Genomic DNA, 115,343 nt, shown 5'->3' on the forward strand with positions numbered 1-115,343 from the left:
GCCCAAGCACTACTACGGCGGCCTGCCCGCCCTCGCCGCGTTCGGACGCGGCGAACCCGGCCCCTTCCCGTTCCGCGCGCCCGGCACGCTCGGCGGCGGCCGCGACTACGCCAAGGGCGCGCTGCCGCGCACCGACGACGTGCTCGCGCGGTCGGTGGCGCTCTCGACCGGCGTCTCCGACGGCTACCTCGGCGCGGGGAACGGCGTGGGGCCCTTCGGCACGCCCGAGGACGTCGAGCGCGTCGCCGCGGAGTTCGACGCCGCCGCCGCGGAGGTGCTCGGCTGAACGACCCGCGACCAACGCCCACCCCGCACTGTGGCGCGTTCGCCAACCATGGAGGGATGTGCACATGACCCCGGTCGTGACCGGGCCCGACGTGAGTCAGGCCATCAAGGACCACATCTACTACTCCGTCGCCGACACGCGGATGCTGCGCGGCGAGGGCGTCTACCTCTACGACTCCGAGGGGCGCTCCTACATCGACTGCGCCGCCGCCACCTTCAACCTCAGCCTCGGCTACGGCCATCCGGCGGTGATCCAGGCCATCAAGGACCAGGCCGACCGGCTGGTCCACCTCACCTCCGGCTTCCAGTCGGAGCCGATCAACGAGCTGGTCGGACGGCTGGTCGCGGTGTCGCCGAAGAACCTGACCCGGGTGCACCTGAAGGTGTCGGGCGGGTCGGAGGCCAACGAGGGCGCGATCAAGATGGCGCAGGTCGCCACCGGCAAGCGCGACGTCATCACCCTGTTCCGCAGCCACCTCGGCCAGTCGATGATGATGGCGTCGCTGTCGGGCAACGCGTTCCGCAAGGAGCCGTTCCCCGTCATCTACCCGGGCGGCGTCCACGTCCCCGACCCGTACTGCCACCGCTGCTTCTACAAACAGGAGCGCGAGACCTGCGGCCTGCTGTGCGTCGAGCGGATCGGCGACTTCGTCGAGTTCGCCAGCACCGGACGGGTCGCCGCCGTCGTGGTCGAGCCGATCTCGGGCAACGGCGGCAACATCGTCCCGCCGGACGGGTACTTCGAGGCGCTGCGCGCGTTCTGCGACGAGCACGGCATCATGTTGATCTTCGACGAGATCCAGACCGGGGTGGGCCGCACCGGCCGGATGTTCGCCGCCGAGCACTTCGGCGTCGAGCCGGACGCGATCACGCTGGCCAAGGGCCTCGGCGGGTCGGGCGCGCAGGTCGCGGGAATCCTCACCAGCGAGCGGCTGGCCGGGCTGCCCGGCCACCACCACTCCTTCACCTACGGCGCGAACCTGCTCGCGGCCGCCGCCGCGAACGTCACGCTCGACATCGTCGGCGAGCCCGCGTTCCTCGCGAACGTCCGCGCGGTCGGGGAGCACATCCTGCTCCGGCTGAAGGACCTGCGCACGCGGTTCCCGCAGGTGGGCGACGTCCGCGGGGTCGGGCTGATGATCGGCTTCGAGCTGGAGACGGCGGCGGGCGAGCCGGACGTCGCGCTGACCAACCACCTCGCGGGCGCGGCGATGCGCCACGGCCTGATCCTGCGCACGTCCCGCTACGGCTTCGGGAACGTGCTCAAGATCCGCCCGCCGCTGACCCTGACGGCGGCCGAGGCCGACCTGATCTGCGACCGGCTAGAGGACATGTTCCAGAAGGAGCTCACGTGAAGGACCTGATGCTCGGGATCGCCCGCGCGATCCGCGCCGAGCTGGCCGCGGGACGCAAGGTCGGGCAGGTCAGGCGGGTGCTCGGCGACTCCCCGGGCGGCGACGCCCAGTTCGACATCGACGAGGTCGCCGAGCGCGTCGTCTGGGACCACCTCCGGGCCCACGCCACCGAGCCCGTCGCCGTCTACACCGAGGACCGGGGGCTGCGCGCGACCGGCCCCGACCCGCGCTACGTACTGGTCGTGGACCCCATCGACGGCACCCGCCCGGCGTCGGCCGACCTGGAGCTGGCGACCGTGTCGGTGGCCGCCGCGCCGATGGGGGAGCGGCCCGTCCTCGGCGACGTCGACCACGCGCTGCTGCTGGAGCTGAAGAGCGGTCACTGGATGTACACCGGGCCCGGCGAGGACGGCGTCTCCGGCGAGGGCTACCCGCGCGGCCTGCCGAACCTCAGCCGCAACGAGGAGCTCGCCACGATGTTCTGGTCGATCGAGTTCAACGGGCATCCGATGGACCTGATGACCAGGGCCTACTCCCACATCGTGGACGCCTCGGCCAACACCGGCGGGGTGTTCGTCTTCAACAGCTCCACGTTCTCGATCTCCCGGATCATCACCGGGCAGCTCGACGCCTACGTGGACATCGGCAACCGCGTGCTGCACGACCATCCCGAGACCGAGGAGGCGTTCCGCAGGGCGGGCCGGGGCGGCATCCTGCACCTGTTCCCCTACGACATCGCCGCCGCCGTGCTGCTGGCCGAGCGCGCCGGGGTCGTCATCACCGACGCCTACGGCCGCTCCCTCGCCGACACGCTGCTGTTCGACCTGTCGCCGCGCAACCAGCGGTCGTGCGTCGCGGCGGCCAACCCCGTCCTGCACAAGCGGATCCTGGAAGCCGTCGCCTGGGACCTCGACGCCCCTCGCGACACGACCGAAGGCGGCATGTGATGCGGGCCCTGACACTGACCGGCGACCGGCGGCTGGCCCTGGTCGAGCGGGAGCGCCCCCGGGTGAGGCAGGCGCGGGACGTGCTCGTCCGCGTCCACCAGACCGGCGTCTGCGGCACCGACCGCAGCGTCCTGGTCGGCAAGTTCTCCGCCGAGCCCGGCGTGGTCATGGGCCACGAGGCGGTGGGCGAGGTCGTCGAGACCGGACCGGAGGTGACCGCGCTCGCCCCCGGCGACCGCGTCATCGTGAACCCCACGCTGTACTGCGGGCGCTGCGAGCGGTGCCTGCGCGGGCAGACGAACTTCTGCCACGACAAGACCGGCAACGAGGTCGGCATCGACCGCGACGGCTCCTACGCCGACCACATCGTGCTCGAAGACCGGTTCCTGCACGCGATCCCCGACGGCGTCTCCTACGACCGCGCCGTGCTGACCGAGCCGCTCGCGTGCGTGCTGAACAACCTGGACGCGGCGGGCCTCGTCCCGGGCGAGCAGGTCACGGTCGTCGGCGCCGGGCCGGTCGGCCTCGTCTGCGCGGTCGCCGCCCGGCACCTCGGCAGCGGCGTCACGCTCATCGAGCGCGACGACTTCCGGCGCGGCCAGGCGGGCGAGCTGCTCACCGGGTTCTTCGCGTCCGGCGTCACGGTCGTCGGCGCCGGCGCGGACGAGCGCCCCGAGCGCGCCCCCACCGTGATCGACACCGTCGGGAACCAGCTCGGCACCGCGATCGAGCTGGCCGACGACGCCGGGACCGTGGTCGCGATGGGCTACGACAGCAGGGCGCAGACGACCGTCCGGCCGCTGGAGATCCTCCAGCGGCAGCTGCGCATCGTCGGCGCGGGCGACTACCGGGGGCCGCACTTCCCGCGCGCCGTCGAGATGGCGGCGGGCCTGCCGCTGGAACGGCTGATCACGCACCGGTTCCCGTTGGAGCGGCACGAGGACGCGTTCGCGGTGCTGGCGGCCGGCGGCGGCACCGGCTACAGCGCGCTCAAGGTCGTCATCCAGAGCACCGGGGAGGCCGCGTGAGCGCGCTCCCGCCCCTCGCCGACCTGCTCCCGGTCCCGGACGGCCGCGTCCCGATCCTCGCGGAGTACCCCTACTACCGGGCGCGGCCCGAGGCGTGGGGCGGCAACCTCCGCGCGCTGCGCGACCTCGGCGCGGACGTCGTCACCGCGTACGTGCCGTGGCGGCTGCACGAGATCGGGCCCGACCCGGACGGCGGCTTCCGGTACGACTTCGACGGGGAGAGCCATCCGCAGCGCGACCTGGCCGGGTTCGTCCGGCTGGCCGCGCGGGCGGGGCTGCTGGTGATGCTGAAGCCGGGGCCCTACGTCCACGGCGAGGTGCGGCTCGGCGGCCTGCCCGACCGCGTCACCGCCCTGCCCGCGCGCAGGACGGCGGACGGGCGGGCGCTCACCGAGGAGGGCCTGCCCATCCCGTCCGCCTACGGCGACGCGTTCGCCCGCGAGGCGGCCGGCTGGCTGCGCGCGGTCCGGGAACGGGTCGTCGAACCGCACGCCGCGCCGGACGGCCCCGTCGTCGCCCTCCAGATCGGGAACGAGGGACTCTACGGCGAGGTCAACAGGCCGCTGGACAGCGAGGACTTCTCCGAGCCGGCGCTGGCGCGCTACGCCTCCTGGGCCGCCGACCCGACGCCTCCGGACGCTCTCACCGGTACCGGCATCGCGGCCGACCCGGCACGGCGTGAGCGGTGGGCGCGATGGAGCGGGATCGGCGTGCGCGACGTCCTGGCGGACTACCGCGACGCGCTGGGGAGCGCCGTCCCGATCGTGCTGAACCTCCCGCTGCCCGGCGCGGTGGGTCCGCTCCGCGAGCCGGAGGCGTGGGTGACCCGCTCCGTTCACGCCCTGCCGGACGGGGTCGGCGCCACCAGCACGAGCTGGACGGGCAACCCGTCGTCCTGCGACGGAGCCCTGGCCTCGCTGTGGCTCGGCATGCGGCTGCACCGGACCGACACCCTGGAGGACAACTGGGGTTTCACCTGGACCGACGCGTCCTACGCGACACCGGCCGTGCCGCTGTACAACGCGATGCTCGGGTTGGCGTTCGGGTCCAGCGTCGTCAGCGTCTACACGGCCTGCACCACCCACCACTGGGGCCCGGAGATCGCCCCGGACGAGGAGGGCCTGCGGGCCGAAGGCGCCGACCCCGCCCTCTACGCTCCGCCCTACTGTCCCGGGGCGCCGCTTGACGAGTCGGGTGAGCTGCGCCCCACCGCGTCGGCGCTGCGCCTGCTCGACGTGTTCTCGGACTGGGCCGGCGGGGCGCTGCGGCGGTCCCGTCCCGGGCCCGGCGCCCGGCTGGTCGTGGACGCGGAGGCCGTCGTCGAGACGGCCTGGCCCGGCGGGGCGGGCCCCGCCCCGGCGAGCGTCGCGGTCGCGGCGGCGGTGCGCTGGATGCGGGAGCGCGGCGTCGAGGTGGACGTCGCGGACGGCGACCTCGACGGGGCCGGTCTCCTGCTGGTCGTCGGCGGCCGCGCGATGAGCCGGGCGGCGCAGCGCGACCTCGCCGGGCCGGTGCGCGCCGGGCGGCCGTGCGTGCTCGTCGGTCCCGTCCCGGAGCGGGACGAGAACGGCGAGCCCTGCGCCCTGCTGGGAGAGGCTTTGTCGGCGGCAGCCAGCGCACGCGCCGTCCCCGTGTCCGCGGACGACGACCTGGACTCGTCGGTCGGCCACGTGCTGGGCGCCCTGCGCTCCCTGGACGCGGCGGAGCCCGTGGTCGAGGGCGGCGATGTCCTCGTGCTGCGTAGGCGCGACGCGGACTCCGGCACCGATGTCGTCTTCCTGTTCAGCCGCTCCGACACGGCGCGGGAGGTCGGCGACGTCCTCGGCGCGGGCGTGACGGTGCGGCTGGCGGCGCGCGGCGCCGCCGTGCTGGTGGCCGAGGCGGGGGAGCTGCGGAGCTTCCTCGTCCACGCGGGCGCCGCCGAGCAGGGGGAGCCGACCCTGCTCACGCCCGGCACCGGCGAGCCCGAGCTGAAGCTCCGCGACCACGGCGCCGGGCGGCGCACTCCGTCCGGCTGGGAGCTGCGGGGCGAGTGACCCCCGCGCTCGCGGCGGTCACCATCCCCAGGTGACCGCCGCGCCGTCCACCAGGCCCTCCGCCTCGATCTCGGGCGGGAGCGGCTCGACCCCGGGGACGAGGGCGACCGGCTCGCCCGGCCGCCGGGCCGGCCGCACGCAGAAGCGGTCGGCCCTCACCAGCATCGTGATCACGGCGCCCCGCACGCCCTGGCGCGTCCCGCGCTCGCGCAGCAGCAGCGCCGGGCTCCCGGGCGGTATCCGGAGCCGCCGCGCGTCGGCGGCACCGGCGGGCACCGCGCCGATCGTCTGCTCGGCCGGGTCGAACACCAGCCCGAACGCGCCCGCCAGCAGGCGCGGCAGCGGCGACTCCGCGCGGCCGCGGGTGGCGAGGCCCGGCGCCAGCGCGGCGAGCACGCAGCTCCGCTCGACCGCGACCGGTTCGCCGTCGGCGAGCACGAGCCGCGTCAGCAGGTGGACGGCGGTCCCCGGCTCGGTCGCGAGCGCGTGCGCCAGCCGGGCGCCCGCGTCCACCGTCCGCTCGCCGAGGTCGGCGAAGCCCAGCCGCAGCCCGCCCGCCCGCAGCCCGTCGGCGAGGCAGACCGGGTGCGCCGGTGTCCGTTCGGCCGTCCGCTCCAGCGCCCGTTCGGGGGCGGACGCCACGAAGGTGCCCTTGCCGGGGCGGCGCCGCAGCCGTCCCTCGGCCACCAGCAGCTCCAGCGTCTGCCGCACGGTCATCCGCGACAGCCGGTAGGTGCGGCACAGCTCCCGCTCGGAGGGCAGCGGGGCGCCCGCGGCGAGCCCGCCGTCCTCGATGACCTGGATGAGGATCGAGCGGAGCTGCATGTACTTGGGCAACGGGCCCGTCGGGTCGATCGTCGCGATGCGCATGGTCGTGTCCGGCCTCACCCGGGGCCGGTCCCCCGGGCGGCGTCGGCCGCGCGTCCCGGCGCGGGCTCCTCCCGCGCGGCACGCAGCGCGGGCAGCGCCCTGATGACGAGCGCGACCAGCAGACCGCCGCCGGCCAGCAGGGCCAGCGCGGTCGGGATCACGTCGGGGCCCCAGCGTCCGGCCGAGCCGCCGACCAGGCTCGGCAGCACGCCGCCCAGCATCGACACGGCGATGACATAGGACGTGACTCCCCGGATGCCCGGCAGCTTCTCGGTCAGCCAGACCAGACCGGTCGGGAACAGCGGGCCGACGCCGAGGCCGGTGACGAAGTACCCGGCGGCGGCGACCGGCCCCCAGTGCGCCAGCAGCAGCCCGGCCACCATCGTCACGAGGCTCGCCAGCAGGATCCGCTGCGCGCTGAAGTGCCGTGCGACCGGGCTGATCGCGAACCGGACGCCGGTCATCGCGAGCCAGAACGTGGACGTCGCCATCGCGGCCGGCCGGTCGTCCCAGCCGAGGCTCACCAGGTGCGTGGTCTCCCAGCCGCCGACGCCCGACTCGACCCCCACGTGCAGCACGAAGAAGACCATGAACAGGGCGGTGAGGCGGCCCACCGCCGACCAGCGCACGTCCTCGGACGTGCCGCGCGGGGGAGTGCCGCCCACCCCCCGCACCGAGGCCAGGACGGCGAGCGTCAGCACCGCGCACACCACGAACGCCCACATGTAGAACCGGCCGGGCAGCGCCCCGACCAGCAGCGGCGCGAGGACGGCGCCGACGCCGAAGTTGCCGTGCAGCAGGTTCAGCATTCCGGTGCCGCCCGACCGGTAGTACTCGATGAACAGCTCGTTCACGCCGACGTCGATCCACCCGAAGCCGACCCCGGCGACGAACGCCCCCGCCAGCGCGGCGGGCCACACCGGCGCAGCCGCGAAGCCGAGGCAGCCGACCGCCATCGTCGCCAACGCGATGACCAGGAACATCCGGTTGCCGATCCTGCGCAGCCTCGGTGTGAACAGGACGCCCGCCAGAGCGCCGACGAAGTGCACCGAGAGCGCGAGCCCGACCGCGCCGGAGGAGATGTCGAAGCGGTCCCTGATCGCCGGGACCGCCGGGCCGTACATGGCCTGGAGCGCGCCGATCGCCACGAACGACACGCACATGCCCACCGCGGCCGTCCGGGTGAAGGTCGTCGCCGTGCCCGTCCCGGCGGGGACGGACGCCGCCGCGCTCATCGGGCCGGCGCCGATCGCCCGAGCGCGTCGCCGGGCAGGACGGCCGCCAGGTCGGCGCGGAGCCGCTCGGCATCGGTGAACAGGAGCGCCCTCATGCCCACGTCCCGCGCCGCGTCCACGTTCTCCTGGCGGTCGTCGATGAACAGCACGTCGCCGGGGTTCGCGCCGAGGATCTCACACGTCCGGTGGTAGATCTCGGCGGCGGGCTTGGTCAGCCGCAGGTCGGCGCTGAACAGCCGGTGCCGGAACACCTCCGACCAGCGCTGCCCCTCGATCAGCCGGGCCATCTCCACCACCGCGTTCGACAGCAGCGCCAGCCGCGCGCCCCCGGCGGCCAGCTCGTCGACGATCTCCAGCGTGCCGGGGTCGAGGTCGAGCCAGATGCCGAGGTCCAGATCCACCAGCCGCTCGCAGGCGGCGTCCTCGAAGGGCAGCCCGAGCTGGTCGTGGACGTCCCGCCAGTACCCGGCGGCGTCCACCGCGCCGAGGTCGTAGGCCCGCCGGTTCTGCCAGTAGGCGGGCCAGAACACCGCGGGCTCGACGCCGAGGGCCTCGACCAGCCGGGCCCCCGCGTCCGCGGGCGGGGGGCGGCTGATCACGCCCGCGTAGTCGAAGACGATCCAGTCCATGGAGGCTCCTCCGTCGTGATCCACGAGCGAGAGCTTGACTTACTAACACGTATCACGTGAGATAGCACATATGGAAGGCTCGAATCGTCACCTCGACATCATCGAACAGTTGCGCACGACCGAGCGGGTCACGGTGGCCGAACTCGCCGCGCGCACCGGCTGCTCGGAGATGACCATCCGCCGCGACCTCGACCAGCTCGCCGAGCAGGGCGTGCTGCGCCGGGTCCGGGGCGGCGCGGTGAGCCTGATGCTGCGCGGCGAGGCGCCGCCGTTCGCCGTCCGCGAGCACGAGGCCGCCGACATCAAGCGGCGCATCGGCGCCAAGGTCAACGAGCTGGTGGCCGACGGCGAGTCGGTGATCCTCGACAGCGGCACCACCGCCCTGCACGTCGCGCACGCGCTCGCGCACCGGCGGATCACCGCGATCCCCCTCGACCTGCACTCGGTGAACGCCCTGAGCGGCGCGCCCGACGTGCGGCTGCTCGTCCCCGGCGGCCAGATGCTCCCGGGCACGCTGTCGCTCGCCGGCTACCTCACCGAGAACGCGCTGCGCGCCCTGCGCGTCGACACCGCCATCCTCGCGGTGTGCGGGCTGTCGGCCCGGCACGGGCTGACCGCGCCCGACCTCGCCGAGGTGCCCATCAAGCAGACCGCCCTCGCCGCCGCGCAACGCAAGATCGCCGTGTGCGACGGCTCGAAGTTCAGCCGCACCGGCCTCGGCCACGTCTGCTCCGTCACCGAACTGGACGCGATCGTCACCGACGACAGCGCCCCGCCCGGCGAACTGGAGAAGATCGAGGCCGCGGGCGTCACCGTCATACTGGTCTGAGCCGACCCCCGAGAGGAACCACGCCCGATGCCTGCACCCTCGTCCCCCACCACGGTCGTCTTCGACATCGGCGGCGTGATCATCGACTGGGACCCGCGCTACCTGTACCGGCGGCTCATCCCGGACGAGGCGGAGATGGAGCGCTTCCTCACCGAGGTCTGCTCCGGCGCGTGGAACGCCGAGCAGGACCGCGGCCGCTCGTTCGTCGAGGCCATCGAGGACCTCGCCGCGCGCCACCCCGCGCAGCGCGAGCTCATCATGGCCTACTGGGAGCGGTGGGACGAGATGCTGGGCGACCCCATCCCGGGCGTCGCCGCCATCATGGCCGAGCTGCACGAGGCGGGCACGCCGATGGTCGCGATCACGAACTGGTCGGCCGAGACCTACCCCATCGCCGTGCGCGAGCACCCCGAGCTGAAGCTGTTCCGGGACGCCGTCGTCTCCGGCGAGGTCGGCCTGTCCAAGCCCGACCCGGAGATCTTCCGCTACGCCCTCGACCGCTTCGGCGTCGCGCCGCACGAGGCCCTGTTCATCGACGACAACAAGGCCAACACCACCGCCGCCGGGGCCCTCGGCATCGGAACGCACCTGTTCACCGACGCCGCCGCCCTGCGCGAGACCCTGAAGTCCGCCGGCCTGCTCTGACTCCCTCTACCAAGATCCCTGTGCGAAATGTCGGCGGGGGTCGTTAGCGTCCGGGGCCATGGTCGAGACGGTAGAGATCCCGGTCGAGTGGCGTGAGCACATCCACCCGAGGCGCGGCGGCATCGCCGGGCCGAAGGTCGTGCTGGACGAGGAGGCCGCGCGCAGGGCCCGTGAGCGGGAGCGCGCGGCGCGGCCGATCGCCGAGGACATGGCGGAGCACGAGCGCACCCCGCCCGAGCTGGGCAAGGCCGTCCGGGCCTACCTGGACGGCGAGCCCGACCCGGTGGGCGCGGCGGCGGTCGCGGCGATCGTGGTGCGGCACGTCGAGGGCGCGGGGTTCTCCAGCGAGAGCGAGGCCGCCCCCGACATCCTGGCCGGCTGGGTGATCGACCACGGTCTCCCCTTCGCCGGTTGCGCGACGACGGAGGCGTCCGCCATCGAACTCGGCCCGGTGCCGCGCCCGGCGGTCCCCGACGCCGACGGCGTCATTCGGGTGTACGCCTACAGCGGCGAGGGGCCCAAGGGGTGGCGCGGCGAGATCCGGCGGCCGACCGCCGAGGACCGCTTCTTCTCGGGACGCTGGCTGAACGCGGACGCCGTCGTCAAGCGGCTCCGCACCCTGCTCGCGGCGGCGCCCGAGGAGGAGTACCGGGAGACCGTCGCGCGGCTCGCGGCGCACCGGGGCGATCCCATGAGGCGCCGCGTCGCCTCCTACCTCGTCCCGACCGAGACGGCCTGGATGGACGAGTCGCTCGACGATCCCTCCGGCTCGTTCCTCGACCACGATCACGTGGCCCTCTCGGTGTCCAGCGCCGCGCAGGTGCGGCGGGTCGACCACGTGTGGGCGACGCCCGCCGTGGTCGGGACGCTGCTCGACGGGCTGGGCGCGGACGCCCTTCCGCTGCTCGCCAGAGTCTTCCGCTACAGCCACCGCGACGACGACAGGCGCGAGGTCCTGCTGAAGGCGCTCGTGCGGATCCCCGACCAGGACGTCTTCCCGCTCCTGCTCGACCACATGGGGGACCCGGGCGTCTCCGGCGCCCTGTGGGAGGCGGCCGAGCGGTATCCGGCGCTCGCGGTCCGGGCGCTGGCGCCGCTGGTCGAGGAAGGCACCACTCGGGGCCTCCGGGCGGCCGGTCTGGTGCGTGAGCTGCTGTACACCCATCCCGACGTGGCCGAGGCGGTGCCCGCGGGCCCGGCGCGGGCGCTGCTGCCGCGCCCGGCCGTCCCCGACGGGCGCGACCTGCCGGGCCTGCCGAGCGCCCTCGCGGGCAGGCCGGGGCGCAGCGCGAAGGTCGACTGGGCCGATCCCGGGCTGCTCCCGCGCATCCTCACCCGCGGCGGCGACCGGGCGCTGCCCGTGAACGCGACCATGCGCCTGCTGGGCCTGCTCGCCGCGAAGTCCCCCGAGGTCGCGGCCGTCCGCGAGTTCTGCGACCGGCACTCGCTGGCCGAGTTCTCGTGGGCGGTGTTCGAGCGCTGGTACGCGCTCGGCGCCCCGTCCCGGCACAACTGGGCGCTGGCGCAGCTCGGCCTGATCGGCGACGACACGACCGTGCGGCGGCTCAGCCCGCTCATCAGGGTCTGGCCCGGCGAGAGCGCGACCGCCCGGGCCAACGCCGCGATGGACGCCATCGCCGCGATCGGCTCCGACGTCGCGCTCACCCACCTGTTCGACCTGACCCGCCACGGCAAGTACAAGGGCGTGAAGAAGCGGGCCGCCCAGAAGATCGACGAGATCGCCGCCGCGCGCGGCATGTCGCTGGACGCCCTCGCCGACCGCGCCGTCCCCGACTTCGGCCTCGACGCCCAGGGCACGCTCGTCCTCGACTACGGCCCGCGCCGGTTCACCGTGACGTTCGACCAGCAGCTCGCCCCGCTGGTCGTGGAGCCGAGCGGCAAGATCCGCAAGAGCGCCCCCAAGCCCGGACCAAAGGACGACCCGGCCCGCGCGCCCGCCGCGCACGCCCTGTTCACCGGCCTCAAGAAGGACGTGCGGACGATCGCCGCCCAGGAGATCAGGCGGCTCGAACGCGCCATGGTCACCCGGCGGAGCTGGACGCAGGCCGACTTCCGCGCCTTGCTGTTGGGCCATCCGCTGCTGGGGCACATCGTCCGCCGGCTGGTGTGGACCACGGTCGGGGACACCGGCGGGGACACCGCCTTCCGCGTCGCCGAGGACCACACCTACGCCGACGTCAACGACGACCCGTGCACGCCAGCGCCCCACGCCCGCGTCGCCGTCGCCCACCCGCTCCTGCTGGACGGCGACCTCGACGGCTGGGCCGAACTGTTCGCCGACTACGAGATCCTGCAACCGTTCGAGCAGCTCGGACGGCCCGTCCACCGGCTGACCCCCGGCGAGCGCACCGCCCACCGGCTCACGCGGGTCGAGGGACTCGTGATGCCCTACGGCAAGGCCAAGGGGCATTCCGAGGGACGCTGGGAATCGGTGAACGCCGACGGCGAGTTCGTGGGCCGCTGGCTCGCCCGGCGCGACCCCGCCGGACTCTACGTCGTGGCGAACCTGACGCCCGGCCTCGGCTACTACATGTACGGGGAGGGTGAGGAGCAGGAGATCAAGACCCTGTGGGCGGGCCCCCTCCCGGCCACCGCGCCCCTGGACGCGGTGCCGCTCGGCGAGGTCGACCCGGTCACGATGAGCGAGGCGATCCACGACCTCACCCGCAGCGCGACCCCGACCCAGCACTGACCGGGCTCGCGCTAGCCGAGTTCCGAGGCGAGGAGGCGGAGGGCCTCGGTGAGCTCGTCCCCGGAGAGCGCCTCCTCGGGGTCGATCAGCCACCGCGTCATCAGGCCGGTCAGCAGCGCCTGGACGAGGGAGCCGACCAGCCGCGCCTCCCGCTCGCCCGTCCCGGACGGCTGGAAGACCTCGGCCAGCCCGCGCCGTCCCTCCGCCATGCTCGCGACGAGCGGTTCGCGCAGCTCGGCGACGTGCTGGGCCTGGACGAGCAGTTCGGCCTGGGCCGCCCAGAGCGGGCGGTCCGCGCCGAAGGACTCGATGATCCGCGACCAGACCGCCGCGAACCGCTCCGCGGGCTCCGCGCCGGGGTCGATCCCGGCCGCGAGCGCCCGGTCGAGCCGGTCGCCCCACTCCTGCACCGCCTCGTGGAGGGCGGCGTTGAGCAGCGCCTCGGTCGACCCGAAGTGGTAGCCGATGGCGGCGAGGCTCGTCCCCGCCGCCGTCGTGAGGTCGCGGGCGGTCGTCCGGCGGTAGCCCTTCTCGTACAGGCAGTCCCGGGCGGCCTTCAGCAGCTTCTCGCGGTTTCCCATGCCCTGATGATATCAGCGTCTAAGACAAACGTCTTGAAATTTGTCTTAGACGGAGTTACGTTTCGGGTCCGGCGGCCCGCTGGACGGCCGCCGCCATTCGCAGGGGGCTCTGCCATGACGAAACACATCTCCCGGCGCCATGTCCTGGTCGGGGGCGCGGCGTCCGGTGCGGCCCTGCTCGCCGGCGCCCGGCCCGCCGGTGCCGCGCGGGGGCCGTCGCTGGCCCTGACCGGTGTCACCGTGATCGACGCGACCCGGCCCCGGCCGCGTCCGGGCATGACCGTGCTGATCGCGGGGGACCGGATCGCGGCGGTGGGGCGGCGCGACGACGTGCCCGTGCCGCCGGGGACGACGGTCGTGCCGCTCACCGGCAAGTACCTGATTCCGGGGCTGGCGGAGATGCACGCGCACAGCATCGGGACCGAGCGGATCTCCCCGCCGCTCTACCTCGCCAACGGCGTCACCTCGGTACGCGAGATGGCCGGTTCGGCGGTCGTCTCCGGCTGGCGGGACGCGATCGGGCGCGGCCGCCTCCTCGGCCCGCGCTGGACGATCGCCAGTGAGATCGTCGACGGCTCCCCGTCGCTGCTGTCCGATCCGGACGATCCGGGCGGGGCCGTCCTGGTCACCGACCCGGCCGGGGCCCGGCGCGCGGTGCGGCGGGCGAAGGCCGGGGGCGCCGACTTCGTGAAGGTGTACTCGCGGGTGCCTCGGGACGCCTACCTCGCCCTCGCCGACGAGGCGCGGCGGCAGCGGATCGCCTTCGCCGGGCACTGCCCCGACGGCGTGCCGGTCCCGCTGGCCGCCCGCGCCGGGCAGCGCAGCATCGAGCACGTTCACACGCTGTGGTGCGCCACGTCGAGCCGCGGCGGGGAGGTGCGCCGGATGCTCGACGCCATCGCGATCGAACCGGGCGGGTACGCGGGGTGGTTCCGGCAGTTCCACCGGGTGGAGTGGCTGGCGTCCGGCGCCTACAGCCGCGACCGGGCCGCCGAGGTGTTCGCCCGCCTGAGGCGGCACCGCACCTGGGTCACGCCGACCCTCTCCATGCACCTGATCGTGGACCGCCCCGAGCAGCTGTCGATGACCGACGAGCGGCTCCGGTACGTCCCGGCCGAGGACCGGGAGTGGTGGCGGTGGGCGGTCGAGAACATCTACCTGCCGGGACGCGGCCCGGACGAGATCGCGCAGCAGCACGAGCTGTTCGAGCGCAGGTCGCGCTTCGTGGGCGCGATGCGGGACGCGGGCGTCGAGGTGCTGGCGGGCAGCGAGGCGGGGTTCATCTTCGCCTACCCGGGGTTCAGCCTTCACGAGGAACTGGCGCTGCTCGTCCGGGCGGGACTCTCGCCGCTGGACGCGATCGGAGCGGCCACGCTCGGCCCGGCCCGCTTCCTCGGGGCGCAGGACTCGCTCGGGTCGGTCCACCCGGGCAAGCTCGCCGACCTCGTCGTCCTGGACGCCGACCCGCTCGCCGACATCACCAACACGACCAGGATCCACGCCGTGCTCGCCGGGGGGCGGCTCATCACGTCCGACGAACGCCACCGCATGCTGGCGGACGTCGAGCGGGCGGCGCAGGAACCGCCGGGCGCGCTCCCGGCGGCGGCCGTCGGATGCGGCTGCCACGCGCCACGGAGGGTCCGGCCCGCCTGAAGCCCGCTCGCGGACCGCCGCTGTCGACTCCTCGGGCGCGCCGACCCGGACGGACTCACCTGATTTAAGGTGATTTGTCCCAAAAGAGGTTGCCTGTCCTGAAGTAGTACGTCCAGGTTCGGCCGCCTTCGCCCCTTTGGTCGTCGTTACCCGACAAGACCTAGTTTAGGATCAGCGGGTCACGGGCCGTCGGGTTTCGACGAACGCCCGCGGCGCGTTGGTCCGCGCCGGTGGTGAACCGCGCGGGCAAGGGGGTCTGGGGGGATTCGTGGGGACTGTTTCTCGTATTGTGCGCGGCGTCGTGCCGTGCGGGCGCCGACGGCCGACAGCCCCCTAATGGGGCATGGAAAGGCTTCGGCGGAAACGACGGAACGTCCGCTGATCCTGCCGGTCACGATTACCGCCACGAAGCCGTTGCTGCCGACGCACGTCAAGGGATTCCTGTGGGTCGACGTGCTGTTCCGGGCCACCCGGCTCGTGGCGGATCCGGAGTACCACTGGAGCCCGCGCACGCCGAACCTGACCGGGCAGACGATCCAGTTCTGGGACCATCTCGACCGCCGCCACGGCACGCTCGACTTCGACTCCGTCCCGCCCGACGACCTGGGACGGCTGTACGTCCGCTTCCATTCGTCGGGTGACGCCCGCCCGCTGGACGAACTGCGCCACTACATCGACAAGGTCGAGCACGACGGATGGGTCCATCCGGCCACGCGGGCGATGTCGGTCGCCTGGAAACGCCATCTCGACCTGCTCGGGGTCCGCGACCCCGGACTTCTCGTGGACCGGCCGCTGACTCTTTCCACGGAGGAGACCGTGGAGCGGCTCGTCCGGCACCGGCTGTGCCTGGACCACCGGCGGTACGGCGGCCCCGTGTATATGGACGGCACCCGGTGGGGAATGCCGCTGCGCAAGGTCATCGGCGCCGACGGCCACGCCAACTACCTGCTGGTGATCCTGCGCGACCTGCTGCCCAGGATCAGCGACGGCCGCCAGATCCTGTTCGTCTACGACGAGGATCTCGCGCACGACTACGCGCTCGTCGGGCGGATCGCGAGCGCGCTCGGAGCGCGCCCGTCGAAGCTCCCGCTGGGGCGCGTTCCCATCGGCGGCGCTCTCCGGTCGAGCCGGTACGGCGGGTGGGACGAGGTCACCATCGGGCGGCTTTCGGAACTGTGCCTCGGGGAGTTCGGCCCCGCCGCGTACCGCCTGGGAATGCGGCTGTATTTCATAGCGATGCTGAAACGGACGTCGGGTGAGCCGTTCCGGCCCGCGCTGCTGCGCCGGGCGCTGCTGCGCGCCGAGCGGATGCTGCGCGACGCGGGCGACGAGGACTCCCCGGATCACGCGTCGCGGCTCCTCGACTCCGTCAGACCGTCGGGATGGGCCGACCCCTACCGGCTCACCGACGGCCTTTTCGCAGGTCGGACGCCTAAGGCGGCGCGTGCGCTGCTGGAGGCGGTCTACCTGTGACCCACCCGAGCAGAATGGGAAACGCCGATGTCCACTGACCGCGGCCGCGCCGCGACCACCGACGCCTATCGGCGCCGAGTCCGCCAGGAGCACCGCATGGTGCGCCAATCCCTGGCAGATCCGCGGGCTGCGCAGAAAACGGTGCTCGAAGAGATCCTCGCGGCGAACTCGGCCACCGCTTTCGGACGCGAGCACGGCCTGTCCGGCGTCGGCGACGCCGACGGTTACCGGAAAGCGGTGCCCATTCGCGGGCACGAGGAGTTCGAGCCGTGGCTGGAGCGGGTGAACGCGGGAGAAGGCCAGGTGCTGACGGCGGAGGAGCCGATCGCGTTCTTCTCCAGCAGCGGCACGACCGGCGCGGAGAAGATGATCCCGGTGACCACCGGCTTCCTCCGGCGCAGTTTCCTGCCGTTCTACTTCGCCGGTTTCTCCCGGCTGGTCGACCTGCATCCCGGCCTGCTCGCCCGCGACGACGCCATCCTCAACCTCTGGCAGGACCCCCATTCCAAGACCGGGCGGACGAGCGGCGGCCGCCCCCATCTCGGCCCCAGCCAGCTCGACTACGGGAAGGTCGGCGAGGAGCTCGCCGTCGGCCTCGGGAACCGCGCGCCGTGGAGCGAGCTGCCCGGCGGGTTCGACGACGCCGGGCCGTGGGAGCGGACGTATCTCCGGCTCAGGATCGCCGCCGAGCACGACGTCCTCGGCGTGATCGCGGTGAATCCCGCCATCGCGGCCGCGCTGCCCTGGCAGCTGAGGCAGTGGTGGCCCCGGATGGTCGCGGAGATCAGGGACGGAACGCTCGGCGGCACCCCGTTCCGGGAGCCGAATCCGGAGCGGGCCGACGAACTGCACAACGTCGCCGAGCGTAACGGCGGGCTCCGCCCGGTGGACGTCTGGCCCCGGCTGGAACTCCTCCTGACCTGGAACACCTATCTCTCCCGGCTCTACCTGCCCGGCCTCCTCGACGATTACGGCCCGCGCGTGCGGGTGCTTCCCGCGCCGATCGGGTCGTCGGAAGGGCCGCTCGCCGTCCCGGTGGACGACCGTCCGGCGGGCGGACCCCTGGTCGTGACGAGTTGCTTCTACGAGTTCGTCCCGGCCGAGGAGGACATCGCCCCGCGAAGCCCCACGCTGCTGGCGCACGAATTGGAGGAGGGGCGCGAATACCACGTGGTCCTCACCCACCTCGGCGGGCTCTACCGATGCGCGGTCCGCGACATCGTGAAGGTGACGGGATTCGTCGAGGCGACCCCGGTCGTGGAGTACTCGTGCCGCAAGGGGCTGCTCTCGGTCGCGGGGGAGCGGCTGCGGGAGTCGCAGGTGCTCCGCGCGCTGGCGGCGGCGTCCGAGGCGACGGGGCTGGGCGTCCGCAACGTCCTGTGCAGGCCCGACGCCGCGACCCCGCCACGGCACGAGGTCGCGGTCGCCTTCCGGGAGCCCCCGGCGGAGCGGGACGTGGCGGCGTTCGGCGCGGCCCTCGATCGGGCCCTGCGCGCGGAGGCGCCCGCCTACGCCGCCGCCCGGGACGCGCATGCACTCGCGTCGCCGCTGGTCAGGGCGGTGGATCCCGAGGGGTTCTGGCGGGAGTGGCGGCGCCGCGTCCAGGCCGGGGAGCGGCCGCCGCGCGTGAAGGACCGGGTGTTCCAGGACGACCCCGGGGTCTGGGCGCGGGTGACCGCCGCCCCGGGCACCCAGGACGAGGGAAGCGTGACCCATGACTGAGACCATCGACCCCGGCGCCATTGACTACCCTGCCCTTCCGGGCCGCGGCGAGTACACCGAGGAGGCGCGGCGGGCTCGGCTGGAGTGGCTGCGGAGGACGACGGGCGCCCCGCTGGGCTCGCTGGAGACCTCCACGATCGACCCCCGCACGCTGACCGGCAACGTGGAGAACTTCGTCGGCGGCATCGAGATCCCGATCGGCCTCGCCGGGCCGCTGCTGTTCGACGGCCAGCGGGCGCGCGGCATGGTCACCGCCCCGCTCGCCACCACCGAGGGCGCGATGGTCGCCTCGGTGTCGCGCGGCGCCAAGGCGATCACACTGGCGGGCGGGGTGGCGAGCCGGGTCATCTCGCAGCGGATGACCCGGGCGCCGGTGTTCGAGTTCGCGGGCCTCGGCGAGGCGGCCGAGTTCGCCCACTGGGTCGTCGGCCACAAGGACGCGCTCGACCGGCAGATCGCGGCGGTTTCGGCGCACTCGCGGCTGGTCGAGCTGGACCCGGTGCAGCTCGGCCGGTCCGTCCACCTGCGGTTCGTGTACGAGACGGCCGACGCCGCCGGGCAGAACATGACGACGGTCGCGACCTGGCGGGCCTGCCGGTGGATCCACGAGCAGCTGGCGGCCGGGTCGGTGCCCCTGCCGGTGTGGTCGGCGATCGAGGCGAACCTGAGCGGCGACAAGAAGTTCACCCGGCTCAACATGATCGCCGGACGCGGCACCCGCGTCGTGGCCGAGTGCGTGCTGGACGAGGCGACGGTCCGCCGCGTCCTGAAGACCACGCCGGGCGCCATCGACCGGCTGTACCGGATCAGCGTGGTCGCCGCGCAGCAGGCGGGCATGGCCGGGCACGACATCGACGCCGCCAACGTCATCGCGGCGCTGTTCGTCGCGACCGGGCAGGACATCGCCTGCGTGCACGAGTCCGGTGCCGGGCTGTTCTCGGTGGACGTCTCCGGCGGCGAGCTGCGCGCGACGCTCGTGCTGCCGAGCCTCGTCACCGGCGCGGTCGGCGGCGGCACCGGCCTCGCGCCGCAGCGCGACTGCCTGGAGGCGCTCGGCTGCACCGGCGAGGGCGGCGCCGCCCGCTTCGCGGAGATCACCTGCGGGTTCGCGCTCGCGCTGAACCTGTCGACGATGGCCGCGATCACCAGCGGGCAGTTCGCCGACGCGCACGAGCGGCTCGGGCGCGGCCGCCGGGTGGACTGGCTGCGCCCGCGGGACCTCGGCCCGGCGCTGCTGCGGCCGATGCTCGCCGGGTCGCTCGACGCGCCGGAGCTGGAGGTGACCGCCGTCGCCCCGATCGAGGACGCGCCCCGGTCGAGCCTCATCACCGAGTTGACCTCGCGCGGGGAGCGGCGCAAGACGACGGGGGTGTTCCCGTTCCGCGTCACCTGGGTCCGCCGGGACGGCGCGGACCCCAAGCAGACGGACCTGGTCGTCAAGGTCAAGCCGCTCGACCAGGAGGTGGTCATCGAGGCGGCGAAGCTGGCCTCGCTGTGCGGCGGCCGCCTCGCCGAGGTCTACCCCCGCTGGCGCGACGCGACCGGGTTCGGCGGCGTGCACACCCGGGAGCCCGCCGTCTACCGGTCGGCCGATCCCGCGCTGCGCGCCGTCCTGCCCGAGACCTACGGCGTCTTCGAGGACCCCGCCCGCGAGGCCCACGTGATCGTGATGGAGCGGCTCGGCACCGGCGTGATCCTCAAGGACACCGCCGACGAACCGGAGGCGTGGCGCCCGCGGCACGTCGCCGCAGCCCTCCGGGGCATCGCGGCCGTGCACGCGGCCTGGCTCGGCCGGGACGAGGAGGTCCGCGGCTGGCTCGGCGCCGCCCGGACGGCCGAGAGCATGACGGCCATGCGGGAGCTGTGGTCGGCGCACCTGGAGCACAGCGCCGCCGAGCACCCCGACCTGCTGGACGCCTGCGCCGCGCGACGGCTGGAGGACGTCCTGGACGGGCTGCCGGACTGGTGGCGCCGGATGGAGGCGATGCCGCGCACGCTCGTCCACAACGACTTCAACCCGCGCAACATCGCCCTGCGCGCCGCCGACCTGAGCCTGGTCGCCTACGACTGGGAGCTCGCGACGCTCCACGTCCCGCAGCGCGACCTGGCCGAGCTCCTCGCGTTCGTGCTCTCCCCGGAGGCGACGGAGGCGGACGTGACCGCCTACCTCGACCTGCACCGGGAGGCCGTCGGGGCCGGGATCGACCCGGGCGCCTGGCGGGACGGGTACCGCCTCGCCCTGTGGGACTTCGCCCTCACGCGGCTCCAGATGTACCTGATGGTGCACACCCACCGCGAGCTGCCGTTCCTGCGGCACGTCGTCCCGACCACCCTGCGCCTGATCGAGATCGAGGACGCCGTGGAGGAGGCGGGCCGTGCCGACTGACCGTCCCAATCCGCTGCGGCTGGCGATCCTCGGCATCGACGGCTCGGGCAAGAGCACGGTCGCCCGGTGCCTCGCCGAGCGGGCTCTCGTCGGCGGGCGGCACGCCGTGCTGTCGTGTGTGCGCCCCCACGAGAACCCCGACGCGCCGCTGCACGAGCTGTCGCGGCACCTCGACGTCCTGTCGAAGGAGGCCGACCGGCTCGGCAGCCCGGAGCTGAAGCTGGCCGTCCTCTACCTCCAGATGTGCACCTACGGGGTCGGCGAGCGGTTCGTCACCCGCGAGCTCGGGGTGGACGTCGTCGTCAGCGAGCGCCACCCCGTCATCGACGCGCTCGCCTACCTGCCGCTGTACCGGAGCGCGATCGTGCGGGCGGCCGGGCCCGGGCGCGCGGACGCCGTCCGCGCGAAGCTGGCCGCGCTGCCCGCCGAGTCCGTCGAGGCCGCGGCCGCCTGGTGCGAGGCGCTCGGACGCCGGTCCGCGCGGCCCGCGCCGAAGCTGGAGACGCTCGCCGGCGAGCTGGTCGCGCTGGCGGGCCGTCCGGCGGCCGAGCAGATCGCCGAGTTCCGAGTGCGGTTCGGGACCGGCCTGCCCGACATCGCCGTCCTGCTCGACGTCGCGGTCGAGACGGCCGCCGACCGGATCGGCGCCCGCGACCGCCGCGCCGAGCAGCACGAACGCCCCGACCGGCTCATCCGGCTCCGCGACGGGTACGACCGGGCGCTGCCCGCATTCGGCGCGGTGGCGCTCCACCGGATCCAGGTCGGCGCCCGCCCGCCGGGGGACGTCGCCGCCGAGATCGCGCGGCTCGTCACCGCCGGGGCGCGATGACCGGGCCGTCGCGGGAGGTGCTCGGCGCGGCATGGGACGCCCGCATGGAACGCGTCCGCCTCGCGTCGCGCGAGCTGCGCGGGCCGCTGCCGCGCACGGCCGCCGTCGCCGTCCTGCGGGAGTTCACCCCGCGCGCGTTCCTCGGTTCGGCGGTCGCCTTCGCCCGCGGGCTGCCCCCGGCCCGGCGCGCCGCCTGGTACGCGAGCTACAGCAGGACGATCTTCCTCGCGGGCGACCCCGGCAACCTCGCCGGGCGCCACCCCTGCGACCACCTGTCCGGCGACGGGTCCATCGCCTGGTACGACCCCGCCCCCATGACGGAACGCGAGGGGTTGCGGCGGCTGCTCAGGCCCTTCCGCGGTCCGGTCGGCATCGTCGGCCCGGCCGAGGAGGAGCTCCCGATCGGCGAAGGGGACGGGGTCGCGCGCCTGGACGTCCCCGTGGCCGACCTGTCGGTCGAGGACTACCTCGTCAACGTCAACCACCTCCTCGCAGAGGCGGTCATGGACGGGCTTCTCACCGGGGTCGGGCGCCTGCTCGTCCGGCATCTTCCACGCGATTCCGAGGTGCCCGCCCGGTGCGATCGGATACGGGTCTCGGTCGGGGACGGGACGGCGGGCACGCTCCGCGCCCACGCCTACCTGACGCTGACCCCGTAGCGCCGAAGGCGAATTCGGGGCGAAGCCGTGGCCGATTCCGTGGGTCACCTGCTTGCTAAAGTTGGCGACTACCGATTGCGGACAGCCTCCTGGGGGAGTCGGACGCCCGCGCCCGGCGCGGGAGTGACGAAGGGGGACCGGGAACCGTGAGCGCGCCGCTCTACCAGCTGAAGGCGGAGTTCTTCAAGACGCTCGGGCACCCGGCCCGGATCCGCGTGCTGGAGCTGCTCAGCGAGCGCGACCACGCGGTGGCCGAGATGATCCCCGAGGTGGGGATCGAGCCCGCGCACCTGTCCCAGCAGCTCGCCGTGCTGCGCCGCGCCGGGCTCGTCGCCGCCCGCAAGGAGGGCGCGACCGTCATCTACTCGCTCACCAGCCCCCGCGTCGCGGAACTGCTGGCGGTCGCGCGCGCCATCCTGACCGGCGTGCTGTCGGGGCAGGCCGAGCTGTTGGACGACCTGCGCGCCTCCGGCGTCACCGCCGAGGGGCCCCACCGCTCCTAGGGGAATCCCTACGCACGAAACCGAGGACCCCTTCGCGCCCGACTTATAGCGAATTGCTAACCTTGGCAATTGCGCAGGGCGGTATCCCTCCTGCGGGTCGGGGCCGTCTCCCACGGCGCCCTATCTCTCACTGAGGAACAGCGTGAAAGATCTGCTGCGCAGAATCCGGAGGACCGGCCGGGGCGCGGAGGCACCGCCCGCCCCCCGCGCGGCCGCGGCGCCGCCGTGCGCCCGCGCGCTCGACGCGTCGGTGCGCGTCCGGCACGTGGACGCGGGCTCGTGCAACGGGTGCGAGGTGGAGATCGCCTCGGCGTTCGGCCCCGTCTACGACGCCGGGCGCTACGGGGTGCGGCAGGCGGCCTCGCCCGAGCACGCCGACGCGCTGCTGGTGACCGGGCCCGTGACCCGCAACATGGAGGCGGCGCTGCGCCGGGCGTACGAGGCCGTGCCCGAGCCGAAGGTCGTGGTGGCGCTCGGGGACTGCGCCCGCGACCGCGGTGTGTTCGCCGAGGCGTACGGGGTGGCCGGTGCCGTGGGCGACGTCGTCCCGGTGGACGTCGAGGTGCCCGGCTGCCCGCCGGAACCGGAGGCGATCGTGGCCGCGCTGCGGGGGCTCACCGGCCGATGAGCCCGACGGGCGCCGCGCCCACGGCGGCGCCGCCCTTGGAGCGCACCGATGAACCCTGAGGACAGAGCCGATATCAGCGCCGACGCGCTCCCCGGACGGGCCGCCGCCCTGCTCGAAGGGGCGCCCGCCTGGCGCTGGTCGCCGCCCACCAGGACCCGGACGCGCTGCGGGTGGTGTACCTGTTCACCCGGACCGGGCCCGACCGCCGCACGGAGCTGCACGTCCGGCTCGACCCCGACGCGCCGGTGGTGCCGAGCCTGGCCCGCGCCAGCGTCCCGGCGGGCCGGTTCGAGCGCGAGATGCACGACCTGTACGGCATCGTCCCGCGCGACCATCCGCAGCCCGGGACGCTGGTCCGCCACCGCCACTGGCCGAGCGGCTGGTACCCGATGCGGGAGGACGCCGGGTCGCCGCCCGAGTTCGGCGACCCCGAGGTCCCGGCCGGGCCCGTGCCCGCCGGGCTCACCGGACCCGGGCATTTCGGCTTCTGTGTCGCCGGGGAGAGCATCCGCAAGGTGGAGGCCCGGCCGGGGTTCGTCCACAAGGGGATCGAGAGGCTGTTCCAGGGCCGCGATCCCGCCGCCGTCGTGCCGCTCGCCGAGCGCGTCAGCGGCGACACCGCCGTCGGGCACACGCTGGCGTTCTGCCTGGCCGTCGAGGAGGCCGCCGGGGTGCGCGTCGCGCCGGGCACCCAGCGCGCGCGGGCGCTCCTGCTGGAGCTCGAACGGCTCTACAACCACGTCACCGACCTCGGCGCGCTGTGCGACGAGATCGGCGACCAGGTCCTGAGCGCGCGGTTCGGCCGCGTCCGGGAGCAGCTGCTGCGGCTCAACGCGCGGATCACCGGGCACCGGCTGCTGCGCGGCGGCGTCCGGCTCGGCGGCGTGCTGCTGCGCGCGCTCCCCGACCCGGGGACGCTCGCGGCCGTCGGCGCGGATCTCGCCGAACTCGCCGACCTGGCGCTCGGCCGCACCGCGGTCGCCGACCGGCTCACCGGCACCGCGCCGCTGGCCGCCGGCGCCGCGCGCGACCTCGGCGCCCTCGGCTACGTGGCCCGCGCCAGCGGCCTGGACGCCGACGCCCGCCGCGACCACCCGTTCACCGACCTGCGACCGGCGCTGACCGTCCCGACCGCAGGGACCGGTGATGTACTCGCCCGCTTCCAGATCAGGGCCCGCGAGATCGCCGCGTCCATCGCGATCATCGTTGACCTGACCTACGGGCTGGGCCCGGGCTCGGCGGTCTACTGGCCGCCGCTCGCCCCGCCGGACGGCCCGGCCTCCGGCGTCGGGATCGTGGAGGGCTGGCGCGGCACGATCGTGCACCGGGTCGAACTCGCCCCCGGCGGCACGCTCACCCGTACCAAGATCGTCGATCCGTCGTTCTTCAACTGGCCCGCGCTGCCGGTGGCGCTGGAGGGCGCGCTCGTCCCCGACCTCCCGCTGGTCGACCGGAGCTTCAACCTCTCCCACGCCGGCAACGACCTGTAGCGCGGGACGGGGACGCCGAACCGGGCTCGGCCGCGAGTAACTCTCCGTAGCGGACGTGTCCACCTACGGACGGCGCCTTGCCGGGCCCGGCGGCCCGGCGGACCATGGGCGTGACGCCGGGATCGTGGCCGCACCCCCGAGGGGAGCACGATGCGGGTAGTTCTCGTCAACATGCCGTGGGGCTCCACCGACGTTCCCTCGCTGGCCCTGGGGATTCTCAAACGCGCGGTGACGGAACAGATCCCCGGGGCCGATGTCGAGGTGCTGTACGCCAACATCGACTTCGTCGACTGGGTCCACGACCGCGTCGACATGGCGATGGAGGACTACGACTTCTTCGCCCAGCGGTCCTTCACCGAGGGGAACGGCGACTGGGTCTTCTCCTCGGCGCTCTACGACGATCCGCACTGGCGGCGGCGCGAGTTCGACGAGCGGGCGAGCGGCGAGCAGGCCGACCTGGCCCTGTGCCACCGGCTGCACGAGCTGGCGCCCGCGTTCGTCGCGGAGCTCGCCGGACGCGTCGCCGCGTCGTCACCCGACGTCGTCGGCTTCACCTCCACGTTCCAGCAGAACGCCGCCGCGCTCGCGGCGGCCCGGCAGATCAAGCGGCTCCGGCCGGAGACCGCGACGATCCTCGGCGGGGCGAGCTGCGACGGGCCGCAGGGCGCCGCGCTGCACCGCAACTTCCCGTTCGTCGACTTCGTGCTGCGAGGCGAGGGCGAGACCGCCTTTCCCCGGTTCCTCACCGCCCTGGCTGGCGCGCGCGACTTCGCGGCGATCCCCGGCCTCGTCCGGCGGGACGGGAACGGAGCCTCGATCGCCAACGCGATGAGCGCCCGCCCGCTGTCGCCGAGCGAGATCGTCGCCCCCGACTACGACGACTACTTCCGGCGGTACGCCTCGTCCGTCGCGCGGCTGTGGGCCGACCCGCGGCTCGTCCTGGAGAGCTCGCGCGGCTGCTGGTGGGGCGAGAAGCACCATTGCTCGTTCTGCGGCCTGAACGGGTCGTTCATGGAGTTCCGCAGCAAGCCGCCGGGGCGCTTCCTCGACGAGCTGCTCTCCCTCGCCCGGCGGCACCAGGTGCTCGACGTGTTCATGGTCGACAACATCCTCGACATGGCGTACCTGACGTCGATGCTCCCCGCGCTCGCCGCCGAGGGCTACGACTTCCGCGTCTTCTACGAGGTGAAGTCCAATCTGCGGCGAAGCCAGGTGCGCACGCTGGCCGACGCGGGAGTCGTGCGGGTGCAGGCGGGCATCGAGAGCCTCAGCGGCCGCGTCCTCGACATCATGGAAAAGGGCGTGACCGGCTGCCAGAACGTCCGGATGATGCGCGACGCCGAATCGGCCGGTGTCTGGGTGGAGTGGAACTACCTCTACGGTTTTCCGGGGGAGAGCGCCGACGACTACACCTCCGTCATCGAGCAGTTCCCCGCGCTGCACCACCTGCCGCCGCCCGGCATGGTCGGCAGGCTCGCGATCGAGCGGTTCAGCCCGTACTTCGACCGGCCCGAGATGGGGTTCGCCGAACTGCGGCCCCATTCCCAGTACTCGATGATCTACGACCTGCCCGAGTCGGAGCTGTTCGACCTCGGCTACCTGTTCGAGGCGCCGCCGCGCGGAATCGGGGCGGCGGTCGCCGAACGGCTCGCCGATGCCGCCGCCGAATGGCGGTCGGCCTATCCGGAGAGCCGGTTGACCGTGTGCGACCTCGGCGACCACATCGACCTGGTGAACCGGCGTCCCGCCTTCGACTGGACCACACTGCGGGTCGAGGACCCCGTCGAGGTGGCCGCCCTGCGCCTGCTCGACCGGCCGCACCGTCCGGCCGCGCTGACCGCGAAGCTCGCCGCGCTGGACCCGGCCGTCACCGGCGACGACGTCGCGGACCTGCTCGCGCGCTGGCGCGGCCTCGGGATGCTCTTCGCCGACGGCGGCCGGGTCGTACTGACCGCCGTCGACGCGGCCGGCCAGGGCCTGCGCCGGGTGAACCGGCGCGCCGGCGACGCGGCGGACCTGGTCGGAGCGCCGTGACGCCCCCGGTCGCGATGACGCTGTGGCGCGACTACGAGGAGCTCGACCGGCCGGGCGTGTGCGCCGGGACCACAGCCGTCTCCGGTCCCGCGGCCGAGGCGAGCCAAGCCCTTTTCGAGGACGGGGTGCGCCGCGTCGCGCTCGACGACCTGGTGGACCTGTCGAGCGCGAGCGACGTCCCGACCCTCGTACTGGTAAGAGAGTTGACCGCTTATGGAATCGCCGTCGACTGGCGGGTGCGCCTGGACGCCGGGGGATGGCGGGATCTGAGCCACCTCTTTCCGCCCGGCGAGGTCGCCGGCGACGAGGAGGCCCACCGCGGCTGGCGGGACGGATACCACTTCTTCAAATGCGTCTACCGCCGCGGGCCGGGATTCCTCCAGGTGCGGGACCGGCGTTCGGGTGTGCTGCGCAGAATCACCATCGACGGCCCGGCGCATCGCGCGGCGGTCGACGACCTGCTTGAGGGCTGCCCGGTTTCCGCGCTCCCGCCCGCGGTCCTGCGCGACCTGGCCACGATGAGGCTCGTCCATCTCCTCGATGGAACGGCCTGGTGGCTGCCCTGCCGGGTGCGGCAATGGCCCTCCGGAAAGAGCGTTCTGTGATCCGTGGAATTGTTCGGAGAAACGAGGTGCGGCATGACCGTGAACAGACCCGAGACGACCGAGGGGCGTGAGGAGGCCCGCGCGGAGGCCCTGCGCGCCGCGCTCGCGGAGATGAGCACGGAGAACCTGGCCACGACCGAGGGCATCCGCGTGGACGTCGTCCGCGACGACATCGACGCCCCGCACGAACGGGACTGGGGCATCGGCTGACCGCGGGCGCCCCGCCCGCCCCGGGTGCCGCCCGCCGGGCGGCACCCGGAGACCCGCACCGGAGGCGATGACGATGACGGCAGCCGAACCCGATGCCGCCGTGTGGGACGGCGTGTCCACCCTGCTCGACCACTACCTCCGGATCCGCGCCGACGACCGGGTCGTCCTCCTCTACACGGCGGACGCGCGGGACCCGGCCGCGTGGGTCGCCGCCGAGCTGGCCGTCCGCGGCGTCGCGCCGGCGCTGCTCGGGATGAGCGCGGGCCGCGACGACACGGTGGAGCCCCGGCTGCGCGCGGCGCTGCCCGACCCCGCGTCCCCGCATCCGCGGATCGTGCTGCTGACGATGGAGCGCGACTCGATGTCGCACGTGCTCCAGCTCCGCCGGGCCCTCGCCCCCTACCCCGAGGACCGCTGGGCGACCTACCGGGTCATCAACGCCTCGGCGGAGTTCTTCCGCCACTCGATGGGCGTCACGCCGGAGCTGCTGTCGGCGCTCAACGGCGCGCTGCTGAACCGGATGATGCCCGCCTCCCGCCTGCGGGTCACCTCCGGCGGCGGCACCGACCTGGAGATCGCCGTCGACTCCGAGCGGTACCGGTGGATCAGCAACCGGGGCGTGTGGCGGCCGGGCGCGTTCCTCGTCCTGCCGCCGGGGGAGGTCAGCACGTACCCGGCGGACGTCAACGGCGTCCTCGTCGCCGACGGTGCCTTCAACGTGACCTCCTACACCGGCCACGACGTCCGGCTCGCCGATCATCCGGTGACCGTCGACATCGAGCACGGCCGGGTCGCCGGCGTCGCCTGCGCCGACCCGCTCGTGGCCCGGCTGCTGGAGCGCTGCCTGCGGGTCGAGAACGCCGACCGGATCGGGGAGCTCGGCTTCGGCACCAACGTCGGCACCACCGCGTTCATCCCCCTGAACTCCCACATCAACGAGCGCCACCCGGGCGTGCACCTCGGCCTCGGCATGCACGGGCAGCGGCTGGACGTGGTCGACTACTGGTGCGACGTCCACCTCGACCTCATCACCGCGGACGCGACCGTCGTCGTCGACGGCCGCACCGAGATCAGGAGCGCCGACCTCGCCGATCTCGCCTGCCTCGCCGGTGAGCGGCATCCCGAGCCGCTCACCGGGAACGTCCACGAGGAGGACATCGACGGCGACTGCTGCGGCCTCATCACCGGCGAGGTCGCCCGCGCGAGGGAGGCGTTCCTCCGGACGCGGGAGTGCCGGTGAGCCGGGCTACCGCCGGCTCGTGACGAAGTCCCGGATCGTGGTGATCATGTAGTCGACCATCTCGTCGGTGAGGCCGGGGAAGACGCCGATCCAGAAGGTGCGCTCGGTGATCGCGTCGCTGTTGTCGAGCTTGCCCGAGACCCGGTACTCCTTGCCCTGGTAGGCGGGCTGGCGGGTCAGGTTGCCCGCGAACAGCATGCGGGTGCCGATCCGCCGGTCCTCCAGGTGGGCGACGATCTCGTCCCGGTCGAACGGCGCGTCGGCGTCGACCGTGATGATGAACCCGAACCAGCTCGGGTCGCCGCCCGGAGTCGGGACGGGCAGGAGCAGGCCGGGCAGGCCGTCCAGGCCCTCGCGCAGCCGCGCCCAGTTGCGGCGGCGGGCCGCGCCGAACTCCGGCAGCCGCTGGAGCTGGGAGAGCCCGAGCGCCGCTTGCAGGTCGGTCGTCTTGAGGTTGTAGCCGACGTGGGAGAACGTGTACTTGTGGTCGTAGCCGTAGGGCAGGTCGCCGAACCGCTGCGTGTAGCGCTTGCCGCAGGTGTCGCAGTCGCCGGGCTCGCACCAGCAGTCGCGTCCCCAGTCGCGTAGCGACTCCACGATCCGCGCCAGCTTCGGCCGGTCGGTGGTCACGCACCCGCCCTCACCCATCGTCAGATGGTGGGCGGGATAGAAGCTCACGGTGCTGAAGTGGCCGAACGTCCCGGTCAGGCGGCCCTGGTAGCTCGCGCCGACGCCGTCGCAGTTGTCCTCGACGAAGAACAGGCCGTGCTCCTTGGCCAGCTCGGCGACCTCGGCGACCGGGAACGGGTTGCCCAGCGCGTGCGCGATCATGATGCCGCGGGTGCGCGGGCCGATCGCCTCGGCGACGCGGTCGGCGGTGGTGTTGTAGGTGCCGAGCTCCACGTCCACGAAGACCGGGACCATCTGGTTCTGGAGGATCGGGTTGACCGTCGTCGGGAAGCCCGCCGCCACCGTCACGACCTCGTCGCCCGGACGCAGCCGGTCGTCACCGATCTCCGGCTGGGCCAGCGCGGTCAGCGCCAGCAGGTTCGCCGACGACCCCGAGTTCGTCAGGTGCACCTTGCGGCGCCGCAGCGTCCGCCCGAGCTCGCGCTCCAGCGCGACCGCGCTCGGCCCGGACGCGATGCGCAGGTTCAGCGCGGCCTCGACCAGCGCGACGCGGTCGTCCTCGCTCAGGTCGGCGCCGGACGGCATCACCAGCGTCTCGCCGGGGACGAACCGCCGTCGCTCCTCCTTCTCGCGGTGGTACTCGCGGACCAGGTCCAGGATCGAGTCCTGGGTGTCACTCATCATCGCCTCCAGGGCGCGCCACGGCGCGGACCCGGTCCATCAAAACAGCGGGACGCGGGATCTCCTCCCCTGTGGGCCCCCCTTAGTGACTCAGGTCTCGGTGGGGCGCTCGACGTCCGCCCAGAGGCTCGGGAGGTTGACCACGATGCCCTCCTGCGTGCTGCGCGCGATGACCACGACCGCCTCCTCGTCGGGGGACGGGTTCTCCTCGCGGTGCGGGAGGTAGGGCGGGACGAAGATGTAGTCGCCCGGCGCGGTCTCCACCCGGACCTCCTCGTCGCCGTCGGCGAACACGAACACCGGGTGCCCGGAGACGATGTAGATCGCGGTCTCCGCCTCGCCGTGGTGGTGGTCGCCCGAGTTGGTCGCGGGGCCGACGTGCGTGCGGCCCATCCAGAGCCGCTCCGAGCCGACGCTCTTGCCCGAGATCGCCTCGTACCGGCGCATCCCCGACGTCTGGGTGGTGTCGGAGCCGAGGTCGGCACCGCGCACATGCTCGATCCGCCCGTGCCAGGCGGCGTTTCCCCGTGCGCGCGCGTCAGTCACGTTCGTCCCCCAATGTCATGAATTTTGGCTGTTTTAGTAGAGATTGGGGTCGTCGACGGGCCGCCGGTCGTCGTGCCGCGCGGCCGCGTTGTCGTCGTAGGCGGCGCGCGCCGCCGCGATCTTCGCGTGGTTGTTCTCCGCCCACGCCGACAGCGCCCGGGTGGAGGCGAACAGCTCCGTGGCGAGGGCCGTGGCGGTGTACTCGACCTGCGGCGGGACGGTCGGGTGGACGGTGCGGACGATCAGCCCGTCCCGCTCCAGCGTGCGCAGCGTGAGCGTCAGCATGCGGCGGCTGATGCCCGGGATCGAGCGGTGCAGCTCGGCGAAGCGGATCGGGCCGTCGCCGGCCGCCGCGATGATCGCGATTCCCCACTTGCTCCCGACCCGGTCGAGGGCGTCGCGGAAGGCCGCGCACGCGTCGGGCTCGACGTCGTCGGGCAGCCGAGGTCGTGTGGACATCGAACTCCCCTCCCGGTGCGGACGTTTCAGCCTTACACCGATCGTCCGCACCGGCAACCTGTCCCGCGCGCGGGTCAGGGCGGCGGGTCGGGGAGGGACGTGCGCAGCGCCGGCGCGACCTCGGTGGCGAACAGTTCGAGGGACGTCCAGTGGTCGTCCAGCGGCAGCCCGTCGGGATCGACGCTGAACACGGCGAGCGAGTGGCCGAAGATCTCGTGCTGCCGGTGCACCTTGTCGATCACCTGCTCGGGGCTGCCGACGAGCGCCGGCGAGTGCGCGACGAACTCCTCCACGCTCGCGAAGGGCGGGCGCCCGCCGATGCTCCGCTGCATCGCGGCGAGGCGCTCGAAGGCGGGCCGGTACGCGGCGAGCGCCGCCTGCGAGGTCTTGGCGACGAGGAAGCCGGGCGTCCCGGCGCCGGTGAAGAGCCGGTCGGCGGGACGGCCGTGCCGGGCCCACGCGGCGCGGTAGTACTCGACCAGCGGGCGCGCGCTCTCGCTGGACAGGCCCGCGTTGGAGAACACCACGGGATCGCCGTACTCGGCGGCCAGCTCCAGGGACTCCGCCGAGGACGAGCTGCCGTGCCAGATCCGGGGGCGGCCGTTCAGCGGCCGGGGGAGGAGGTGGAAGTCGTCGAGGCGCGGGCGCCGTCCCGCGGGCCAGGTGACGCTGTCCCTCGTCCACAATTCGTGCAGGAGCCGGAAGTTGTCCGCGAGCGCCGGACGCTGCTCGTCCGGCGTCAGGCCGAACACCTCCCCGCCGGGCCCGGCGCCCTTGCCCACGATCAGCTCCACCCTGCCGCCGGAGAGCTGGTCCAGGGTCGCGTAGTCCTCCGCCGCGCGGACGGGGTCGAGCATCGACAGCACGGTCACGCCGGTGAACAGCCGGATCCTGCTGGTGAGCGCCGCCACGTGCGCGAGGACGACCGGCGGCGCGCTCGACAGGAACGGCCAGTGGTGGCGCTCGCCGACCCCGAAGCCGTCGAAGCCGAGCTCCTCCATCCGCAGCGCGGTCGCCACCGTGAGCTCGAAGCTCGCCCGGGTCGCGGACGGCTCGTCGCCCCCCGCGGAATCCAGATAGCGGATCGGGGCCACTCCGAAGAACTTCACGATTGTTACCGCCGCATTTCCATTAGCGCGTGCCTTTCCAACGTCGCCAAACGTATGCGGAACGGCGCGGGCCGGGAAGAAGGAACATTGCTGTTACCACCCTGTCGCGTGTTTTGCTGTGGGGACGTGAGATCCGGAATTGGCGAACTGGGGTGAGGTGTGTCCGCGCCGACCGATCTGCGGGTCGAACATCGGCCCGCGCCGTTGGGGCTGACCGAGCCGTCCCCCCGGCTGAGCTGGCGGCTGCCCGAGGGCACCGGGCGGCAGCGCGCCTACCGGATCAGGGGCGAGGCGGGCGACCGGGCCTGGGACACCGGGTGGGTCGCGTCCGACCGGAGCCTGTTCGTCCCCTACGGTGGGCCGCCGCTCGTGTCGCGCGCGGCCGTGCGGTGCGCCGTCCGCGTCCGGACCGAGGCGGGCGTCAGCGCGTGGTCGGCGCCGGTCCATTGGGAGATGGGCCTGCTCGACCCGGGCGACTGGACGGCGCGCTGGATCGGGCCCGCCGAGGACGAGGTGCCGCCGCCGGGCTTCCGTCCCGGCTACCACCTGCGCGGCGCGTTCGCCGTCGGCCGCGCGGTCGTGCGGGCCCGCGCGTACGCCACGGCGCACGGGGTGTACGAGCTGTTCCTCAACGGCGCGCGGGTCGGCGACGCCGAGCTGACCCCGGGCTTCACCGCGTACCGCAGCCACCTCCACGTCCAGGCGTACGACGTCACCGACCTGGTCCGGACGGGCGGCAACGTGCTCGGCGCGATCCTCAGCGACGGGTGGTTCCGCGGCCGGACGTCCTACCACCGCCTCCCCGACGGGTTCGGCGACCGCACCGCGCTCGTCGTCCAGCTCCACCTCGACCACGAGGACGGGACGACGACGGTGACCGGGACCGGCCCGGAATGGCGGTCGGCGATCGGGGCGATCAAGGCCGCCGACTTCTTCGACGGCGTCGCCGCCGACCTCCGCGACGAGCCCGCCGGCTGGCACACCCCCGGCCCGGTTTCCGGTCGCTGGTCACCGGTCGTGCTGCGCGACCGCCCGGACGCCCGGCTCGTCTCCTCGCCCGCCCCGCCGGTGCGGCGGCTCCAGGAGCTGCGCCCGGTCTCGATCACCCGTCCGGCGCGGGGCGTGCACATCGTCGACTTCGGGCAGAACGTGGGCGGCTGGGTCCGGCTGTCCGACCTGGGCCCGCGCGGCACGCTGCTCGGGCTGACCCACGCCGAGGCGCTCACCCCGGACGGACGGGACGTCAACACCGCGAGCGGCCAGGCCACGCTGCGCTGGTACGAGCCGCCGCGCGGCGTCCAGAGCGACCTGGTGGTCTCCGCCGGGCCCGGGGGCGCCGCGTTCGAGCCCCGGCACACCCGGCACGGCTTCCGCTACCTGCGCGTCGACGGGCATCCGGGACGGATCGCGGCGGACGGCGTCGCCGCGGTAGCGGTCAGCTCCGACCTGCGCCGCACGGGCTGGTTCGCGTGCAGCGACGAGCGGGTGAACCGGCTCCACGACATCGCCTGCTGGACCTACCGCAATCAGGCGTGCGACATCCCAATGGCGGAGATCACCAGGGAACTGGCCGGATGGACCGACTTCGGGTGGAACATCCGGGGCGCCCGGCTCGTGCACGACGTGTCCGGGCTGAGCGCGAAGTGGCTGGCCGACCTCGCCGCCGACCAGTGGCCGGACGGGACCGTGCGCAACTACGCCCCCGACCCCCTCGGCCCCGCCAGCCTGACGGCGCGGTTCGCGATCCCGCACGGGCAGGCGGGCTTCGGCGACGCGGCCGTGTCGGTGCCCTGGGAGACCTGGCGGGCCTACGGCGACGACGGCCTGCTCGCGCGGCAGTACGCGTCGATGACCGCGTGGGTGGACCGCGTGGCCCGGGTCGCGCGGGACGAGCGGCACCCCGAGCGGCGCGCGGCGCGTCCCGTCCCCGCGCCGCACGAGGAGTTCCTCTGGGACACCGGCTACCACTTCGGGGAGCACCTCGAACCGGGGCCGCCGAAACCGCCGGTGACGCTGACCCGGCGGCGGATGGCCCAGATCACCAGCCTGGAGGGCTTCACCGCCGCCGTGGTGGAGGAGATGCAGGCCCGCGACCACGCGGCGTTCGCGACGGCCTACTTCCACCGGTCCGCCCGGCTGCTGTCGCGGATCGCCGGCGTCCTCGGCCGGTCCGCGGACGCCGAGCGCTACGGGCTCCTCGCCGAGAACGTCCGCGCCGCGTGGCAGGCCGAGTTCATCACCCCGGACGGGGCGCTGACCTGCGACACCCAGGCCACGCACCTGCGCGCGCTGGCGTACGGGCTCGTCCCCGCGGAGCTGCGCGCGCGGACGGCGGCCCGGCTGGCGGAGCTGATCCGCGCCGACGGGACCCGGCCCGGCACCGGGCTCCCGACGACGCACCTGCTGCTGCCCGTCCTCGCCGCGAACGGCCACCTCGACCTCGCCTACGAGCTGCTGCTGCGGCACGGCTCGCGGTCCTGGATGTCGGTGATCGACAACGGCGGCACCACGTTCTGGGAGGTCTGGGACGGCATCATGCCCGACGGCCGGACGAACCTGGCGCTGAACATGCCCACCCGCGCGAGCGTGGTCGAGTTCCTGCACGGCGACGTCGGCGGCGTCCGGCTCGACGAGGACGTGCCCGCCTACCGGAGGTTCACGGTCGCGCCGCGTCCGGGCGGCGCCCTGACCTGGGCCGAGGTGAAGCAGGACGGCCCCTACGGGCGGATCGAGGCCGCGTGGCGGATCGAGGGCGGCCGGTTCTCGCTGGAGGTGACGGTCCCGCCCGGCACGACGGCTGACGTCGTCCTGCCGGACGGCGCGCGCGCCGAGGTCGGTCCCGGCGTCCACACCTTTGCAGCGCGTGCCGAGCCCGCCGAGCCCGCCGATTCTGGGGTGGCATAGGGGGGCGCCAAAGGGGGTCCCGCCGTGCCGTTCACGGCAGCCTTTGCAGGAATCGCATCGCGTTTTCGGGGAAATCGCCGGAATGTCCGGCGGGGGGAGGGTTTTCGGATCGATGGCGCGTTTTCTGGCCGGACGGGTGCTCCAGGGCGTCTTCGTGCTCTGGGCCGCGTACACGCTCTCGTTCACCGTCCTGTACGCGCTGCCGAGCGACCCGGCCGCGATCGCGGCGGGCACCACGAGCGGCGTCACCGAGGAGCAGGTCGACCAGCTCCGGCACGAGATGGGCCTCGACCGCCCGCTGACCGAGCGGTACCTGAGCGGGCTCGGCGGTGCGCTGCACGGCGACCTCGGCCGCTCGGTGCAGTCCGGCGAGCCGGTGCGCTCGCTGATCGGCGACGCGCTGCCGCCGACGCTCGCGGTGGCGGGCGCGGGGCTCGCGCTCGGCGCCCTGCTCGGGACCGGGCTGGCGGTGCTGGCGAACGCGACCGGCTCGCGCCGGCTCCGCCGGGCGCTGCTCGGGCTGCCGCCGCTCGGCGTCGCGGTCCCGCCGTTCGTCGTGGGGCTGCTGCTGTTGCAGTGGCTCTCCTTCACCTGGAACGTGTTCCCCGCCATCGGCGAGGGCGGCTGGCGCGGGCTCGTGCTCCCCGCCGTCACGATCGCCGTCCAGCCCGCCGCGCTGATCGGGCAGGTCCTCGCCCGGAGCATGGCCGACGAGCTGGGCAAGGACTACGTGGACGTCGCGCGCGCCAAGGGCGCGGGGCCGCTCCGGGTGAACGTCCGGCACGTGCTGCGCAACGCCGCGCTGCCCACGCTGACGATCGCCGGGCTGCTGGTGGGCGGGCTGCTCACCGGCGCGATCGTGGTCGAGGTGGTGTTCTCGCGGAACGGGCTCGGGCAGATCACGCAGGGCGCGGTGTCGGCGGAGGACCTGCCCGTCGTGCAGGGCGTGGTGCTGCTGGGCGCGCTGGTGTTCGTCACCGTCAACCTCGTCGTCGACCTGCTCTACCAGGTGCTCGATCCACGGCTGGCGGCGGCGCGCCGCGCGCCGGAGCGCGGCCCGTCCGGGCGGTTCGCGCTGTTCACGTTCGCGGGACGGGGGTGAGCCGGATGCCCGTCACCGACCTCGCCCTCACGACCGGCGAGCACGTCCCGGAACCGGAGCCGCGGGACCGGCCGAGTGCTGTGCAGAACCTTTTGCGAGGGCTGCTGCGCAATCCGTGGCTCGTCCTGTCCGTGGTCTGGGTGGGCCTGGTCGTCGTCGCGGCGGTCGCGCCGTCGCTGTTCGCGCCGGGCGACCCGCTGGCCGTCGACACCGCCGCGCGCCTCCAGGCCCCCTCGTTCGGCCACCCGTTCGGCACCGACCGGCTCGGCCGCGACCTGTTCGACGAGACCGTCTACGGGACGGGCCGGACGCTGCCGGCGGCGGCGCTGGCGACGGCGGTCGGCCTCGGCGCGGGCGTCCTGCTCGGCCTGCTGGCCGGGTTCCTGCGCGGTATCGCCGACCTGGTGATCATGCGGCTGGTGGACGTGCTGCTGTCGATCCCCGGCCTGCTGCTCGCGCTGATGCTGGTCGCGGTGCTCGGCAAGGGCGACACGGCCGACGTCGGCCTCGCCATCGGCGTGGCCGCGATCGCCAGCACGGCGCGGGTGGCGCGCGCCGAGGTGCTGCGCGTGTCGGCGAGCGGGTTCGTGGAGGCCGCGCGGACCGGCGGGGCGCGCCGGACCCGCGTCCTGCTGCGCCACGTCCTGCCGAACTCGATGGGCCCGGTGTGGGCGCTGACCCTGCTGCTGTTCGGCGAGGCGATCCTCGGCGTGACGACCTTGAGCTTCCTCGGGTTCGGCGCCCAGCCGCCGACGCCGGAGTGGGGCTCGCTGGTCTCGTCCGGACGCGACTTTCTCGGCGGCGCGTGGTGGCTGTCGATCCTGCCCGGCACGGTCGTCGCGCTGACCGTGCTGGCCGCCAACCGGGTGTCGCGCGCGTTCGAGGGCGAAGGGACGGGCCGGTGACGAACCCGCGTCTGCTGCTTGAGGTCGAGGACCTCGCGGTGCGCTACCGCGCGCGGCGCTCGGTCGTCCGCGCGGTGGAGTCGGCGAGCTTCACGGTGGGGGAGGGCGAGACGGTCGCGATCGTCGGCGAGTCCGGCTCGGGCAAGTCCACCACCGCCTACGCGCTGCTCGGCCTGCTGCCGCGCTCGGCCCGCGTCACCGGCGGGCGCGTCGACTTCGGCGGCCGGGACCTGACCGCGCTCAACGAACGCGGGTGGCGCGCGCTGCGCGGCCGGGAGATCGCGCTCATCCCGCAGGACCCCGGCACGTCGCTGAACCCCGTCCAGCGGGTCGGCGCCCAGGTCGCCGAGGCGCTGCGGCTCTCGGGAGGCGCCGACCGCCGGGCCGCCCGGACGCGCGCGCTCGACCTGCTCGCCGACGCCGGGCTCCCCGACCCGGAGGTCCAGGCGCGCCAGTACCCCTCGGAGCTGTCGGGCGGGATGCGCCAGCGGGTCCTCATCGCGATCGCGATCGCGGCGCGGCCCCGGCTCATCGTGGCCGACGAGCCGACCAGCGCGCTCGACGTCACCGTGCAGCGCCGCGTGCTGGACCACATCGGCGGGCTCGTCCGCGAGTCGGGCACCGGCCTGCTGCTGATCACCCACGACCTGGGCGTCGCGGCCGAGCGCGCCGACCGCGTCCTCGTGATGCGCTCGGGCGCGATCGTGGAGCGCGGCACGCCCGGGGAGGTGCTGTCGGACCCCCGCGACCCCTACACGCGGTCGCTGATCGAGGCGGCGCCCGGGCTCGCGCGGACGCCGCGTCCGCGCCGCGTGCGGCTGACCGCCGTCCCGGCGGGCGCGCCCGGCGACCCGTTCGCGGCCAAGCCCGCCACCGTGCCCGACGCCAAGCCGGACGCCGACGGGCCCGTCCTGCGAGTGGAGGGGCTGGTCAAGGAGTTCCGCGCGCCGCGCTCGTCCGGCACGATCCGGGCGGTCGACGACGTGAGCTTCGCCATCCCCCGGGGCAGGACGTACGGGCTGGTCGGGGAGTCGGGGTCGGGCAAGTCCACCACCGCGCGGCTGATCCTGCGGCTGGCCGACCCCACCGGCGGACGGGTGTTCCTCGACGGCGAGGACATCACCGCCTCGCGGGGCGCCGCGCAGCGCCTGCTGCGGCGCCGGATGCAGATCGTCCACCAGAACCCGTTCGCGTCGCTGGACCCGCGGCGGTCGATCGAGCGGATCGTCACCGACCCGCTCGCGTCGTTCGGACTGGGCTCGCGGGCGCAGCGCCGCCGCCGCGCGGCGGAGCTGATCGACCTGGTCGCGTTGCCCGCCTCGGTGCTGCGCCGGCGGCCCGCAGAGCTGTCGGGCGGGCAGCGGCAGCGGGTGGCCATCGCGCGGGCGCTCGTCCTCAACCCCGAAGTGCTCGTGTGCGACGAGCCGGTGTCCGCGCTCGACGTCTCCGTGCAGGCGCAGATCCTCGACCTGCTCGCCGCGCTCCAGGCCGAGCTGGGCGTGAGCTACCTGTTCATCTCCCACGACCTGGCGGTGGTCCGGCACATCGCCGACGAGGTGGGGGTGCTGAGCCGGGGCCGGCTGGTCGAGTCCGGCCCCACCGAGCAGATCTTCGCGGCGGCCCGGCACGCCTACACGCGGGAGCTGCTGGACGCGATCCCCGGCCGCCGCTGACGCCGGGGCCGGCGACGACGACAATCCCACTCACTAGGAGAGCGAGCCCGAACCGTGTTCCGTACAATATCGGTCGGAAAAGTAAAGATAATTGTGACCGGCGCGGCCGGCGCGCTGCTGCTGGCCGCGTGCGGCGGCGGGACGTCGGCCGGGGGCTCGGGCGCGGCGGGCCCGCCCAAGTCGGGCGGCACCCTGACCGTCGCGCTCGGCGGCGACCCCGTCAGCATCTACCCGCGCGCGGTCACGCCGCTGGTCCGGGAGGTCGCGCGGCCGATCGTCGACTCGCTGCTCGCGCTCGACCCGGCGACCAGGCAGCCGGTGCCGTGGCTGGCCGAGTCGGTCAAGGCCAACGCCGACGCCACCGAGTTCACGTTCACGCTGCGGCAGGGGGTGACGTTCTCCGACGGCACGCCGCTGACCGCGAAGATCGTCAAGGACAACTTCGACGACGTCATCACCAACCGGGCCGCGTCGGTGGGCTCCACCCCCCTGTCGCTGCTGGACCAGGGCGGCTACAAGGGGACGAGCACCCCCGACGAGCGGACGGTCGTGCAGCGGTTCGCCAAGCCGTACCCGACGTGGCCGCTGTGGGTGACGAACCCCGGGTTCGGCATCCTCGCGCCGAAGACGCTGGCGCTGCCGATGGCCGACCGGTTCGACAAGGTGATCGGGACGGGCCCGTTCGTGCTCCGCTCCTACACTCGCAATAGCCAGGTGGTGCTCACGAAGCGCACCGGCTACAAGTGGGGCCCCAAGAACCGGAAGCACGACGGCGACGCCTACCTCGACAAGGTCGTCTACCGGATCATCCCCGAGCCGAGCGTGCGCACCGGCGCGCTGAAGACCGGGCAGGTTCAGCTCGCGGGCGCGCTCAGCCCGTCCGACATCGCGCCGGTCCGCGACGCGGGGTACGGGATCGTCGCGCAGCGGCTGCCCCGGCTCGCCGAGGGCCTGGTGGTGACCGGGGCCGACCGCGCGCCGCTGAAGGACGCGGCCGTCCGGCAGGCACTGGTCAAGGCGGTGGACGCCAAGCAGGTCCGGGACACGCTGCTCACCCCCGAGTGGGGGGTGCCGACCAGCGTCGTCACCGGCACGGTGATCGGGCACTCCGACCAGAGCGCGCTGCTCAAGCCGGACCAGGCGGCAGCGGCGGCGCTGCTGGACAGGGCGGGCTGGGCCCCGGGCGGTGACGGCATCCGGGTCAAGGACGGCAAGCGCCTCACGCTCAAGCTCGGCTGGCTCAACCGCGGCAACCCCTGGGACCAGCCGCTCGTCGAACTCGTCACCGCCCAGTACAAGAAGATCGGCGTCGAGCTCAAGCCGGAGCTGGTGACCGCCGCGCAGTCGGTCGAGGCCTTGAAGGCGCGCACCAGGTGGGACCTGTTCCTGTCCGGCGTCGCCGGGGGACCGGACGCCGGGGTCGGCCTGGCGAGCACGTTCACGAGCGCGCCGCCGAACTTCTTCAACGTCCAGGACGCGGCGCTGCAACCGCTGCTGGAGAAGCAGGCGATCACCACCGACCAGGCGGCCCGGGGCAGGCTGGTCGCCGACGCCCAGCGCCGCGTCCTCGCCGAGGGCCTGTTCACGCCGCTGGTCGAGGACACCGCCGTCGTCGCGGTCGGCAAGAAGGTGCACGGCTTCGCGCTCGACGCCGACGCGCGGCTGCCCACGCTGCTGGACGTCTGGCTGTCGTGAGCGACCGCCCCTACCGCATCGCCGTGGACGTCGGGGGCACGTTCACCGACCTGGCGCTGCTCGGCCCGGACGGGGTGGAGCTGGACCACAAGACCGGCTCCACCCCGGCCGAGCCCGCCGACGGCCTCGTCGCCGGGCTCGGCGGGCTCGCGGCGAGAGCGGGCCTGCCCCTCGCCGAGCTGCTCGGCCGCACCGGCGTCCTCGTGCACGGCACGACGATCACGACCAACGCGCTGGTCACCGGCACCGGCGCGCGGACGGGCCTGCTGACGACGCACGGCCTGCGCGACGTCCTGCTCGCGCGCCAGGGCTCCCGCGCCGACCAGTTCGACTCGCGCTCGGCCCCACCGCCGCCGCTCGTGCCCCGGCACCTGATCGAGACCGTGCGGGAGCGGCTCGACCGCACCGGCGAGGTCACGACCCCGCTGGACGAGGACGGCTTGCGCCGCGCGGCGCGGCGCTTCGCGGCGGCAGGGGTCGCCTCGGTCGCCGTCTGCTTCGCGTTCTCCTACCTCGACGGCGCGCACGAGCGGCGCGCGGCGGAGATCCTCGCGGCGGAGCTGCCCGGCGTGTTCCTGTCGGTGTCGTCCCGGGTGGCGCCCGAGGTCCGGCTGTTCGAGCGCACCTCGACGACGGTGCTCAACGCCTATGTCGGGCCCGTGCTGCGCGACCACCTCGACCGCCTCGCCGGACGGCTGACCGCGCTCGGCTACACCGGCGAGGTGCTGATCGTCCAGTCCAACGGCGGTGTCGTCGCGCTGGAGCGGGCGGCCGAGCGCGCGGTGAACACGCTCCTGTCGGGACCGGCGGGCGCGCCCGCCGCCGTCCGGGACGTCGTCGCCGAACTCGGCGTGCCCGAGGCGATGACGATCGACATGGGCGGGACGAGCTTCGAGGTGAGCCTGTCCTCCGGCGGCGCCACCGGGATCACCACGCGGGCCGAGCCCGCGGGGCATCCCGTCTCGGTGCCGATGCTCGACATCGCCACGATCGGCGCGGGCGGCGGCTCGATCGGCCGGGCGACCGCCGGGGGGCTGCTGCGCGTCGGCCCCGAGAGCGCGGGCGCCGATCCCGGCCCGGCGAGCTACGGGCGCGGCGGGCGCGAGGCCACGGTCACCGACGCCGACCTCCTCCTCGGCTACCTCGCGGGCGGGTTCGGCGAGGGCCTCGTCCCGTCGGCGGCCCTGGCGGGGCGCGCGGTCGAGGCCCTCGGCCGCGACCTCGGGCTCGGGACGGTCGAGACGGCGGCGGGCGTCCACCGCGCGGTCAACGCCGCGATGGCCGACAGCCTGCGGCTCGCGACCGCGAGGCACGGCCTCGACCCGGCGCGGCTCGCGCTCGTCGCGGCCGGCGGCGCGGGCCCGGTGCACGCGGTGGAGCTGGCCCGCGATCTCGGGATCGCGCTGGTCGTGGTCCCGGCGGGCGCGTCGGTGCTGTGCGCGCGGGGCATGCTGCGCGCCGACCTCGTCAGCTACCACGTCCGCACGCTGCTGGGCCGGGGACGCGACCCGCGCGCCACGGGCGTCGACGCCGCCGAGGTCGACGCCGCCTTCGCCGCGCTGGAGAGCGGGGCGAAGGCGGACCCGGCCGCGGAGCTCACCCGGCTCGCGGACGTCCGCTACGTCGGCCAGGTGCACGAGATCACGGTGCCGTTCCCGTCCGTGCCGAGCGTCGATGCGGCGGCGGTCGCCGGGCTCGTCGAGCGGTTCCACCGCCTGCACGACCGGCTCTACGGCTTCGCGCAACCGGAGGTGCCGGTGGAGGTGGTGAACCTGAGGCTCGAAGCCCGCGTGCCCACCGCCGCGCCCCGGAGCGCTCCCGCTCCGTCCGGGCCGCCGGAGCCCGACGGCGTCCGGCGCGCGTGGTTCGACGGCGCGTTCCACGAGGTCCCCGTCCGGGACGTGCGGTCGGTGCCGGTCGACGAACGCCAGGAAGGGCCCGCGCTGCTGGCGGGCGCGGGCACGACCATCGTGGTCCCGCCCGGGTTCGCGTTCGAGGTCACCGCGAGCGGCACCACGCTCGTGTTCGCCGCCGACCGCGAGCGGGCCGAGGTGCTGGCCGCGCTGCGCGAGACGCGTCTGGAGGCGGTCCGATGACGGGGACGGTGCTGGCCTCGGTGGTCGGCAACCGGCTGCACGCGATCGCCGAGCGGATGGCCGACGCGATGCTCCGGTCCTGCCGGTCGGCGGCGTTCCAGAGCCGCGACTTCGTCACCGGGATCTTCGACGCGGACGGCGCGTGGATCGCCGCCAAGGACTTCATCCCCGTCCTCGCCGGGTCGCTGCCGAGCGCCTACGAGGGCGTGCTCGCCAAGTTCGCCGGGGACGTCGGCGAGGGCGACGTCTTCGTGCTCAACGACCCCTACCACGGCAACAACCACCCGCCGGACGTCACCGTCCTCAAGCCCGTCTTCCACCGGGGCGTGCTGCGCTTCTGGACCGCGACCAAGGGGCACCACGCCGACGTCGGCGGGAGCGGGGAGATCGGCTACAACCCCGGCGCGCGGGACTGCTACGAGGACGCGCTGCGCATCCCGCCCGTCCGGCTCTACCGGCGCGGCGAGCGGCAGCACGACGTCTGGGACCTGATCCTGCTGAACCTGCGGCTGCGCGACGCGGTCGAGGGCGACCTGCACTGCCAGATCGGCGCGGCCTCGATCGGGGAGCGCGAGCTGCTCGCGATGCTCGACGCGTTCGGCGTCGAGCCCGTGCTGGAGGCCGTGCGGGTCCAGTTCGCCGCCTCGGCCCGGCACATGCGCGCGGAGATCGCCCGCTGGCCGGACGGGACCTACGAGGCCGTCCGGCACCTCGACGACGGCGGCGAGCACCACCGCGAGCCCATCGCGGTCCGGCTGGCGCTCACCGTCGCGGGGGAGCGCGCCGTGTTCGACTTCACCGCCTCGGACCCGCAGGTCGTCGGCTACGCCAACTCGACCCGCGCCAACACCGTGGCCTCGACGCTCGTCGCGCTGTTCGGCGTGACCGACCCCGCGCAGCGCCGCGACGGCGGCGCGCTCGCGGCGGTCGAGATCCGCACCCGGCCCGGCACGATCGCGCACGCGGTCGAGCCGGCCGCGACCACGCTGTGCACGATCACCGCGTGCGAGGCGATCGTCGAGACCGTGTGGCTGGCGCTGTCGCGGGCCGACCCGGCGATCACCCACGCGGGCTGGTGCCGGGGCTACGCGTTCGCCGCCGTCGGCGTCGACGAGCGCACCGGCCGCCCGTTCGGCGCCACCGGCGCGCTCAAGGGCGGCTCCGGGGCCGTGCTCGGGTTCGACGGGTGGGACGCGATCGGCCCGCCCGTCGCCATGGGCGGCGGCCGCGAGGTGGACGTCGAGCTGCACGAGCTGGGTGCGCCCGCGACGATCCTGGAGCAGGGCTTCGCGACGGACTCGGCGGGCGCGGGCCGGTGGCGCGGCGGGCTCGGCGGGTTCTCGCGGTGGCGCATCGACCAGGACGGCGTGCGCGTCGTGTGCATCGGGTCGGGCGCGCTGGAGCAGACCGTCCCCTACGGCCTGGCGGGCGGCCTCGCGGCCCCCGCGAACCGGAGCGTCGTGCGCCACCGGGACGGCCGGGTCACGGTCCCGCGCACCAACAGCACGCTCGTGCTGGGACGCGGCGACGTCATCGAGATCCACACCTCGGGCGGCGGCGGTTACGGCGACCCCCGGGAGCGGTCGCGCGCGGCCGTCCGCGCCGACGTGCGCGACGGGCTCGTGTCGGAGGCCGCAGCTCGGGACGTGTACGGGCTGGACATCACGCCCGTGAACAGCGCCTCCACCGCCGATACGACAGATCGGAGCATTCCTTGAGCCTGAGCCTGCTGTTCCTCGACATCCCCTCGAACGGGCACGTGCTGCCGAAGCTCGACCTCGTCGACGAGCTGGTCCGGCGCGGGCACCGGGTCACCTACGTGGTGGCCGAAGGGCCCGCCGACCGGGTGCGGCGCTTCGGCGCGCACGTGGTCACCTACCCCTCCCTCGATCCGCTCGCCAGCCTGTCCGACGACGGCGACCCGGCCGCCGCGACCCGCGCGTTCTTCCGCGAGAACCTCGCGATCCTGCGCGCCGCGCGCGAGCACTTCGGCGACGGGCGCCCGGACGCCGTCGCCTACGACGAGGCCGCGTTCCAGGCGGGCCGCATCCTGTCCAGGACGTGGGGGCTGCCGCCCGTCCTGCTGACCCCGAGCGTGGTGTCCAACGAGCACTACTCCTACATCGAGCACCGGGACCGCCTCGCTCCCGGCGACCGGCTGGCCGACCCGGTCGAGGAGATCACCGAGGCGCTGGAGGGGTTCGGGCTCGGCGACCAGGTCGGCGACTTCCTGTGGAGCGCCCGGCGGGTGGCGGAGCTGACGATCTCCTTCGTCGCGTCCCGGCTCCAGCCCGAGTACGAGACGTTCGACCCCGAGCAGGTCCACTTCGTCGGGCCGAGCGTCGCCAACCGCGACTTCCTCGGCACCTGGGAGCCCCCGGACGGCGCCTCCCGGGTGGCGCTGGTGTCGCTGGGCAGCGTCCGCAACGGCGACGCGGGGTTCTTCGAGACGGTCGCCCGCGCGTTCGCCGGACGGGACTGGCACGTCGTCGTGACGGTCGGGGACGGGCTCCCCGACGCCGACGTCGAGCGGCTCGCCGCGCTCGCGCCGAACGTGGAGGTCCACCGCTGGGTCTCGGGCGTCAGCGTCCTGGAGCACGCGGAGGTGTTCGTGACGCACGGCGGCAGCGGCTCGCTCGCCGACGCGTGGCACACCGCGACGCCGGTCGTCGTCGTCCCCCCGGCCCCCGACTTCCTGCCCTACGCCGAGCGGACCCTCGAACTCGGCGCCGGGCGGGTGATCCAGCCGTCCGCGCTCGACGCCGACCGGCTCGTGGCGGAGGTGGAGGCGGTCGCCTCCGACGACGCCGTCCGCGAGCGGGTGCGGGAGTTGCAGGCGCACACGCGGGCGGGCGGCGGCGCCCGCCGGGCGGCCGACGTGCTGGAGGCCCACCTCGCCCGTGCGGCGCGCAAGGAGGCGTCATGACCGCGCGACCGCCCACCGGCGCCGTGATCGTCACCGGCAGCGGGTCGGGGGTCGGCGCGAGCACGGCGGTCGCGCTCGCCGGACGCGGCTACCGCGTCGTGGCCTCCGTCCACTCCCTCGACCGCGTCGCGGGGCTCGGCGAACTGCTCTCCCGGACCGGCGCCGAGGTCGAGGTCGCGGAGCTGGACGTCACCGACGAGGAGTCGATCCCCGGGTTCGTGGCCGGCGTCGCGTCCCGGTACGGCGGCCTGCACGCGATCGTCAGCAGCGCGGGCGTCACCGGCGTCGACACCTTCGAGCGCGAGGACCTCGCGAGCTACCGCAGGACGTTCGACGTGAACGTGTTCGGCCCGGTCGCGCTGCTCAAGGCCGCCCTGCCGCACCTGCGCGCCGGGGGCGGCAGGTTCGTCGCGGTGGGCAGCGTCGCGGGCGTGCTCGGGCTGCCCTTCCAGGAGTCCTACTGCGGGTCCAAGTTCGCGCTGGAGGGCATCCTGGAGGGCTTCGCGCCGGTGGCGCGGCGGGTCGGGGTCGCGGTCTCGATCGTGGAGCCGGGCCCGATCAGCACGGACGCGGTGCGCGGCACCGACTGGGCGCGCCTGTTCGGCGAGGCGGGTCCCTACGAGAAGGTGCTGCGGCGCTACTTCGACAACGCCGCAGCTCAAGGCGGGACGCTGCCCGGGCTCCCCGCGACGCAGACGGCCGACGAGGTCGCCGCCGCGATCGTGGACGTACTCGCCTCCGACGATCCGCCGCCGCGCGTCCAGACCGCCGCCGACACCCGCGCGCTCGTCGCCCGGAAACTCGCCGACACCGGCGGCGCGGCGGTCGCCGAGCTGATCGGAGGATGGCTGGACCCGCTCCCGCCGGAAGCGGTGGAATAGGGGGGTGATCAGGGGAGTCCGGCCACCACCACGGCTTATACATTCATCGCATGGCTGAGAAACTCGATGAGCGGACACGGGCATTCATCGACAACAAGAATTTCCCCGTCGTCGCCACCGTGAACGAGGACGGGAGCCCGCATTCCTCGATCGTCCTGATCAAACGCGGCGAGGACGACTCCCTGCTGTTCGTGACCCACGCGGGCCGCCGCACCGAGCGCAACATCTCCCGCGACCCGCGGGTCAACGTGTCGGTGTTCGACATCGAGAACCCGATCGTCTCGATCGAGATCCGCGGCACCGCGAAGGTGCTGGAGGGCGGCGGCAAGGAGCTGGCCGACGAGCTCACGATGAAGTACCTCGACGAGGTCCACGACGTGGACGACGTGTCGCGGGTGGTCGTGCAGATCGTGCCGCACAAGGTGATCCCGTTCCCGCCGGAGAACCAGAAGTGACGTACGGGCCGGGGCAGGGGCCGGGGCCGCTGCCCCTGTCCGACGACGAGCTCACGGCGCTGCTGGCCGGGCACGTCATGGGCGCGCTGGCCGCGAACAAGCGCGACGGCCACCCGCACCTGTCCACCGTGGCCTACCACTGGGACCCGGTGGAGCGGACGGCGCGGATCAGCACCACCGGCGACCGGGCCAAGGTGCGGCGGCTGCGCCACGACCCGCGCGCGGCGCTGTACGTGTCCAGCGCGGACCACATGGCGTTCGCGGTCGCGCAGGGCCGGGCCGAGCTGTCGGCCGTCAGCGCGATCCCCGGCGACGCCGCCGGCCGCGAGCTGCTCGCGCTCCAGCCGCCGTTCGCGGACCCGGCCGACGAGAAGGCGTTCCTGGAGCAGATGGTCGCCGACCGCAGGCTGGTGATCCGGCTGCGGGTCGAGCGCCTGTACGGGACGCGGCTGGACGTCCCCTGACGAGGTCTTCGTCAAGACCCTGGACACACGTGGGCGCGGGCACCCGGCGGGGGGTGCCCGCGCCCACGCGCGGGGGGATCTGAGGGGCGGTGTCAGGCGGTCCGGACGGCGGCCAGCGCTTTCGACCAGGACTCGACCTGGCCGAGGACGCGCTCCAGCTCGGCCTCGCGGAACTCCTGCGGCGTGAACTCGGGGTAGCTCGGGAAGTCCCCGGGGATCAGCAGCGTGACCTGCGCGGCCACCGACGCCAGGCTCAGCTCGGTCGCGACCAGCTTGAGGTGCTCGACGGCCCGCGCGGCGCCGACCGCGCCGTACCCGACGAAGCCGACCGCCTTGTTGGCCCACTCGGCGTAGACGAAGTCGAACGCGTTCTTCAGCGCGGCGGGCGCGCCGTGGTTGTACTCGGGGGTCACCACGACGTAGCCGTCGTACCGGGCGACGACCTCGGCCCAGCTCTTGGTGTGGTCGCCGGCGTACTGGCCGACCGCCGCGGGGATCTGCTCGTCGTAGAGCGGCAGACCGTGGTCGGCGAGGTCGACGATCTCGTAGTCGGCCTCGGTGCGCTTGGAGGCGACCAGGTGCACCCAGTCGGCCACCGCACGGCCGATCCGGCCCGGCCGCGTGCTCCCGACGATAATGGCGATCTTTGTCATTTCCCGCTTCCTGTCTTTCGGCTGCGCCCAATTCTTCACGATCGCCGCGGGCGGCGAAAGAAGGCACTTTTCCTTCCCGTGGTTACACCGATGTTCCCTCTACCCGAATTCGGTGGCGGACGGAACAATCGACGCCAAAGAAGGGGGCCTGATGGACGTCGCGGAGACCGCGGTGCGAACGGCGCGCTCCGGCCGGTCCGCCCTAGCGGTGCTGGCCACCGGCCAGCTCATGCTGATCGTCGACGGCACCGGGGTCGCGGTGGCGCTGCCGAAGATCCGCGAGGACCTCGGCCTCGCGGGCGCCGAGCTGTCCTGGGTCGTCAACGGCTACCTCGTCGCCTTCGGCGGGCTCCTGCTGCTGTGCGGGCGGCTCGGCGACCTGTTCGGACGGCGGCGGGTGTTCCTCGGCGGCATCGCCGTGTTCACCGCCGCGTCCGCGCTGTGCGGGGCGGCCGGGAGCGCGGCGCCGCTGGTGGCCGCGCGGTTCGTCCAGGGCGTGGGCTGCGCGATGGCGGGCTCGGTGATCACCGGCATGGTCGTGGTGCTGTTCCCCGAGGGCCGGGAGCGGGTCCGGGCCATCACCGTGATCGCGTTCGTGGCGGCGGGCGGCGGCTCGGTCGGCGCGCTCGGCGGCGGCGTGCTCACCGAGTTGGCGGGCTGGCGGTGGATGTTCCTGGTCAACCTGCCGATCGGCGCGCTGCTGCTGGTCTTCGGCCGCCGGACGCTGGCCCCCGACCACGGCGGCGGCCGGGACGGCGGGGCCGACCTGCTGGGCGCGGCGCTGGTCACCGGCGGGCTGATGCTGCTGGTCCTCGCGATCGGCGGGCTCGGGCCCGACGGGTTCGGCGCGGCGCCCTCCGCCGTCCTCGCCGGGGCTGGCGTGGCGCTGCTCGCGGGCTTCGTGCTGCGCCAGCGCCGGGCCGCGGCGCCGCTGCTGGAGCTGTCGATGTTCCGGTCCCGGGCGCTGTCGGGCGGGAACCTGCTCCAGGCCCTGTTCGTCGGCGCGATGTTCGGGTTCCAGTACCTCGTCACGCTCTACCTCCAGGAGGTGCTCGGCCTGGACTCGCTGGAGACCGGGCTCGCCTACCTCGTGGCCTCGGCCGTGATCGGGGCGACCTCGCTGGGGCTCGCGGGGCCGCTGATCGTCCGGCTCGGCGTGCGGCGGGTGCTGCTCGCCGGGCTCGGCGCCGGGGCGCTCGCGTTCGGCTGGCTGGCCCGCGTGCCGGACGCGGGCGCGTTCGCGGTCGACGTGCTGCCCGCGATGCTGGTCCTCGGCGTCTCGGCGGGGCTGGTCCTCCCGGCCGCGACCGCGCTCGCGATGACCGGCGCGTCCGACGCCGACTCCGGCGTCCGCTCCGGCGTGACCGGCACGGCGCAGCAGGTCGGCGGCGCGCTGGGGCTCGCGGCCATGGCGGCGCTGGCCGCCGCCGCGACCGGCGGCGGCGACGGCGCCTCCGGCGCGGCCCGGCGGGCCGCGCTCACCGACGGCTACCGGGCCGGCTTCGTCGCGGGCGCGGTGCTGATCGCGCTCGCGGCGGTGGTGGCGCTGGCCCTGCCGCGCGACGGCCGGCCGGGCGACGCCGACCCGGTCGATCAGTTGTAGCTGGCGACGGGAGGGTCGCCCACCCGCCGCACGTGGCGGGACGCGGCGCGGGAGGGCGCCGGCCGGGGAGGCGTCGGACGCAGTTCGCGCGCGGCCCTGCGGCAGCGGGCGGCGGTCTCGTGGGCGCCCGCCGCGGCGGCGCGGCGCTCGGCGTCCAGCAGCGCGTGCCGCGCCTGCCGCGCGACGTCGTTCGCGAGCTGCGGCGAGTTGAGGACCACGAGCTGCCGGTAGTGGTGGACGAGGAGGTCGATCTCGTCGGCGGGCAGCGTGGCGATCCAGGCGATCGCGCGCCGGTGCTTGGCGATCCGCCGGCTGCGCGGGAGCTGGCCGTGCGCGACCTCGCGCACGAGCGGCTGGCGGAAGAAGTACTCGCGGTCGCTGGCCCGCTCCGGGGCGCGCGGGGGCTCCTCCCCCCAGAAGCACCCGGAACGTTCCGGGGGCGCGGCGACCGGGCGCCACCGGACCAGGAAGTCCTTGCGCTCCAGGGCGTACAGGATCTCGGCGGTCTCCTCGATGGTGCGGCCGGAGAGCGCGGCGACACCGTCCACCCGCACCCTCCCGTGGAAGAACGTGGCGTCCCGCAGGACGGCCCGCTCCGCGAGCGGGAGCGTGTCGATCCGGGCAGCGGCGAGGGCGCGCAGCCGCTCGGGCACGGGCGGGGCGCCGTCGAGCGCGCCGCCGGTGCGCTCGCGGACGGCGCGCGCGTACTCCTCGGCGTGCCGCGGGTTGCCGCCGACGAGGCCGAGCACCTGCGGGTCGGACGTTCCGGGCAGGAGCGCGCCCGTGTCCTCGGGGGACAGCGTGTCCAGGGTGAGCGTGGTGACGTCGCGCTTGCCGCAGCTCCAGCGCGGCCTCAGCTGCCGCAGCTCGGGCCGGGCCGTCACCACGATCAGGAGCGGGACCGGCGGGAGCCGCTCGGTCAGGTCCTCGACCTGGTCCAGCAGGGCGCCGTCGGCCCGGTGCAGGTCCTCCAGCACGATCGTCACGGGGGTGTCCAGCGCGAGGCCCGTGATGTAGCGGCGCCACTCGGCCGCGCCGTCCTCGGTCGTCGACCGCTCGATCCGCCGGGCCGCGTCCGTCCCGCCGGGCAGCGAGCGCAGCGCGTCGGCGAGCGGCGCGAGGGCCTCGCCCGCGTACGGCGGGGTGCGCCCGACGAGCACGGGCCCGGGCAGGGCGGCGGCGAACTCGGCGACGAGGCGGCTCTTGCCGATGCCGGGCTCGCCGAGGACGGTGGCCATGTGCGGGCGCTGCCTGCGCTCGACGTCGCCCAGCAGGCCCCGCAGGATCGCGAGGTCACGGTTCCGGCCGACGAGCGGTGCGCCGGTGCCGGCCGACGGGTCCGCCGGGGCGGGCGGCGGCATCGTCAGCTCGCGCCCGGCCGCGCTGGGGGCGTCGCCGTCGCCGTCCCCGAGGCCGGCGGCGCGGGCGGTCGTGTGGCAGACCCGGATGGTGCCGGGCCGGGTGTGGGCCAGCAGCTGCTCGGCCGCGTGCGGCAGCGCCCCCGACAGCCGCGCCGGGGCGTTGTCGCCCTCGTCCCGGTAGGTCGCGAGGACCTCGCCGGTGGCGGCCGCGATCTGGACGCCGAGGAACGCCGACACCCGCCGCGTGATCCGCTCGCGGATGGCGAGCGCCGTGCGGATGGCACGTTCCGGGTCGTCCTCGTGCGAGCGCGGGAAGCCGAACACCACCGGACGCACCGAGCCCAGCGTCTCGCGGACCAGGCCGCCGTACCGCCGCGCCTCCTCGGCGATGACGCGGGCCAGCTCGTTGAGCGCCTCGTCCACGCACTCGGAGTCGCCGAACCCCACGTCCACGCGCGTGCGCACCAGGAGCACGCTCGCCCGCTTGCGCTCGGTGACGGGACGTTCCGTGCCCGCGGTCTCCGGAGCCTCGTCCGGCACCGGCGTCGGCAGCGGCGCGCCCGCCGCCGCGCTCTCGGCGGCCAGTTCGGGCGCCGTCCGCAGGGGCGAGGCCAGGCCGGGGTGCTGGTTGAGGATGTCCCGCTCCAGGTCGCGCAGCTCGGGCGCGGGGTCGAGCCCGAAGCCGTCGCGCAGCGTGTCGCGCAGGCGCTGGTACACGGCGAGCGCCTCGGGCTGCCGCCCGCAGCGGTAGAGCGCCAGCATGAGCAGGCCGCACAGCCGCTCGCGCGCGGGCTCCTCCTCGACCAGGGACGTCATCTCGCCGATCAGCGCGTGGTGGCGGCCGAGGGCGAGCTCGGCCTCCAGGCAGTCCTCCAGCGCGGCCAGCCGCGTCTCCTCCAGCATCGTCAGTTCGGGCCAGACGGTGCCGGTCTCGGTCACGTCGGCCATCGCCGGACCCCGCCAGAGCGCGAGCGCCTCGCGCAGCCGCCGGGCGGCGGGCTCCCATTCCTGCGCGCGGAAGTCGGCGCGGCCGCGGTCGACCAGCGCGTGGAAGCGGGTCACGTCGATGGCGCCCGGGTCGACGCGGAGCAGGTAGCCGGGCGGGGCGGTCCGGAGCGTCACCGATCCGTCCGCGGGGAGCGCCCGGCGCACGGCGGCGATCGCGTTCTGCACCATCTTGCGCGCGGTTGGCGGCACGGGATCGTCCCAGAGCGCGCGGATGAGGTCGCTGGTGGAGACCACGGTGTTGGCGTGCAGCAGCAGCAGCCCCAGGGCGGCGCGCTGGTTGACCCCGCCGAGCGGCACCGGCCGGTCGCCTCGCCTTGCCTCCAGCGGGCCGAGCAGGCTGAATCGCAAGGGGATCCCCCTCTCGCTCATCTCGACTCCCCGTATTTCATACTAATTCTATCGAGTTTATTCGTATTGGGAAGGCGTCAGCGGCCGATGCGGAAGAAGTCCACATAACACTCCAATTGGTGATCGAGCATGTGGATTCCGTGATGGACGGCGAGCCCGAGCGCGGCGGCCGCCCGCAGCAGCCGGGTCTCCCGCGGCCTCATGATGATGTCGGCGACCACCGCGCCCGGACGCAGCGCGGCGGGGTCGAACGGCAGCGGGTCGCCGGGGCGCAGCCCGAGCGGGGTCGCGTTGACCGCGACGTCCGCGTCCTCGACGCGCGGCACGGCCGAGCCGGTGGCCCGGCCCGGCCAGCGCCCGGCGAGGCGGCCGAGCAGGGCGTCGAGACGGCCGGGGTCGGTGTCGCAGACCGACAGGTGCGCGGCCCCGCCCTCCAGCAGCGCCGCCGCCACGGCGGCGCCCGCCCCGCCCGCGCCGACCAGCGCGAACCGCCGGCCGTCCGGGTCGTGCCCGGCCCCGCGCAGCCCCCGGACGAAGCCGACGCCGTCGAAGTTGTCCGCGCGCCACCGGCCGCCGTCGTCGCGGCGGAGCGCGTTCGCGCTGCCGGTGAACGCCGCCGCCGGTGCCAGCTCGTCCGCGTACCGGCAGACCTCGATCTTGTGCGGGACCGTGACGAGCAGCCCGTCCAGGTTGCCGACGCGCCGCAGCCCCGCGACGACCTCCGCGAGGTCGGCCGGGCGCACGTGCATCGGAACGAGGACGGCGTCCCGGCCGAGCCGCTCCAGCAGCGGGTTGACCAGGGTCGGGGCCTGGACCTGCTCGACCGGGTCGCCCAGCACCGCCAGCAGCCGCGTGGTCCCGGTGATCCGCCCCATCTCAGCCCTCCCCGACCGGCATCGCCGCGAGCGCGGCCGCGACCGTGGGCTCCGGCACGTCGCGCACCAGCTCGGCGCCGCGCGGGCCGTCCAGCACGAACGTCAGCCCGTCCGTGGCCTTCTTGTCCCGCCGCATGAGTTCGACGAGCGCGCCCGGGTCCCGTCCGGCGTCGGCGGGCAGCGCGGTCGGCAGCCCGTACGCCGCGACGACCGCGCGGTGCTCGGCGACGCGGTCCGGCCCGATGCGGCCGAGCAGCCCGGCGAGGCCGCCCGCGAACACCGTCCCGACCGCCACCGCCTCGCCGTGCCGCAGCCGGTAGCCGGTCGCGCGTTCGAGCGCGTGGCCGAGCGTGTGCCCGTAGTTGAGCAGGTGCCGCGGCCCCGCGTCCCGCTCGTCGGCGGCCACGATCGCGGCCTTGAGCGCGACGCTCGCGGCGATCTGCTCCTCGACCGGACGCCCGCGCAGGTCGCCCGCGCCGATGAAGTGGCAGCGCGCGATCTCCCCGTACCCGTTGACGCGCTCGCGCTCGGGGAGCGTCTCCAGGTAGTCGGTGTCGCAGAGGACGGCGCGGGGCTGCCAGTACGCCCCGACGAGGTTCTTGCCCTGCGGCAGGTTCACCGCGGTCTTCCCGCCGACGCTCGCGTCGACCTGCGCCAGCAGCGAGGTCGGCAGGTGCACGACGGCCACGCCCCGGTGGTAGAGGGCCGCCGCCAGCCCCACGGCGTCGGTGATGGTGCCGCCGCCGCAGGAGACGACCGCGTCCGAGCGGGTCAGCCCGGCGTCGGCGAACCGCCGGCACAGCTCCTCCACCCAGGCCAGCGTCTTGTGGACCTCCCCGTCCCGCGCCCGGACGACCGTGGACGGCACGCCGGGGTCGGGCGTCCACTCCGGCGGCCTGGCGGAGACGACGACCGCGCGCCGCGCCCCGATTGCGGCGACGACCTCGGGGAGCGCGGCGCGCACCCCGGGGCCGATCAGCACCTCGTAGGCGCGTTCGCCCAACTCCACCTTGACGACCCGCTCATCTCGTCCGGCCACGGTGGGCCTCCTCCCGTTCCGCCAGCAGCACGGCGCCGTGCAGGGACGACAGCCCGCCCAGTTCCGCCCGCCGCACCGGCGGCGGCGCGTACCCCGGGCGCGCGTACGCGGCGACGCGTCCGGCGACCGCCTCGGTGAACCCCGGCAGCGCGGCGGCGACCCCGCCGCCGAGCACGGCGAGGTCCGGATGGAACAGCTCGCCGAGGCCCGTCGCCGCGGCGGCGAGGGCGTCGTAGGCGGGCTCCAGCGCGCCGGTTGCCCAGCGTTCCTCGGCGACCAGCGCGTCACGCAGCTCGGCGAACGCGACCGCGTGGCCGCACAGGCGGGCGGCCCGCCGCAGGATCGCCGGACCGGACGCGGCGGCCTGGACGCAGCCGAACCGCCCGCAGTCGCACCGCTCCTCCCGCGCGGACCGGTCGACGACGAGGTGGCCGACCTCGCACCCGGTGACGGGCGCGCCGTCCAGCACGACGCCGCCGCCGACGCCCGTGCCGACCCCGAGGTAGACCGCGTTCGCGGCGCCCGCCCGCTCCGCCTCGGCGAGCGCCGCCAGGTCCCCGTCGTCGGCCCAGCGCACGGCGGCGCCGGGGAACAGCGCGCGCAGCCGGGCGCCCACGTCGAGCCCGGCCCAGCCGGGGCGGCCCGGCCACGCCGTGACCCGCCCCGACGGCCCGACGGTGGCGGGCAGCGCCACCCCGACGGCGCCGATCGGCGCCCCGGTGCGGAGCCGCGCGACCTCGCCGGCCAGCGCGGCCCAGTCCGCCTCCGGGTCCGGCGGGCCGTCCGGGGACCAGTGGAAGGCGGTGTCGCGGGGCGGGCGGCCGTCGGCGGTCAGCCGCAGCGCGACCTTGGTCCCGCCGACGTCGATCCCGAGGCGCGCCGCGGCCCCCGTCATCGCGGCACCAGCGCCGTCAGCGCCCGCGCCGCGAGCAGGTAGCCGAGCGAGCCGAGGCCGACGATCACCCCGTCGGACACCGGCGCCAGCACCGACTCGTGGCGGAAGCTCTCGCGCTTCCACACGTTCGACAGGTGCACCTCGATCCACGGGCGGGGGTAGGCGGCCAGCGCGTCGCGCAGCCCCCACCCCGCGATCATCAGCGCGCCCGGGTTCACGATCGCGCCGACCGTGTCCCACCGGGCGTGCACCGCCTCGATCAGCTCGCCCTCCGACTCGCGCTGCACCGACACGACCTCCCAGCCGCGCGCCGCCACCTCCGCGCGGACGAGCGACTCGATGTCGGCCAGCGTGTCGGTCCCGTAGATCTCCGGTTCCCGGCGTCCGAGAATCCCGAGGTTCGGTCCGTTCAACAAAAGCAACTGCACGACCGCTGTTATAACATGCCCCGCCCAATTGTTCAGCGAAATCTCGGACAAGGGAAATGTAGGGGGGTGGATAGGGGATATGAAAAACGCCGGAATCCCGGGTACGGTGCCGATGAAATCCCCGCTGAGGGACGGTTTGCCGCAGGTTCGGGCACGCATTTCGCGGAGGACGGGCGCAGATGAGTGATATCGGGTTGCCGGAGTGGCCGCAGTATGACGAGCGGGAACGCGCGGGGCTGCTCCGCGCGCTGGAGCAGGGCCAATGGTGGCGCATGGGCGGGGGTGAGGTCGACGCCTTCGAGCGGGAGTTCGCCGAGCACGAGGGCGCCCGGCACGCGCTCGCCGTGACGAACGGGACCCACGCCCTGGAGCTGGCGCTCCAGGTGCTCGGGGTCGGCGAGGGCGACGAGGTCGTGGTGCCGGCGTTCACGTTCATCTCCTCCTCGCAGGCGGCGCAGCGGCTCGGCGCGGTGGCGGTGCCGGTGGACGTCGACCCGGGCACCTACTGCATCGACGTCGCGGCCGCCGGGCAGGCCGTCGGGCCGCGCACCCGGGCGATCATGCCGGTGCACATGGCCGGGCAGCTCGCCGACATGGACGGGCTGGCCAAGCTGTCGGCCGACAGCGGCGTCCCGCTCCTCCAGGACGCGGCGCACGCGCAGGGCGCCCGCTGGAACGGCCGGCGGGTGGGCGAGTTCGGCTCGGTCGCCGCCTACAGCTTCCAGAACGGCAAGCTGATGACGGCCGGGGAGGGCGGCGCGGTCACCTTCCCCGACCAGGCGTCCTACGAGGAGGCGTTCCTGCGGCACAGCTGCGGCAGGCCGCGCGAGGACCGCACCTACCGGCACCGGACCTCGGGGTCGAACTTCCGCCTGAACGAGTTCTCCGCCGCCGTCCTGCGCGCCCAGCTGAGCCGCGTGGACGAGCAGGCCGACACGCGGGAGCGGCGGGCGCCGCTGCTGGCCCGGCTGCTCGCGGAGATCCCGGGCGTCGTCCCGCAGGCGCGCGACCCGCGCGCCGACCGGGTGCCGCACTACATGGCGATGTTCCGCGTCCCCGGGCTGGCGGGGGAGCGGCGCGACGCGCTCGTGGACGACCTCGTGTCACGCGGGCTGCCCGCGTTCGTGGTGTTCCGCGCGATCTACCGCACCGACGCGTTCTGGGAGACCGGCGCGCCCGACGCGACCGTCGACGAGCTGGCCGCGCGCTGCCCGAACGCCGACGCGCTGTCGGAGGACGGGATCTGGCTCCACCACCGCACGCTGCTCGCCACCGAGGAGCAGATCCATCAGGTGGCCGAGATCGTCGCCGACGCCGTCGCGGCCGCCACGGCACGGCCGGGTGCGGCGAAATGAGCGCCCGCCTGAGGGTCGCGCTGGTCGGCCTCGGCTGGGCGGGACGGCGGATCTGGCTGCCCCGGCTGCGCGAGCACGAGCGGTACACGGTCGCCGCCGTCGTCGATCCCGACCCGGACGCGCGCGCGGCGGCGGGGGCGCCGGTCGCGGTCGCCTCGGTCGAGGACCTCGATCCGGCGCTGGTCGACCTCGCGGTGGTCGCCGTCCCCAACCACCTGCACAGCCCCGTCGCGGCCCGGCTGCTGGCGAGGGGCGTGCCGGCCTTCGTCGAGAAGCCGGTGTGCCTGAGCGTCGCCGAGGCCGACCGGCTCGCGGCGGCCGAGCGGGCGGGCGGCGCGGTGCTGCTGGCCGGGAGCGCCGCCCGGTACCGCGCCGACGTCCAGGCCCTGCTGGGGCTGGCGGCCGAACTGGGCCCGATCCGGCACGTGGACCTGTCCTGGGTGCGCGCGCACGGCGTGCCCGCGGCGGGCGGCTGGTTCGTGCGGCGCGAGCAGGCGGGCGGCGGCGCGCTCCTCGACCTCGGCTGGCACCTGCTCGACACCGTCGAGCCGCTGCTCGGCCCGGTGATCTTCGACCAGGTCGTCGGCACGGTCTCCGCCGACTTCGTCAACGACCACACACGCCGGGCGCGCTGGAAGGAGACCGGCGACGGCGCCTCGGCCCCCCTCGCGGCAGGCGACGTCGAGGACACCGCGCGCGGCTTCCTGGTGACCGACCAGGGCGTCTCGGTGGCGCTGCGGACGAGCTGGGCCTCGCACGAGGCCCGCGACGTCACCGCGATCACCGTCGAGGGCGGCGCCGGGACCGCCACGCTGCGCTGCACGTTCGGGTTCAGCACGAACCGGCAGGAGTCCTCCACGCTGCTGCGCACCGGACGCGGCGTCACCAGGGCCGTCCCGGTGCCGAGGGAACCGGTGGGCGCCGAGTACTCCCGCCAGCTCGACGAGCTGCCCGGCCTGCTCGCCGACCCGGCGCGCGGCGGGGCCGCGATCGGCCGGGCCCGCGAGATGATCGCGGCGATCGAGCGGCTGTACGACTCGGCGCGCTCCGCGCGGCGGGCGCCCGAGCTGGCCGGGGCGGGGGCCGGGCATGGCCGGTGAGCTGCCCTGTGGCGTGACGCGCGCGGTCGTCTTCGACCTCGACGGCGTGATCGTCGACAGCTTCGAGGTGATGCGCCGCGCGTTCCGCACCGCCTACGCCGAGGTGATGGGCGACGGCCCCGCGCCGTTCGAGGAGTACAGCAAGCACCTCGGCCGCTACTTCCCCGACATCATGCGGATCATGGGCCTGCCGCTGGAGATCGAGGAGCCGTTCGTCCGGGAGAGCTACCGGCTCGCGGGCGAGGTCACGGTCTTCGACGGGGTCGAGCCCCTGCTGGCGGAGCTGGGCCGGCGCGGGCTCGGGCTCGCCGTCGCGACCGGCAAGAGCGGGCCGCGGGCGCGGTCGCTGCTGGCCCGGCTCGGCATCGCCGGGCACTTCGCGCACATCATCGGCTCGGACGAGGTGCCGCGCCCCAAACCGGCGCCCGACATCGTCGAGCACGCCCTCGGCCTGCTCGGCGTCCGCGCGGCGGAGGCCGTGATGGTCGGTGACGCCGTCACCGACCTGCGCAGCGCCCGGGGCGCCGGGGTCGCGGCGGTCGCCGCGCTGTGGGGCGAGGGCGACCCCGAGCCGCTGCTGGCCGAGCGCCCGGACGCGGTGCTGCGCCGCCCCGCCGATCTGCTCGACCTGCTGGGCCCGCCCCTCGACCCCGTTCCCGCCCCGGGCCCGCTCGCCCGTAAGGACCCTTAGGGGGACGGTTAGGGGATTGCCCCGAGCATTCTTTGAAGAGACTGGACCGCACTGGCCCGCGACCATTCGCGGACGCCATTTCGTTCAGGACCCACTCTCTTTGGGGGATGCGCCGGGATGCTGCGAACGGAGCTGATTCGGCCGCTGCCCGAATTGCTGACCGAACACGCCCGCCGCGCTCCCCGGAAGATCGCCTTCCGGGACGCGCGGCGGGCCGTCGGTTATGCGGAACTGGAAACGCGGACGCGCCGCCTCGCGGGCCATCTGGCCGAGCGCCGGTTGCAGCCCGGCGACCGCGCGGCGCTCCTGCTCGGCAACCGGGTCGAGATGGTCGAGGGCTATCTGGCGCTGGTCCGGGCGGGCGCGGTCGGCGTCCCGGTGAACCCGCGCCTCACCGAGGCCGAGCTGGCGCACCTGCTCGACGACAGCGGCGCCCGGCTGGTGATCACCGAGGCCGCGCACGCCGCGCCGGGCGCGCCGCTGGGCCGCGTGCTGGAGGCGCGGCCGGACATCACGGTCGTGGTCGTGGGCGACGCCCCGCCCGGGGCGCTCTCCTTCGAGACCCTGGCCGGGACCGAGCCCGTCACGCCCGCCCGCGACGACCTCGGCCTGGACGAGCCGACCTGGATGCTCTACACCTCCGGCACCACGGGGAAGCCGAAGGGGGTCGTGTCGACCCAGCGCAACTGCCTGTGGTCGGTCGCGGCCTGCTACGCCCCGGTGCCGGGGCTGACCGCCGACGACCGCGTCCTGTGGCCGCTGCCGCTGTTCCACAGCCTCTCCCACATCGCGTGCGTGCTGGGCGTCACGGCGGTCGGCGCGACCGCGCGCGTCCTGGACGGCTTCAGCGCGGCCGAGGTGCTCGGCGCGCTGCGCGAGGACGGCGCCACGTTCCTGGCGGGCGTCCCGACGATGTACCACCATCTCGTCCGCGCCGCGCGCGAGGACGGGTTCCGGGCCCCGCACCTGCGGATGTGCCTGGTCGGCGGCGCGGTCACGACGGCCGCGCTGCGCCGGGAGTTCGAGGAGGCGTTCGGCGCGCCGCTGCTGGACGCCTACGGCAGCACCGAGACCTGCGGGTCCATCACGATCAACTGGCCGACCGGCGCCCGCGTCGAGGGGTCGTGCGGCCTGCCCGTGCCGGGCCTCGGCGTCCGGCTGGTGGACCCCGAGACCGGTGTGGACGCCGGGGCGGGCGAGGAGGGCGAGGTCTGGGTCCGCGGCCCGAGCGTGATGGTCGGCTACCACAACCAGCCCGAGGCCACCGCCGCCGCGTTCCGCGACGGCTGGTACCGCACCGGCGACCTGGCCAGGCGGGACGCGGCCGGCTACTTCACGATCACCGGCCGGATCAAGGAACTGATCATCCGGGGCGGCGAGAACATCCACCCGGGAGAGGTGGAGGAGGTCCTGCGGGATCAGCCCGGGGTGGCCGACGTCGCGGTCGCCGGGCGCTCGCACGAGGTGCTCGGCGAGGTCCCGGTGGCCTTCGTGGTGCCGGGCCCGGACGGCCTGGACCCGGAGGCGCTGCTCGCCGCCTGCCGGGAGCGCCTCGCCTACTTCAAGGTGCCGGAGGAGCTCTACGAGATCGACGAGGTCCCGCGCACGGCCTCGGGGAAGGTCACGCGCCGCGTCCTGCTGGAGCGTCCGGCGCGGCTGCGGGCGTCCGGCGCGGGCCGCCACGACACGCTGTTCCGGCTCGACTGGATACCGCTGCCCTCCGTCCCCGGCCGGGCCGGGTCGGGCGACGCCGCGCCCGAGGTGGTCCTGGCGGCGGACGCGGCCGGACTGGCCGCCCGGTTGAGGGCGTGGGCGGACGACGAGGGGAACGCGGGCGCCCACCGGGTCGTCGTGACGCGCGACGCCGTCGGCGTGGACGGCACGGGCGGCGGCCTCGACGCCGGGCAGGCGGCGGTGTGGGGCGTGGTGCGCTGCGTCCAGGCCGAGTACCCGGGCCGGTTCACGCTGCTCGACACCGACCTCGACCTTGGCGCCGACACCGGCGTCGAGCCGCTGGCCGCCGAGGTGGTGGCGGCGGGCGAGTCGCAGGCGGCCGTCCGGGAGGGCGTGCTGCTGGTGCCGCGTGCCGCGCGCGTCGCCACGGCGGCGGACGGCGGTGCCCGGCCGCCCTTCGGCCCGGAACGGCCCGTACTCCTCACCGGCGCGGACGGCGACCTCGGCGCCGACGTCGCCCGCCACCTGGCCGGGGCCTACGGCGTCCGGAAGCTGCTGTTCGTCGGCGAGCGCGGCACGGCCGACCTGCGCGCGGAACTGGAGGAGCGGGGCGTCGAGGTCGCCGTCACCGATCTCGACCCTGAGGCGCTCGCGGCGCAAGGCCCGATCGGCGCCGTCGTGCATGCGTCCGGTAGCCGGGACGACGCCGCGCGCCTCGCGGAACTCGCCGCCGGTTGGGAGTTGGACGCGTTCGTCCTGCTCTCCCCGATCACCGGCCTGCTGGGGGCGGTGGGACGCGAGGACGAGGCCGTCCTCGCCACCGCCTTCGACGCGCTGGCCCGCCGCCGCGCCGCCGAAGGGCTCCCGGCGTTGTCGCTGGCCGTGGGGCCCGCCGACGGCCGTCCGCTCCCGCCGGGCGCGGGGCGGCTCACGGCGCAGGAGCGCACGGCGATGCTCGACGCGGCGCTCGCGTCCGGCGACACCTGCCTCGCCGCGTTCCGCCTGAACCTCACGGCGGTGCGGGCCGAGGAGGTGCCCGCACCGCTGCGCGGCCTGGTCGAGGCGCCCGCGTCGGCCCCGGTGGCGGCGGACGGCGCCGTGACCGCCGGGCTGCGCCGCCGCCTCCTGGACCTGCCCGGCGAGAGCGACCGCGACCGGCTGCTGACGGACCTCGTCCGCGCGGAGGTCGCCGGACTGCTCGGGGACGGCGGCGACGTCCCCGCCGACGCGGCCTTCCGCGACCTGGGGCTGACGTCGGTGACCGCGGTCGCGCTGCGCGACCGGCTCATCGGCCTGTCAGGCCTGGCGCTGCCCGCCACTCTCGCCTTCGACCACCCGTCCCCGCTCGCCGTGGCGCGGTACCTGCGGGCGGCGCTGCTCGGCGAGGACACCGCCGGGGCGGCGGCCGTCCCGCACGCCTCGTCCGGCGAGCCGGTCGCGATCGTGGGCATGGCGTGCCGCCTGCCGGGCGGGATCTCCTCCCCGGACGGCCTGTGGCGCCTCGTCGCCGGGGGCGCGGAGGCGATCACCGCGTTCCCCGACGACCGGGGCTGGGACCTGGAGTCGCTGCGGTCCGCCACCCGGCGCGGCGGGTTCCTCCACGACGCCGGGGACTTCGACGCGGCGTTCTTCGGCGTCTCCCCGCGCGAGGCGCTGGCCATGGACCCGCAGCAGCGGCTGCTGCTGGAGGTGTCGTGGGAGGCGCTGGAGCGCGCGGGGGTCGATCCCGCGTCGCTGCGCGGCCGCGACGTCGGCGTCTTCTCCGGTCTGATGTACCACGACTACGCGACCGACCTCGGCGACGTGCCCGCCGACCTGGAGGGCTACCTGGGCACCGGCAACTCCGGCAGCGTCGCCTCCGGCCGCGTCGCCTACACGCTGGGGCTGGAGGGTCCGGCGGTGACGGTGGACACGGCGTGTTCGTCGTCGCTGGTGGCGTTGCACCTGGCGGCGCAGTCGCTGCGGTCCGGCGAGTCGTCATTGGCGCTGGCCGGGGGAGTGGCCGTGATGGCCCGTCCCACGTCGTTCGTCGAGTTCACCCGGCAGGGCGCGCTCGCCGTCGACGGCCGCTGCAAGGCGTTCGCCGAGGCCGCCGACGGAACCGGCTGGTCCGAGGGCGTCGGGGTGCTGGTGCTGGAGCGCCTGTCGGACGCGCGCCGCAACGGCCACGAGGTCTTGGCGGTGGTGCGGGGTTCGGCGGTGAACCAGGACGGTGCGTCGAATGGGTTGACTGCACCGAACGGTCCGTCGCAGGAGCGGGTGATCCGTCAGGCGTTGGCGAACGCCGGTCTGACCGGCGCGGACGTCGATGCCGTCGAGGGCCATGGCACCGGGACGAGGTTGGGCGACCCGATCGAGGCGCAGGCGCTGCTGGCGACCTACGGCCAGGACCGCCCGGACGACCAGCCGCTCTGGCTGGGGTCGCTGAAGTCGAACCTCGGCCACACGCAGGCGGCGGCGGGCGTCGCCGGTGTGATCAAGATGGTGCAGGCACTCCGCAACGGCGTGCTGCCCAAGACGCTGCACGTGGACGCGCCGTCCTCGAAGGTGGACTGGTCGTCCGGCGGCGTCCGGCTGCTGGACGAGGCGCGCGAGTGGCCCGAGGTGGACCGTCCGCGCCGGGCGGGCGTGTCGTCGTTCGGCGTGTCCGGCACCAACGCCCACGTGATCATCGAGCAGGCGCCGGACGCCGCGTCCCCCGGCGTCCCCTCCGCACCCGACCCTGACGTCGTAGCCCTGCCGGTCTCCGCCCGCGCGGCGACCGCGTTGCGCGCGCAGGCCGGACTGCTGCGCGACGACGTCCTCGCCCGCCCCGAGACCCGGCTGGCCGACGTCGGCTCCTCCCTGGCCGCGACGCGCGCCGCGCTCCACCACCGCGCGGTCGTCGTGGCGGGCGGCCGGGACGAGGCCGCCGCCGGGCTCGGCGCGCTCGCGGCCGGGAGCCCCGCGCAGGACGTCGTGGCGGGCGTCGCCGACGTGGACGGCAGGACGGTGTTCGTGTTCCCCGGCCAGGGCACGCAGTGGGCCGGGATGGGCGTGGAGCTGCTGGAGGCGTCCCCGGTCTTCGCCGCCCGGCTGGCCGAGGTCGCCGCCGCGCTCTCCGCCCATGTGGACTGGTCGCTCACCGAGGAGCTGCGCGGCCCCCTCGACCGGGTGGACGTCGTGCAGCCCGTCTCCTTCGCGGTCATGGTCGCGCTGGCAGAGGTGTGGCGCTCCCACGGCGTGACGCCGGACGCGGTCGTGGGGCACTCCCAGGGCGAGATCGCCGCCGCGTGCGTGGCCGGGGCGCTGTCGCTGGAGGACGCGGCGCGCGTGGTGGCGCTGCGGAGCCAGGCGATCGCGCGCGGCCCGTCCGGCCGGGGCGGGATGGTGTCGGTGGCGCTCCCGGTCGAGGAGGCCGCCGCCCGGCTGATCCCCGGCCTGGAGATCGCGGCCGTCAACGGCCCGTCCTCGGTCGTCGTCGCGGGAGACCCCGGCGCCCTGGACGAGCTGGTCGCGGCCTGCGAAGCCGATGGCGTCCGCGTGCGGCGGGTGCCGGTCGACTACGCCTCGCACACCTCGCACGTCGAGTCGATCGAGGACGAGCTGGCCGCCCTGCTCGACGGGCTCGCCCCGAAGCCGTCGCCGGTGCCGTTCTTCTCCACCGTCGAGGGCCGATGGCTCGACACGACGACCCTCGACGGCGGCTACTGGTACCGGAACCTGCGCCGGACGGTCCGGTTCGCCGACGCCGTCACGACGCTCGCCGAGGAGGGCTTCCGCGCGTTCGTCGAGGTCAGCGCGCACCCCGTGCTGGCGCCCGCGATCGCGGAGATCGTGCCGGAGCCGTCGGTGGTCGTCGGGACGCTGCGCCGCGACGACGGCGGCGTCCGGCGCCTGCTGCTCTCGCTCGGCGAACTGCACGTGCGCGGCGTCCCGGTCGACTGGTCGGCGGTGTTCGCGGCCGCCGAACCGCGTTCCGTCGCGCTGCCGACCTACGCGTTCCAGCGCGAACGGTACTGGCTCGAACCCGCCCGGGGCGCCGGCGCCGGGGCGGAGGCGGCCGGGCACCCGCTGCTCGACGCGCTCGTCCCGCTCGCCGGGTCGGACGGCGCGGTGCTCACCGGACGGCTCACCGCGCGCGATCCCCGCTGGCTCGCCGACCACCGCGTGGACGGCGCCGTGCTGCTGCCCGGTACCGCGCTGCTCGACGTCCTCCACCACATCGGCGACCGGCGCGGCGCCCCCGCCGTCGCCGAGCTGACCGGGTCCGCGCCGATCGTGCTGCCCGAGGGCGGGGCGCTCGACGTCCAGTTCCGCGTCGAGGGACGCTCGGTCCGCGTCCACACGCGCGACGGCGCCGACGCGGAGTGGACCGAGAACGCGACCGCGACGCTGACCGACGACACCCGTCCGGGCACGGGCGTCCCCTGGCCGCCGCCCGCCGACGCGCGCCCGCTCGACCTGGACGGCTTCTACGACGACCTCACCGTCGACTACGGCCCCGCCTTCCGCGCGGTCCGGGCCGCCTGGGCGGGCGACGGGGAGGCGTGGGTCGAGCTCCGGCTGCCGGAGGACGCCGACCCCGACGGCTACGGGCTCCACCCCGCGCTGCTCGACGCGGCCCTGCACCCGATCGCCGCCGCGCGGCTGCTGCCCGACCCCGACCGGCCGCGTCTGGCGTTCTCGTGGTCCGGCGTGCGCCTGCACGCGACCGGCGCGCGGACGCTGCGCGTGCATCTGACCGCGATCGGGCCCGACGCCGTGTCCATCAGCGCGGCGGACCCGTCAGGGGCGCCGGTGGCCGACGTCGAGTCGCTCACGCTGCGCCCGCTCGACCCGAGGCGCCTCACCTCGGGCGGGGCGCGCGGCCGGATGTTCGAAGTGGCGTGGGTTCCGGTCGGCGAAGCGGACAGAGCGGTGCGCGCCGTACCGGAGGTCGTCGTGCACCGGGTCGGGGACGGCGACGCCGGGCTGCCGCTCGCCGAGCGCGTCCGCGCGCTGGGGCTCGACGTCCTGCGCGTCCTGCGCGAGTGGCCGGACGATCCGCGCGCCGCCTCGGCCCGCCTCCTGGTCGTCACCCGGCCGGACGACCTCGCGCACGAGGCGGTGCGCGGCCTGGTCCGCAGCGCGCAGTCGGAGCATCCCGGCCGGTTCGCGTCGCTGGTCACCGCCGACCCGGTCGACGCGGCGGTCGCCGCCGCGCTGCCGCTGCTCACCGAGGAACCCCAACTGACGGTGCGGGAGGGGGAGGTCCTGGTGGCGCGGCTGACGCGGGCGCCGCTGCCCCCGCCGCCGGAGCGCTCGCGGCTCGCCGGTGGAACCGTGCTGCTCACCGGCGCGACGGGCGGACTCGGACGCCTCGTCGCCCGGCACCTCGTCCAGGCGCACGGCGTCGCGGAACTGGTCCTGCTGTCGCGGACCGGCGCGCCGGAGGAGTGGGTCACGGAGCTGTCCGCGCACGGCGCGCGGGTGCGGTCGGTCGCCGCCGACGTGGCGGACCGGGACGCCCTCGCCGAGGTGGTCGGGCAGGTCGCGGACCGGCTCACCGGCGTCGTCCACACGGCCGGGGTCGTCGCCGACGGCGTGCTGGCCTCGCTCGGCCCGGACGCCTGGCACGCCGCACTGGCGCCCAAGGTGGACGGCGCCTGGAACCTCCACGAGCTGACCCGCGACCTCGACCTCGCCGCGTTCGTCCTGTACTCCTCGGCGTCGGCCGTGTTCGGCAGCCCGGGGCAGGGCAACTACGCGGCCGGCAACGCCTTCCTCGACGCGCTCGCCCGCCACCGGCGGGACCAGGGCCTGCCCGCGATCTCCCTCGCGTGGGGGCTGTGGGGCGGGGCCGAGGGCATGGGCGGACGGCTCTCCGACACCGACCTGGCCCGGATGGCGCGCGCCGGGACGCGTCCGCTTACCGCCGAGCAGGGCCTCGCGCTGTTCGACGCCGCGCTGGAAAGCGACCGCGCGGCGCTCGTGCCGATCCGGCTGGACCTCGCGGCCGTCCGCGCGGGCGGCGAGGTGCCGCCACTGCTGCGCGCCTTGGCGCCTGTCCGGGCCCGGCGGGCGGAGAGTGTCCCGGAGGCCACGGGCCCCGCGGATCTGCTCGACGTCGTCCGGGGCGCGGCGGCGGCCGTGCTCGGGCACTCCGGCGCCGACGCCGTCGAGCCGGGCCGCGCGTTCCGCGACCTCGGCCTCGACTCGCTCACGGCGGTCGAGCTGCGCAACCGGCTCGCCGAGGCCACCGGGCTCCGCCTGCCCGCGACGCTGGTCTTCGACCACCCCACCGCGGAACGGCTGGCCGCGCACCTGCGGACCGCGCTGTCCGGGACCGAGGAGGCCCGTCCCGCGGCCCCGGCCTCGGCCGTCGCGGCCACGGACGACGTCGCGATCGTGGCTATGGCGTGCCGGTTCCCCGGCGACGTGGACTCGGCCGAGGACCTGTGGCGGTTCGTGACGTCCGGCGGCGACGCGATCACCGGCTTCCCGGCGGACCGCGGCTGGGACCTCGACGGCGTCCACGACCCCGATCCCGACGCGCCCGGCCGGACCTACGTCCGGGGCGGTGGCTTCCTGAGCGGCGTCGCCGACTTCGACGCCGACTTCTTCGGGATCAACCCGCGCGAGGCGCTGGCCATGGACCCGCAGCAGCGGCTGCTGCTGGAGGTGTCGTGGGAGGCGCTGGAGCGCGCGGGCGTCGACCCCGCGTCCCTGCGCGGAACGCCCACCGGCGTCTTCGTCGGGACGCACGGCCAGGACTACGGGACCGGCGGCGCCCGCGACCATGTGGACGAGGGCTACCTCATCATCGGCAACGCCGCGAGCGTGCTGACCGGCCGGGTCGCCTACACGCTGGGGCTGGAGGGTCCGGCGGTGACGGTGGACACGGCGTGCTCGTCGTCGCTGGTGGCGCTGCACCTTGCGGCGCAGTCGCTGCGGTCGGGCGAATCGTCGCTGGCGCTGGCGGGCGGTGTGTCGGTCATGTCCACGCTTGAGGGCGTGGTCGGTTTCAGCCGTCAGCGCGGGCTGGCCGCCGACGGGCGCTGCAAGGCGTTCGGCGAGGACGCCGACGGCTTCGGCATGTCGGAGGGCGTCGGGGTGCTGGTGCTGGAGCGCCTGTCGGATGCGCGCCGCAACGGGCATGAGGTGCTGGCGGTGGTGCGGGGTTCGGCGGTGAACCAGGACGGTGCGTCGAATGGGTTGACCGCGCCGAACGGTCCGTCGCAGGAGCGGGTGATCCGTCAGGCGCTGGCCAACGCCGGTCTGACCGGCGCGGACGTCGATGCCGTCGAGGGGCACGGGACGGGCACGAGGTTGGGCGATCCGATCGAGGCGCAGGCGCTGCTGGCGACCTACGGCCAGGACCGCCCGGACGACCGTCCGCTGTGGCTCGGGTCGGTCAAGTCGAACCTCGGCCACACGCAGGCGGCGGCGGGCGCGGCCGGTGTGATCAAGATGGTGCAGGCGCTGCGGAACGGCGTCCTGCCCAAGACTCTGCACGTGGAGCCCCCGTCGTCGCGGATCGACTGGTCGTCGGGGAACGTCCGGCTGCTGGACGAGGCGCGCGACTGGCCCGAAGGCGATCGTCCGCGCCGGGCGGGCGTGTCGTCGTTCGGCGTGTCCGGCACCAACGCCCACGTGATCATAGAGGAGGCGGCGCCGGTCGCCGGGCCGGACGCCGTCGCCGACGACGCGGGACCGGCGGTGACGGTGTGGCCGGTGTCGGCGCGCGGGCCGGAGGCGCTGCGGGCGCAGGCGGCCCGGCTCGCGTCGTTCGCCAGGCAGGACGAGGCACCGGCGGCCGCGGAGATCGGGCACGCGCTGGCCACCACGCGGGCCGCCTTGGACCGCCGCGCTGTTGTGGTCGCGGCCGACCGGGGCGAGGCGGCGGAGGCGCTCGTCGCGCTGGCGCAGGGCGAACCGTCCCCGGCCCTGGTCACCGGGACGGCGGACGTCACCGGCCGGACGGTCTTCGTGTTCCCCGGGCAGGGCGCCCAGTGGGTGGGAATGGGCCGCGCCCTCGCCGAGTCGTCCCCGGTCTTCGCCGACGCGCTGGCCGAGGCGGCACGGGCCCTGGAACCCTACGTCACCTGGTCCCTGAACGACCCCCTGGACCGCGTGGACGTCGTCCAGCCCGCGTCGTTCGCCGTGATGGTGGCGCTGGCGCGGCTGTGGGAGTCATTCGGCGTCCGTCCCGACGCCGTGGTTGGGCATTCGCAAGGTGAGATAGCCGCCGCGCACATCTCCGGGGCGCTGTCGTTGGAGGACGCGGCGCGCGTGGTGGCGCTGCGGAGCCAGGCCATCGCGCGCGGCCTGGCGGGCCGGGGCGGCATGGTGTCGGTCGCGCTCCCGCTGGAGCAGGTGACCGCGCGGCTGACCGGAAGCCTGGAGGTCGCGGCGGTCAACGGCCCGTCGTCGGTGGTCGTCTCGGGTGACCCGAGCGCGCTGGACGAGTTGGTCGCAGCCTGTGAGGCCGACGGTGTCCGGGTGCGCCGGGTTCCGGTTGATTACGCCTCGCACAGCTCGCACGTCGAGTCGATCGAGGACGAACTGGCGACCCTGCTCGACGGCCTCACGCCGCAGCAGTCGCGGGTGCCGTTCTTCTCCACCGTCGAGGGTCGATGGCTCGACACGACCACGCTCGACGGCCGCTATTGGTACCGGAATCTGCGCCGGACCGTCCGGTTCGCCGACGCCGTCGAAACCCTTGCCGAAGAGGGCTTCCGCGCGTTCGTCGAGGTGAGCGCGCATCCGGTGCTGTCGGCGAGCGTCCAGGAGATCCTGGACGACCGTCCAGCCGCTGTCGTCGGCTCCCTCCGCCGCGACGACGGCGACCTGCGGCGCTTCCTGCTGTCGCTCGGCGAACTCCAGGTGCGCGGCGTCCCCGCCGACTGGTCGGCGCTGCACACCCCGGCGCCCCGGCCGGTGCGGCTCCCGACCTATGCGTTCCAGCGCCGCCGCTACTGGATCGAGCCGTCCGGGGCCCTCCTGGAGACGGTCACGCCCGACCCGGAGACCGGCGGAGTGCTCGCCGGGGGACGCCTCTCCCTCGGCGCCCGGCCCTGGCTGGCCGACCACGCCGTGGCGGGGCGCGTCCTGCTGCCGGGCGCGGCCTTCGCCGAGCTGGCGCTGCAAGCCGCGCGGGAGACCGGCGCCACGGCACTCGACGACCTGGTCATCGAGGCGCCGCTGGCGATCCCCGAGAAGGGCACGGTGGAGGTCTCGGTCTCCATCGGCGCCGAGGACGCCGCCGGAAGGCGCCCGCTGAACGTCCACGCGCGTCCCGAACCGGACGCCCCCTGGACGCGGCACGCCACCGGCCGGGCGGCGGCCGACAGCCCCGCCCCCGCGCCGGTGGCGTGGCCGCCCAGCGGAGCCGAGCCCGTCGACCTCGCCTCCTTCTACGAGGACCTGGCCGAGCGCGGATACGAATACGGACCGGCGTTCCGGGGCCTGCGCACCGCGTGGGCCCGCGACGGCGAGGTGTTCGCGGAGGTGGAACTGCCCGAGGGCGTCGCCGCGGACGGCCTCGTCCTGCATCCCGCCCTGCTGGACGCGGCGCTCCAGTCCGCGAACCTGGGCGCGGCGCCGCGCTCCGCCGACGGCAGGCCCCTCCTCCCGTTCGCGTGGAACGACATCGTGTTTCACGCGTCCGGCGCCACGGCGCTCCGCGTCCACGCGACGCGGGTGGGCGACGACGCGGTCTCGTTCGCGATCACCGACCGGACGGGACGTCCGGTCGCCGGGATCGGTTCGCTGGTGCTGCGCACGGCCGCCGCACCCGCCGCCGACGCCCTCCACCGGATCGCCTGGACGTCCGTATCGGCGGCCCCGGACGCCGCGCCGCTCGCGCCCGGGGACGTCCTCGACCTCACCGGCCTGCCCGGCGGCGCGCCGCCCGAGGCGGCCCGCGCCCTGGTCGGACGGGCGCTGCGCGGGATCGCCGACGGGCCCCCGAAGGTCGTCCTCACCCGCACCGGGCCCGCCGGCTCGGCCGTGCGGGGCCTGATCCGCACGGCCCGCCTGGAGGACCCGGCACCGGTCACGCTCGTGGAGACCGACGACCCGGACGCCGCGCGTGCGCTGCTGCCCGCCGCGCACGCGTCGGACGAGCCGGAGCTCGCCGTACGCTCCGGGGAGCTGCACGCGCCCCGGCTGGTGCGGGCGGCGGCCACCGGGGCCGGGCCCGCGCTCGACCCGGACGGCACGGTCCTGGTCACCGGCGGCACGGGGACGCTGGGCGGGCTGGTCGCGCGGCACCTGGCCACCGTCCACGGCGTCCGCGAACTGGTGCTGGCCAGCCGCCGGGGCCCGGCCGCTCCCGGCGCCGACGAGCTGGCGGACGAGCTGCGCGAGGCCGGGGCCCGGGTGCGCGTGGTCGCGGCGGACGTCTCCGACCGGGACGCCCTCGCGCGCCTGCTGGCGGAGATACCGGCCGAACACCCGCTGACGGCCGTTGTGCACACGGCAGGCGTGCTGGACGACGGCGTCCTGACATCGCTGACCCCCGAACGGGTGGACGCGGTGTTCCGTCCCAAGGCGGACGCGGCCTGGCACCTGCACGAGCTGACCCGCGACCTGGACCTGGCGGCGTTCGTCCTGTTCTCCTCCGGCGCCGGGATCTTCGGCAACCCGGGCCAGGGCAACTACGCGGCGGCGAACGGGTTCCTCGACGGGCTGGCCGAGGCACGACGTGCCGAAGGGCTGCCCGCCGTCTCCCTGGCCTGGGGCCTGTGGGACGAGGCGTCCGGCCTCACCGGCCACCTCGGCGACGCGGGCCGCGACCGGCTCGCCAAGGGACTCCAGGTGGCGCTGTCGTCGTCGGAGGCGCTGGCGCTGCTGGACCTGGCGTTGCGCGCCGACGCCGAGGCGGTGCTCGTCCCCACCCGGCTCGACCACGCGGCGCTCCGCGACCGCGCGGACGAGGGCACGCTCCCGGCGCTGCTGCGCGGCCTGGTGCGGGCGACGGCGCCGCGCGCCACCGCCACTGCGGCCGAGCCGTCCGAGGAAGGACTGGCCGACCGCCTCGCCCGGCTCTCCGAACCCGACCGGCTCCGCGAGCTGGTCGAGCTGGTGCGCGCCACCGCGTCGGACGTCCTCGGGCGCCCCGCCGGGGAGCCCGTGCGGGCTGACCAGGCGTTCAAGGACACCGGCTTCGACTCGCTGGCCGCCGTGCGGATGCGCAACCGGCTCGCCGAGACGACGGGCGTGCGGCTCGCCGCCACCGCCGTCTTCGACCACCCCACCCCGGCCGCGCTCGCCGAGCACCTGCGCGCCGAACTCGGCGTCGCCCCGCACGAGGACGCCCCGCCCGCCCTGCGCGAACTGGAACAGCTGGAACGCGCGCTCGGCGATCCCCCGGCGGACGGCGCGCTCCGCGACCGGATCGTCGCGCGGCTCGACGCCCTGACCGCCCGCCTCGCCGGATCGGGCGAGCCCGGCCCCGACCTGGAGGAGGCGAGCGACGACCAGCTCTTCGCGCTCGTCGACCACGAACTCGGACAGGTCTGAAGGAGGAGCACATGGCCAACGACGAGAAGCTGCGCGACTACCTGCGCCGGACCCTCGCCGACCTGCGGCGCGCCCGCGCCCGGCTGCACGAGGCCGAGGCCCGCCGGACCGAGCCGATCGCGATCGTCGGCATGGCCTGCCGCCTCCCCGGCGGCGTCGCCTCCCCGGAGGACCTGTGGACGCTCGTCGCCGAGGGCCGCGACGCGATCGCCGCGTTCCCCGACGACCGGGGCTGGGACATCGACCGTCTGCACGACCCCGACCCCGACCGGCGCGGCACGACCTACACCCAGGGGGGCGGGTTCCTGGACGAGCCGGGCGGCTTCGACGCGGCGCTCTTCGGGATCTCGCCGCGCGAGGCGCTCGCCGTCGACCCGCAGCAGCGGCTGCTGCTGGAAGTGTCATGGGAGGCGCTGGAGCGCGCGGGCATCGATCCGACCTCGCTGCGCGGCACCCGTGCCGGGGTCTTCACCGGGTTGATGTTCCACGACTACCGGGACAACCTCGGCGGACTCCCGGACGGGCTCGAAGGCTACTTCGGCATCGGCAACTCCGGCAGCGTCGCCACGGGCCGCGTCGCCTACACGTTCGGGCTGGAGGGTCCGGCGGTGACGGTGGACACGGCGTGCTCGTCGTCGCTGGTGGCGCTGCACCTGGCGGCGCAGTCGCTGCGGTCCGGTGAGTCGTCGTTGGCGCTTGCCGGGGGAGTGGCCGTGATGGCGACGCCGGAGGTCTTCGTCGACTTCTCCCGGCAGCGCGGGCTGGCCGCCGACGGCCGCTGCAAGGCGTTCGCCGAGGCCGCAGACGGAACCGGCCTCTCCGAGGGCGTCGGGGTGCTGGTGCTGGAACGGCTCTCGGACGCGCGCCGCAACGGTCACGAGGTCTTGGCGGTGGTGCGGGGTTCGGCGGTGAACCAGGACGGTGCGTCCAACGGCCTGACCGCGCCGAACGGCCCCTCGCAGGAGCGCGTGATCCGCGAAGCGCTGCTGAACGCCGGGCTTTCAGGCGCCGACGTCGACGCCGTCGAAGGCCATGGGACGGGGACGAAGCTGGGCGACCCGATCGAGGCGCGCGCGCTGCTGGCGACCTACGGCCAGGACCGCCCGAACGGCCGTCCGCTGTGGCTCGGCTCGCTGAAGTCGAACATCGGGCACGCGCAGGCGGCGGCGGGCGTGGCCGGTGTGATCAAGATGGTGCAGGCGCTCCGCAACGGCGTCCTGCCTCCGACTCTGCACGTGGACGCCCCGACGTCGAAGGTCGACTGGTCGGCGGGCGACGTCCGGCTGCTGGACGAGGTGGTCGCGTGGCCGGAAACAGGCCGTCCGCGCCGGGCGGGCGTGTCGTCGTTCGGCGTGTCCGGCACCAACGCCCATGTGATCCTCGAACAGGCGGTCGCCGAACCCGAACCCGAGGTGGAGAAGGCGCCCGAGCCGGGGGCGGTGCCGTGGCTGCTCTCATCCCGCACGGCGGACGGGCTGCGGGCGCAGGCGACGCGGCTCGCGCGGTTCGCAGAGGCGAACGACGACCTCACCGCCGCCGAGATCGGGCACGCGCTCGCCACCACGCGGGCGACGCTGGAGCACCGGGCGGTCGTCGTGGCCGGTGGTGACCGCGCCGCCGCGATCGGCGCGCTCGCGGAGGTGGAATCGAGCGGCCCCGCCGAGGCCGAGGGCAGAACCGTCTTCGTGTTCCCTGGCCAGGGCGCGCAGTGGCAGGGCATGGGGGTGGCACTGGCCGAAGCGTCCCCTGTTTTCGCCGGTGCGCTGGCGGAGGTCGAGGCGGCGCTGAAGCCGTATGTGGATTGGTCGCTGGCTAAGGAGCTCCAGGGTGGGCTGGAGCGAGTGGATATCGTGCAGCCCGCGTCGTTCGCGGTGAATGTGGGGCTGGCGCGGTTGTGGGAGTCGTTCGGTGTCCGTCCCGACGCGGTCGTTGGGCACTCCCAAGGAGAGATAGCCGCCGCGCACATCGCTGGAGCGCTCTCCCTGGAGGACGCGGCGCGCGTGGTGGCGCTGCGAAGCCAGGCCATCGCCCGCCGCCTCGCCGGGCGCGGCGGCATGGTGTCGGTGGCCCTGCCCGTCGAGCAGGCCGCCGCCCGCCTGACCGCCGGGCTGGAGATCGCGGCGGTCAACGGCCCGTCGTCGGTGGTCGTTTCGGGCGACCCGCACGCACTGGACGAATTGGTCGCGGCCTGTGAGGCCGATGGCGTCCGGGTGCGCCGGGTCCCGGTGGACTACGCCTCGCACAGCTCGCACGTCGAGTCGATCGAGGACGAGCTGGCGACCCTGCTCGACGGCCTCACACCGCAGACCTCGCCGGTGCCGTTCTTCTCCACCGTCGAGGGGCAGTGGCTCGACACGACGACCCTCGACGGCAGCTACTGGTACCGCAACCTGCGCCGGACGGTCCGGTTCGCCGACGCCGTCGAAACCCTCGCCAAGGACGGCTTCGGCGCGTTCGTCGAGGTCAGCGCGCATCCCGTGCTGGTCCCGAGCATCGCGGAGATCGTCGCCGAGCCCACGGCCGTCGTCGGCGGGCTGCGCCGCGACGACGGCGGGCTGGACCGGTTCCTGCGGTCCGCCGGGGAGGCGCATGCGGCCGGGGTGCGCGTCGACTGGAGCGAGGCGTTCGGCCCCGGCCCGTTCCGGCGCGCGGACCTGCCCACCTACGCCTTCCAGCACCGCCGCTACTGGCTCGACACCGGACGCGGCGGCGGGGACCTCACCGCCGCCGGGCTGGAGGACGCCGGGCACCCGCTGCTCGGCGCCGCCGTCCCGCTGCCGGGCGGCGTCGTGTTCACCGGCCGCCTCTCCCTGCGGGACCACGGCTGGCTCGCCGACCACGCGGTCGCGGGCACGACCGTCCTGCCGGGGTCGGCGCTGGTCGAGCTGGCACTGCACGCCGGAGCCGAGACCGGGCACGGCGGGCTGGACGAACTGGTCGTCGAGACGCCGCTGACCGTCCCGGACGAGGGCGACGTGCAGATCAGGGTCGTCGCCGACGGCGCGGACGTCGGCGTCCACTCCCGGCGCGGCGAGGGACGCTGGACCAGGCACGTCACCGGACGGCTGTCCGCCGAGCGGCCCGCGCCGGAGCCGGTCCCGTGGCCGCCCGCGAACGCCGTGCCCCTCCCGGTCGACGGCTTCTACGCGCGCATGGCGGACGACGGCTACGCCTACGGCCCCGCGTTCCAGGGCATCCGGGCGGCCTGGCGGAGCGGCGAGGCGGTGTTCGCGGACGTCGAGCTGCCCGAGGGCGTCGAGACGGACGGCTTCGCCCTGCACCCGGCCCTTCTGGACGCGGCGCTCCAGGCCACCCGCCTGCTCGGCGCGGACGCGCCCGAGGACGGCCGGATTCCGCTGCCGTTCGCCTGGAGCGGCGTGCGGCTGCACGCCTCCGGCGCGTCGGCGCTGCGCGTCCGGGCGAGCTACGACGAGGCGGCGTCCAGCTACACGATCACCGCCACCGACCGGGGCGGCGCGCCCGTCGCCTCGATCGAGTCCCTCGTGCTCAGGTCCGTGGCCGCAGACCGCCTGGCACCCGCCCACGACCTGGTCCACCGGCTCGAACAGGTGCCGATCGCCCTTCCCGCGTCCGCCGCCGAGATCCCGGACGCGGACGTGCTCGACCTCACCGGCCGCGGCGGTGCGACCCCGGACCGAGCCCGCGAGGCGACGGCGGCGACCCTCGCCTTCCTCGCCGACCGGCTCACCGGTGAGGGCGGCCCGGTCGCGGTTCTCACCGGCGACGCGTCCGGCGACCTCGCCGCATCGGCCGTCGGCGGCCTCGTGCGGTCGGCCCAGCGCGAGCAACCGGGACGGATCGTCCTGGTGGAGACGGACGAGGCCCAGGGCGCCAGGGCGGCACTGCCGAGGATCATCGCCTCCGGCGAACCCCAGGTGACGCTGCGCGCCGGAAACGCCCACGTCCCCCGCCTGGCGCACGCCGACACGGCCGCCCCGACACCCCTCGACCCCGGCGGCACGGTACTGATCACCGGCGGCACCGGGACACTGGGCGGCCTCGTCGCACGCCACCTGGTGAAGGCGCACGGCATAAGGGAACTCCTTCTCGTCAGCCGCCGTGGCCCCGCCGCACCCGGCGCGGACGAACTGTCCGCCGCGCTGCGCGAGGCCGGGGCCCGGGTGAGCGTCGTGGCCGCCGACGCCGCCGACCGGACGGCGCTGGCGGGCGTCCTGGCGCAGGTCCCCGCCGAGCATCCGCTGACCGCCGTCGTCCACGCGGCCGGAGTACTGGACGACGCGCTGCTCGACGACCTCGACCCCGGGCGGATCGACACGGTGTTCCGCCCCAAGGCCGACGCCGCCTGGCACCTGCACGAGCTGACCCGCGACCGGGACCTGGCGGCCTTCGTCCTGTTCTCCTCCGGCGCGGGCGTCGTCGGCAACGCGGGCCAGGCCGGGTACGCGGCGGCCAACGGGTACCTGGACGGGCTGGCCCGGCTGCGGCGCGCCGAAGGGCTCCCCGCCGTTTCCGTCGCGTGGGGGCTGTGGGCGCGGGCGAGCGGGATGACCGGCCACCTCGGCGACGCGGGCCTGGCCAGGCTCGCCCGCGCCGGCCTCGCGGGCCTCTCCACGGCGGAGGGGCTGGCCCTGTTCGACGCCGCGCTCGGCGCGCGGGACCCGGTCGTCGTCGCGGCGAGGTTCGACTTCGCCGCGCTGCGCGCCCTCGCGGCGGACGGCGACCTGCCTCCCGCCCTGCGCGGCCTGGTCCGCCCGGCCCGCGTCGCCGCGCCGCCCGCCGTGGAACAGCACGCCGGGTCGTTCGCCGAACGGCTCGCCGCGCTGCCCGCGCCCGAGCGTCCGGGCCTCGCGCTGGACCTCGTCCGGCGCGGCGCCGCGTCCGTCCTGGGGCACGACTCCCCGGACGAGATCGGCGCGGCGCAGGCGTTCCGGGACCTCGGCTTCGACTCCCTCGCGGCGGTCGAGCTGCGCAACCGGCTCGCCCGGGCGGCCGGGGTGCGGCTCCCCGCCACCCTCGTCTTCGACCACCCGACCCCCGCCGACCTCGCCCGGCGGCTGCTGACCGAACTGCTGCCCGAACCGCCCGGCGACGAGATCGCCTCGGAGATCGCCGAGATGAGCGTCGACGACCTGGTGGAGCGGGCGCTCGGAGGGAACCGATGATCGACGACAGGGTCGTGCGGGCGCTGCGCGTCGCGCTGGCCGACAACGAGCGGCTGCGGCAGGAGGTCGACCGGCTCGCGCGGGCCGACGACCCGGTCGCGATCGTCGGGGCGGCGTGCCGCCTGCCCGGCGGGGTCGCCTCCCCCGAGGACCTGTGGGACCTGGTGGCCGGGGGGCGGGACGGGCTCTCGCCGTTCCCCGCCGACCGGGGCTGGGACCTCGGCGCGCTCTTCGACTCCGACCCCGACACCCCGGGCACCTCCTACGTGCGGGAGGGCGGGTTCCTGAGCGACGCCGGGGCCTTCGACGCCGCCCTGTTCGGCATCTCCCCGCGCGAGGCGCTGGCCATGGACCCCCAGCAGCGGCTCATGCTGGAGATCTCCTGGGAGGCCCTCGAACGCGCGGGCGTCGCGCCCACCTCACTGCGCGGCGAGCACGTCGGCGTGTTCACCGGCGTGATGTACCACGACTACGCCACCGGCCTCGCGGACGTCCCGGCCGACCTGGAGGGGTTCCTCGGCACCGGGACGTCTGGCAGCGTCGTGTCCGGCCGGGTCTCCTACACGCTCGGCCTCGAAGGCCCGGCGCTCACCGTCGACACCGCCTGCTCGTCCTCGCTGGTCGCCGTGCACCTCGCGGCCCGGGCGCTGCGCGACCGCGAATGCCGGCTGGCGCTCGCCGGGGGCGTCGCGGTCATGGCGCGGCCGTCGCCGTTCGTCGAGTTCTCCCGGCAGCGCGGCCTCGCCCCCGACGGGCGCTGCAAGGCGTTCGCCGACGCCGCCGACGGCACCGGCTGGGCCGAGGGCGCGGCGGTGCTCCTGCTGGAGCGGCTGCCGGACGCCGTCCGCAACGGCCATCCGGTGCTGGCGGTGGTGCGCGGCAGCGCCGTCAACCAGGACGGCGCGTCCAACGGGCTCACCGCGCCCAACGGGCCGTCGCAGCAGCGCGTGATCCGCGCCGCGCTGGACGCGGCGGGCCTCGCGCCGGGGGACGTGGACGCCGTCGAGGGCCACGGGACCGGCACGCCGCTGGGCGACCCGATCGAGGCCCAGGCGCTCCTCGCGACCTACGGCCGGGACCGCCCGGGCGACCGGCCGCTGTGGCTCGGATCGCTGAAGTCCAACATCGGGCACGCGCAGGCCGCCGCCGGGGCCGCCGGGATCATCAAGGTCGTGGAGGCGCTCCGGCACGGCGTGCTGCCCGCGACGCTGCACGTGGACGCGCCGTCCACGAAGGTCGACTGGGAGGACGGCGCGGTCCGGCTCCTCACCGAGCGGCGGGAGTGGCCCGATCCCGGGCGGCCCCGCCGGGCCGGGGTGTCCTCGTTCGGCGTCAGTGGCACCAACGCCCACGTGATCATCGAGGAGGCCCCGGCGGGCGGCGAGCCCGAGACGCCACCCCCGCCCCCCGGACGTGTCCCCTGGGAGATCTCCGGGGCGACCCCGGACGCGCTGCGCGCCCAGGCCGCACGGCTCGCCTCGTTCGTGGCGGACCGTCCCGGGCTGGAGCCCGGCGACGTCGCCGCGTCGCTGGCGTCCGGCCGGGCCGCGCTCGCCCACCGCGCCGTCGTGGTCGCCGCCGACCGGGACGAGGCGCTGGACGGGCTGCGCGCGGTCGCGGCGGGAGAGCCCTCGCCGAACGCGGTGACGGGCGTCGCGGACGTCGAGGGCCGTACCGTTCTGGTGTTCTCCGGGCAGGGCGCGCAGTGGCGGGGGATGGGCGTCGACCTCGCGGCCGAGTCCCCCGTGTTCGCCCGCGCGCTGGCGGAGGTCGAGGCCGCGCTGAAGCCGTATGTGGACTGGTCGCTGGCCGAGGAACTCCAAGGTGGGCTGGAGCGAGTGGATATCGTCCAGCCCGCGTCGTTCGCGGTGAATGTGGGGCTGGCGCGGTTGTGGGAGTCGTTCGGCGTCCGTCCCGACGCGGTCGTGGGGCACTCGCAAGGGGAGATCGCCGCCGCGCACATCGCCGGGGCGCTCTCCCTGGAGGACGCGGCGCGCGTGGTGGCGCTGCGCAGCCAGGCGATCGGTCGCCGCCTGGCGGGCCGGGGCGGCATGGCCTCGATCGCGCTCCCCGAGGACCGGGTCGCCGCCCGGCTGCGCCGCTGGGACGGACGGATCGAGACGGCCGCCGTCAACGGCCCCGCCTCGGTCGTCGTCGCGGGAGACGCCGACGCGCTCGCCGAGCTGGTCGACTCCTGCGAGGACGACGGCGTGCGGGTCCGCCGCGTCCCGGTCGACTACGCCTCGCACAGCTCCCACGTCGAGAGCATCCGCGACGAGCTGCACGAGCTCCTGGACGGCCTCGCGCCGAGGCCGTCCGACGTCCCCCTCTACTCGACCGTCGAGGGCGACCGGATCGACACCACCCGCCTCGACGCCGCCTACTGGTACCGCAACCTGCGCGGCACCGTCCGCTTCGACGCCGCGACCCGCGCCCTCCTCGACGCCGGGTTCCGGACGTTCGTCGAGGTGAGCGCGCACCCCGTGCTCGCCGCCGAGATCGCCGACGCCGCCGGGCCGGCCGCCGCCGTGACCGGCACGCTGCGCCGCGGCGAGGGCGGGCTGGGCGCGTTCCTGCTCTCGGCGTCAGCCCTGCGCGTGCGGGGCGCGGGCGTCGACTGGTCGGCGCTCCTGGCCGGGCGGCCCCGCGTCGACCTGCCGACCTACGCCTTCCAGCACCGGCACTACTGGCTGGAGTCGGCCGCGCCAACCGCCACCGCCCGTCCAGCGGCGGCAGGGGAGGAGGAACCGGAGGAGGAGGGCGACCCGCTCGCCGGGCTCGCCGACCTCCCCGAGGACGAGCGCCGCGAGACGCTGCTGGCGTTCGTGCGCGCGGAGGCGTCGGCGGTGCTGGGCCGCCCGCCCGCCGACGTCCTCGGCCCGGCCGAGGTGTTCTTCGAGGCCGGGTTCGTGTCGCTCACCGCCGTCGAGCTGCGCAACCGGCTCGCCGCCGCGACCGGCCTGGAACTCCCCGCGATGCTGATCTTCGACCTGGCCACCCCGGCCGAGCTGGCCGACCACCTGCTGAAACAGATCGCCCAACGGACCGACCCGGTGGAGGGCTGACCCATGCCGTTCGACGTCGACACCTACCTCAAGGCCCTCGACCACCGCGGCCCCACCGCACCCACCCTGCGGACCCTACGGAGCCTGCACCACCGGCACCTCGCCACCTTCCCCTACGACAGCGCGTTGAACGCCGGGCGCGGGACCGCGCTGTGGGCCGGGGTGGACATCGACCTCGACGCCGTGTTCGACGCGATCGTCCTCGGCGGGCGCGGCGGCGTCTGCTACGAGCTGAGCGGCCTGTTCCGCGCGCTGCTGCGCGAGCTCGGATTCGAGGTCGGCGTGTTCGGCGCGGGCATCCGGCAGATGGACGGCTCGTTCGGCCCGGACCTGGAGCACATCTTCAACCACGTCCGCCTCGACGGCGAGGTGTACCTCGCCGACGTCGGGTTCGTCGGCCCGTCCTACCTCGAACCGCTGCGGCTGGCTCCGGAGGTCCAGCGGCAGCACGGCACCCGCTTCCGCGTCGTCCCGGCGGACGGCTACCAGGTGGTCGAGCGCGCCGGCCGGTCGGGGACGTGGCAGCCCGTCTACCGGTTCCGCGACCGGCCCCGCGACCTGGCCGAGTGGCAGGCGCCCTCGGCCGAGCTGGAGGCGTTCGCCCGCGAGCTGGCGGGCGCCGCCGTCCTGGTGCGCGGCCGGTCCTTCGCCACCGGGCAGCGCGTCCTCATCGGCAAGCGCCTGCTCACCGTGGACGGCGGCGACGAGACCGTGCGGGTGCTCACCGACCCGGCCGAGCACGAACGCGTCGTCGCCGACATCCTCCGCCTGGCGGCCGTCCGATGAGCGGTGCCGACACCGACATGGACACCGACACCGACGTCCTCGTCGTCGGGTACGGGCCGGTCGGCCAGCTGACCGCCACGCTGCTGGCCCGGCACGGGCACCGCGTCACCGTCGTGGAGCGCCGTCCGAAGCCCTACCCGATGCCGCGCGCCGTGTCCTTCGACGGGGAGTCGGCGCGCGTCCTCGCCGCCGCCGGGATCGGGGACGCGCTCCGCGAGGTCGCCGAGCCGTCCCGCGACTACGTCTGGACGAACGGCGACGGCGCGACGCTGTTCGAGGTGGACGTCGCCGAGCGCGGCTGGTCCGGCTGGCCCGACTCGGTCTCGATGTACCAGCCGGGGATCGAGGCGGCGCTGACCGCGCGCGGCGCCCGCCAGCCCACGCTGCGCGTGCTGCGCGGCCACCGCGTGACCGGCCTGCGCGACACCGGCGACCGGGTCGAGGCCACCGTCGAGGGGCCCGAGGGCGGCGTCCTGTCCGCCCGGTACGTCGTGGGGTGCGACGGCGCCGGGAGCCTCGTCCGGGACGCGATCGGCGCGGGCGCCACCGACCTGCGGTTCTTCAACGACTGGCTGACCTGCGACGTGCGGCTGCACGAGCCGCGCGAGTTCGTCCCGAACAACCTCCAGGTCTGCGATCCGGCCCGGCCCCGCACCGCCGTCTCGGCGGGGCCGGGCCACCGCCGCTGGGAGTTCATGCGGCTGCCGGACGAGCCGCCGGAGGAGTTCGGCTCCGTCGAGAACGTGTGGCGCCTGCTCGCGCTGTTCGGCGTCCACGAGGACGCGGCGACGCTGGAGCGGCACGCCGTCTACACCTTCCAGGCCCGGCACGCCGACCGCTGGCGCGACGGCCGGATCCTGGTCGCGGGCGACGCCGCCCACCTGATGCCGCCGTTCGCCGGACAGGGCATGTGCTCGGGCTTCCGGGACGCCGCCAACCTCGCCTGGAAGCTCGACCTCGTCCTCACCGGACGCGCCGCCGACACGCTGCTGGACACCTACACCGCCGAGCGGCGCGAGCACGTCCGGCACGCGATCGCCATGTCGGTGGACCTCGGCCGCGTCATCTGCCAGACCGACCCGAAGGCCGCCGCCGACCGCGACGCCGTCATGATCGGCATGCGGGAGCGCGGGCTGGCCGCGCCGCCGCCGTCGGCCGTCCACCCGCTCACCGGGGGCCTGCTCGCCCGGGACGCCGACAGCCGCCCGCGCGGCCCGGCCGGGGAGCTGACCCCGCAGGGCCGCGTGCGGATCGGCGGCCGCGAGGGCCTGCTCGACGAGCTCGTCGAGGCCCCCCGCTTCGTCCTGCTCACCACCGAGGACCCCGGGGACCTCCTCGACCCCGCCCGCGCGGCGGCGTTGGCGCGGCTCGGTGCGGTGACCGTCCGGCTGGACGCCGCCGCCGACCTCGACGCCGTCCTCCTGCCCTACCTGGCCCGCGCCGGAGCCGTGGCGGCGCTCGTCCGCCCCGACTTCTACCTCTTCGGGACGGCGGCCGACCGCCACGGCACCACCGCGCTCGTCGACGAGCTCCTCGCCGGGCTGCTCGATCAACAGGGCGCGGGCCGGACCGTCAGCCGGTCTTCCTGAGCCCGGCCCACAGGTCGGCGGGCAGCTCCTTGCGGCGGCGGATGCCCAGCTTGCGGTAGATGCGGGTGAGATGCTGCTCGACGGTGCTCGGCGTGATGTAGAGCTTCGCGGCGATCTCCCGGTTGGTGTTGCCGAGCACCGCCAGCGACGCCACCCGCCGCTCGGAGTCGGTCAGCGACGCGATGCCCTCCAGCCCGTCGGCCATCGCCTCCGCGCCGCCGAGGTCGTCCTGCACCGACAGCAGCTCCTGGGCGAGCGGCCGCATCCCGCACATGTTCGCCACGTGCAGCGCCTGGCGCAGCAGCAGCCGGGCGCGCCGCCGGTTGCCCGCCGCGTGCACGCGGCTGAGGTCGGCGAGCACCCGCGCCTGCTCGAACCGGTCGCCGGACGCCTCGGCCAGGTCGACCGCCTCCGTCAGCAGCGGCAGCCGCCGCCCGACCGGGCTCGCGGCGGCCAGCAGCCGCAGCGCCGGGCCGCGCCCGTCGGTGCGCGACAGCTGCTCGCGGATCAGCCGCCGGGCCTGGTCGCGGTTGCCGAGCCGCAGCCACGCCTCGGCCGCGTCCGTCCGCCACGGCACCGGGCCCGCGGTGTCCAGGCCCCAGCCGCGGATCAGCTCCCCGCAGCTCAGGAAGTCGGCGAGCGCCGCGTGCGCGTGCCCGGCCGCCAGATGGTGGTGGCCCCTGGCGTACAGGTAGTGCAGCCCGTGGCGGCTCTGGTACATCTGCTCCGGCACCGACAGGGCCAGGCAGCGGGCGGCCTCGTCGTACTCGCCCGCGCGGGTGGCGGCGAGGACGAGCGTCCCCAGCGGGTACCCGATCGCCACCCCCCACGACCGGGCGCTGAGCCGGGCCAGCGCCTCCCGGGACTCGCGCAGCGCGGTCGGCAGGTCGCCCGCCCGCAGCGCGACCTCCGCGCGGGCCGCCGCGAAGAACGCCGCCCGCGTGTCCTCCCCGCCCCGCTCCCCGCCCTGCTTCTCGCCCTGCTTATCGCCCACGCCGGGCGGGTCCTCGCACCAGGCCGCCGCCAGGTCGAGCCGGTCCGCGCGCAGCAGCACCTGGACGGCCAGCAGCGCCACCTCGACCGTCCACGGGTTGCGCGGATGCAGCGGGAGGTCGCGGAGCACCTGCCCGGCACGGTCCACCAGCCCGTTTCCTCGGCGCCGGGTCAGCCCGTCCGCGAGGATCGCCACCGCGTGCAGCTGCGGGTCGCCGCCCGGGGCCGGGACGGCGAACCGCCGGTCGGCCGCGAGGACCGGCGTGCGGCGGTCGCGCGCGAGCGGCGGGTGCGCGTAGGCCAGCCACACCTCGGCGTCGCGCAGGTCGCCGTTCTCGGGACGCGCGTCCGCGCGCAGCCGGTCCAGCACCCGCAGCGCCTCGCCGCCGCGCCCGAACCAGAGCAGCCGGTTCACCAGCGCGAGGCCGTCGGGAAGCCCGAGCCGGCCGCCGAGCGCGGCGGTCACCAGCGGCGCCAGGTGCCGGGCCGCCGAGGACGGGGCGGTCTGCCACTCCGCCGCGGCCAGCCGCGCCCGCACGCCCGCGCGTTCCCCCTCGTCGGACAGGCCCCGGTGCGCCAGGCGCAGGAACCGGGATGCCGTCTCCGCCCGGTCGTCGAGCAGCGCGTGCTCGGCGGCCTCGCGCAGCACGGCGGGCGCCCACGGCTCCTGCGCGTGGTCGGCCTCGGCGAGGTGCCGTGCCACCCTCGCGGCGGGCACGCCCCGCTCGTGCAGCAGACGCGCCGCGCGGCGGTGCAGCTCGGACCGTTCCGCGGGGGCGAGGTCGTCCAGGACGGCCGTCCGCGCCACCGGGTGCCGGAACCGGCCCCGGTCGAGCACCTCCGCCGCGTTGAGCGCGCCGAGCGCGCGGTCCGCCTCCTCGGCGGTCAGCGACGCCAGCCGCCACAGCTCGGCGGGCTCGGCCTCCGCACCCATGATCGCCAGGGCCCGCGCGACCGCGAGCGTCGCCGGGTCGCCCCGGTGCAGGCAGCTCAGCAGCGCCAGCCCGTACCCCTGGGCGCGCGGGCCGCCGGCGACGCGGACGTCCTCGGCCAGAGCGTCCAGCAGCAGCGGGTTGCCGCCGCTCACCGCGTGCAGGTCCAGGCGCGGGTCCGGCGGCGCGCCGATCAGCTCGGCGGCGGCGCGGGCGGTCCCGGCCCGCGACAGCGGCCCCAGCGGCAGCCGGTGCAGCTCCGGGCTGCGCGACAGCTCGGCGAGGAACGCCAGGTGCCGCGGCCGGGGCGCCGCCTCGTCCGCGAGCACGACCAGCACGCGCGCCGAGCCCAGCCGACGCACCAGGTGGAGCAGGAAGTGCAGGGACGGGACGTCCGCGTGACGGAGGTCGTCCACGGTGACCAGGAGCGGCTCGCGTTCGGCGGTCCCCAGCAGCGCCAGCGCCAGCTCGTGGTGGGTCCGCGCGCTCTCCGCCGGCGCGGAGCCGTCGCCAGGGGCCTCCGCCGCGGCCCTGTCGAGAAGCTCGCACAGCGCATGGCCGGGCGTCTCGCCGGGCCCTTCCGGGCGGAGCAGACCGCGCAGGAGCTGCCCGGCGACGCCGTAGGGGAGCGCCTGTTCGGCGGGGGAGCAGGAAGCACGCAGACACCGGAATCCGGACTGTTCGGCGCGTTCGGCGACGCCGCGCAGCAGCGCCGTCCGGCCGGTGCCGATCGGCCCCTCCAGGAGCGCGACCCGGCCGCGGCGGGCCAGGCAGTCCTCCATCAGGGCGTCGAGTTGCCGTGTTTGTTCGTCTCGTTCGACCAGTGCGACCACGGCTCGATGATCGAAGATCTCCGCCCACTGCCCGGCAATCGCGCGCCTATCGACCGCCGAATCGCGCGTCCGACCACCCCGGGCCACCCGTGACGTGCCTGCTCATCCCCTGTCGGAAGCCCGGTAAACCTGACCGGTGCCGATCCGAACCCCCTGACATCGGGTGCGCCGATTGAGCCGGGCTCCGCCGCGTGCGAAAGATCGATTTCCGCCGACCCAACGCTCGTGGAGGAGCCCCCCATGCCCAGTCGTCGTCAGTTCCTCGCCGGATCGGCCGCCGGTATCGGCGTGGCCGCCACCCTCCAAGCGAACCTGTCCGCGTTCGCGACGGCCAACCGGGTCTTCCGGAAGGCGCCGACGGGACTCACCAAGTTCGCCGACCCGCTGCCCATCCCGAGGGTGCTGCGGCCCGACGGCGCCCTCACGATCCGGCAGCGGGCCGCGACGGTGCGGCTGCACTCCCAGCTCCCCCCGACGCCCGCCTGGACCTACGAGGGGAGCCTCCCCGGCCCGGTCATCGACGTCCGCTCCGGCCAGCGCATCAAGGTGAGCTGGCTCAACAGGATCGAGGGCGCGTTCCCCGCGACGGCCGTCGCGGTCCCCTTCACCGGCATCGACTCGATCCTCGGCTCCGGGCGCGGCGACGCCGTGCCGATCGCCGAGGTCGCCAAGCTGGCCCCCTGGGTGGTCACCCACCTGCACGGCGGCGAGGTCTGCGGCGACAGCGACGGCTGGCCCAAGAACGGCGTCTCGTTCGGGCAGGGGCAGGCCACCGAGTACCCGAACGCCCAGCGCGCCGCGACGCTCTGGTACCACGACCACGCGATGGACATCACCGCCTACAACGTGTTCGCCGGGCTCGCGGGCATGTACATCGTCCGCGACCGGGAGGAGGACGCGCTGCGCCTGCCGTCGGGCGCCTACGAGATCCCGCTGATCCTCGCCGACCGCAACCTCGACACCGACGCCACCGGCGCCTTCAACGGGCGGCTGCTGCACAAGGTCGGCTACTACGACCTCGGCGACCGGCGGGTCTCGCTGCCGTTCGCGGGCCCCTACAACCTGGCGAACGGGGTGATCTGGCCGCATCTGGACGTCGAGCCGCGCTGCTACCGGTTCCGGCTGCTCAACGGCTCCAACGCGCGCACCTACACGCTGGAGCTGCGCCGCGAGAGCTCCGACGGCTCCACCAGTTCACCGGTGGACGGCGCGTTCGTCCAGATCGGCACCGAGCAGGGCCTGCTCGGCGCCGCCATCAAGCAGGACCGGCTCACGCTGGCCCCGGCCGAGCGCGCCGACATCCTGATCAACTTCGCCGCGTTCAAGGGCGCGCGGCTCCAGCTGTCCAACACCGACCTCGTGACCTCGCCGCTCGGCCCGGAGATCCTCCAGTTCCGCGTCGGCGGGACCGGTGTGGCCGACCCCTTCACGGTCCCCGGGACGGTGTCGCCGTCGTTCTCCCGGGTGACCCGCGACAAGGTGCCGGCGGGCTTCGTCGAGCGGTACGTCGCGTCCGCGACCCACGACGGCACCGCCGCGGGCCAGCCCGAGATGTGGGAGCTGGCGAAGGTCCCCGCCGGGTACGTGCCGCGCGGCGGCGACCGCATCGTCAAGATCGTCAAGGGCGGGACGACGACCGTGTACCGGAGGGTGGCGAGCAGCTTCGACGAGCCCGTCACCTTCCAGGTCGCGCTCGACGGGTGGGAGGTGTGGAACTTCGTCCACCTCGCGGGGCCCAACCACCCGACCCACGTCCACCTGATGTCGTTCCAGCCGCTGGCCCGCGACACCTACACCGTCGCCGTCGCCTCCGACACCGCGAACGACATCTTCACCTACACCGCCACCTACAGCGCGCCGAAGGGCCTGGGTACCGACGAGCAGGGCTGGAAGGACACGGTCCGCATCGACGAGCACGACCACGTGACGGTCGCGGGGCGCTTCCACGGCGGCACGGGCAACTACGTGTACCACTGCCACATCCTGGAGCACGAGGACCACGGGATGATGCGGCCGTTCGTCGTGGCGCCGCGGACCGTCCAGACCACGATGGCGGCCAGGATGTCGGCCGGTGGGAAGGGCAGCGGCGGCGGCCACCACGGGTGACCGCCGGGCGGGCCGGCGCGACGGGGTGTCAGGCGGGCCGGCTCGCCAGGCTGTGCAGGCACGCGACGAGGCTGCGCGCCTCGACGTTGACGTAGTGGCTGTGCCGCAGCAGCCCGACGAGCTGGTGCAGGGTCAGCCACCGGTAGTCGGGCCCGGGGTCGGGCGCGTAGTCGGCGTCCGCCTCGACGATCAGGTAGCGGTTGCGGGCGCTGTAGAACCGCCCGCCCTCCTCCGAGAGCACGCTGGAGAACCGGATCCGCTCCGGCGGCGCGGCGAGCACCTCGTCCAGGAAGGGCGGACGCGCGGCCTCGGGCAGCCACGCGTAGTTGTCCGGCGTGCACCGCACCGTGGGGCCGAGTTCGAGGACGTCGAGGTACCCCGGCTGGACGCCCGCGTGGACGAGCGCGTGCAGCACGCCGTCCACCCGCTTGACCACGAACGCGTTGACACCGACGCCGATCGGCTCCACCAGCGGCTGGCTCCACCGCGCGACCTCGCGGTGCCCGCTCTCGATGTCGACCCCGATGACCCGGAAGAACAGCCCGGACTCGTGCCGGATCGCCTCCTCGTCCCGGTGCCACAGCTCGGCCTCGCGCAGCGGGACGCGGCGCGCCCCCACCTCGTGCCCGCTGCGCGTCCCGGTGATCCAGCTCAGGATGTCGCCGATGTCGTGCAGGCCCGCGAACTCCTCGCTGCACGAGCGCAGCACGGACTGCCGGAACTCCTGGTCGCCGAGCGGCCGGGAGGGGGAGGGGTAGGACGACGAGAGCCCCACGCCCGAGAACGGCAGGCACGACAGCACCGTCCGCGCGTCCATGTTGACCACCGTGTCGCCCGCCAGCAGGTGGTGGAGCTGGCCGAGGGTGAGCCAGACGAAGCCCTCCAGCGGCTCCACCTCGTCGGTCGTCTCGACGATGATGTTGCGGTTGCGCTTCTGGAAGAACCACGCGCCCTGCTCGGACTGGAGCACGTCGGCGACCACGTGGTGGCGCCGGGTGTCGCGGAAGAAGTCGAGGTAGGGGACCGGGGAGCCCTGGTGCACGCGCGTGTAGTTGCTCCGCGTCGCCTGCACGGTCGGGGAGATCTCCACGCCGCCGGGGTTGCCGGGCTCGTTCTTGGCCTGCATGAGGAAGTGCAGGACGCCGTCGATCTCCTTGACCAGGATGCCGAGGATGCCGATCTCCGGCTGGAGCAGGATCGGCTGCGTCCATGCGGGCACCGCCGCGCCCGCGACCTCGGCGGCGAGGCCCGTCACGGTGAAGAACCGGCCGCTGTCGTGCCGGATGTCGCCGGTCGCGGGATCGGTGCCCCAGCGGTCCAGCGCGTCGAGCGGCACCCGCTCCACGCGCGCCAGGTCGCCCTTGCGGCGTTCGGCGAACCACTCATGGAACCGCGCCAGGGTGATGACGCCCTCGGTGGCCTGCGCCGACTCGGCGATCCGCACGGCCCTGCGGTGGTCGCTCGTCAACGCCGTGAGAATCCCCGACATCCGTCCTCCAAGAAATGGTCTCGCAAAGGACTCCAATATGCGCGGCGGGGCGCTGGATCGCGGTGCTTGCGGCGCGTGGTCAGGGGGGAGGTAAGGGGGGTGCCCGGGGGTGGAGGACGGCGCGTCAGGGGGAGCGCGGGCCGCTACCGTTCCTATTCTCGTCGCGATTCGGCCCTTTTGTGGATGGAGGTCGTGTCGGTGAATTCGGCACCCCTGAGAATCGGCGTCATCGGCTGCGCGGACATCGCCTGGCGGCGGACGCTCCCGGCGCTGGCCGCCGACCCGGACGTGCGGCTGACGGCGATCGCCAGCCGCGACCCGGACAAGGCGCGGCGCTTCGCCGAACGGTTCGGCGCGGAGCCGGTGACCGGCTACGAGGCCCTGCTGGAGCGCGCCGACCTCGACGCGGTGTACGTGCCGCTGCCCGCGAAGCTGCACTTCGCGTGGGTGAGCCGGGCGCTGGAGTCCGGCCGCCACGTGCTCTCGGAGAAGCCGCTCACCGCCACCGCCGAGGACACCCGGGCGCTGGTCGCGCTCGCCGCCTCGCGCGGCCTGGCGCTGCTGGAGAACTTCATGTTCCTCTGCCACTCCCAGCACGCCCGCGTCCAGGATCTGGTGGCGGAGGGCGCGATCGGGGAACTGCGCACGGTCACCGCCGAGTTCGGGTTCCCGCCGATGCCCGACGGCCGCAACATCTACCGGACCGACCTCGGGGGAGGGGTGCTGACCGACGCCGGGGTCTATCCGGTGCGCACCGCGCTCCTCTACCTCGGGACCGGCCTGGAGGTGCGCGGCGCGCACCTGCGGTTCGACGCGGAGCGCGACGTGGACGTGGCCGGCTCGGCGCTGCTGGCCGCGCCCGGCGGGGAGACCGCCCACCTGACGTGGGGCGCTGACCGCTCCTACCGCTCGCGCTACGCGCTGTGGGGCAGCACCGGGCGGATCGAGCTGCTGTGGGCGTACACGCCGTCGGCGGCGCACCGCCCGGTGCTGCGGATCGAGCGGCAGGACCACGCCGAGGAGCTGACGCTCCCCGCCGAGGACCACTTCGCCAGCGCGGTCACGGCGTTCGTGCGCCGCGTCCGCGACGGCGTCCCGTCCGTCCTGGAGGGCGCGTCACTGCTGGAGCAGGCCCGGCTGGTCGACGAGGTGCGGCGGCACGCCGCCGCCGGATCGGTCACCGCCGGATCGGTCAGGACGCCGGTGCCCACCAATGGCGGTTCTCCCGGTACCACGTGACGGTCTCGGCGAGCCCGGTCGTGAGCCCGGTCCGCGGCTCGTAGCCGAGCTCGGCGCGGATCTTGCCGTCGTCGACCGCGTACCGGCGGTCGTGGCCCTTGCGGTCGGCGACGTGCTCGACCCGGTCCCAGCCGGAGCCGGTCGCCTCCAGCAGGAGCCCGGTCAGCTCCCGGTTGGTCAGGTGCGTCCCGCCGCCGATGTTGTAGACCTCGCCCGGCGCGCCCTTGGCGCGCACCAGCTCGACGGCGCGGGTGTGGTCGTCCACGTGCAGCCAGTCCCGGACGTTCAGCCCGTCGCCGTACAGCGGGACGCGCCGCCCCTCCAGCAGCCGGGTCACGAACAGGGGGATGAGCTTCTCCGGGTGGTGGTAGGGCCCGTAGTTGTTGGAGCAGCGCGTCACCCGCACGTCCAGGCCGTGCGTGCGGTGGTAGGAGAGGGCGAGCAGGTCGCCGCCGGCCTTGGACGCGGCGTAGGGCGAACTGGGCCGCAGCGGCGCGGTCTCGGGCGTGGAGCCCTCGTCCACCGAGCCGTAGACCTCGTCGGTGGACACGTGGACGAACGTCCGCAGGTCCGAGCGGAGCGCCGCGTCCAGCAGCGTGCCCGTCCCGACGACGTTGGTGCGCACGAACGCCGCCGCCGCCTCGATCGAGCGGTCCACGTGGGACTCGGCGGCGAAGTGGACGACCTCGTCGTGCTCGGCGACCAGCGCGGAGACGAGGCCGGCGTCGCAGATGTCGCCGTGGACGAACCGGAACCCGGGATGCTCCTCGACCTCGGCCAGGTTCGCGCGGTTGCCCGCGTAGGTGAGCGCGTCCAGGACCGTGACCGACACGTCGCCGGGCCCCTCGGGGCCGAGGAGCCGGCGCACGTAGTGCGAGCCGATGAACCCCGCCCCGCCCGTGACCAGGAGCCGCGTCATGAGATCCGGACCCTGCTGTAGTCGCCGAGGACGAGGCGGTGCGCGGCGCGGGTGCGGGCGGCGGGCGTGACCTCGACGGCGCGTCCGACCAGCGACGCCTCGATCGGCCGCACGCCCTGGATGGACGAGCCGTCGAGCACGATCGAGTACTCGATCTCGCTGTCCTCCAGGCGGACGCCGGCGGCGATGGAGGTGAACGGGCCGACGTAGGAGCCGACGATGCGGGCGTCGGCGCCGATGATCGCCGGGCCCACGATGCGCGAGCCCTTCACGATCGCGCCGGGCGCGATGCGCACCCGTCCGATGATCTCGGTGTCCGCGTCGACGTCGCCCTCGACGCTGTGCTCCAGGCCCTCCAGCACCGTGCGGTTGGCCTCCAGCATGTCGTCGACGTCGCCGGTGTCCTTCCAGTAGCCGGTGATCGTCGTCGAGCGCACGTCCAGGCCCTCGTCCAGCAGCCACTGGATGGCGTCGCTGATCTCCAGCTCGCCCCGGGCCGAGGGCGTGATCGCGCGGACGGCCCGGTGGATCGCCGTGCCGAACAGGTACACGCCGACCAGCGCCAGGTCGCTCCGCGGCCGGCGCGGCTTCTCCTCGATGCCGACGATCCGCCCGCCGGGCCCGAGTTCGGCGACGCCGAAGCGGCTCGGGTCCGGGACCTGCGTGAGCAGCAGCCGCGCGTCGCAGGGGTCCGCGCGGAACCCGGACACGACGTCGCGGACGCCCCCGACGATGAAGTTGTCGCCGAGGAACAGTAGGAAGTCGTCCTCGCCGAGGAACTCGCGCGCGATGAGGACGCCGTGCGCGAGGCCGAGCGGCGCCTCCTGCTGGAGGTAGGTGACCCGCAGGCCGAACCGCGACCCGTCGCCGACGGCCCGCTCGATCTCGGCGGCGGTCTCCCCGACCACGATGCCGACCTCGGTGATGCCCGCCTCGGCGATGGCCTCCAGCCCGTAGAACAGGACCGGCTTGTTGCCGACGGGCACGAGTTGTTTCGCGGACGTGTGGGTGATGGGGCGCAGCCGTGTTCCGGACCCGCCCGAAAGGACCAGGGCTTTCATGAGGGCCATCGTCGGACGGGGGACCGGCGCGCGGCCCCCCTGTCGTCCCGCCGGGAACCCCTAGTAACCGGACGAATTCCCTATTTAAAGAATAGGAATAGTTGACTGACTGTCGCGCCGGTGGTTCGCTTGGACCGCTCCCCAGCGCATTCCCCTTGACCTCCCAGGAGAAGGACCGATGAGCACGCCCACCGGCACCCCCGTCTACGCCGACCCCGTGGACCTCGACAAGCACGGCGTCTACGGGGCCACCGCGCTCAAGGTGGACAACGGCGGATGGAAGCGGCCGCGCTACCCGTTCCGGGAGCACGTCACCGCCGACGGGTCGAGCGGCTACAAGGCCGAGCCGGGGCGCTACCACCTCTACGTCTCGCACCGGTGCCCCTGGGCGCACCGGTCCGCGATCGTCCGAATTCTGAAGGGCCTGGAGGACGTCGTCTCCCTCTCCTACGTCGACGACGAGCGGGACGGGCGGGGCTGGGCCTTCCGGGAGAAGCGCGGCGCCGACCCGGTCAACGGCTTCCGGTTTTTGCGCGAGGCCTACGAGGCGACCGAGCCCGGATACGCCGGGCACGTCTCGGTCCCCGTGCTCTGGGACCGGCGGACCGGCAGGATCGTGAGCAACGACTTCTTCGCGCTCACGATCGACCTCGGCACCCAGTTCGAGCAGTTCGGCGACCCGGCCGTCCGCCTCTACCCCGAGGAGCTGCGGGCGGAGATCGACGAGCTGAACGAGCACATCTACGTCAACTTCAACGACGGCAACTACCGGGTCGCGGGCGCCGCGTCCGATGCGGCGTACGCCGAGCTGCGCGGCCGCGTGATCGCCACGCTGGACGGCCTGGACGAGCGCCTCGCCACCCGCCGCTTCCTGCACGGCGACACGATCACCGAGTCCGACGTCCGGCTGTGGGTGACGCTGGTGCGCTTCGACCTCACCTACAACCCGTTCTGCAAGATCAGCGAGCGCCGCCTGGTCGACTTCCCGCACCTGTGGGGGTACGCCCGCGACCTGTACTCGCGGCGCGCCTTCCGCGAGACCACCGACCTCGACGCCTTCACCCATCTCGGGCCGCCGTTCCTCGACCCCGCCGTGTCCCGCATCGAGGTCGCGCCCTATCGGGCAGACTGGGACGAGCCGCACGACCGGGACCGCCTCGCCCCGTAACGTCGCTCATCCCGCAACCGGCACCGGCGCGGCGTGCCGTCATCGTCCCGGAGGAGCGTTCACGTGCGGGTCCTGTTCACCGTGTCCTCGCAGGCGACCCACTATTCCGCGCTGGTCCCGCAGGGGTGGGCGTTGCAGGCGGCGGGGCACGAGGTGCGGGTGCTGTGCACCCCCGACCAGACGGCGGCGGTCGGCCGGACGGGCCTGCTCCCGGTGCCCGTCCTGGACGGCATGAAGGCCATCACCCGGCTCCGCCTCCAGGCCTACCGGGAGGCGGCCGGCGGCGACTGGCCCTACCCGTGGCTGCCCCCGCACCCGCTCACCGGGGAGCCCCTGGACGACCTCGCGGACTTCGACGACGCGGCCTTCCAGGACGAGGTCGCCCCCGTCCTCGCCGAGCGGGCCGCCCGGAGCTTCGACGCGGGCGTGGCGTTCGCGCGCGCCTGGCGGCCGCACCTGGTCCTGCACGACCCGGCCAGCCTGGAGGGGCTGCTGGCGGCGCGGGTCACCGGCGTGCCGTCCGCGCTGAGCCTGTGGGGGCCCGTCGGCACCCACGAGCCCGAGCACATGCGCATCGTCCCCACCGACCACAGCGGGTCCTTTCCCCGCCACGGCCAGGACGCCTTCGACCTGGACATGATCGAACGCGTCCTGGACCCCTGCCCGGCCTCCCTCGACGTGCCCGCCCCGGCCGAGCGCCTGCGCTACGCCTACGTCCCGTTCAACGGGACCACGCCCGTCCCGGGATGGGCGCTGGAACCGCCCGCGCCCGGACATCCGAGGGTCTGCGTGACCTGGTCGACGGCGCTGACCGCGACCACCGGGCCGAACTCCTACCTGCTCCCGGCCATCGTCCGGGCGCTGGACGGCCTCGGCTACGAGGTGGTCGTCACGGCCACCGCCGCGGACGTGGCCGCCCTCGGCGAGGTGCCTGCGGGCGTCCGCGTCGCCGAGCACGTCCCGCTGCTGGCCGTGCTGCCGGACTGCGCGGCCGTCGTCCACCACGGCGGCAGCGGCAGTGCGATGACCGCGCTGTGGGCGGGCGTCCCGCAGCTGACCGCCACGTTCGCGTCCGAGCAGGCCGCCACCGGCCGCCGCCTCGCCACCGCCGGCGCGGGCCTGCACCTGCGCGGCCACGAGGCCACCCCCGCCGCCCTGCGCGCGGCCGTCCAGGACCTCGTCACCGACCCCGCCCACCGCGACGGCGCGGCCGCGCTGCGCAAGGAGATGCTGGCCCGCCCGACCCCGGCGCGGCTCGTCACCGCCCTCGAACACCTCGCCTCGGACGCGGCCTGAGCGGGCGCGGCGACGCGATTCCGGCCCGTGTCATAGGCATGTGTTGCCGACCGGCCGCCCGATCCTCGGAAGACTCTGACAATTCTTTTTGCCAGGAAGAACTGGTTCGGTTTCTGGCCTGGACCGGTATGGCGGCCGCGAATCGGCGGGCACCGGCGCTGTCTTGCCCCTGAACGGACGGAGAGTTAACGTCCAACCACCAAATGGGAAAATATCCTGTTGATGGAGTTCGCATGCCCCGCTCCCCTCCATCATCCACCCCGCCAGCACCGCTCCCGAAAATGCCGGCCCGCGCCCATCGGCGCCCGTGAGAAACCTGACCACCCCGAAAAGCACAGGGAACTCCGCATGAAGTCAGCACGCAGGTTCGCCGCGGTCGCGGCGGGCGTGGGCATCGCCCCGCTCGTCGCCGTGGTGCTCCCCGCCACCGCCGCCCTCGCCCACGGCTACGTCAACTCGCCACCGAGCCGGCAGGCCCAGTGCGCGCAGGGGACCGTCAAGTGCGGCGAGATCAAGTGGGAACCGCAGAGCGTCGAGGGCCCGAAGGGGCTCCAGAGTTGCAGCGGCGGAAACTCCAGATTCGCCGACCTCGATGACGACAGCAAGCCGTGGAAGGCCGCCTCGGTCGGCCAGAGCGTCACCTTCACCTGGACGTTCACCGCCCACCACAGCACCAGGAGCTACGAGTACTTCCTCGGCGGCCGGCGCATCGCGACGTTCGGCGGAAGCGGCTCGTCCCACACGGTCAATCTCGGCGGGGTCACCGGCCGGCAGAAGGTCCTGGCGGTCTGGAACATCGCCGACACCGCCAACGCCTTCTACGCGTGCATCGACCTCGACGTGCACTGATCTCGACGTGCACTGATCTCAGCGTGCACTGACCCACGCTCGGAGTGCGGGGCGGGAGCGGAACGCTCCCGCCCCGCACCCGTGAACGGGGCCCGGCAGGACGTCAGGGGGCGCCGTCGAGCACCTCGCGCAGCCTGCGCGCGAACGCCTCCGGCTGCCCGGCGAAACCGGAGTCGCCGCCGAGGAAGCCGCCGTGGTGGCTCGGGAACACCGCCGGGCGCTGCCCGAGCAGCTCGGCCGTCGCGACCGAGGTGCGCGCGGTGAGGGTGCCCTCCGACTCCTCGCCCACCGCGATCACGATCCGGGTCGGCGCGGCGGCGAGCGCCGCGGCGTCGGGCCGGTACTCGGCGACCGCCCGGGACCGGTCGGACAGCAGCGGGTCGTCGCGGGAGCCGTCGTCCTCGGCGGGCATCCCGAAGGCGGCTGGGTCCGGCACGGGCTGGGCGAGGAACTCCTCGGTGAACTCGCCCCGCCACGACGTCAGGGCGATGAAGGCCGCCATGGCGGCCCCCCGGCCCTTGGCCCGGTAGGTCTCCTGGACGCGGGCCTGCGCGCGCCGCGCGATCTCCGCGTCGGGCAGCAGCGGGACGAGCGGCGGCTCGTGCGCCACCAGCGTGGTCACGTCGCCGGGATGGGCCGCGACGAGGGCGAGCGCGGTCACCGCGCCGCCGCTGCTGGCGAACATCTCGACCGGGCCCGCGCCGAGCGCCTCGATGAGCGCGTGCACGTCGGCGGCCTGCACCTCGGGCACGTGGTCGGTGCGGCCGTCCTTGCGGACGCTGCGGCCGATGCCGCGCGGGTCGTAGGCGACCACGGTGCGGTCGGGGAAATGGGAGGCCAGCGCGCCGAAGCCGGCGGCCTCCATCGGCTGGCCGATCATAAGCAGCGGCGGACGGCCGTCGGCGGGCGGCAGCGGGCCGTGCACGTCGTAGACCAGATCGACCTCGGAGGTCTGGAGTGTGTGCGTCGTCATGACGGTATCGACTCCCCGCGTGCGCAGAACTCATCGCTGGGCTGCACAGACGCCGTCTTTCAGGCGGAGGTGGGCGCCACGGACCTCTCGATGAGCGCCGTCACCATCTCCTCGGCCACGACGGCGGGGCTGTCCACCGACTTCATCGAGTGGGCGATGCAGGCGCCCTCGTGTAGGATCAGCAGCTGCCGCGCCAGCAGGCCCGGATCGGCGGCCCCGGCGTCGGCGGCGAGCCCTTCGAAGTAGTCGAGCATCCACGCCTTCTGCTCGCGCGCCACCCGCTGGCCGGGATGGTCCTCGGGCAGCTCGACGTGCGCGTTGACGAAGGCGCAGCCGCGCTGGTTGCGCTCCTTCTGCCACGCGTCCAGGGCCCGGAAGGACGCCAGCAGCCGCTCCACCGGCGTGCCGCCCTGCTCCTCGACGAAGCCGACGAGCGTCGAGCGCCACAGCTCGTCGCGGGCGCGCAGGTAGGCGAGGATCAGGTCGTCCTTGGAGCCGAAGCGGTCGTAGAGGGTCTTCTTGGTCACGCCCGCCTCGTCGGCGATGGCCTCCACGCCGACCGCGCGCAGGCCCTGCTCGTAGAACAGGCGTGAGGCGGTCTCCAGAACCCGTGCGCCGGCGGGGGTGAGCGGGCGTTCCGCGCGCCGCCGGCCGCCTCGGCCCGTACTCTCCGCGCCGTCCGAGATCCCCGTGCTGTGCGTCATCTCCGAACGGGGACACAAAGCCCGCCAAGGCCCGTCTCCCCACCTCCTCCCAGGTGAGGTACCGCCTGGGACGCCGCGGCGGCGCCCGCCCTTGAATGTACCCCGAACGGTATGGTTACGTAAGTAACTATACCGGTATGTATACCTAGGGGAGGGGTCGGGTGAGCGCTCGTGGGACGGGCCCGCGCGGCACGGGCGGTGGGCCCGTCCTCGCCGCCGTCTTCGTGGTCATGTGGAGCTCCGGCTTCATCGGCGCCGGGATCGGCACCGCCGCGGCCGGCACCGAGACGATCTTGATGTGGCGTTTCATCGCGCTCGCCGTCCTGCTGCTGACCTGGCAGTTCGTCATCCGGCGGCGGCGTCTCACGGCGCGCGAGATCGGCGTGCAGGCGCTGCTCGGGCTGTTCTCGCAGAGCGTCTACCTCTTCAGCATGTTCAAGGCCGTCGAACTCGGCGTCACCAGCGGGATCGCCTCGCTGATCGACGCGTTGCAGCCGGTGTGCGCCAGCGCCTTCGCGGGGCTGGTGCTGAGCGAGCGCGTCTCCGCGCGGCAGTGGGGCGGCCTGCTGGTCGGCCTCGTGGGCGCGGGCATCGTGATCGACGGCGACCTGGACGTGCGCGAGGGCGTGCCGGCGTGGGCTTACGCCGTACCGTTCGCGGGCATGGTGGCGCTGACCGTGGCGACCATCATCGAGCGCAAGGCCGACATGAAGACGTCGCTGTCGGACTCGCTCGCCGTCCAGTGCGCGGCGAGCGCCGTGTTCTTCAGCCTCGTGGGCCTCGCGACCGGCCACGCCGCCGTGCCCACCCAGGCCCGCGCGTGGCTGGCGATCGTGTGGCTCATCCTGCTCTCCACCCTGGGCGGGTACGGCCTGTACTGGTTCATCCTGCAAAGGCGCGGCGTCGCCTACGTCAGCAGCCTGATCTACCTGACCGCCCCGGCGACGATGATCTGGGGATTCGCCATGTTCGGGGACGCGATCAGCCTGCTCAGCGGGCTCGGCCTGCTCGTCTGCGTGGCCGGGGTGGCGATCGTCCACGCGCACTCCGGTTCTCCAAGGCGCCCTTGCCGCCGCCCGGACGTTGGTGGAGGCTGGCGGTGCGGCGGTGCCCCCTTCGTACGGGCCCTCCGCACCGTCACCTCCGAGGGCGACCGGGAGCGCGATGAACTCCGCTGACCTCGAAACGGTGCCCGCGACCCTGCGGGAGCGCGTGGCGCACATGTGCCGGCAGTTGTACGGCCGGGGCTGGATGGAGGGAACCTCCGGCAACGTCTCGGTCAGATCCGGAGAGGCGGTGCTGATCTCCGCGAGCGGATGCGCCAAGGGCACCCTCGACCACCGCGACACCGTTCTGGTCGACGCCGGGAACGGGCGGCCGCTCACCGGCGAGACCCGGCGTCCGTCCGCCGAGACCGCCATTCATCTGGCTTTCTACAGCGAATACCCGGACTGCGGCGCGGTCGTTCACGCGCACGCCCCCTATTCGACGGCGCTCGCCTCACTGCCCCTGTTCCGTCGCGCGGGGAAGGACGTCGCGCACGTCGAGTTCGCCGACATGGAACTCGCCAAGGGCCTGGGCGTGGACGATCCTTCGCGCGTCCGCGTCCCCGTGTTCGCCAACTGGCCGGAGGTCTCCCGGATCGCCGCCGACGTCGGCGTCTATCTGCGCGCGAATCCGCCGAGCACGATGGCCGGCCTGCTCATCGACCGGCACGGCGTGACGACGTGGGGACGAGACCTCGACCATGCCCGCAACCGCCTCGAATGCGTCGAGGCGCTCTGCCACCTGTCGCTCCTGATGAACGGAACCACGACCACCTGACCTTGAGGAATCGCCCCATGACGCTGTTGCAGATCATGCCCGAAGACGCACCCGGCAAGGTGCTGCTGCGCACCGAGGACGCCGCCGCCATCCACCGCGAACTCGACGGGATCGGCGTCCGCATCGAGCACTGGGAGACCACCGCGCCACTGACGGCCTCGGCGGACGAGGCCACGATCAAGGACGCCTACCGCGACGACATCGACCGGATCAGCGCGGCGGGCGGCTACACGCTCGTCGACGTCGTGCGGATGATCCCGAACCCGGACGACCCGGAGTGGAGGAGGCTCGCCGCGCAGGCGCGGTCGAAGTTCCTTGAGGAGCATTTCCACGAGGAGGACGAGGTGCGCTTCTTCGTGGAGGGCACCGGATGCTTCTATCTGCACGTCGACGGAAAGGTCTACGCGACGGTCTGCACGGCCGGCGACCTGCTCTCCGTGCCGAACCGCACCGTGCACTGGTTCGACATGGGGCACACCCCGTCCTTCACCGCCATTCGCTTCTTTCAGGAGGAGGACGGCTGGATCGGCAAGTTCCTCCCGGAGAGCATCGCCTCGCGTTTCCCCAGGCTCGACGACCTCCTGGTTCGGGTATGACTCGTCCGGGTCCGGCGCGGGCCGTCGTGCTGGACATCGAGGGCACCACGAGTTCCACCGCGCACGTGCACGAGGTGCTGTTCCCCTACGCGCGCGAGCGGCTGAGGAAATGGGTGGCCGACCACGAGGACGAGGCCAAGGACGTCCTTCGGGAAACGCGCGACCAGCTCCGCCTGGAGGGCGCGCCGGACGATGACGCGGCCGCCATCCGGGCACTGGAGCGCTGGTCCGACGAGGACCGCAAGGCGGCGCCGCTGAAGCGGCTCCAGGGCATGATCTGGGCCGAGGGGTTCGCGAAGGGCGAGGTGAGCGGGCACGTCTACCCCGACACCCTGGACGCCCTCCGTGAATGGAAACTCCGCGAGGTGCCCGTCTACGTCTACTCGTCGGGGTCGGTCCAGGCCCAGCGGCTCTGGTTCGCGCACACCCAGTTCGGGGATCTGCGCCGATGGCTCGGCGGCCATTTCGACATCACGACCGCCGGGCCCAAACGGGAGGCGGACTCCTACCACGTCATCGCCGACGGTATAGGCGTCCCGGCGGAGGAGATCCTGTTCGTCTCCGACCTGGTCCAGGAACTCGACGCGGCCCGCCAGGCGAACTGGAGAACGGCGCTGGTGAGCCGTCCTGAGGAGGACCCGGGCGACACTTCCGGGCAGGGCCTCGAAACAGAACCCGCGCATCCCGTCTTCGCGGATCTGCTCTCCGTCGCCCTGGCCTGAACGAGGCCGCCCCGCGGGTCAGCGCATCCAGAGATCGGGCCGAACACCTCGTACCGCACGCGCTCGTCCGAGACCCCGTCGTCGAGCAGGCCGCGCCGGACCTCGCGCATGAACGGCAGCGGCCCGCACATGAACACGCGCGGCTTGTCCAGCAGGGACAGCGCGGCCACGTCGACGCGGCCCGTCCGGACGTCATCCCCGGCGGCCCCGTCCATCTCCTCGTACCAGGTGAGCTGCCGGAACTCCCGCATCCGGCCGCGTGACGTACTGGCCGGGACGGTGCGCGGGCACCGCGCCGCCGTCGGCGGGCACCAGCACGAGCGAGACCACGTCCTCGGACCAGGCCGCCCGGACCTGCGGCGTCACCGCGTCGCCGAGCACCTCGGCGACCGCGTCCCACAGGTGCCGCCGATCGTGTACTGCTCCGGCCGGACGCCGAGCTCCCGGAGCCGCGCCCGGTCCAGCGAGGCGAGGAACATCTCCTGCGCGTTCCGCAGCGCGCCGCGCAGGTGGCAGCCGCCGCGCAGCGGGCACGGCGGGCGGTCGCAGTCGACGACCTCGCCGGGGCCCTCCAGCGCCCGGATGATCCCGCCGAACGGGACGTCGAGCACCTCCTCGGCGAGGACGACCCCGCCGTCCCGGCGCCGGGAGGTCAGGACGAACCCGTGCGCCCGCAGCCGTTGGACGATCGGAGAGTCCGATTTAGGGCTGTGGTGATCACCACACGGCCGATGGCGGCCGACAAGGGTGTGCCCGGTCCAGCCTCCCCACCCCTGTGGAGAAAGGCCGGACCGGGCACGTTCTGGGTGGCCGGGGCGTGACGCCTCAGCCGTCGGGGGGCCGCTCAGTCATCGGCCCCGAGGGCGGTCATGTTCGCTCGTTGGTTCCGGTTGCCGGACCGGCGCCCACCGCCACCTTCCACAGCGCGTAGGCGATCGCGTCGGAGCAGCGGTCGAGCGCGGTCGTGTCGACGTTGTTCGGATACCGGTCGCAGGCCTGGTGGTAGCACCGGTCGAACGCCTGTCCGGCCGTGCCACCCCACTTCTTGGCCTGCGCCGCGGTCTTGGTCGCCGGAGCGCCGGTGAAAAGGAACGTCGTGGCGATTCCGGCGTTGCGGAACGACCCGTCGTCACTACAGCACTCGGAGACCTCCTCCGTCGACACGTTGATCGAGTCGAAGTACTCCTTCAGGTTCTTCGCCAGGGGCGAGTTGATGTCGTCGATGAAGTAGCCCGGGTTCGGCGAGCCGACCATGTCGAAGTTGAAATAGCCCTTGATCTTCGACCGGTCGGCCGTCGAGAGGCGGCCCACATAGAATTTCGAACCGCGCAGGCCCTGTTCCTCGTCCGTCCACCAACCGAACCGCACATGGTTGAGCATGGTGGGCTTGGACTGGGCCAGTTGCAGCGCGACCTCCAGTTGGGCGGCCGACCCGGTGCCGTTGTCGTTGATGCCGGGGCCCGCGGCGACGCTGTCGAGGTGGGCTCCGAACATGTAGACGTTGTTCTCGTTTCCGCCGGGCCAGTCGGCGATGAGGTTGGGCCCGGCGCCACCGCTGCATCCCGAGGAGCAGGCCTGGCGGGTCACCGTGAATCCGGCGGCCTTCAGTTTGCCCTCGATGTAGGAGACGGACCCGAGGTAACCCGCTCCGGTGGAGCGGCGGGTACCGCCGTTGCTGCTGGCGATGGTCTGGAGTTGCTGAAGGTGTCCCTTGACGTTCTCGACGTTGATGTCGGGACCGGGCACCGTCGGGGCGCTCGAAACCGTGAGCGTCTCCGGGGTGGTGGACACCGGTGCGGCGTCGGGCGCGCGGGCTCCGCCGACGGCGACCTTCCACAGCGCCCAGGCCATCGCGTCCGCGCTGCGGTCCAGCGCGGTCGTGTTGATGTTGCCCGGGTAGCTGTCGCAGGACTGGTGGTAGCACCGGTCGAACGCCTGGTTCGCGGTGCCGCCCCACTTCTGCGCCTGCGCGGAGGTCTTCCTCATTCCCGCGCCGGTGGACAGGGTCGAGGTCGGGACGCCGATGTTGCGGAACGACCCGTCGTCGCTACAGCACTCCGTGACCTCCTCGGTGGAGACCTTGATGGAGTCGAAGTACCCCTTCAGGTTCGCCGAGAGAGGCGAGTTGAGATAGTCGATGAAATACCCGGCGTTGGGCGAGCCGATCATGTCGAAGTTGAAGTAGCCCTTGATCTTCGACCGGTCGGCGGTCGGCAGCCGGCTCGTGTAGAACTGCGAGCCGCGCATGCCCTGTTCCTCGTCCGTCCACCAACCGAACCGCACGTGGTTGAGCATGGTGGGTTTGGACTGGGCGAGCTGGAGCGCCGTCTCCAGCAATGCCGCGGAACTGCTGCCGTTGTCGTTGATGCCGGGGCCTGCCGCGACGCTGTCGAGGTGGGCTCCGAACATGTAGACGTTGTTCTCGTTTCCGCCGGGCCAGTCGGCGATGAGGTTGGGCCCGGCGCCACCGCTGCATCCCGAGGAGCAGGCCTGGCGGGTCACCGTGAATCCGGCGGCCTTCAGTTTGCCCTCGATGTAGGAGACGGACCCGAGATAGCCCGCTCCGGTGGAGCGGCGGGTACCGCCGTTGCTGCTGGCGATCGTTTGAAGCTGCTGAAGGTGCGCCTTGACGTTCTCTACGTTGATGTCAGGCGCGGCCACTACTTTTGGGAGGCCACCACCCACAGTGTTCGCCGTGGGAGCACCCGGTGTACAGGTCGGATCGCCGGACTGCGCGCCGAGCTGGACGGCGTCCCACGCCGCCTTCACCTTGTTGAACCAGTCGCAGGTCTTGTCCAGGTTCTTCGCGGCGGAGAGCGTGAGCGTCCGGTACCGGGGGTAGCTGGTGCCGGAGGTCTTCATGTTCATCGCGTTGTAGAAGATCTTCGCGGCGTTCAGGACGCCGACGCCCGTCACCTGGCCGCCCTGGCAGACCGGGCTGTTCGGCTTGCCGCCACCGGGGTTGGAGCCCTCGGCGAGCAGGTAGAACCAGTGGTTGCCGGGACCGGCCGCCTTGTGCACCTCCATCCTCGGAACCGAGGCGGAGTAGCAGTTCGGGTCGTTGTTGACCTGCGACGGGTTGTACATGTTGCGGATCGGGCCGTTCCCGACCAGGTTGACCTCTTCGCCGACCGTGTAGTCGGGCTTGTCCACCGGGTTGTTCAGGAACGCCTCGACGGACGCGCCCCACACGTCGCCCACGAACTCCTGGGTTCCGCCGCCGGACATGCCGCCGGGGGTGAAGTTGTCCAGGCCGTGGCCGAACTCGTGGTCCACCACGTCGGTCGAGGTGATCCACTGGTTGGCCTGGTTGTGGCCGAACTGCGCGTCGGTGCCGTTCCAGTAGGCGTTGACCGCGTTGAGGCCGACCCGCGCCGGGGCCCACTGGCCGTTGCGCAGGCCGTCGCGCCCGAAGGTCTTCAGCAGGTCCCAGAACCCGGCGGCGGCGTACATGGTGTCCACGCAGCCGGCTTCCTTGCTGGTCTTGGACGTGCTGCCCCAGGTGTCGTCCGGCCCGGAGAAGATGCCGCCGCTGTAGTCGGCGCAGGTCATGCCGGGACGCTTCGGGTCGCGCATCGTGTAGGTGCTGCCCGACTGCGTCGTCCCGATGGTGAGGTTCGAGCCCTCCCAGATGCCGGTGCCCGTACCCGCGTGGATGGTCTCCTGCGTGTCGAACCGCTTGCCGGTCCGGGCGTCGACGTAGACCTTCTTGCGGCTCGGCTGCTTGCCGTCGCGTCCGGTCACGACCGTCTCCCACGCCAGCCGGGGCTTGGCCGTCGCGTGGACGACGAGCCGGGGCTTGACCTGGGACTTGTCGGGGCTGGTCAGCGCTGCGCGGGCGGTGCCCGCCGCGGCGGCCTGGCTGATCGTCGGCGTGACGCCGACCGTGATCTGCTGCTGCTGCGCGACCGACAGCGTGCGCACCTGGCCCTTCGCGTCGGTCGCGACGACGAAGTCGCCGCCGACCACGGGAAGGTCGCGGTACGTGCGCTCATAGGCGACGTAGTACTGGTCCCACGGCGTGCTGACGACCTGGGTCCGGATGTACTTCTCGTCCTTGCCGGTGTGCAGGGCGGCGGCGTTCCCGGCGATCAGCCGGTCCGCGGACGCCACCGCGGCCGTCTTCGGGTCCGTGCCGGGTGCCTGACTGCCCTGGGCGGACGTCATGGCGGGTGCCGCCACGCCGGTGAGCGCGAGGGCGGTGACCGCGGTGGTCACCAGGAGATGGTTTCTTCGTTTCACAGCCGCATGCCTCCATCAGAGCGGGAGCGAGGCCGCCCCGCGGGGGTCGGGGCGGCGGCCGACGCGACGGCGGGGCCGGGGAGCGGCGCGCACACGGACTGGGGAGCTGTGCTGCGCGTGGCCGGCCGACGCGTCCTGCAAAGACGACATTGACACCTGATGAACGCCCCGGGAACCATGACATTTGGGCATAACGCAGTGCTATGTGGTCTGAACTGCACCTTTTCTCCCACGTCGCCGAACAGTCCGTGGGGACGGCGTCACCCGCGGGCCTCTCTACCGAACAGGCATTCGATGCTCGGCTAACTGTGGCCCCGGCGGCATCAGGCCACCCGGCGGCGGCCGAACCTATCCGCGGGGGAGTGCGGGCTTGCCGGGGGACTGGACCCAGGTGGCGAAGAACCCGCGCAGGTCGCGGCCGGATATCTCGCTCGCCAGCGCGGCGAACTGCGCGGTGGTCGCGGTCCCGTAGCGGTGGCGCCGCGGCCAGGCCCGCAGGACGGCGAAGAACGTCTCGTCACCGAGCTTCTCGCGGAGGAACTGGAGGGCCATGGCGCCGCCGAGGTACGCGCGGCTGCCGCTCACCTGCTCGGGGTCGTCCGGGTCGGGCTTCGGGACGTCGGCGATCGGCACCGTCCAGAAACGGGCCCCGGACGGGTTGCCGTTGTAGATCTTGAGCGCCTCGTCGTGCGCGCGGCCCCGGCCGTTGATCTCGTCCCAGTACCAGGCGGCGAAGGTCGAGAAGCCCTCGCTGAGCCAGATCTCGTTCCACGCCGTCACCCCGACGCAGTCCCCGAACCACTGGTGGGCGAGTTCGTGCGCGACCAGCTGGTCGCCCTCGGCCAGCGAGTACACCGGCCTCGTCTGCGTCTCCTCCGAGATCGGCACGGGCTCGCCCTCGTAGGTCGCCGCGATGGCGATCGCGCCGGTCGAGCCGAACGGGTAGGGGCCGAACCGGGAACTCCAGACGTCGACCACCCGCGCGGTCGTGTTCCAGAAGAACTCCATGGGGCGAGCGGGCTTGCGCAGGGCGGGGTCGATCGCGACGTACTCCGGTATCCCGCCCGGCGTCCGTCCCCGCCTGACCTGCCACCGGCCGATGTCGACGGTCGCCAGGTAGGTCGCCATCGGCACCGGTTCGGACCATTCGTAGGTGGTCGTCGCACCGCTGTCACGCCGTCCGCGCGGCTCGCCGTTCGCGACCACGCGCAGCCCGGCGGGGACCCGCACGCGGAAGTCGAACGTCGCCTTGTCGGACGGATGGTCGTTGCTCGGGAACCAGGTGGAGGCCGTGTCCCCGCCTCCGCTGACCACGGCCCCGTCGGGCGTCGGCACGAATCCCGTGGGCCCGCCCGCGTCCTGCTCGGGGCGCACCGTGCCCCCGTAGTCGACCGTCACCGTGAACCGGGAACGGTCCGGCAGGCCCCGGGCGGGGGTGATCCGCAGTTCCTGCCCGTCCCGGTTGAATCCGGCCGGACGGCCGTTCACCGCGACCCTCCGCACCGACAGGCCCCGAAAGTCCAGATCGAAGCGGGACAGGTTCTGGGTCGCCTCCGCGCGGATCCGGACCCTGCCCTCCAGGTGCCGCGTACGCGGTTCGTAGCTCAGATCCAGGTCGTAGTGCCCCACCTGGTACCCACCGTTGCCCGCCTGCGGATACCACGGGTCCCCGAGTCCCGGGGCACCCGGGCCGAACTCGCCGCGCGCCCGCGTCCCGGCCGCGACGGGCCCTGCCAGGGCGATCGTCGTCACGGCCACGACCGCACCGGCCACCACTGCGGTTCCCCGCCCCGTCCGCATCCGCCGCTCCCTTCGTCGGTGACGCCAACGAGAGTAGGGACGCCCGCGCCCGCGCACGTCCCCCCACGGGACGAGACTCGGCGTCATACCCCGGTGGTGCGGCGGTCGCGGCTGAACGGCCTGGACGGCCTGGACACCGGTCGCTAGCCTGTCCTCCTTCCTACGTGAGGACATAGCGCGCATGACGCCCCCCGCTCTCTAGACCTGACACTCCTCCACGCATTGGTCGCCGACCACACCGTCGGCTCTGTTCCCCATGCCTTCGTCAGGTCTTCAGAGAGTCATGTCTTCACATCTTCATTCCGTGCTGCCCTGGGTGGTGCGGCGCACCCGCCTGCCCCTGCTCGCCCTCCGGTGCGTGGACTGCCCCTCGGGGCGCGCCACCGTCGGCGACGGCAGGTTCCGCGTCAACGCCAACGGCAAGCTGCTCGACGTCTGGCTGCTGGTCAACTGCGTGTCCTGCGACCGGACCGGCAAGCTCACCGTGCACGACCGCGTCCCGGTGGGGGCGCTTCCCGCCGACCGGCTGGCCGGCTACACGGCCAACTCGCCCGCCCTCGTCGCGGACACGCTCCTCGACCCGTCGATCGCCCGGCGCAACCGGTTCGCGCTCGACTGGGACGGGTGCTGGGATCTCGACGCGTCCCCCGTGCCCGATGATCCGTGGCCCGTCCAGGTCACGGTCGTGTTCGAGGACCCGGTACCGGTCCGTCCCGAACGGCTGCTCGCCCGTGGGCTGGGCCTCGGTCGCGCCGAGATCGCCCGCAGAGTCAAGGTCGAGATACCGCTGAACCGGAGGACGAGGCACGACTTCTCGTTCGTCCTGGTGTGCCCGGCCGGTTAGACCCCGGGCATCGGCGCCACGCCGTGGCGGGACGCGGCCCGGCCGCGTCCCGCCACGGCTCCGTAGGTGAATCGCCCCGATCTGACCGCCTTCGACCTGGCTTCTCCTGGCGACCCGGCGGTAGCCTCACACCATGATCGACGATCAGCGTGACGACCGTGCGGAGACCGGCGACGCGCTGGTCGGCCCGGACGGCGGCGACCCCGACTGGCTCTGGCGCAGCGGCGGCCTCGTCCCGTGGCACGAGGCGCGCGTGCACGTCAACGCGGTGGGGCACGCGTCCGTCGCGGCCGTCTTCGAGGGCCTCAAGGCCTACCTGGCCGCCGACGGCGAACGGCTCCTGGTGTTCCGGCTGGACGAGCACCTGCGCCGGCTCCACCAGTCGGCGCGGATCTGCCGCATCGAGATCCCCTGGACGGTCGAGGAGCTGCACACCGCCGTCCTGGAGGTGCTCGCGGCCAACGGCTACGCGTGCGACGTCTACGTACGTCCCTGGGCCTACCCCGCGGGCATCATCCGCGAGCAGCTGCTGCCCGCCGGGCCGCGCTGCGACGTCGTCGTGGACAGCTGGCCGTTCCGCAGCGGCATGGCCGACGCGCGGGGCTGCCGCGCGGCGGTCAGTTCGTGGCTGCGGATACCCGACGCCAGCGCCCCGCCGCGCGCCAAGGCGTTCTCGAACTACCACAACGGCCGGCTGGCGCTGATGGAGGCGCGGGAGAACGGGCACGACTGGCCGATCATGCTGAACGAGCGGCTCAAGGTGAGCGAGGGCCCGGCGGCCTGCGTCGCGCTCGTCCGGGACGGCCGGGTCGTCACCCCGGCGCTGACCGGCGGCCTGCTGGAGAGCATCACCCGCGACACCGTCCTCACGCTGCTGGCCGAGGCGGACGTCCCCGTCGAGGTGCGCGAGGTCGACCGCAGCGAGCTCTATGTGGCCGACGAGATCTTCTTCATGGGGACGGCCAGGGAGATCCTCCCCGTCCGTGAGATCGACGGCCTCACCGTCGGCGACGGGACGCCGGGACCGGTCGCGACCCTCCTCCGGGACGCCTACATGCGGCTGGTGCGCGGCGAGTCCACCGGACACGACGACTGGCTCACCGAACTGAGACTGCCGGACCGCGCCTGACACCGTGGACGGGACGGCCCCCCTGCCGCTGAGCGGCAGGGGGGGCCGCGCGTCTTTTGGCCCCTCGTCAGAGGCCGCGTACGGAGGCGATGCTGAACGGGAGCTGCGGGGTGCCGGGTCCCGTGGGCCCGCCCTTGTCGAACTGGGAACGGACGACGTAGAGCCTGCCGTCCTTGCGCAGCAGGGTCGTCGGGGTCTGCAACGCCAGGTCGGTGACGCGCCGGGTCAGGCGGGCCGTCCGGCCGTCCGAGCCGATGCGCCACCGGCTGATCGCGTAGGCGTCCGTGATGGGATGGGCCGCCCACAGCGTGCCGTTTCGCAGTTCGAGGCCGTCGCCCGTCGTCAGGTCCCCACCGCTCAGGGCGACCTTGTCGACCTTCCCGGAGGGCAGCGCGATGCGGTAGAGGTCGCCGCCGGCCATGTCCACCGACAGCAGGTAGCGCCCCGAGGGCTCGCTGACGATTCCGTTGAGGGTGATCGAGTCGGGCGCGTGCGGTTCCACGACCTTGGACAGGTCGAAGGCAGGCGTGAGGGGCGCCTCGCCGCCCTGCTCGTGCGCCTTCGCGAGCTGCTCGGGCGTCACGCGATAGACCACGGACCGGCGGCTGTCGGTGATGTAGGCGGTGCCGTCCGGCGTGATGGCCATGTCGTTGACCAGACGCGCCTCCGGGCCGGTGACGGTGAAGCGGGCCAGCAGGCGGCGGCTCGGAATGTCGTAGACGGCGAGCCCGGTGAGGCGGTCGGTCACCCACAGCCGCCTGGACCGGTCGACCTCCATTCCGAGAGCCTGCGTCCGGCCGTCGACGCGCGCGGGCAGGAACTCCTTGGCGACCCGCTCGCCGGGCGTGATCTTGAAGACCGCGCCGCCCTCGAACGTCCCGACATAGAGGTCGCCGGTACGCGGATCGGCGGTGATTCCTTCCGGATAGACGCGGTCACCGGGAATGACGTAGGCCGTGGAGATCCGGACCTTGCCCTCCGCGGAGGGCGCCGCGGCCTGCGCGGCGGAGCCGAGGAGCAACGGCGCGGCGACGGCCGCGACAACGATGGAACGCCGGGCGTGGTACATGATCACCTTCTCCAAAAGGGTTTCGCGGGCGTCGGCATCGTCCAGCACCGCGGGCACTTCGAGCGCATCACCGCTCCCTCCATCCCCCGGACGCAATGCTAAGCCCAAAGGAACCGCCGCCTTCTCCCTCAAGGCCTGTCGACTGTGGAGTGCCGACGCGTCCAGAATCGAAAGCAGCCGTTGACCTGCTCGAACCTTCGGAGAACGGCACATTGGCGTCGTCGCGCCACGCGTCCCGGATACCGGTCGTCACGTCGCCGGCCCGTTCTCGAACGGCTTCTAATGCCGGACGCGGACGACGAGTTTGCCGGTGGCGCGGTCGTGCTCCATGTCGTCGTGGGCCTGCGGCACCTGCTCCAGACCGTCGTAGACGCGGTCGACGGGGAACGACAGGCGCCCGGCCGAGACGGCGTCGAGGATCTCCTGGAAGGCGTCCCGGGGGAGGTCGGCGGCGTCGCCGAAGTAGCCCGCCAGCCGCACACCCCTCGGCAGGTACTCGTTGGGGGAGAAGTCCCGCACCGTGTACTGGTTGGAGAGGCTGCCGCCGAAGCAGGCCGTGCCGTGCACGCGCACCGCCCGCAGCGTGTCGGGCAGGGTGGGCGTTCCGACCAGATCGAGTGCGGCGTCGACACCGTCCGGATACAACTCGCGCACGGCGGGCGCGACCTCGCCGGTGTCGAGCACGGCATGATCGACGCCCCGCTCCTTCAACCAGGCGAGGCGACCGGCCTGCCGGGTGGTGGCGAGCACCGTGGAGCCGCGCCACGCGGCCAGCGCGGCGGCCGCCAGGCCCACCGAGGACGTCCCGCCGCGTATCAACAGGGTCTCTCCGGGCTTCAGGTCCAGACCCACGGTGAGCGACCCGTAGGCGGTCTGCACCATCTCCGGCAGGGCGCCCAGCACCTCCCAGGGCAGATCGGTGTCGACGGGGATGACCTGGGACAGCGGCACCGACGTGTACTCGGCGTAGCCCCCGTCATAGGTGCGGCCCATGTCCCCCATCATCGCGACGACCTTCTGCCCGGCCACCAGCCCGCTCCCGGCCGGGGCCGCGTCGACGGTGCCGGCGGCCTCGATACCGGGCACGCGGGGGAACTCGACCCCCACGCTCACCCCGAGGCGCAGCTTCAGCTCCGAACGGTTGAGGCCGAACGCCTCGACCCGGATGCGCACCCAGCCGTCCCGCTCGGGCGGAACCGGAAGCGCGACCACCCGCAGGTTGTCCACGGGCCCGGGAGCGGAGAGCCGGACAGCACGCATCGTTCCCGCCGAGGGCGCCATGGACCCGCCTTCTTCCCAGCCGCAAGAGAGTGGATCAGCACACGATCAACCCGCGCTCCCGCAACTTCATTCCCGGTAGCCGCCCCGCGAGCGACCGAGCCGCGCTACGAGCGGGGTGCGCGACGGCGCCCGGCTGGGGGCATACCCGTCACCCACCCAGGCGCCTGCCGCCCGGAGCACAGGGTCCACGTGGCACGTCGGCTACGCCTGAGGCGTCACCATTGCGGCGGGCTATTCGATCACGCGACAACGCGCAGTGTCGTGGGCCCCTTGAGCTGGCTGAAAGTCTTGTAGGCGGGCGCTTGGCCGTCGTCCTCCAGGCGCAGTTGGGGGTAGCGGTCGGCGAGCAGTTCGAGGGCGATTTCGAGTTCGAGCCGGGCCAGTGGAGCGCCGATACAGTTGTGGATTCCATGGCCGAAGCTGAGGTGCTGTTTCGCGTTCGCCCGGTCGAGACGGAATTCCTCCGGTGCCACGAAATAGTCGGTGTCGTGGTTGGCGGACGCGTAGAAGAGGAAGATCCTGTCGCCTTCGGCGAAGGTGACACCGCCGACGGTCACGTCCCGCTTCGCCGTGCGGAACAGCCCGAAGACCGAGGTGTCGAAGCGCAGGCCCTCGGCGATGACCTGCTCGATCGCGACTTCTCCGCGCGCGAGAGCCGACCAGCGAGACGGCTGTTGGAGAAGGGCGCTGACGATATTGGTGATCGCGTTTCCGGTGGTCTCCCATCCGGCGCTGACCAGCCCGAGCGTCTGGATGACGATCTCGTCCACGCTGAGCGCGTGGCCGTGCGGATCTCCGTTGATCATCAAGGAGATCAGGTCGTCGCCCGGGTCCGCCCGCCGGATCTCCACCAGCTCGCGAAGGTAGGCGACCGCCTCGTTGAAGCTCCGGCCGTGGTCGATCAGTTCGCGTTCGCCGAGCGCGGCGCTGCCCGCGAACAGCACCGTCTCATCGGCTATCCAGCGGCGGAGCTTGTCGTGCTCGCTCGGCGGGAAGCCGGTCACGTGCATGATGACCTCCAGCGGGACGACCGAGGAGAACTCGCTCACCAGGTCGAAGCCGCCGGACTCGGGCAGGCGGTCCGCGATGGCCGTGATGATCCGCCGGATCGACGGTTCGAACGCGGCGATGGTGCCGGGCTTGAAACCGTGGTGCACGATCCGGCGCACGGCCGTGTGCCGTGGCGGATCTCCCACCGTCACGATGGTGTTGTCGAACAGAAAGTCCGCTGCCCGCTGCGCGATTTCCGGCAATCCGGTGGGCCTGGGGAACGCGTCGCTGGAGGAGAACGTCTTCCAGTCGGAGGCGATGCGCTTGATGTCGTCGTATCGGGTGACGCACCACGACTGCATTGGCTCGGAAAAGAAGATGGGTTCCTGTTCGCGGGCCTGTTCCAGGAATCGGTAGGCCGAGCCGACATGAGGGCCGAACGGATTGAAGGATCGCAGCTCGAGCGCGGCGGCGCCGTCTTCCGTTGCGGTCGCGTTCCCCGGCGAGTTGTAGGCGGCCATGGGGTCAACCCCTTCCCTGGAGTTGGCAATCACGCGCACGCTATCACCCGGCATCCCGGCGTTCACGTGCAGACAGCCGACAGTGGCCATCTGGCAAGCAAGATCCTTTTATCCGGTGTACCGTGAAAGGCCGCGCCCGCGAACAAGGCCATCAAAAGGCGTTGGACAGGCCCGCCCCGGTCCTTTCTCGCGCGAAACGCACTTGTCCGCGGGTTGCGACCTCCTGCGCAGCTCACATTTCACCGCCGGTCCGGCCTCAGGGCAGGTCGAAGGCCAGCAGCACGTTTCCGCGCTCGCTCGGGTACATGGGCTCGTATCCGGTCTGGACGTAGAGCGTTCCGTGCGCGACCACCGCGCCGCCGTTGCCAGCGATCGAGCCGCCGCGTCCCGGAATCCCGTTGACACCGTCGAAATCCCGGACGGTGTCGTATTCCCACAGCACCGCGCCGGTCCGCGCGGAGTACACCCGCATCTTGCCGTCGGTGCTGCCCTCGTAGACCAGCCCGGGACTTGAGGTGACTGCCGGGGTGTGGGCCAGGACGCACTGCTGGGGATACTGCGCCGCGCCGCCCCGGGTGCAGCCGTCGGCCGGGTTGGGCGTCGTCCACACCACCTTGCCGGTGGCCGGGTCCAGGGCGTTCAGCGTGCCGGGACCGGCGTAGTAGGTGGCGGCGTACAGGTGCGTTCCGTCATAGCTGGCGCCCCACTGGATGCCGGTGGCCCCGCCCAGCGGTGACGGAACCGAGAGCTGCCGCCGCCAGCGCACCTTGCCGGTCCGCGCGTCGAAGGCGTGGTAGACGCCGCTCTTCTGGCCGACCCCCACCAACAGGCGGCCGTGCACCGGGAACAGGTTCGGGGTCGAGCCCAGGTCGAAGTCCAGTGCGGTGTTGTCCTTGAGGCCGGGGCAGTACCCCTCCCCGTCGGGGAAGTTGCACAGATCGCGCCAGCTGTCCGCGTCGGTGACCTGCTGCTTCCACCGCACCGCGCCGGTGGCCGCGTCCAGCGCGAACAGAGTGTCGAAGTCCCCGCCGTTCCCGGAGTAGTTCTGCCCGGTGCCGACGTACAGCGTGCCGGTCGCCTCGTCGATGACGGGCGAGCCCCACACGCCCGCGCCGGACGGCTCGTACCGGGTCGAGCCGCTGGGCCAGGTGCCCACCGGCTTCGGTTCGGGAACCGTGTACCTGCGCCACACCAGCGCTCCGGTCGCGGCGTCGAGCGAGTCGATGTGCCCGCGGAAGGTGCAGCACGGGTACTTCTGGTCGACTCCGTGCTCGTTGCTGGACGAGCCGATGTAGATCCGGCCCTTGTGGTACAGCGGCGAACTGGTATGCCAGCCGCGCGGATGGTCCTCGGTCTGCACCCGCCAGACCAGCTTTCCGGTGCGCTGGTCGAGCGCGTACACGTAGCCGTTGCTGTCGCCGAAGAAGACCTTGCCGTCCGCGACCGCCGCCCCGGTCGCGCCGTTGAACGCGACGCCCCCGTCCGGCGGGGTGGGCCTCGCCGGCCCCATGTCGAACCGCCACTTCTGCTTCCCGGTCCTGGCGTCGACCGCGTAGAACATCCGGTCCGGGCCGCCGAAGAACACGTCGTCGCCGACCACCGCGGGCTGGCTCTTCGTCCACGCCCCGGTCTTCGGGTAGGCGAACGCCCATTTGAGCTTCAGCCGTCCCACGGTGGCCGGGGTTATCCGGTGCTCGGCACGGTTGAACCGCGACCCGGTGGGATCACCCTGCCAGCTCGGCCAGTCGCCGCGCCCGCCGCCGGAGTGCCCGCCCGAGGCGTCCGCGCCCGCGGTGGCGGCGGCCGTACTGCCGAGCATCACCACGAGGCAGCACAGGACTAGCAGACCACGTGCACGACGCACGGGAACCACCTCCAGAACGTGATTTTTCAACCAGCCTGGCAGAGTGGCCGGATCACGTCGTTGCGCCTCCGTGACAAGATCCACGACTCGCCGTCCCTGATTGAGGCACACTCGAAAACCCACAGCGCTGGTAGATCGCTCGGTCGATCGAGGAGATGGTGGGCCGCGCGGACGTCGTTGGACAGGACCCGGACAGGCGCCTGGTCACCGGGCCGCGAGAGCGGCCGGATGACAACGACCGTCCCGCGGGACGTCACCGCTAAATCGGATCATCGAATTCCGTCGGATATCGATCATTCTCGTCCGCGACAGCGCCTGACGCGTCACATGTTCATGAACGCTTCTCATGGCGACCATGCGTCGCAGGACGCAAAACCAAGGACCAGAATCGGTCATCATCCCAGGATCTGTCATCACCTTGTGCGGGTATTGCCGATGGTGGCGAAGTAGAGCATAAGCTTGCGTGGTCCCGCATCCGAGGTCAGGAGGCGCGGATGAGCAGACGATCCAGAGATCGTCGCCGAGGATCTTCCCGCCCGGAAAGAGAGAATTCTGTCGAGCGGGAGACTCCAGGGTCTGCCGAGCCGGTAAGTCGCCGAGAATTCAAGGCGGTGCTGGCCGTCAATGTGACAACCGCGCTGGCGGCCGTTGGCGCCTCGATCGTCGCATATCTGGGTGTCGACGCGAGCCGGGCTCAGATCCGACAAGAGCGGAACAATCGCACCACAGAGGAGTATAGGGCGGCAGTCGCTGATCTACAGGCGCCGGGCGTGACACAACGCGTGAGCGGCGTTCTTACATTGCGGGATCTCGCGTCCCAGTCGCGGCGGCGTAAGAAGATCCTGCCGCTGTTATGCGATCATGTCCGTCAGCGCGCACCGGTGGGCGGCGAGCATCGCGATCAACCGGATGCCGACGTGAGTGACGCTGTCCAATTTCTAGGATCCCCTCCCTTCTCGCTTGGGTTCGACCAGCACGAGTCGCAGGGCGAGGGGGTGCCGGTCGTAAATTTGAGCGGCACTGACCTGACAGGCGTGAATCTCAGGCTCAAGCAGTTCGATGGCGCGGTCTTCCAGGGGGCGACCCTGACGAACGGAGATTTGCGCCGGGCGAGCCTCCGTGGAGCTGACTTCAGTGGTGCAACGCTTCGCGGAGCCGAACTTCAGGTGTCCATTCTGACTGATGCTCGCTTTGTTGGTGCTCACCTGGAGCGCAGTGATTTCACTGGTTCTCCCATGGAAGGAGCCGCATTGGGCGGTGCGCACCTGTCCAGGGCGCTGCTGGGGGGCGTCCGCCTGGATCGGGCGGGACTCGCAGGCACCGATCTTACTCGGGCAGACCTCGAAGGCGCCCACATGGTCGACGTGCATGCCGCCGGCGCGACTTTTCGTGGCGCCTACATGTCGGGTGCGAACCTGACCCGCGCGGAACTTACTGGTGCTGACCTCACGGGAGCGGACCTCAACCAGGTGGTCCTCGCCGGTACCAACCTTTTCGAAGCCAAGGGCCTAAAGTTGGACCAGATCAATTCGGCGATTCTGATCGATTACACGACGCGGCTTCCCCGCGGATTCAGATGGACGGGCCGTAAGGTGGTGAAGACGTGAACGGAAGCGACACGCGGAATCTACTTTGCCGGGTGATCCTGGTGGGGGCGATGCTCGTCGGCATCGCAGGCTGCGGCGGT

81 protein-coding genes (2 of these 81 cut by a window edge) are annotated in these 115,343 nt (G+C 73.9%); 54 read left to right on the forward strand and 27 right to left on the reverse strand.

The features are described 5' to 3' along the window. The 5 genes from K2F47_RS08950 to K2F47_RS08970 form a co-directional block, all read left to right on the forward strand. Window positions 1–286: the end of a DegT/DnrJ/EryC1/StrS aminotransferase family protein gene (locus tag K2F47_RS08950; protein WP_242902287.1), read on the forward strand. The gene continues 923 nt to the left of window position 1, outside the view; the window shows 286 of its 1,209 coding nt (coding positions 924–1,209); the start codon falls outside the window, past its left edge; it ends in the stop codon at window positions 284–286. A 64-nt stretch (window positions 287–350) separates the two neighbouring features. After that, window positions 351–1,640: an aspartate aminotransferase family protein gene (locus K2F47_RS08955; protein ID WP_242902288.1), complete on the forward strand. Its 1,290-nt coding sequence runs from the start codon at window positions 351–353 to the stop codon at window positions 1,638–1,640. Beyond that, the gene (locus tag K2F47_RS08960; protein WP_242902289.1) at window positions 1,637–2,587 is read left to right on the forward strand and encodes an inositol monophosphatase family protein; all 951 of its coding nucleotides are present in this window, start codon (window positions 1,637–1,639) and stop codon (window positions 2,585–2,587) included. The genes K2F47_RS08955 and K2F47_RS08960 overlap by 4 nt, the downstream gene beginning before the upstream one ends. Further along, window positions 2,587–3,615 carry a zinc-dependent alcohol dehydrogenase gene (locus tag K2F47_RS08965; protein ID WP_242902290.1) on the forward strand — a complete coding sequence of 343 codons (1,029 nt, stop codon included), beginning with the start codon at window positions 2,587–2,589 and terminating at the stop codon, window positions 3,613–3,615. The genes K2F47_RS08960 and K2F47_RS08965 overlap by 1 nt, the downstream gene beginning before the upstream one ends. Beyond that, complete coding sequence (locus tag K2F47_RS08970; protein WP_242902291.1) at window positions 3,612–5,651, forward strand: beta-galactosidase; 2,040 nt, start codon at window positions 3,612–3,614, stop codon at window positions 5,649–5,651. The genes K2F47_RS08965 and K2F47_RS08970 overlap by 4 nt, the downstream gene beginning before the upstream one ends. A gap of 18 nt (window positions 5,652–5,669) precedes the next feature. Here the strand turns inward: K2F47_RS08970 and K2F47_RS08975 are convergent, their stop codons facing one another. The 3 genes from K2F47_RS08975 to K2F47_RS08985 are packed head-to-tail and all read right to left on the reverse strand — an operon-like array spanning window position 5,670 to window position 8,385. Further along, window positions 5,670–6,521: a GntR family transcriptional regulator gene (locus K2F47_RS08975; RefSeq protein WP_242902292.1), complete on the reverse strand. Its 852-nt coding sequence runs from the start codon at window positions 6,519–6,521 to the stop codon at window positions 5,670–5,672. A gap of 14 nt (window positions 6,522–6,535) precedes the next feature. Then, on the reverse strand, window positions 6,536–7,756 hold the full coding sequence (locus tag K2F47_RS08980) for an MFS transporter (protein WP_242902293.1): 1,221 nt from the start codon (window positions 7,754–7,756) through the stop codon (window positions 6,536–6,538). Beyond that, window positions 7,753–8,385 (reverse strand): HAD family hydrolase, encoded by a 633-nt coding sequence (locus tag K2F47_RS08985; RefSeq protein WP_242902294.1) that lies wholly within the window; start codon window positions 8,383–8,385, stop codon window positions 7,753–7,755. The genes K2F47_RS08980 and K2F47_RS08985 overlap by 4 nt, the downstream gene beginning before the upstream one ends. A 70-nt stretch (window positions 8,386–8,455) precedes the next feature. Here K2F47_RS08985 and K2F47_RS08990 point away from each other — a divergent pair, with 70 nt between their 5' ends. The 3 genes from K2F47_RS08990 to K2F47_RS09000 are packed head-to-tail and all read left to right on the forward strand — an operon-like array spanning window position 8,456 to window position 12,572. After that, window positions 8,456–9,214, forward strand: a complete 759-nt coding sequence (locus tag K2F47_RS08990) for a DeoR/GlpR family DNA-binding transcription regulator (protein ID WP_242902295.1) — start codon at window positions 8,456–8,458, stop codon at window positions 9,212–9,214. A 27-nt stretch (window positions 9,215–9,241) separates the two neighbouring features. After that, on the forward strand, window positions 9,242–9,859 hold the full coding sequence (locus tag K2F47_RS08995) for an HAD family hydrolase (protein ID WP_242902296.1): 618 nt from the start codon (window positions 9,242–9,244) through the stop codon (window positions 9,857–9,859). Between the two features lie 58 nt (window positions 9,860–9,917). Beyond that, window positions 9,918–12,572: a DUF4132 domain-containing protein gene (locus K2F47_RS09000; RefSeq protein ID WP_242902297.1), complete on the forward strand. Its 2,655-nt coding sequence runs from the start codon at window positions 9,918–9,920 to the stop codon at window positions 12,570–12,572. A gap of 11 nt (window positions 12,573–12,583) precedes the next feature. On the opposite strand, the gene K2F47_RS09005 is transcribed toward K2F47_RS09000, so the two are convergent. Continuing rightward, window positions 12,584–13,153, reverse strand: a complete 570-nt coding sequence (locus K2F47_RS09005; RefSeq protein ID WP_242902298.1) for a TetR/AcrR family transcriptional regulator — start codon at window positions 13,151–13,153, stop codon at window positions 12,584–12,586. Between the two features lie 114 nt (window positions 13,154–13,267). Between K2F47_RS09005 and K2F47_RS09010 the strand changes: the two genes are divergently transcribed. From K2F47_RS09010 to K2F47_RS09070, 13 genes are all read left to right on the forward strand, one after another. Continuing rightward, the gene (locus K2F47_RS09010) at window positions 13,268–14,806 is read left to right on the forward strand and encodes an amidohydrolase family protein (protein WP_242902299.1); all 1,539 of its coding nucleotides are present in this window, start codon (window positions 13,268–13,270) and stop codon (window positions 14,804–14,806) included. A gap of 336 nt (window positions 14,807–15,142) precedes the next feature. After that, window positions 15,143–16,279, forward strand: a complete 1,137-nt coding sequence (locus tag K2F47_RS09015) for a hypothetical protein (RefSeq protein ID WP_242902300.1) — start codon at window positions 15,143–15,145, stop codon at window positions 16,277–16,279. A 27-nt stretch (window positions 16,280–16,306) separates the two neighbouring features. After that, window positions 16,307–18,001 (forward strand): GH3 auxin-responsive promoter family protein, encoded by a 1,695-nt coding sequence (locus K2F47_RS09020; RefSeq protein ID WP_242902301.1) that lies wholly within the window; start codon window positions 16,307–16,309, stop codon window positions 17,999–18,001. After that, complete coding sequence (locus K2F47_RS09025) at window positions 17,994–20,387, forward strand: hydroxymethylglutaryl-coenzyme A reductase family protein (protein ID WP_242902302.1); 2,394 nt, start codon at window positions 17,994–17,996, stop codon at window positions 20,385–20,387. The genes K2F47_RS09020 and K2F47_RS09025 overlap by 8 nt, the downstream gene beginning before the upstream one ends. Beyond that, window positions 20,377–21,216: a hypothetical protein gene (locus K2F47_RS09030; RefSeq protein WP_242902303.1), complete on the forward strand. Its 840-nt coding sequence runs from the start codon at window positions 20,377–20,379 to the stop codon at window positions 21,214–21,216. Before K2F47_RS09025 ends, K2F47_RS09030 begins: the two co-directional genes overlap by 11 nt. Next, window positions 21,213–21,875, forward strand: a complete 663-nt coding sequence (locus tag K2F47_RS09035; protein ID WP_242902304.1) for a DUF6182 family protein — start codon at window positions 21,213–21,215, stop codon at window positions 21,873–21,875. The genes K2F47_RS09030 and K2F47_RS09035 overlap by 4 nt, the downstream gene beginning before the upstream one ends. A 146-nt stretch (window positions 21,876–22,021) precedes the next feature. Then, entirely contained in the window at window positions 22,022–22,378 is a 357-nt protein-coding gene (locus K2F47_RS09040; RefSeq protein ID WP_242902305.1) for an ArsR/SmtB family transcription factor, read from the forward strand. A gap of 142 nt (window positions 22,379–22,520) precedes the next feature. After that, on the forward strand, window positions 22,521–23,006 hold the full coding sequence (locus K2F47_RS09045) for an NADH-quinone oxidoreductase subunit B family protein (protein WP_242902306.1): 486 nt from the start codon (window positions 22,521–22,523) through the stop codon (window positions 23,004–23,006). A 173-nt stretch (window positions 23,007–23,179) separates the two neighbouring features. Beyond that, complete coding sequence (locus K2F47_RS09050) at window positions 23,180–24,496, forward strand: hydrogenase large subunit (RefSeq protein ID WP_242902307.1); 1,317 nt, start codon at window positions 23,180–23,182, stop codon at window positions 24,494–24,496. Between the two features lie 150 nt (window positions 24,497–24,646). Continuing rightward, the gene (locus K2F47_RS09055) at window positions 24,647–26,530 is read left to right on the forward strand and encodes a RiPP maturation radical SAM C-methyltransferase (protein ID WP_242902308.1); all 1,884 of its coding nucleotides are present in this window, start codon (window positions 24,647–24,649) and stop codon (window positions 26,528–26,530) included. Continuing rightward, a complete protein-coding gene (locus K2F47_RS09060) occupies window positions 26,527–27,135 on the forward strand; it encodes a DUF5825 family protein (protein WP_242902309.1) in 609 nt (202 codons plus the stop codon). Before K2F47_RS09055 ends, K2F47_RS09060 begins: the two co-directional genes overlap by 4 nt. 33 nt (window positions 27,136–27,168) lie before the next feature. Next, complete coding sequence (locus tag K2F47_RS09065) at window positions 27,169–27,345, forward strand: hypothetical protein (protein ID WP_242902310.1); 177 nt, start codon at window positions 27,169–27,171, stop codon at window positions 27,343–27,345. 73 nt (window positions 27,346–27,418) lie between these two features. Then, window positions 27,419–28,585 (forward strand): 2,5-dihydroxypyridine 5,6-dioxygenase NicX family protein, encoded by a 1,167-nt coding sequence (locus tag K2F47_RS09070; RefSeq protein WP_242902311.1) that lies wholly within the window; start codon window positions 27,419–27,421, stop codon window positions 28,583–28,585. Window positions 28,586–28,591: 6 nt separating this feature from the next. Here K2F47_RS09070 and rfbH read toward each other — a convergent pair whose 3' ends face one another. From rfbH to K2F47_RS09090, 4 genes are all read right to left on the reverse strand, one after another. Beyond that, window positions 28,592–29,899 (reverse strand): lipopolysaccharide biosynthesis protein RfbH, encoded by a 1,308-nt coding sequence (gene rfbH, locus K2F47_RS09075; RefSeq protein ID WP_242902312.1) that lies wholly within the window; start codon window positions 29,897–29,899, stop codon window positions 28,592–28,594. An 87-nt stretch (window positions 29,900–29,986) separates the two neighbouring features. Further along, window positions 29,987–30,442, reverse strand: coding sequence for a cupin domain-containing protein (locus tag K2F47_RS09080; RefSeq protein WP_242902313.1), 456 nt, complete (start codon window positions 30,440–30,442; stop codon window positions 29,987–29,989). A gap of 33 nt (window positions 30,443–30,475) precedes the next feature. Then, window positions 30,476–30,901: a winged helix-turn-helix transcriptional regulator gene (locus tag K2F47_RS09085; RefSeq protein WP_242902314.1), complete on the reverse strand. Its 426-nt coding sequence runs from the start codon at window positions 30,899–30,901 to the stop codon at window positions 30,476–30,478. 74 nt (window positions 30,902–30,975) lie between these two features. After that, entirely contained in the window at window positions 30,976–32,010 is a 1,035-nt protein-coding gene (locus K2F47_RS09090; protein WP_242902315.1) for an LLM class flavin-dependent oxidoreductase, read from the reverse strand. Window positions 32,011–32,169: 159 nt separating this feature from the next. On the opposite strand from K2F47_RS09090, the gene K2F47_RS09095 reads away from it, so the two are divergent. From K2F47_RS09095 to K2F47_RS09145, 11 genes are all read left to right on the forward strand, one after another. Then, the gene (locus tag K2F47_RS09095; RefSeq protein WP_242902316.1) at window positions 32,170–34,914 is read left to right on the forward strand and encodes a family 78 glycoside hydrolase catalytic domain; all 2,745 of its coding nucleotides are present in this window, start codon (window positions 32,170–32,172) and stop codon (window positions 34,912–34,914) included. A 112-nt stretch (window positions 34,915–35,026) separates the two neighbouring features. After that, the gene (locus K2F47_RS09100; RefSeq protein WP_242902317.1) at window positions 35,027–36,016 is read left to right on the forward strand and encodes an ABC transporter permease; all 990 of its coding nucleotides are present in this window, start codon (window positions 35,027–35,029) and stop codon (window positions 36,014–36,016) included. 5 nt (window positions 36,017–36,021) lie between these two features. Next, complete coding sequence (locus tag K2F47_RS09105; RefSeq protein ID WP_242902318.1) at window positions 36,022–36,921, forward strand: ABC transporter permease; 900 nt, start codon at window positions 36,022–36,024, stop codon at window positions 36,919–36,921. Then, window positions 36,918–38,594, forward strand: a complete 1,677-nt coding sequence (locus K2F47_RS09110) for a dipeptide ABC transporter ATP-binding protein (RefSeq protein WP_242902319.1) — start codon at window positions 36,918–36,920, stop codon at window positions 38,592–38,594. The genes K2F47_RS09105 and K2F47_RS09110 overlap by 4 nt, the downstream gene beginning before the upstream one ends. A 93-nt stretch (window positions 38,595–38,687) precedes the next feature. After that, window positions 38,688–40,289 (forward strand): ABC transporter substrate-binding protein, encoded by a 1,602-nt coding sequence (locus tag K2F47_RS09115; protein WP_242902320.1) that lies wholly within the window; start codon window positions 38,688–38,690, stop codon window positions 40,287–40,289. Beyond that, window positions 40,286–42,385, forward strand: coding sequence for a hydantoinase/oxoprolinase family protein (locus tag K2F47_RS09120; protein WP_242902321.1), 2,100 nt, complete (start codon window positions 40,286–40,288; stop codon window positions 42,383–42,385). The genes K2F47_RS09115 and K2F47_RS09120 overlap by 4 nt, the downstream gene beginning before the upstream one ends. Beyond that, window positions 42,382–44,103, forward strand: a complete 1,722-nt coding sequence (locus K2F47_RS09125; RefSeq protein WP_242902322.1) for a hydantoinase B/oxoprolinase family protein — start codon at window positions 42,382–42,384, stop codon at window positions 44,101–44,103. The genes K2F47_RS09120 and K2F47_RS09125 overlap by 4 nt, the downstream gene beginning before the upstream one ends. Further along, a complete protein-coding gene (locus K2F47_RS09130; protein WP_242902323.1) occupies window positions 44,100–45,311 on the forward strand; it encodes a macrolide family glycosyltransferase in 1,212 nt (403 codons plus the stop codon). The genes K2F47_RS09125 and K2F47_RS09130 overlap by 4 nt, the downstream gene beginning before the upstream one ends. Next, window positions 45,308–46,192: an SDR family NAD(P)-dependent oxidoreductase gene (locus K2F47_RS09135; RefSeq protein ID WP_242902324.1), complete on the forward strand. Its 885-nt coding sequence runs from the start codon at window positions 45,308–45,310 to the stop codon at window positions 46,190–46,192. The genes K2F47_RS09130 and K2F47_RS09135 overlap by 4 nt, the downstream gene beginning before the upstream one ends. A gap of 50 nt (window positions 46,193–46,242) precedes the next feature. Continuing rightward, window positions 46,243–46,647, forward strand: a complete 405-nt coding sequence (locus tag K2F47_RS09140) for a TIGR03618 family F420-dependent PPOX class oxidoreductase (RefSeq protein ID WP_242902325.1) — start codon at window positions 46,243–46,245, stop codon at window positions 46,645–46,647. Next, complete coding sequence (locus tag K2F47_RS09145; RefSeq protein ID WP_242902326.1) at window positions 46,644–47,111, forward strand: TIGR03618 family F420-dependent PPOX class oxidoreductase; 468 nt, start codon at window positions 46,644–46,646, stop codon at window positions 47,109–47,111. Before K2F47_RS09140 ends, K2F47_RS09145 begins: the two co-directional genes overlap by 4 nt. Before the next feature lie 92 nt (window positions 47,112–47,203). Here K2F47_RS09145 and K2F47_RS09150 read toward each other — a convergent pair whose 3' ends face one another. After that, entirely contained in the window at window positions 47,204–47,764 is a 561-nt protein-coding gene (locus K2F47_RS09150) for an NADPH-dependent FMN reductase (RefSeq protein WP_242902327.1), read from the reverse strand. A 151-nt stretch (window positions 47,765–47,915) separates the two neighbouring features. On the opposite strand from K2F47_RS09150, the gene K2F47_RS09155 reads away from it, so the two are divergent. Continuing rightward, the gene (locus K2F47_RS09155) at window positions 47,916–49,367 is read left to right on the forward strand and encodes an MFS transporter (protein WP_242902328.1); all 1,452 of its coding nucleotides are present in this window, start codon (window positions 47,916–47,918) and stop codon (window positions 49,365–49,367) included. Here the strand turns inward: K2F47_RS09155 and K2F47_RS09160 are convergent. The 5 genes from K2F47_RS09160 to K2F47_RS09180 are packed head-to-tail and all read right to left on the reverse strand — an operon-like array spanning window position 49,358 to window position 55,321. Continuing rightward, window positions 49,358–52,105: an ATP-binding protein gene (locus K2F47_RS09160; protein WP_242902329.1), complete on the reverse strand. Its 2,748-nt coding sequence runs from the start codon at window positions 52,103–52,105 to the stop codon at window positions 49,358–49,360. The two genes, K2F47_RS09155 and K2F47_RS09160, sit on opposite strands and share 10 nt — an antisense overlap. Window positions 52,106–52,161: 56 nt before the next feature. After that, window positions 52,162–52,959: a shikimate dehydrogenase family protein gene (locus K2F47_RS09165; RefSeq protein WP_242902330.1), complete on the reverse strand. Its 798-nt coding sequence runs from the start codon at window positions 52,957–52,959 to the stop codon at window positions 52,162–52,164. Between the two features lies 1 nt (window position 52,960). Continuing rightward, window positions 52,961–53,998 carry a 3-dehydroquinate synthase family protein gene (locus tag K2F47_RS09170; protein WP_242902331.1) on the reverse strand — a complete coding sequence of 346 codons (1,038 nt, stop codon included), beginning with the start codon at window positions 53,996–53,998 and terminating at the stop codon, window positions 52,961–52,963. Continuing rightward, window positions 53,982–54,893 (reverse strand): ROK family protein, encoded by a 912-nt coding sequence (locus tag K2F47_RS09175; protein ID WP_242902332.1) that lies wholly within the window; start codon window positions 54,891–54,893, stop codon window positions 53,982–53,984. Before K2F47_RS09175 ends, K2F47_RS09170 begins: the two co-directional genes overlap by 17 nt. Then, window positions 54,890–55,321, reverse strand: coding sequence for a type II 3-dehydroquinate dehydratase (locus K2F47_RS09180; RefSeq protein ID WP_242902333.1), 432 nt, complete (start codon window positions 55,319–55,321; stop codon window positions 54,890–54,892). Before K2F47_RS09180 ends, K2F47_RS09175 begins: the two co-directional genes overlap by 4 nt. A 179-nt stretch (window positions 55,322–55,500) precedes the next feature. Here K2F47_RS09180 and K2F47_RS09185 point away from each other — a divergent pair, with 179 nt between their 5' ends. From K2F47_RS09185 to mhpA, 8 genes are all read left to right on the forward strand, one after another. Next, the gene (locus K2F47_RS09185) at window positions 55,501–56,676 is read left to right on the forward strand and encodes a DegT/DnrJ/EryC1/StrS family aminotransferase (RefSeq protein ID WP_242902334.1); all 1,176 of its coding nucleotides are present in this window, start codon (window positions 55,501–55,503) and stop codon (window positions 56,674–56,676) included. Then, entirely contained in the window at window positions 56,673–57,776 is a 1,104-nt protein-coding gene (locus K2F47_RS09190; protein ID WP_242902335.1) for a Gfo/Idh/MocA family protein, read from the forward strand. The genes K2F47_RS09185 and K2F47_RS09190 overlap by 4 nt, the downstream gene beginning before the upstream one ends. Beyond that, on the forward strand, window positions 57,766–58,467 hold the full coding sequence (locus K2F47_RS09195; RefSeq protein WP_242902336.1) for an HAD-IA family hydrolase: 702 nt from the start codon (window positions 57,766–57,768) through the stop codon (window positions 58,465–58,467). Before K2F47_RS09190 ends, K2F47_RS09195 begins: the two co-directional genes overlap by 11 nt. 117 nt (window positions 58,468–58,584) lie before the next feature. Beyond that, window positions 58,585–71,628, forward strand: coding sequence for a type I polyketide synthase (locus tag K2F47_RS09200; protein ID WP_242902337.1), 13,044 nt, complete (start codon window positions 58,585–58,587; stop codon window positions 71,626–71,628). An 11-nt stretch (window positions 71,629–71,639) separates the two neighbouring features. Next, window positions 71,640–76,772, forward strand: coding sequence for a type I polyketide synthase (locus K2F47_RS09205; protein WP_242902338.1), 5,133 nt, complete (start codon window positions 71,640–71,642; stop codon window positions 76,770–76,772). Further along, window positions 76,769–79,837: a type I polyketide synthase gene (locus K2F47_RS09210; RefSeq protein ID WP_272496460.1), complete on the forward strand. Its 3,069-nt coding sequence runs from the start codon at window positions 76,769–76,771 to the stop codon at window positions 79,835–79,837. The genes K2F47_RS09205 and K2F47_RS09210 overlap by 4 nt, the downstream gene beginning before the upstream one ends. Before the next feature lie 3 nt (window positions 79,838–79,840). Continuing rightward, window positions 79,841–80,623, forward strand: a complete 783-nt coding sequence (locus tag K2F47_RS09220) for an arylamine N-acetyltransferase family protein (protein WP_242902339.1) — start codon at window positions 79,841–79,843, stop codon at window positions 80,621–80,623. Continuing rightward, the gene (gene mhpA, locus K2F47_RS09225; RefSeq protein WP_242902340.1) at window positions 80,620–82,212 is read left to right on the forward strand and encodes a bifunctional 3-(3-hydroxy-phenyl)propionate/3-hydroxycinnamic acid hydroxylase MhpA; all 1,593 of its coding nucleotides are present in this window, start codon (window positions 80,620–80,622) and stop codon (window positions 82,210–82,212) included. The genes K2F47_RS09220 and mhpA overlap by 4 nt, the downstream gene beginning before the upstream one ends. On the opposite strand, the gene K2F47_RS09230 is transcribed toward mhpA, so the two are convergent. Continuing rightward, a complete protein-coding gene (locus K2F47_RS09230) occupies window positions 82,196–84,970 on the reverse strand; it encodes a helix-turn-helix transcriptional regulator (RefSeq protein ID WP_242902341.1) in 2,775 nt (924 codons plus the stop codon). The two genes, mhpA and K2F47_RS09230, sit on opposite strands and share 17 nt — an antisense overlap. A gap of 240 nt (window positions 84,971–85,210) precedes the next feature. Between K2F47_RS09230 and K2F47_RS09235 the strand changes: the two genes are divergently transcribed. After that, window positions 85,211–87,076 (forward strand): multicopper oxidase family protein, encoded by a 1,866-nt coding sequence (locus K2F47_RS09235; RefSeq protein ID WP_242902342.1) that lies wholly within the window; start codon window positions 85,211–85,213, stop codon window positions 87,074–87,076. A gap of 28 nt (window positions 87,077–87,104) precedes the next feature. Here the strand turns inward: K2F47_RS09235 and K2F47_RS09240 are convergent, their stop codons facing one another. Next, a complete protein-coding gene (locus K2F47_RS09240) occupies window positions 87,105–88,565 on the reverse strand; it encodes an NDP-hexose 2,3-dehydratase family protein (RefSeq protein ID WP_242902343.1) in 1,461 nt (486 codons plus the stop codon). 198 nt (window positions 88,566–88,763) lie between these two features. Here K2F47_RS09240 and K2F47_RS09245 point away from each other — a divergent pair, with 198 nt between their 5' ends. After that, window positions 88,764–89,804, forward strand: a complete 1,041-nt coding sequence (locus K2F47_RS09245; protein ID WP_242902344.1) for a Gfo/Idh/MocA family protein — start codon at window positions 88,764–88,766, stop codon at window positions 89,802–89,804. Here K2F47_RS09245 and rfbB read toward each other — a convergent pair. Together rfbB and K2F47_RS09255 are read right to left on the reverse strand one after the other, a co-directional pair. Further along, window positions 89,758–90,723, reverse strand: a complete 966-nt coding sequence (gene rfbB, locus K2F47_RS09250; protein ID WP_242902345.1) for a dTDP-glucose 4,6-dehydratase — start codon at window positions 90,721–90,723, stop codon at window positions 89,758–89,760. The two genes, K2F47_RS09245 and rfbB, sit on opposite strands and share 47 nt — an antisense overlap. Further along, the gene (locus tag K2F47_RS09255; protein ID WP_242902346.1) at window positions 90,720–91,784 is read right to left on the reverse strand and encodes a glucose-1-phosphate thymidylyltransferase; all 1,065 of its coding nucleotides are present in this window, start codon (window positions 91,782–91,784) and stop codon (window positions 90,720–90,722) included. The genes rfbB and K2F47_RS09255 overlap by 4 nt, the downstream gene beginning before the upstream one ends. 178 nt (window positions 91,785–91,962) lie before the next feature. On the opposite strand from K2F47_RS09255, the gene K2F47_RS09260 reads away from it, so the two are divergent. From K2F47_RS09260 to K2F47_RS09270, 3 genes are all read left to right on the forward strand, one after another. Beyond that, complete coding sequence (locus K2F47_RS09260) at window positions 91,963–92,952, forward strand: glutathione S-transferase C-terminal domain-containing protein (protein WP_242902347.1); 990 nt, start codon at window positions 91,963–91,965, stop codon at window positions 92,950–92,952. Between the two features lie 63 nt (window positions 92,953–93,015). After that, complete coding sequence (locus K2F47_RS40545; protein WP_308198386.1) at window positions 93,016–94,248, forward strand: nucleotide disphospho-sugar-binding domain-containing protein; 1,233 nt, start codon at window positions 93,016–93,018, stop codon at window positions 94,246–94,248. Window positions 94,249–94,596: 348 nt separating this feature from the next. After that, window positions 94,597–95,097 (forward strand): lytic polysaccharide monooxygenase auxiliary activity family 9 protein, encoded by a 501-nt coding sequence (locus K2F47_RS09270; protein ID WP_242902348.1) that lies wholly within the window; start codon window positions 94,597–94,599, stop codon window positions 95,095–95,097. A 103-nt stretch (window positions 95,098–95,200) separates the two neighbouring features. Here K2F47_RS09270 and K2F47_RS09275 read toward each other — a convergent pair whose 3' ends face one another. Next, window positions 95,201–96,070: an alpha/beta fold hydrolase gene (locus K2F47_RS09275; protein ID WP_242902349.1), complete on the reverse strand. Its 870-nt coding sequence runs from the start codon at window positions 96,068–96,070 to the stop codon at window positions 95,201–95,203. 59 nt (window positions 96,071–96,129) lie between these two features. Further along, window positions 96,130–96,774: a TetR/AcrR family transcriptional regulator gene (locus tag K2F47_RS09280; protein ID WP_242902350.1), complete on the reverse strand. Its 645-nt coding sequence runs from the start codon at window positions 96,772–96,774 to the stop codon at window positions 96,130–96,132. A 161-nt stretch (window positions 96,775–96,935) separates the two neighbouring features. Here K2F47_RS09280 and K2F47_RS41295 point away from each other — a divergent pair, with 161 nt between their 5' ends. The 4 genes from K2F47_RS41295 to mtnC are packed head-to-tail and all read left to right on the forward strand — an operon-like array spanning window position 96,936 to window position 99,916. Next, the gene (locus tag K2F47_RS41295) at window positions 96,936–97,952 is read left to right on the forward strand and encodes a DMT family transporter (protein WP_242902351.1); all 1,017 of its coding nucleotides are present in this window, start codon (window positions 96,936–96,938) and stop codon (window positions 97,950–97,952) included. After that, window positions 97,939–98,598, forward strand: coding sequence for a methylthioribulose 1-phosphate dehydratase (gene mtnB / locus K2F47_RS09290; RefSeq protein WP_242902352.1), 660 nt, complete (start codon window positions 97,939–97,941; stop codon window positions 98,596–98,598). Before K2F47_RS41295 ends, mtnB begins: the two co-directional genes overlap by 14 nt. A 17-nt stretch (window positions 98,599–98,615) precedes the next feature. Next, window positions 98,616–99,194 (forward strand): 1,2-dihydroxy-3-keto-5-methylthiopentene dioxygenase, encoded by a 579-nt coding sequence (locus K2F47_RS09295; protein ID WP_242902353.1) that lies wholly within the window; start codon window positions 98,616–98,618, stop codon window positions 99,192–99,194. Beyond that, the gene (gene mtnC, locus K2F47_RS09300; RefSeq protein ID WP_242902354.1) at window positions 99,191–99,916 is read left to right on the forward strand and encodes an acireductone synthase; all 726 of its coding nucleotides are present in this window, start codon (window positions 99,191–99,193) and stop codon (window positions 99,914–99,916) included. The genes K2F47_RS09295 and mtnC overlap by 4 nt, the downstream gene beginning before the upstream one ends. Before the next feature lie 362 nt (window positions 99,917–100,278). Here the strand turns inward: mtnC and K2F47_RS41300 are convergent, their stop codons facing one another. From K2F47_RS41300 to K2F47_RS09315, 3 genes are all read right to left on the reverse strand, one after another. Further along, a complete protein-coding gene (locus K2F47_RS41300; protein WP_308198390.1) occupies window positions 100,279–100,764 on the reverse strand; it encodes an RrF2 family transcriptional regulator in 486 nt (161 codons plus the stop codon). 19 nt (window positions 100,765–100,783) lie between these two features. After that, the gene (locus K2F47_RS09310; protein ID WP_242902355.1) at window positions 100,784–104,134 is read right to left on the reverse strand and encodes a M28 family peptidase; all 3,351 of its coding nucleotides are present in this window, start codon (window positions 104,132–104,134) and stop codon (window positions 100,784–100,786) included. A 372-nt stretch (window positions 104,135–104,506) separates the two neighbouring features. Further along, a complete protein-coding gene (locus K2F47_RS09315; RefSeq protein ID WP_242902356.1) occupies window positions 104,507–105,958 on the reverse strand; it encodes a M1 family metallopeptidase in 1,452 nt (483 codons plus the stop codon). Window positions 105,959–106,262: 304 nt separating this feature from the next. Here K2F47_RS09315 and K2F47_RS09320 point away from each other — a divergent pair, with 304 nt between their 5' ends. Beyond that, window positions 106,263–106,802, forward strand: a complete 540-nt coding sequence (locus tag K2F47_RS09320) for a DUF1062 domain-containing protein (RefSeq protein WP_242902357.1) — start codon at window positions 106,263–106,265, stop codon at window positions 106,800–106,802. Between the two features lie 133 nt (window positions 106,803–106,935). Next, the gene (ilvE, locus tag K2F47_RS09325; protein WP_242902358.1) at window positions 106,936–107,931 is read left to right on the forward strand and encodes a branched-chain-amino-acid transaminase; all 996 of its coding nucleotides are present in this window, start codon (window positions 106,936–106,938) and stop codon (window positions 107,929–107,931) included. A gap of 67 nt (window positions 107,932–107,998) precedes the next feature. On the opposite strand, the gene K2F47_RS09330 is transcribed toward ilvE, so the two are convergent. The 4 genes from K2F47_RS09330 to K2F47_RS09345 form a co-directional block, all read right to left on the reverse strand. Next, complete coding sequence (locus K2F47_RS09330) at window positions 107,999–109,048, reverse strand: SMP-30/gluconolactonase/LRE family protein (protein WP_242902359.1); 1,050 nt, start codon at window positions 109,046–109,048, stop codon at window positions 107,999–108,001. Between the two features lie 231 nt (window positions 109,049–109,279). Further along, the gene (locus K2F47_RS09335; protein ID WP_242902360.1) at window positions 109,280–110,281 is read right to left on the reverse strand and encodes a zinc-binding dehydrogenase; all 1,002 of its coding nucleotides are present in this window, start codon (window positions 110,279–110,281) and stop codon (window positions 109,280–109,282) included. 239 nt (window positions 110,282–110,520) lie between these two features. Further along, window positions 110,521–111,882, reverse strand: coding sequence for a cytochrome P450 (locus K2F47_RS09340; RefSeq protein WP_242902361.1), 1,362 nt, complete (start codon window positions 111,880–111,882; stop codon window positions 110,521–110,523). 166 nt (window positions 111,883–112,048) lie between these two features. Then, window positions 112,049–113,656, reverse strand: coding sequence for an outer membrane protein assembly factor BamB family protein (locus K2F47_RS09345; protein WP_242902362.1), 1,608 nt, complete (start codon window positions 113,654–113,656; stop codon window positions 112,049–112,051). Between the two features lie 611 nt (window positions 113,657–114,267). On the opposite strand from K2F47_RS09345, the gene K2F47_RS09350 reads away from it, so the two are divergent. Both K2F47_RS09350 and K2F47_RS09355 read left to right on the forward strand, forming a co-directional pair. Next, on the forward strand, window positions 114,268–115,263 hold the full coding sequence (locus tag K2F47_RS09350) for a pentapeptide repeat-containing protein (RefSeq protein WP_242902363.1): 996 nt from the start codon (window positions 114,268–114,270) through the stop codon (window positions 115,261–115,263). After that, window positions 115,260–115,343 carry the 5' portion of an ABC transporter substrate-binding protein gene (locus K2F47_RS09355; RefSeq protein WP_242902364.1) on the forward strand. The gene runs 798 nt beyond the window's last position, so 84 of the gene's 882 nt are visible here — the first part of the coding sequence; its start codon is at window positions 115,260–115,262; its stop codon lies off the right edge, out of view. The genes K2F47_RS09350 and K2F47_RS09355 overlap by 4 nt, the downstream gene beginning before the upstream one ends.

Source organism: Actinomadura terrae (assembly GCF_022751215.1).
GTDB lineage: Bacteria > Actinomycetota > Actinomycetes > Streptosporangiales > Streptosporangiaceae > Spirillospora > Spirillospora terrae.

Excerpts from the sequence above, each read along its gene's own strand:
- K2F47_RS08965 (WP_242902290.1), top strand. The coding sequence starts at position 2,587 with ATGCGGGCCCTGACACTGACCGGCGACCGGCGGCTGGCCCTGGTCGAG.
- K2F47_RS09275 (WP_242902349.1), bottom strand. The coding sequence starts at position 96,070 with ATGACGACGCACACACTCCAGACCTCCGAGGTCGATCTGGTCTACGAC.
- K2F47_RS09155 (WP_242902328.1), top strand. The coding sequence starts at position 47,916 with ATGGACGTCGCGGAGACCGCGGTGCGAACGGCGCGCTCCGGCCGGTCC.
- K2F47_RS09135 (WP_242902324.1), top strand. The coding sequence starts at position 45,308 with ATGACCGCGCGACCGCCCACCGGCGCCGTGATCGTCACCGGCAGCGGG.
- K2F47_RS09315 (WP_242902356.1), bottom strand. The coding sequence starts at position 105,958 with ATGCGGACGGGGCGGGGAACCGCAGTGGTGGCCGGTGCGGTCGTGGCC.
- K2F47_RS08975 (WP_242902292.1), bottom strand. The coding sequence starts at position 6,521 with ATGCGCATCGCGACGATCGACCCGACGGGCCCGTTGCCCAAGTACATG.
- K2F47_RS08955 (WP_242902288.1), top strand. The coding sequence starts at position 351 with ATGACCCCGGTCGTGACCGGGCCCGACGTGAGTCAGGCCATCAAGGAC.
- K2F47_RS09340 (WP_242902361.1), bottom strand. The coding sequence starts at position 111,882 with ATGGCCACTGTCGGCTGTCTGCACGTGAACGCCGGGATGCCGGGTGAT.
- rfbH (WP_242902312.1), bottom strand. The coding sequence starts at position 29,899 with ATGATGAGTGACACCCAGGACTCGATCCTGGACCTGGTCCGCGAGTAC.
- K2F47_RS09220 (WP_242902339.1), top strand. The coding sequence starts at position 79,841 with ATGCCGTTCGACGTCGACACCTACCTCAAGGCCCTCGACCACCGCGGC.
- mhpA (WP_242902340.1), top strand. The coding sequence starts at position 80,620 with ATGAGCGGTGCCGACACCGACATGGACACCGACACCGACGTCCTCGTC.
- K2F47_RS09335 (WP_242902360.1), bottom strand. The coding sequence starts at position 110,281 with ATGGCGCCCTCGGCGGGAACGATGCGTGCTGTCCGGCTCTCCGCTCCC.
- K2F47_RS09175 (WP_242902332.1), bottom strand. The coding sequence starts at position 54,893 with ATGACGGGGGCCGCGGCGCGCCTCGGGATCGACGTCGGCGGGACCAAG.
- mtnC (WP_242902354.1), top strand. The coding sequence starts at position 99,191 with ATGACTCGTCCGGGTCCGGCGCGGGCCGTCGTGCTGGACATCGAGGGC.
- K2F47_RS09020 (WP_242902301.1), top strand. The coding sequence starts at position 16,307 with ATGTCCACTGACCGCGGCCGCGCCGCGACCACCGACGCCTATCGGCGC.
- K2F47_RS09140 (WP_242902325.1), top strand. The coding sequence starts at position 46,243 with ATGGCTGAGAAACTCGATGAGCGGACACGGGCATTCATCGACAACAAG.
- K2F47_RS09270 (WP_242902348.1), top strand. The coding sequence starts at position 94,597 with ATGAAGTCAGCACGCAGGTTCGCCGCGGTCGCGGCGGGCGTGGGCATC.
- K2F47_RS09255 (WP_242902346.1), bottom strand. The coding sequence starts at position 91,784 with ATGAAAGCCCTGGTCCTTTCGGGCGGGTCCGGAACACGGCTGCGCCCC.
- K2F47_RS09000 (WP_242902297.1), top strand. The coding sequence starts at position 9,918 with ATGGTCGAGACGGTAGAGATCCCGGTCGAGTGGCGTGAGCACATCCAC.
- K2F47_RS09065 (WP_242902310.1), top strand. The coding sequence starts at position 27,169 with ATGACCGTGAACAGACCCGAGACGACCGAGGGGCGTGAGGAGGCCCGC.
- K2F47_RS09200 (WP_242902337.1), top strand. The coding sequence starts at position 58,585 with ATGCTGCGAACGGAGCTGATTCGGCCGCTGCCCGAATTGCTGACCGAA.
- K2F47_RS09125 (WP_242902322.1), top strand. The coding sequence starts at position 42,382 with ATGACGGGGACGGTGCTGGCCTCGGTGGTCGGCAACCGGCTGCACGCG.
- ilvE (WP_242902358.1), top strand. The coding sequence starts at position 106,936 with ATGATCGACGATCAGCGTGACGACCGTGCGGAGACCGGCGACGCGCTG.
- K2F47_RS09185 (WP_242902334.1), top strand. The coding sequence starts at position 55,501 with ATGAGTGATATCGGGTTGCCGGAGTGGCCGCAGTATGACGAGCGGGAA.
- K2F47_RS09005 (WP_242902298.1), bottom strand. The coding sequence starts at position 13,153 with ATGGGAAACCGCGAGAAGCTGCTGAAGGCCGCCCGGGACTGCCTGTAC.
- K2F47_RS08990 (WP_242902295.1), top strand. The coding sequence starts at position 8,456 with ATGGAAGGCTCGAATCGTCACCTCGACATCATCGAACAGTTGCGCACG.
- K2F47_RS09010 (WP_242902299.1), top strand. The coding sequence starts at position 13,268 with ATGACGAAACACATCTCCCGGCGCCATGTCCTGGTCGGGGGCGCGGCG.
- K2F47_RS09105 (WP_242902318.1), top strand. The coding sequence starts at position 36,022 with ATGCCCGTCACCGACCTCGCCCTCACGACCGGCGAGCACGTCCCGGAA.
- K2F47_RS09150 (WP_242902327.1), bottom strand. The coding sequence starts at position 47,764 with ATGACAAAGATCGCCATTATCGTCGGGAGCACGCGGCCGGGCCGGATC.
- K2F47_RS09280 (WP_242902350.1), bottom strand. The coding sequence starts at position 96,774 with ATGACGCACAGCACGGGGATCTCGGACGGCGCGGAGAGTACGGGCCGA.
- K2F47_RS08995 (WP_242902296.1), top strand. The coding sequence starts at position 9,242 with ATGCCTGCACCCTCGTCCCCCACCACGGTCGTCTTCGACATCGGCGGC.
- K2F47_RS08980 (WP_242902293.1), bottom strand. The coding sequence starts at position 7,756 with ATGAGCGCGGCGGCGTCCGTCCCCGCCGGGACGGGCACGGCGACGACC.
- K2F47_RS09205 (WP_242902338.1), top strand. The coding sequence starts at position 71,640 with ATGGCCAACGACGAGAAGCTGCGCGACTACCTGCGCCGGACCCTCGCC.
- K2F47_RS09035 (WP_242902304.1), top strand. The coding sequence starts at position 21,213 with ATGACCGGGCCGTCGCGGGAGGTGCTCGGCGCGGCATGGGACGCCCGC.
- K2F47_RS09100 (WP_242902317.1), top strand. The coding sequence starts at position 35,027 with ATGGCGCGTTTTCTGGCCGGACGGGTGCTCCAGGGCGTCTTCGTGCTC.
- mtnB (WP_242902352.1), top strand. The coding sequence starts at position 97,939 with ATGAACTCCGCTGACCTCGAAACGGTGCCCGCGACCCTGCGGGAGCGC.
- K2F47_RS09295 (WP_242902353.1), top strand. The coding sequence starts at position 98,616 with ATGACGCTGTTGCAGATCATGCCCGAAGACGCACCCGGCAAGGTGCTG.
- K2F47_RS09235 (WP_242902342.1), top strand. The coding sequence starts at position 85,211 with ATGCCCAGTCGTCGTCAGTTCCTCGCCGGATCGGCCGCCGGTATCGGC.
- K2F47_RS09210 (WP_272496460.1), top strand. The coding sequence starts at position 76,769 with ATGATCGACGACAGGGTCGTGCGGGCGCTGCGCGTCGCGCTGGCCGAC.
- K2F47_RS09190 (WP_242902335.1), top strand. The coding sequence starts at position 56,673 with ATGAGCGCCCGCCTGAGGGTCGCGCTGGTCGGCCTCGGCTGGGCGGGA.
- K2F47_RS09015 (WP_242902300.1), top strand. The coding sequence starts at position 15,143 with ATGGGGCATGGAAAGGCTTCGGCGGAAACGACGGAACGTCCGCTGATC.
- K2F47_RS09195 (WP_242902336.1), top strand. The coding sequence starts at position 57,766 with ATGGCCGGTGAGCTGCCCTGTGGCGTGACGCGCGCGGTCGTCTTCGAC.
- K2F47_RS09160 (WP_242902329.1), bottom strand. The coding sequence starts at position 52,105 with ATGAGCGAGAGGGGGATCCCCTTGCGATTCAGCCTGCTCGGCCCGCTG.
- K2F47_RS09025 (WP_242902302.1), top strand. The coding sequence starts at position 17,994 with ATGACTGAGACCATCGACCCCGGCGCCATTGACTACCCTGCCCTTCCG.
- rfbB (WP_242902345.1), bottom strand. The coding sequence starts at position 90,723 with ATGACGCGGCTCCTGGTCACGGGCGGGGCGGGGTTCATCGGCTCGCAC.
- K2F47_RS08985 (WP_242902294.1), bottom strand. The coding sequence starts at position 8,385 with ATGGACTGGATCGTCTTCGACTACGCGGGCGTGATCAGCCGCCCCCCG.
- K2F47_RS09165 (WP_242902330.1), bottom strand. The coding sequence starts at position 52,959 with ATGGGGCGGATCACCGGGACCACGCGGCTGCTGGCGGTGCTGGGCGAC.
- K2F47_RS09260 (WP_242902347.1), top strand. The coding sequence starts at position 91,963 with ATGAGCACGCCCACCGGCACCCCCGTCTACGCCGACCCCGTGGACCTC.
- K2F47_RS09240 (WP_242902343.1), bottom strand. The coding sequence starts at position 88,565 with ATGTCGGGGATTCTCACGGCGTTGACGAGCGACCACCGCAGGGCCGTG.
- K2F47_RS09070 (WP_242902311.1), top strand. The coding sequence starts at position 27,419 with ATGACGGCAGCCGAACCCGATGCCGCCGTGTGGGACGGCGTGTCCACC.
- K2F47_RS09085 (WP_242902314.1), bottom strand. The coding sequence starts at position 30,901 with ATGTCCACACGACCTCGGCTGCCCGACGACGTCGAGCCCGACGCGTGC.
- K2F47_RS09055 (WP_242902308.1), top strand. The coding sequence starts at position 24,647 with ATGCGGGTAGTTCTCGTCAACATGCCGTGGGGCTCCACCGACGTTCCC.